Raw genomic sequence first — 113,505 nt, forward strand, 5'->3', positions numbered from 1 at the left:
CCCGGGGGGGAGAAGGAGCCTCCCATGAAGACGGTGACCGTGCCGGCCGGCAATGCCCGGTCGGCACGTACATCCGGTTCGCGCGGCAGTCCCGCGCCGCTGCTTACTGCCCGATACTGGTGAAGGTCGGCAGCAGCACGCGATACACGTGAATCATCGCCGGCCCGAGCAACACGCACATCAGCGCCGGGAAGATGCAGAAGATCAGCGGGAACAGCAGCTTCAGCGCAATCTTCGCGGCGCGCTCCTCGGCGCGCATCCGCCGCCGCGTGCGCAGCATGTCGGACAACACGCGCAGCGATTCGGCGATGCTGGTGCCGAAGCGATCGGCCTGGATCAGCATCGCGCAGAACGACTCGATATCCTCGACGCCGGTCCGCAGTGCCAGATTGCGCAGCGCGGTTTCCTTCGTGAACCCGGAACGCATCTCGAGCAGCAGCAAGTCGAGTTCGCCCGCGACCACTTCGCTGCGAAAGCGCAGTTCCTCGCTCACCCGCATCAGCGCCGCGTCGAGCCCGAGCCCTGCTTCGACGCATACGGTCAGCAAATCGAGCGCATCCGGAAAGTCCTCGAAAATCACCCGCTGACGCGTCGCGATCCGCCGCCTGAGGATCACGTTCGGAACGTAGTAGCCGATCCCGGCGAGCGCGACGAGGATGAACGACAGCAGCATGCGTTGACCCGCGAGCCGGGTCGTGGCGAGCGCCAGCAGCGCGGCGGCCGGCAGCGCCAGCGCGAGTACCGTCTTCGCCGCGAAGTAAAGCGCGCCCGCGTTCGGATCGCGCCAGCCGGCGTTCATGAGCCGGATCCGCAGCGGTGAATTCTCCCAGCCCTCCTGCGGCACCGACAGCCGGGAAATCGGTTGCGACAGCTCGACGAGCTTCGCGACCCAGCGCGATGGCTGCCCGCCGCCATCGCCGGCGCCGGCGCCGGCGCCGATGCCTACACTTGCTCCGCTCGCCTGCTGGATCCGGCGCTCCATGTTGCGCGGCGCAAACAGCAGCATCGCGACCAGCACGCCGCCGGCGACGAAGATGAACAAGCCGGCCAGCATCACGGTATGTACTACGCTCAGGTTTTGCATGACAGCCTCGAATCGGTTCGTGAAGCCTGAGACACGCGTCAGACGCGAATCCGGATGATGCGTCGAATCCACAGCATGCCGAATGCCATCGACCCCAGCATCACTCCGACCATCTTGATGCCGGCCGGATCCTGCCAGAGCACCGACAGAAACTCCCGGTTCAACACCGCCATCATGCCCGCCGTGCCGAATGGCAGCAGCCCGAGGATCCAGGCCGACAGCCGCCCTTCCGCCGACAGCACGCGGACCTTGTCGAACAGCTTGAAGCGCTCGCGAACGAGCGATGCGATGCTGTCGAGCAGCTCGGCCAGGTTGCCACCGGTCTCGCGCTGGATCAGCACCGCGATCACGAAGTAGCGCAGGTCATGGGCCGGCACGCGTGTCGCGAGGTTCACCAGCGCATCGTGCAGCGATACGCCGTAATTGATCTCGTCGAACGTGATCCGGAACTCACCGCCCATCGGATCGGGAAACTCCTCGCCGACCATCCCGAGCGCGCTCGTAAAGGAGTGGCCGGAGCGCAGCGCGCGCGCGATCATGTCGCAGACATCCGGCAGTTGGCGCTCGAGCTTGAGCATCCGCCGGTTGCGATGCCGCATCACGTACATTGCCGGCATGCACGCGGTCAGCAGCGCAATCGGCAACATGGCGATCAGGGGCAACGGAGTGAACAGCAGGACGAGCATCGCCGTCACCGGCAATGCCGCGCTGTACACGACGAGCTTCGCCACCGTCCAGTCGAGCCCCGATTGCTGCAGCAGCAAATCCACCGACTGCACGCGCGGCATACGCAGCAACAGCCGGTCGAACGGTTTCGATTCGTCGAGCATCCGCTTCTTGAGAATCGACAGCCGCTCCTGCTGCACGCTGCCGCCGGCCGACATCGCGCGCAGGCGCGACTCGATCCGCCGTGCCGCGGCACCGTGGCGTGAGTTCCACCATTGATAGACACCTTCGATCGCGAGCACCACCGCGACGAAGGTGAGAATCACAAAACCATAGAATATCGAGTCCATGAGACCTCCCCGGAATCAGACGACGGCGCGTCGTCACTTCGTCTCGTAACGCTGCGCCGGGTCGTAGAGTGAATCCGGCAGGTTGATGCCGAACGACTGCAGCCGCTCGGCGAACTTCGGCCGCACGCCGGTCGCGCAGAAGTGTCCGCGCACCGTCCCGTCGCGATCCATGCCGGTGCGCTTGAACGTGAAGATCTCCTGCATGTTGATGATGTCGCCTTCCATCCCGGTCAGCTCCTGGATGCTGACGATCTTGCGCTTGCCGTCGGTGAGCCGCGTCGCCTGGATCACCACCGAGATCGCCGACGCGATCTGCTGGCGCATCGTCTTCGGCGGCAGCGTCAGGCCGCCGACGCTGATCATGTTCTCGAGCCGCGTGAGCGCGTCGCGCGGCGTGTTTGCGTGGATCGTCGCGAGCGAGCCTTCGTGGCCGGTGTTCATCGCGTTGAGCATGTCGAGCGCTTCCGCGCCGCGCACTTCGCCGAGAATGATCCGGTCCGGCCGCATCCGCAGCGCGTTGCGCACGAGCGTGCGCTGCGTGATCTCGCCCTTGCCCTCGATGTTCGGCGGCCGCGTTTCGAGCCGCAGCACGTGCGGCTGCTGCAGTTGCAGCTCCGCCGCATCCTCGATCGTCACGATCCGCTCCGATCGCGGGATGAAGCCCGACAGGATGTTGAGCAGCGTCGTCTTGCCGCTGCCGGTCCCCCCCGACACGAGCACGTTCACTTTCGCCTTGGCCAGCGCATCGAGCAGCTCCGCCATCGGCGGCGTGAGGCTCTGGTAACTCACGAGGTCGTCCATCTTCAGCGGATTGACCGCGAAACGCCGGATCGACATCAGCGGCCCGTCGATCGCCGACGGCGGAATGATCGCGTTCACGCGCGAGCCGTCCGGCAAACGCGCATCGACCATCGGGGTCGATTCGTCGATGCGCCGCCCGACCCGCGACACGATCTTCTCGATCACCTTCATCAGGTGCGCGTCGTCGTAGAACGTCACGTCGGTCAGCTCGAGCTGGCCGGCGCGCTCGACATAGACCTGCCGGTACGTGTTCACGAGGATGTCGGAGATGCCAGGGTCGCGCAGCAGCGCCTCCAGCGGGCCGAAACCGAACATCTCGTCGTACACGTCGATCGCGAGCTGGCGCCGCTCGATGTCGTTCGCGGGCATGCGCTCCTCGTCGAGGATGCGCGAGATCAGCGCCGAGATTTCCTGCCGCACCTGTTCCTGCGGCAGGCGTGACAGACGCTCCAGCTCGACCCGTTCAAGAACCGCCACGTGAATTTCACGGCGCAGCCTCTGGTACGCGTCGCGTACCGACGAATGCGTCGCACCTGCCGGATCGGTGCCCGTCGCCTGGGGCTGCGTCCGGTACAAGGACATCTGTTCGCGCAATGACATGATGGTTTCCCCGAGAGATTCACATGGACTTGAGCTTCGGCGTGGCCTTGCGGCCGAACAGCCGGGACATCAACGGTTCGCTGCTGGACGCGTCGTGCCTGGTCCGCACGTCCCCTTCGACGATCTGCTTCGCACAGGCCTGCAACGCACGCGTAACCGCTGCGCTGCGTGCGACGCGCGAGACCGGATGCCCCAGGTCGAGCGCTTCGCGCACGGTATCGGCGTCGTCGGGTATGGTGCTGCTCGCGTGCAGGCCGAGCACTTCCTCGAGCGCGGTGCGGGACCGTTCGCTCGCGCGTGTCATCCGGTTCACCACCAGCCGCATCTGGTCGGTCGGGTAGCCGAGCGACACGAGAATCTCGAGCAGCCGGCGGCCCGCGCGCACGTGCGGCATCGCGGGCTGCAACACGAGCTGGATCTGGTCGCTGCGATCCAGCGCGATCATCGACAGCGGATTGATGCTCACGCCGATGTCGAAGATCACGAAGTCGTAGCGCGGCGCCGCGACGCCGAGGATCCATTCGAGCGCATCCTCGCGCATCTCCGCGGCCTTGACCGGGTCGCCCGCGCCCGCCAGCACGTGGAAGGTCGGCGTCACGTGCGCGACGCTCGCGTCGAGAAACGCGCCGTCGAGTCGCTCGATCTGCGCGCACAGCTGCGGCAGCGTCGACGGCGGCGTCTCGTCGCTGACGAGGAACGCGGCATCCGCGAACTGCTGGTTCAGATCGACCAGGAGCACGCGGCGCTTATATCCTTCAGCGATCTCGTACGCGACGTTGCTCGCGGCGAAGCTCGTGCCCGCGCCGCCCTTGCACGACATGAACGACACGAAGCGCGTATCGTCGCCGTCGCGTCGCGTGCTTTGCGCGGCGGCACGCTCGAGCGCCCGGGCCAGCGCCGCGGGGTCGATCGGCCACTGCAGCACGTCGCGCGCGCCGGCGCGCATCGCGTCCAGCAGCACGTTCGGCGCCGCGTCGGCCGTCACCAGGATGCAGGTCAGGCCCGGGTGCAGCCGGCAGATGCGCTCGAGCGCCGACAGCTCGGTCGCATCGGTTGTCGCGCCGTCGATCAGCAGGATGTCGAATGAATCGAGTCCGTCCGTTCGATTCTCGATCTGCGACGATCGTCCATGCGCGCGTGTCACGCGATAGTGTCCGCTGTCGGTGACCAGGCGCGCGATCTGCGTGAGCCGGGCGGTATCGTCGGCAGCTACGAGGATATTGATCATGGCTGTGCCTCGTCGGTTCGATTATTGACAGGCGGTGCCGCCCGTGGATGAATTCAGGCTTTCACGCGACAACGTCGTGGTGAACGGCGGCATCGTGATCGAGACGCTCGCGAGCGGAATCATCGTCTTGACCGTGAAGTTGGTCATGCTGACGGTCACGAACGAGCAGGAACTCACGTCGCAGCCCGACGGCGTGTAGCTCACCGACACGTTCGCACTCGACACCATCGGCATCAGCGACTTCACGCGCTTCACGACGCCGGCGGCGTTCACGTCGCAGACGATCGCCGTGCGTGCGCCGAGCCGGATGGCCTCGGCCGCCGTGTTCCAGTAAAACAGCACGCGCCCGAATTCGAAGACGCCGATCAGCAGCATCATCAGGATCGATGCGATCAGCGCGAATTCGACGATCGTCGCGCCGCGTTGGGCGCGACGGCGCGACGGCAGACAGGAGCGCGGGTTCATGACACTTGCCTCATCACGGTGACGATGTTGCCGAAGGTGATCGACGACAGCCCCGGGTAGGCCGGAATCGGCTGGTACTTATAGCCCTTCACCTTCACCTCGACGACGTTGATGCTGCCGGTCGCCGTGCCGCTTGCCGCGTTGTTGGTCGCGTCGTAGGTCGGCAGGTTCGCGAACTGCGGTGGATCGGACGCGTCGGCGCAATCGCTCGAATGCGCGGCGTCGCACACGATCACCATCGATGTCGTGAGCCCCGGCACCAGCTCGGTGCCGGCAGACCCGCAGGTCGTGTTGCCGTAGACGACCAGGCACTGCGCCTCCGCGAGCGGATACGCGCTGTCGGCCGGCAGATAGACCGACAGGTAGCGCGCCGCGTCGCGCGTCGCCTTGGTGAGGGTCTCGTACTGATAGATCGCGCGGCCGAACTCGGCCACACCGGTCGCGAGCACGATCATCGGCATCAGCACGAGCGCGAACTCGACCGCGGCGACACCGCGCATGCGCGACCGGCGAATCGGGAGCCTTTTCATGATCGCGTCTCCTCTATTGAACGAGCATCGGCACTTTGAGGCCGACCGAGCTGCCGCTGCCCGGCAAACCGTGCGTCGCGCAAGGCGTGCTGCCGGATGACGCCGAGCCGAGGTATTCGAGATGCGCGACGACCCCGCCGGCGCCCGGGCTGAACGGCAGCGGATCGAGCATCAGCACGCAGTCCCACTGCGTGACGGTCAGCTGGTTGCTTGCCCCGTTCAACGTCGAGCAGTCGCCCTCGGGGGCAAGCGCGACCCGGCGGTCGCCGCCGAACGTCTGATAGTTGCTTGCGGTGGCGGTCCCTTTGGTCGCGATGCCGCTGCCGGCGGGCGGTGCACCGTCGCCCTGGTAGGACTTGAAGCTTGCGCGATCGAGCACGAACTGCGTGTACGCGTCGCCGACGATGCCTGCGGTTCCCGGCGGCCCGTAGTTGGGGCCGACGTACGCGTAGCCGGTGAAGTCCGGCTGGCCGCTCGAGCCGTTGGCGCCGTTCGTGTAGATGCCGAAGCGGGTATTCCACGCGCGCAGCGACGCGGCCTTCAGGCCCGTCGAGCCGAGGGTGGGCGGCGACGTGATGTTGCAGGTATTGCCGGACAGTTCGCTGGCGATGGTCGGCTCGTTCGTCGAGCCGTCGAGCGCCGCCCAGCCGAAGTTGCCTGGCCCGTACGTCGACGACGAACCGGACAGCGACGAGATCCAGTCACCGACCTTGTACGGCGCGGCGGTCGCCGCGCGGCACACGAACACCGGGATCGCACAGGTGGTCTGCCCGGCGCCCACCGTCGCGATCGCGCTGGCCGAGACCTGCGCCGCGTTCGCGACCTGCACACCGGGAATCGTGTTGAGCACCTCGATGAACCAGTGCGCGATGTTGGTCAGTTGCGCCGTGCACTTCACGTACTTGATGTTCGCCGGCGTGGCGACCGCCGTCTTCGTCAGGAACGGATTGGTCAGCGAATCGCTGAACGTGACGTTCGAATCCGTCTGCATCTGCACCGCGTTCTGCTGAAAGAAGGCGAAATTCGAGTGGCCGGCGGCGATGCCGTCCGCTTCCGCGACCTGCAGGCTGATGGCCGACGTGAGGTCGCGCGCAGCGGACAGCGCGCATGAGTCGGCGCTGTTCTGAAGTTCGCTGCGCGTGACGTACAGCTTGCCGAGGTCCAGCGCGAGACCGACGAATCCGATCATCACCGCCAGTGCGAGACCGACGATGATCGCGACGGCGCCTTGCTGGCGATGCAACCCTCGACGCGTGAGTTTCGGATGACGAGCTGCGCTGGACATGGCGTTCTCCCTGAGCGTGCCTGTGTTATTGGCCCGACGACTTGCCGATCCCGATCACGAATGCATTGGCTTTCGGCTCGGGCTGCCTGAACGACTTGTCGTAGTTGTCGAGCGCGGCCGCGGCGGCGCTGCCGTCGACCCCCGGGCGCGAGGCCGCGTGTTCGGCGGCATGCGGATCGATGATCTGGGCTTGCGTGACAGCGCGGACCGAGTCGCCGAAGCGACTGTCCCACACCGGCGTCGACGACATGCAGCCGGCAAGCGCGAACGCGAGCGGGACGGCGAGCGCCGCACGGCGCACGAATACGAGGTAGGCGGATTTCATGAGCTTCCCCTTGGATGGCTTCAACGATCGGTGGACGCGGGTTCCGCATTCGCCCGCGCGATCTGCGCGTGGGCGGCGGCCGGCAGACTGTTCTTCGAATGCGGCGCGGGTTTGGCCGGCGTGTCGGAGCCAGCCGCCGCGAGACGCGCGGCAGCGGCTTCGATGCGCGCGATCCGTGCCGCGCTGGCCGCATCGGCCTGCGGTTGCGGTTTCGGCAGCGACTGCGCGGCATGCGCCGGCTCGGCGTTCACCGCTCCCGCCGCGGCGGCCGCTGCAGCCGCCGGCTTCTCAGGCTGCGCCGGCACCGGTGCCGGTGTGTCGGCGGGCTGCGGCGCACGCGGAGCGGGCAGCGCAGCGGCCGGTGCGGCCGATTGCGGCGCGGGAGCAGGCGCCGGCGTCTGCGGTGCATCCATCGCGCCGTTCGCCGGTTGCGCGCCCGCCTTGCGGACACCCTTGCGCCCTTCCATGTTGCCGGTCGCATACACGTCGGCTTCGTTGGGCTTCGAGAAGCTGTCGGTCGGCAGCGGCAGGTCGGCGGTCTGCAGCGGCCTCACCAGGTGCGGCGTGATCACGAAGATCAGCTCGGTGCGGTCCTGCTGGAACGACGTGCTGCGGAACAGCGCGCCGAGCACCGGCACCTCGCCGACGCCGGGAATCGCCTTCAGCGCGCCGCTCGCGTTGTCCTTGATCAGCCCACCGATCGCGAACGATTCGCCGTCGGCCATCTGGACCGTCGTCGACGCGCGCCGGGTGGTGATCAGCGGCAGGATCGAGGTGCCGCCGATGTTGGTCGCGCTCAGCGTCACGCCCGTCTGCGACAGCTCCGACACTTCCGGCGCGACCCTCAGGTTGATCCGGCCGTTCGCGAGCACCGTCGGCGTGAACTTCAGCGCGACGCCGAACTCCTCTTCCTGCAGGGTAATCGACGACGTGCCGGTGCCGCTGCTCTGCGGTACCGGGATGAAGATCTTGCCGCCGGCGAGGAACGTCGCCTCCTGGCCGCTGATCGTCACGAGGTTCGGCTCCGCGAGGATCTTGACGAGGTTGTCGGTGTTCTGCGCATCGGCCGCGATGCTGAACGGCTTGTTGTTCGCCTTATTGAAGATCGCACCGCTCGCAACGCCCGCGAGCAGGTTGCTGACGAGCGCGCCGCTCCACGAGCCGAACCCGCCCTGGATGTTGAACGCGCTGCCCAACTGGTTGATCAGCGTCTTCGACACTTCGGCAACCTTCACTTCGAGCATCACCTGCTGCGGCGACGTCACGTTCAGCATGTTCAGCACGCCACCACCCTTGCCAGTGCCGCCCCCCTCGCCGGTGCTCTCGCTGTAGGCCCGTGCGATCTGCACGGCCTGTTGCGCGGCCTGCGAGCTCGACACGGTGCCCGCCAGCACGATCGTGCCGGCTGCGTTCGATACGTGGATGGCGTGCTCGTCCGGCATCAGCTGCGCCAGCGATGCCTGCAGGCCGCCGGCGTCCGCGCCGACCGCAACGTCGATCACGCGGCACGCGCCGCTCCTGCCCTGCACGATCATGTTGGTGGTGCCGACCGACATCCCGAGGATGTAGAGCGTCTGCGGCGACACCATCGTTGCTTGCGCGACGGCCGGGTTGCCGATGGTCCGGTTGCGGACCGGCTCCGGCATCGGCACCAGCAGCGACTTGCCGAGCGGCACGCTGACGCTGGTCGACTCGCGCACGGCGCCCACGCAGTTCGGTCCGCGCAGCGGGCCCGCCGATGCGGCAGCCGCGGCGGCAGGCGCCGGCGCCATGCTGATCGTCATCTGCATCGGCCCCTTGGCGACGGCAGCCGGCGCGCTCGCGCCGCCCTTCATCAGCGCAGCCGATTCCGCGCCTTCCTGGGCCAGCGCGCTGTACACCGTCAGCCACCCCGTACACAGGATCGCGGCCATCATCGTGCCCCGTGCGATACGCGTGCGCACCGGGCCGGTACCTGAATATTGCGGATTGATCTTCATTTCGTCTGATCCCCCGAGTGACCGGCGAGCGGCCGGTTGTCGACTTCCAAGGCCGCCGTGCCCTGACGGCGGCCGATCTGGTTAATCTGTTTATCTGGATGTGTGTTCTACGGTTTCAAAAGCATTCGACGCTGCCCCTTATCCCGGTCAGCACGCCTACACAATCGCGCCGTGCGTCCGGTGCCGCGTGCGACGCAACGTGCACGCGCACGGTCCGTACGCGTTCGTGTACCGGTGCGGGCGTCGCGTCGGGTACCGGAGCCTTGCCGAGCAGCGTCAGCTTGGTCGCGCCATCGGTCGTCAGCGTCTTCTGGTCGACCTGGTTGCGCAGCACGAGCGACAGCGTGCCGACGCTGCGCGCGAGGTCGAGGCGTTCGGCCTGATCGGGCGTGACTTCGAGCGTCACCGCGTTGACGACCTTCGGTGCGGTATCGTCGCGGCTGACCTGCTGCGCGACGGCCAGCACCAGGATGTGCTCGAGCACGATCTTGGAGATGCTCTGCCCGTCGGTCTTGCCCTGCTGTTCCTGCGTGTTGACGATCACGTCGACGTAGTTGCCCGGCAGCGCGAAGCCCGCGACGCCCACCACGTCGTTCACCCGCACCGTGATCGCACGGCTGCCGTCGGCGATCACGGCGGACAGCCCGCCCTTCGTGCCGACCGGCGCGAGTTTCGACTCGATCACCGGTTCGCCGCGTGCGAGGCTCGTACGCACGACGCGCCCTTCGAGTTCCTTCGTGTCGGTGAACGCGCCGGTCGGCACGCTGCCCGACGGCCAGCTCACCATGCGGATCTGGTTCGGCCCGAGCGGCTCGCCCAGGTTCAGGTCGGTGGTCGCCACCGCGACCGACGTGACCGAGCTGCTGGATGTATTCATCAACCAGCGGGACGCGAACACGACCGCGGCAAGGCCCGCGACCATCGCGACGATCAGCATCATGAGCGCTCGACTGTTTTTCATGGCAATGCTCCTCAACGAATCGTGAAAGAAACGGCTCAACCGGTTATGTACGTGTGACCGCCGTGCTCGGCTGGCGGCAGATATCCGCCGTCGCGCTCGGGCGCGGTGCCGAAATAACTGGCCCATGCGTCATGCAGCGCGTCGTGCGTCACCTCGAGCGGATCGCCGCGATACCGCGCGCCGGCGGCGACGAGGCGCAGCAGATCCATCGGGAAGCATGCGAGATATGCCTTGCCGGTCGGCAGGTGCAGCCGGTGCAGCAGATAGTCGAAGGCGTCCTGCGTCGACACCAGTCCGAGCGACTCGCATGCGGCGTCGAACACCGCGCGGTAGTGGTCGATCGACAGCGCGCCGACGTGAAGCTTTGAACCGAGCCGGCGCAGGAATGCGTCGTCGGCGAACTGTTCCGGCGCCAGGTTGCTCGAGAACACCGGCCAGACGTCGAACGGCAGCACGAATCGATTGCCGGATTCGAGCGTCAGGAAATCCACGCCTCGATCGAGCGGACGCAGCCAGCGGTTGAGCAGGTCGCGCGGCTCGACACGCTGGCGGCCGAGATCGTCGATGATGTACATGCCCATGTTCGCCTTCATGTGCGGCGGCGCCTGGTAGAAGCCCGCCGCGTCATCGCGGCGCAGGTCGAGTTCGTCAAGCGTCAGCTCGCCGCCGGACATCACGACCGGCCTCTCGCACAGGCGCCAGCGGCGATCGACCGACTGGCCCTCCGTTTGCAACGGCGCGTCGACATGCACGAGCGGATCGTAGATCTGGATGACTTCCCCGGCCGCATAGATCGCATACGGCACCGGTACGTGGCCGCCCATCAACGCGCCGAGCCGCTCGGCGAGGAAGGTCTTGCCGCTGCCGGCGGGGCCGTAGATCAGCAGCGGACGGCCGGAGTTCAGCGCGGCGGCCGCCGAGTCGAGTACCGACGTGTCCATCACGATGCCTTCGAATACGGCCCACACGTCTTTCTGAGCCACGTGCAGCTTGCGCACCGAATGGGTGGACACGCAGTCGAGATACGCGTCGAGCGTCACCGGCGCGGGCCCGCTGTAAGTGCTGCGCGCACACTCTTCGAGTGCGGCCACGCGGCCCGCGTCGGTCAGGCGGAACGTCACGTCGAGATCCGTCTTGCCGCGATGGGTGAGTTCGACCAGATGCTCGCGCACCAGGAACGCGAAGACGTCGTCGAGCACCGCGAGCGGCAGGCAGTGGCGCTCGATGAGGTCGCCGTAGGACGGACGGCCGAGCACCAGCGTCGACTTCAGCACGAGCCCTGCGACGAACGCCTGGCTCAGTCCGGTTTCCTCGAGCGAGCGCGGCGCGGCAGGCAACTGCGTGCCCGGCTTCGCATGCGCCTCCCGCAACGGCGACGGATGCGGCAGGTGTGCAACCTGCGCGTCGCGCTTCGGTTCGGTGGGGATCGTGTTCATGTGCGTTTCATCCTCGTTGCGGGTTCGTCGCGCTAGACGCACGAAGCGAACAGCATGCCCAGCGTGCCGGCGGCAATTGCCACGCCATACGGCAACGCGCCGACCGACGCAACTTCTATGGGGCCGTCGGTCGCCCCTGCATACGCGCGGATCGAGCGATGCGCGATCAGCGCCCTGACGTTCGCGCACATCTGGCGCATGCGCCCGCGCAGCAGCACAAGGCCGATCGCGCCGATCCCGCCGGCCAGAAACGTGGCCAGCACGATGTAGAACGCCATCTGTGCGCCGACCCATGCGCCGATCGCCAGCATCAGCTTCACGTCGCCTGCAGCCATTCCGCGCATCAGATAGAACGGCAGCAGCATGCCGAAGCCGGTCGCCGCGCCGGCCAGCCACGCGAGTGCGCCCGCCTGGACCCCGTGCAGCGCGCACTGGGCGATCAGCGCGCCGGCCAGCCCGATCGCGACGAGCCGGTTCGGGATGCGTCGGCTCGTGATGTCCGTGCTGGCCGCGACGACGACGAGCAGCGTCACGCACAACGGGACCGGGTAAGGCAGTGCGGCAGGCAACATGGCGAACCTCGATTGGCTGTAATAGTCGGGATCACTGACCCAGTGCGGTATTGACCGCCGCGGTCACGATCGCCGCGATCATGTTGTACGCGTCTTGAACCGAACCTTTCAGGGTAACCACGCTTCCCAGCACGATGGTGGCGAATACTGCCGCGATCAGCGCGTACTCGATCGACGTCACCCCCTGCTCGTCGCCGATCCATCGCGATACCGCTACCGCACGTCCGCTGGTCCGCATGACAGCCTCCGATTCGGTTGATCGAGAGAGCGGGGAGACTCGCGCAGTGCACCGGCCGAGTCATCCGCCGTTCGCTCCGTTCGACATCTGTTGGTTGAGTGTCCGGCCCTGCACGAGTGACGGGATGGCGACGAACGGGCCGGACCCGCCGTTCGCCGCCCCGCCATTCAGATCGCTGCGTTGAGATCGTCTGCAATCGTATTGAAGACGGTCTTGAGGTCGTTTCCGACCAACGTCAGCGCTGCTACGAGGCCGACTGCAATAAGTGCGGCAATCAGGCCGTATTCGATGGCCGTCACGCCTTGTTCGTCTTGAACGAAACCGCGGATCTTCGTGATGAACGTGGACATGGCTACTCTCCTTTCGCACTACTATAAAAACCCGTTGTCGGGGATCGACGCGGGGAGCGGGTACTGCCGGAACAACTCAAGGATTCGGATGCTGCGCTCAGCGACGCACACGGCAGGGTACGAGCCTGGCCGGGCGAACGATTGTCGGTGAGCTGATGCGTGCGATATGCATGCGCGCTGCGATCTGGCGAACGGTGCGATCGAGCAGAACGGCGAAATAACCGTCCAGGGCATGAATACGGATTGAATGGATGACGCTAACGCGTCGATGCGACTGCGGGTTTTCTTCGCGGCATGCAAGCCGCGACATGTTCTGGTCTTTCATTTTTATTCCCCAAATGCTGTCATGTGATTCTTTTTGCGCGGACGATGCCGTCGCCTATTCGCCCGGTCGACGTTTCCGGCGGTTTCCAAGGCCTGGGCGGCGTATTCCCCGACGCGCCCTCGATCCGTTGCTTTCCGCAGGTGATTGAGTCCGGTCTTGTCAGCCTGTTGTTTCAACCGGTCGTTCATCACGTCGTCGACTGTCGTGCGGACCTTGACGCAAAGAGCAGGCCAGCCGGAGGGAAAACGAGGCGCAGCAAGGGTTCCGTCGATTCATCCGTCGATCGGGTTTCGGCGCGCCGCACAAAATGTTTCAGATTTGATATACGCGTGCCGGCCGGCGCCGCGTGCCGGCAGGGCGCCGTCGTGCTGTGCAAGGGCCCCAAAAAATTTTCTCGGGATTTTCCCGAATCCGGGTCGCGCGTCGCCCGACGCGCATTCCACACACCGCGGGACCGGTGAAAAACACGGAATGTTTCAAGCGAGAAACATCATTTGCGCCGGTACGGATTTCTCAGACGTGAAAAGCCGCTTTTCAGACATGTCGCCGTCGAATCGCCATTTCGCGATTCAGCCCGCGGTTTGCGTCACACGATTTTTTCTCCAACAATGCACTCACCGGACAGCGCCATCGAGCGCGATTCGATCCGGACACACGACAACACAAAATGGCTGCGCAAGACCAGGCAGCCTTCACTGCAAACGGGGCATCATGTACACAGCCAATCGTGGAGTGCGCTATCGCGCCAAACGCTGTGCTCAATGGCTGACAGCTGACCGGATCGTTCCGTACAGCTGCGTCATGCTGCTGCTTTGCGTGGCCTTTCTGATCACCTGGGGCGTCGTTACGGACACCTTCACGTCACAGACGACTGCCCGACCGGGTGTCGACTTCTCCGTCTTCTGGACCGCGTCGCAGCTCGTGCTGCAAGGCCATGCCGCAGCGACCTATGATCCGGTCTTCTTCTCCCATGCCGAGGTAGCGCGGTTCGGTTCCTATATCGGTCACCAATCGCTGCCCTGGCTCTATCCGCCGACGATGCTGCTGTTCATCGCGCCGGTTGCCCTCGTGCCTTTCCTGCCCGCGTATTTCCTCTTTTTTGCGGGCAGCCTTTTATGCTATGCGTATGCCGTCCTGCGACTGTCGGGCCTGCGTGCGCACCTGCCCGTTCCGCGCGCCGCCGCGCTCGCCGTGCTTGCCTATTCGGGCGTGTTCGCGTGCGTCCTGTACGGGCAGAACAGCATCCTGACCGCCGGCATCGCCGCACTCGCGCTGCATTTCCTCGGCCGACGCCCGGTCGTCGCCGGCATGCTGATCGGGTTGCTCGCCATCAAGCCGCAGATGGCGCTGGTGTTTCCGTTCGTGCTGATCGCGACGCGCTCGTGGCGAACCTTCGTGTCGGCAGCGATCACGACCACGCTGTTCACGGGGGCCGGCATTGCACTGACCGGCACGGGCTCCCTGAACGGCCTGGCCCATGCGATGTCGATCGTGCGCGGCATGCATTTCACCCTGCCGGCCTACTGGTTCGTTTCCCCAACGCCGTTTGCGGCGCTACGCCTCGCGGGTGCATCGATTCCGGTCTCGCTTGCCGCACAAGCCGCCGTGGGGCTGCTCGCAATCGCCGCCGCCGTTCAAGTCTGGCGTCGCACGAACGACATGCGGCTGCGCGGCGCGGCGCTGGCGGTCGCCACACTGTTGTCGACACCCTATCTGTGGCATTACGAGCTGGCCTGGCTCGGCATCGCGGTGTTCTGCCTGATCGCCCACGGTCTCGACGAAGGCTGGCTGCCGGGAGATCAGATCGTGATCGTGCTCGCGTGGCTGCTGCCGATATTCGAGGTGTTCAACCGGATCACGAGGCTGCCGCAGATCGGTCCGGTCGTGCTGCTCGCCGTCCTGTTCGTCGTCGTGCGTCGCTCGACCCTCGCGTCGCGGAATGCGCAATGAAATCGCCGCTCTCCCTTCTGCATGTCGATTCGGCCATCGACGCCCATCCGGAACTGCCGATCGCCGGCCCGCGCCGGTTCCCGCATTGGCTCAATCGTGATCGGGTGCGCCTCTATGCGGCAGCGGTACTGTTCACCGAGTTGCTGTTCATCTGTATCTATCTCGCACGCGTGCATGGGTCGCATACGTCCGTGCCCGAACCGCTCGCGCAGGATCTCGCGCCGATCTGGAGCGCCGCACGGCTCGCCGCGCTCGGGCATGCGGTGGACGCATGGCAGTTCTCCTCGCTCTTCGCGATCGAGAAACTCGCGATCCCGATGATGAACGCCGCGGACGGCTCGCTGCCGTGGCTTTATCCGCCGACCATGCTGCTGTTGGTGCTGCCGCTCGGCTGGATGCCTTACCTGCTCGCGGCGGTGCTGTGGCTCGGCGTGACCTACATGCTGTTCGCGGTGACGATCCGCGCCACCGTGCAGCGCGATGCCGCGCTGCTCTGCGCGCTCGCGTTCCCCGGCGCGTTCCTCACGGTGATCGTCGGGCAGACGAGCCTGCTGACCGCGACGCTCGCCGGCGTCGGACTGTTGACGCTGAATCGCCGCCCCGTTATCGCCGGCATCTGCTTCGGTTTGCTGACGATGAAACCGCAGATGGCGGTCCTGTTCCCGCTCGCGCTGCTTTGCGCCGGACAATGGCGCGCACTGGCCGCATGGGCCGCGACGATCGCCGTCGGCGTCGTACTGACGACGCTTGCGTTCGGGATCGAGTCGTGGATCGCGTTCGTGCACGGCATCAACGACGCGTATCAGATGGTCGACGCGGGCCACGTCAAGCTCGCGCGCATGCCGACCGTGTTCGCGCTCGCCACCCTCGCCGGCTGGCCCGCCTATGTCGCGCGCGGCCTGCAGCTGCTGTCGGCCGCGGCCGCCGCGATCGCCGTCGTGTACGCGTGGCGTGGCGCGTGTTCGTACGCGCTGCGCGCCGCCACGCTCGCCTGCGCATGCCTGATCGTCAGCCCGTACCTGTACGACTACGACCTGACCTGGTACGGGCTCGTGATCGCGTGGTATGCGCGCTATGCGTGGACGCACGGCTGGCGACGCTTCGATCGCGAATGGCTGATGCTGATGTGGGCGACGCCGCTCGCCGGTCTCGCGATCGTCACGCATCTGTCGTTCCAGTTCATGCCGCTCGTCACGCTGGCGTCGCTGGCGCTGCTCGTCAGCCGGATTGCGCAAGAAAGACACGACGTGCCGTCGATGCCCGACGCACACGACAACTCGACCGAGACCGGGTTCCCGCATCCGGTCCGCTCACACCACCGCCCGGCGCACGGACTGCGCCGCGCCGGCCGCCCCACCTTCGGTGCCGGCCGCTGATACGCACGTCTTACAGGGGAACTCATCATGCGCGAACCACTCTACACACCGCTCGTCTCGCTGGTCGTACCGTTCTACAACGAAGGCGAGGCCGTCGAACGCTTCTTCGACGTCGTGATTCCGCTGATGGCCGGTCTCGATGCGATCCGCTTCGAGATCGTCTGCGTAAACGACGGTAGCCGCGACGACACGCTCGAGCGCCTGATCCGGGTCAGCATGACCGACCGCCGCGTGCGCGTCATCGATCTCACCCGCAACTTCGGCAAGGAAGCGGCGCTGACGGCCGGCCTCGACGAGGCGGGCGGCGACGCGGTGATTCCGCTCGACGCCGACCTGCAGGATCCGCCGAGCCTGATTCCGGTGATGCTCGAGCACTGGCGCAACGGTGTGGAAGTCGTCGCCGCGAAGCGCAGCAATCGCGCATGCGATTCGTTCTCGAAGCGCACCGCCGCCGCGATCTACTACCGCGTGCACAACCTGCTGTCGGACGTGAAGCTGCCGGAGAACGTCGGCGACTTCCGGCTGATGGACCGCAAGGTCGTGAATGCGCTGCGCAGCCTGCCCGAGCGTCATCGCTTCATGAAGGGGCTGTTCGCGTGGGTCGGCTACCAGACCGTGATCATCGAGTATCAGCGCGAAGCGCGCAGCGCCGGGCACTCGAAGTTCTCCGGCTGGAAGCTGTGGAACTTCGCGCTCGAAGGAATCACAAGCTTCAGCACCGTGCCGCTGCGCAGCTGGACCTACATCGGCCTCGGTATCGCCGCGCTCGCATTCCTGTACGGCGCGTTCATCGTGGGCCGCACGCTGCTGTTCGGCAACCCGGTGCTCGGCTATCCGTCGCTGCTGTCGGTGACGCTGTTCATCGGCGGGATCGAGCTCGTCGGCATCGGCGTGGTCGGCGAGTACATCGGACGCATCTATGACGAGTCGAAGCAACGCCCCGTCTATCTGATTCGCCGTCGCTACCAGACGCACGCCAAGGTGATCGAACTTCCGGTCGCGCGCGATGCGCGGCGCCCTAACGCACGCCGCCGCGCGCAGCCGGCCCGCGTGCGGGTGGGTGAGCGCTGAAGCGCGGAGGTAGCGATGTTCGAGCTGCTTTACGCCGAGCGCGTGCGGCTGGCGCGCTTCGGCCTGTCCGGGCTCGGCTCGACCGCGCTGCACGTGCTGATCGCATCCGCGATGTACGCGCTGTTCGATGCGACTCAGGTGATCGCCAACGCCGTCGCGTTCGTCTGCGCGACGGCGTTCTCGTATCTCGCGAACACGCTGTGGAGCTTCTCGTCGACCGTGCATTCGCGCAACCTGCTGCGCTATCTGACCGCCGCGCTGGCCGGCTTCGCCGAAACGATGCTGCTCGCGCGCACCGCCGAACTGCTCGACGTGCCTCGCGGCTGGGCCATCGTCGCGATCGCGCTGCTGATCCCGCCGACGATGTTCGTGATGCACCGGTTGTGGACGTATCGGTGAAGCGTCGACATCCGCTCGCACGCAACCGACATCCGTCGGCAGTGGGGTCAAAGCATTCACCGATTGGTCACGGAACCATCGCACCCGAGGCGAGCGACGCCTGTTAGCATGGTGCGTGGCCGACCAGAATCGGGACGCTGCCGGATTGATGTCGCGCAGCGTGGTGTTCTGTCGGTCAGTCGCTCCCCGTATCGGCCGTGCCGGGGCACGCCGACGCGGACGCATCCCGCGGCACGCATCGTGCGCTGCCGCCCGCATTCGCCGTCCATCCAGCGGCCGGGCTCGCCGCATGCTGTCGCGCGAGCTGCCGGCACGAGATCCGTCCATGCCCAGGAAAAAATCCAGCCTCTGGCTGCGGCCGTTCGATCTGCTTTCCGCCGCGGCGACTACGCGCCCCAAAAGGAAGACGGCCAAACCGGCGCCGTCCACCCAGCGCGCGGCCACCGCCCGAACCACGCGTCGCGTGCGCGCGCCGGCGCCGCCCGCACGGACATCGCCACACCAGGCACCCGGCACGTGGCTGCGCTCGTTTCATTCCGCGCGCCCGGCCGCCGGCCGCCTCGTCAACCATCTCGCCTACGCGCTGTACCTGCCCACCGCTTCGGCGGCGAGTGACGGCATGCCCGTCGTCGTGATGCTGCACGGCTGCAAGCAGTCGGCCGAGTCGTTTGCCGCGGGCACGCGCATCTGCCGCATCGCCGAGCGCGCCGGGTTTGCCGTGCTGTTTCCCGAACAGGCGAAGACAGCCCATTCGCATCGCTGCTGGAACTGGCATGGCGATGAGTCGCAGTCGGAGGCCCCGGCGATCGCGTCACTGATCGACGCGATCGTGCGGGCGCGCGGGTTCGACCGCGACCGGATCTACCTGGCCGGCATGTCGGCCGGCGCGGGACTGGCGGCACGGCTGGCGATCGAGTCTCCCGATCTGTTCGCGGCCGTCGGCCTGCACTCCGGTCCGGCCATCGCGCCGCCGTTGTCGACGATGGCCGCGATGAGCCTGATGCGCCGCGGCCTGCGCGACGATCCGATAAGCGTCGTCGACGCCTGCGTCGACGTGGGAGCTTATCCCGGCATGCCCGCGCTCGTCGTGCATGGCGGACTCGATACGGTCGTCGCCGAGCAAAACGCGCGGCAGCTCGGCGTCGCGTTCGCGCGGATCAATCGGCTCGTCGACGAACAGGGCGAACTGCGTGTCGGCGAGCAACATACCTACGCGCATGACGATGCCGATTACACCGACTATCTGCGCGGCGGCCGGCTGATCGTCCGGGTCTGCATCGTCCGCCGCCTGGCGCACGCGTGGAGCGGCGGCGATCCGCGCGAAGCGTTCCACTCCGCGACGGGGCCGGACGCGACTGCGATGTTCTGGAATTTCTTTCGCAGGCGGCGGCGCAAGCGGGTGCGGTGACGACGCGTCGCCTGTCGCTTATGCCCGTTGCTCGACTGCCGCCGCCGCGTCCGCGCTGCCGTCGGCGCGCCGGATCGGCAGTCGAACGCAGAACGTCGTGCCGTGTCCGGGCTCGCTCGTCACGTCGATCGCCCCGCGATGGCGCTCGACGATGCCGTGCGACACCGACAGCCCCAGCCCCGTGCCCTGCCCGACCGGCTTCGTCGTGAAGAACGGATCGAAGATCCGTCGAACGACGTCGGGCGTCATGCCGGTGCCGGTATCTGTGATCGCGATCGACACCTGTTCGCCGTCGCTCGACGTGCGGATCGTGATCACGCCGCGCGCCGGAATCGCATGTGCCGCGTTGACGAGCAGGTTCATGAATACCTGGTTCAACTGCGACGGAAGACATTCGACCTGCGGCACGTCACCGTACTCCCGGACGATGTCGGCCTTGTACTTGAGTTCGTTGTGTACGACGTTGAGCGTGCTCTCGAGGCCCGCGTGGATATCCACCACGCTCCACTCGCCGCTGCCCGGCCGCGAGAAATCGCGCAGGTCCTGCACGATGCGCCGCACTCGCACCGCGCCGTCGATCGATTCGTCGATCAGCGTCACGATCTCGTCGCGCACGTAGTCCAGATCGGCCTCGCCGCGCATCGCCGTCAGCGCATCGCGCGTCGCCGGTTGCACCTGCGTGAGCGCGGCGTCATGCGCGGCGATCACGTCGAGCAGGCTTCGCACCCACGTCCTGAGCGTATTGAGGTTCGCGCTGATGAAGCCGATCGGATTGTTGATCTCGTGCGCGACGCCGGCCGCGAGCTGGCCGATCGACGCGAGTTTTTCCGATTGCAGCAACTGCACGTGGGTTTCCTCGAGCGCCCGCAGCAGGCGCCGCTGTTCGTCCTTCTCCTGTTCGAGCCGACTCTGCGCCGCCCGGCGCTCGTCGATTTCGGTCGCCATGTTCTCGCGCGTGCGTTGCAGCATCGCCGTCGTCTGCTCGTAGCGCCGCAACGCCGTTTCGAGTTCCGCGGTCCGCAATCGCACCAGCCGTTCGAGCGTGTCCGTCATGCCGCGCAGAAAGGTCGTGCGCGCATCGAAGCGGCAGACGAGCAGCGTGACGATCAGCGTCGCCATCGTGAACAGCGCGATGGTCGTCGCGAGCCACGGCGCATCGATGCCGTTCGCGGCGCCGCAGCGCGCATCCGGCGCGAAATGCGCGGCCGCCATCGCGGTGTAGTGCATGCCCGTGATGGCGATGCCCATGATCAGCGCGGCGCCGATGCGTTGCGCGGTCGCATGGCGCGCCTGTTGCGCGCGCAACGTCTGCGCCATCCAGAGCGCGACGGTCGATGCGATCACCGCGACGCCGATCGACGCCGCGAACAGCGCGGGATCGTAGCGGATGCCGGGCGCCATGCGCATCGCGGCCATGCCCGTGTAATGCATGCCGACGATTCCGGCGCCCATCAGCATGCCGCCCGCCAGCAGGCGCCGGCGGCTCAACCGCGCGCGCGTGACGACGTTCAGCGCGAAATACGACACGAGCACCGCGATCGCCAGCGACGCGCCGGTATCCGGCAGCGCATAGCCGAGCGGGATCGGCAGCGACAGCGCCAGCATGCCGACGAAATGCATCGACCAGATTCCGGTGCCCATCGCGGCCGCGCCGCCGGCCAGCCACGCGCGCTTGAGCGTCGGATTGTCGAGCAGCGAAATGAACGCGGCCAGGTCGAGCGCCGTATAGGACGCCAGCGTCGCGATGACGAGCGACAGCAGGACAAGCAGCAGGTTGTAGGTGCCATGCATGATCGAGCGCCCCAGTCGAAATGAACGCGTTGCGGCGACGCGCGACCGATCGCGCGCCATGGCCCGTCCGGCGCAGCGTCAGGCAGGCGACGTGCCGGCCGGCGCCTGCGTCGATGCGGCGGCGCCGGTCATCACGAGAATGTCGAACGTCGTGCCTTCGCGTGCCTCGAAACGGCGCACGAGCTCGATCTGGTGCGCCGACATCACGCTGCCCTTCGTCATCAACAGCACCCCGCGATGCGTGCGCAGATCGTCCGCGAGCTGCATCCCCTCGCGCAGTTGTTCGGACCGGATCTCAGCGACGGACGCCGCGATGCGCAGGCTTGCCGGATCCCGCATCAGTTCGATGAAGCGCGCGACGAGCAGCGGGTCGTAACGCACGCCGGCCTGAGAGTGCAGGACGTCGATCGACTGCTCGACCGAATGCGGCGAACCGATCTCGCCGTTGCGCAACCCTTCGAAATCGCGCGCGATCGCGACGATCCGCGAGCCGAGCGGAATCGCGTCGCCCGCGAGCCCGTCCGGCGTGCCGCGTCCATTGAATCGCTCGTACTGGTGCAGCACGATCGACGCGACCTTGTGCAATTGCGCAACCGGCGTGAGCACCATCTGCGCACGCAGCGGGTGCTGCTGGAACAGGCTGTGTTCGTCCGTCGTCATCTTCACGAGCGGCTTGTGCAACAGCTCGTCGGGCAGCGACAGCTTGCCGATGCCGTGCAGCAGTCCCGCAAAATACACGTCCTGCGCGTGCAGGCTGCTCATCCCCGCCGACAGCGCGAGACGGCGCGCGATCTCGCCGACGCGCATCGCATGCCCGCTCGCCGACCCGCAGCGCATCTCGATCATGCTCGCGCAGACCTGCACCATCGCGGTGAAGCTGCTTTTCAGGTCGTGCTGCGCCGCCTCGAGAAACATTACGGTTTGCCCAAGCTCCTCGGTGCGCGCGCGAACCTGTGTTTCGAGTTCCGTATTGAAGCGGCGCAGCGTTTCGTTCTGCGCTTCGGTCAGCGCGGCCAGCCGCGCGGCCTCGCCCCGAAGGCGCCGCTGTTCGAGCGCCTGCTCGATGGTCATCAGCAGGTCATGATCGTCCCACGGCTTGTTCAGGTAGCGATACACGCCGCCTTCGTTGACGGCCTCCACGATCGACGCGATGTCGGAATAGCCGGTCAGCAGGATGCGCATCGTGTCCGGGTAAAGCGCGCGAGCGCGGGCGAGAAACGCCGCGCCACTCAGGTTCGGCATGCGCATGTCCGACACGATCAGGTCGACTTCGGTCGACGCCAGGATGTCGAGCGCGGCCTCTCCGCTTTCGGCGGTCAGGATGGTGTAGCGCGCGGGCCGCAACACGCGCTTGAGCGCGGACAGCACGCTCGGCTCGTCGTCGACCAGCAGGATCGACGGGGCGGCCGCGGGGATGTCGGATGCGGCCTCGGCGATCGTTTCGGGTGGTGCATCATTCGTTCCGTTTATCGCGGATGTCGTCATGGCTGTCCTCGGATTGTTTATCTTCACTACCTCTGTGACATCGGCTCGTGCCGCGTATTCCACATTAGGGAAAACGCTGACGCGCATGGGCCGATCAGCGGCACCCATCGCACGGTCGGCCGGGCGCGAGCCGGCCATCCGGAACACGTGATGCGGACTTCCGGTATCGTTGCGGGACGCGTCGATCATGGCGCGCCCTGTCGCATCATTCACACCGCATGGAGCATTCATGATTCTGGAAATGGCATCGCTCGAAATCGATCCGTCGCTGGCCGAGCAATTCGAAGCTGCGGTTCGCCAGGCACTCCCGCTGTTCGCCCGCGCGCACGGCTGCGGCGGCGCCGAGCTGCACCGCGTGATCGAGCGCAGCGGCGGCTACCTGCTCGTCGTCAAATGGGACACCGTCGACGATCACATGGTGCGTTTCCGGCAATCGGACGACTTCCAGGCGTGGCGTCAGCTGGCTGGGCCGTTCTTCAAGAGCCCGCCGCAAGTCGTGCATACGGAAGTCGCGGTGAAGTAGTCGAGACGAAGCAACCGCCGCAACGAGCCAACCGATCCGTCACGGATGATGCTGCCTCGGCGCGCTGACCGTTCGCCGTTCCCGCACATCCGATTCCTTACGAGTCCTTTCATGACCGTCGACCCTTCCGTCCTCTCCGCATTCACTCCGACCGGCAAGCTGCGCGCGTCGATCAATCTCGGCAATCCGATCCTCGCGAACCGCGACCCAGCCACGGGCGAGCCGTTCGGCGTATCGATCGACCTCGCGCGTGCGTTTGCCGAGCGGCTGTCGGCCGAGCTCGAACTCGTCGTGTTCGACGCCGCCGGCAAGTCGGTGCAGGCGCTGACCGAAGAGCGCGCCGATTTCGGCTTCTTCGCGGTCGATCCGCTGCGCGGCGAAACGGTCGCGTTCACCGCACCGTACGTGCTGATCGAAGGCTTCTATCTGGTGCGCGACGATTCGCCGATCCGCGGCAACGCGGACGTCGACCAGCCGCACAACCGCGTGGCCGTCGGCAAGGGCAGCGCGTACGACCTGTTCCTCACGCGCGAACTGAAAGCCGCGCAGATCGTGCGCGCGCCGACATCGCAGGCCGTGGTGTCGACGTTCGTCGAGCAGCAGCTCGAAGTCGCGGCGGGCGTGAAGCAGCAGCTCGAGGCCGACGCGGCGAAGACGACGGGCCTGCGCCTGCTCGACGAGCGCTTCATGGTGATCCGCCAGGCGATGGGCGTGCCGAAGAGCCGCGGCGAAGCGGCCGCCGCGTTGCTCGGCACGTTCGTCGAGGAGATGAAGGCGTCGGGCTTCGTCGCGGATTCGCTGCGGCGGCATGGAATCGTCGGTGCGTCGGTCGCACCGCGTGCCTGATCGACGCACACGTCAAGTCATCCTGACGATGCCGGCGCGTGAGATCGGTGCTGCCAGTCGCCCCCCGCGCCACCTCGTACTCGACACGTCGCTCGCGGGGCTGAACTTCGTCATCGACGGGATCCGGCGCGTCGCACGCGACGATCTTTCCGTACGGTCCGTTCACGGCCGGTGACGGAAAGACCGTGATGCCGGGGCTGCGCGAAATCGGCTATGCCGATGAAAAAGATTCACACGTCACATGCCACCGGTGCGGTCTGACCGGTCCTTTCCGCGCTGAGCGAAGTGTTCGAGAAAAAGGGTTCCGTGCAGATTTCCGCTGATGTGCTGTTCGCCTCGTTTGCGGCGCACTCGCACGATAACCAACTGCACTGAAGCGTGATCGCGTGTAACCACGTACGTGCGCACAGGTACCACGCTGCCGATGGTGACATAAAATAGAACGTACTCCAGACTGAAAAAGGGGGCCGACATGAGGCGCCTCTATTTCCTCGTACCCGACACGCGGATGGCAAAGGCGGTCGTGGATGACTTGCTCCGCGCGCGCATCATCTGGCGCCATATCCACGTCCTCGCCGATCACAGTGTCACGCTTGAAGAGTTACCCGAAGCGTCTTTGCTGCAAAGCAGCGATGTCGTGCATGCGCTCGAGCGTGGTGTCGCACTCGGCGGCGCGACGGGCGCGCTCATCGGTCTCGTCGCACTCGTATACCCCCCTGCAGAGCTCGTGATCGCGGGCGGCGCCGTCGTCGCATTGACGATGGTGGGAGCGGGCTTCGGCGCGTGGACGGCCGGGATGATCGGCATCGCCGAGCCGAACGCGCGACTCGAGCGGTTTCGTGAAGCGATCAAGGAAGGCCAGATCCTGATCATGGCCGACGTGCCGGCATTGCGAGAGCAGGAAATCGAGCAGATGATCGCCCGACATTTTCCGAATGCGGATCTGGAAGGCGGCGAACCCACGTCACCGGTTTTCCCCTGACACCCGAAAACCGGCCTGCCCGAGTGCTGAGGTTGATCCTTCAGCAAGGAGGTTCTATGGAACTGCACATTCAATCACACCATTGGCAACGGCGCATGCCGGACTGGCTCGCCGCTGCCGTAGCCGGTCTTGCGGGTGGCGCCCTGGTGATCGTGCTCGAATTCTTCTGGTCGACGATGGTGCTCGATGAAAGCCCGTGGCAACCGACCCACAAGATCGCGGCGATGGTGATGGGCCGCGGTGCGCTCGAACAGATGTCGGTGTTCAGCTTCAGCATCGTGGGAATGGCGCTGCTGCTGCACTATGTGCTCGGCGCCATCATGGGGATGATCCTCGCCGCGATCATGGCCCCGTTCCGCTTCGATTCGAGCGTCGGCATGGAGGCCGTCATCGGCCTGGCTTTCGGGATCGTCGCGTACGTATGGAACTTCTACGTGATGACCGCCGTGTTCCCGTGGTTCATCTCGGAGCGGGGATCCGGACCCTTGTTGGCCAACCTGCTGTTCGGTGTGGTGACCGCCGTTGTCTACGGCATGCTCGAACGGCGCAAGCAGAACGCGATGCACTGACACGCCGGTTCGTCGCGCCGCGCGAGACGGCCGCCTCGACAATCCATGCAGAAGGCGGCCGTTTTGCTCGTCGTCGCGGCGGGCGGCATCGTCTGTCGTGCGATGCATGCGGGTATGGGAGCGTGCCTCCCCCCTTGCGCTGCCTTGCACGATGCAAAGGCGCGGACTACCTTTTCTTTAGAGCCGCCGACGACGCTTGGCGAATCGGTGTTGGTGGACTGCCGGCAAAATGTAATACGAAACCCGGCAAGGCGGCACGACGATGCCAGGAGCGCGGGTTGGCGGCTCCGGCGAGTGAGGCGCGGCGAGGCGGCCCATGGCGCTTGCGATTGCCCTGATCGTGATCATCGCATTGGCGGTGGGGTTTCACTTTGCCAGTCCCTGGTGGATCACGCCGATCGCGTCGAACTGGGTGCGCATGGACGACATGCTGACGATCACGCTCGTCATCACCGGCGCATTCTTCATCGCGATCAACCTGTTCATCGCGATCGCACTGATCCGCTACCGCCACCGCGGCGGGCATCGCGCGGCCTACGAGCCGCACAACCGGCGGCTGGAATGGTGGCTGATCGGCCTGACCGCCGTCGGCGTGGCGGCGTTGCTGGCACCCGGTCTCTTCGTCTACGCGGACTACATCCGGCCGCCACGCAACGTGCTGCAGATGGAAGTGCTCGGCCGGCAATGGCAATGGCGCTTCCGCTTCGCCGGCCCCGGCGGCAAGCTGGGCACGACGGACGTGCGCTACGTCAGCAACGACAACCCGTTCGGCCTGAACCCCGCCGACCCCAACGGTCGCGACAACTACCTGATCGAGACGCCCGAGGTCCACCTCCCGTTGAACCGGCCGATCCAGGTTCTGACACGGTCGCTCGACGTACTGCACGACTTCTATGTGCCGCCGTTCCGTGCGCGCATGAACATGGTGCCCGGCATGGTGACGACCTTCTGGTTCACACCGACCAAGGCGGGACGTTACGACATCCTGTGCGCGCAGCTGTGCGGCATCGGGCACTCGAACATGCGCGGCGTGGTGGTGGTGGAAGACGAAGCATCGTTCTCGCGATGGCTGGCGCAGCAGACCACCTTCGCGAAGCGGCAGCAGGCCGGCGTGCAGGCCGCTGCCGCCACGGCAGGCGGCAGCGCCCAGGCGCTCGCCGACCAGGGCAAGGCGCTCGCGGCAGCCAAGGGCTGTTTCGCGTGCCATACCGTGGACGGCAGTCCGCGCGTGGGCCCGACCTGGAAGGGCCTGTACGGCAAGACCGAAACGATGGCCGACGGCAGCACCGCGAAGGTGGACGAAGCCTATCTGCGCGCGTTCATCCGCAACCCGACGGCCCGCGTCGTGAAGGGGTACGCACCGATCATGCCGCATTTCGACCTGAGCGAGCAGGAGCTGACCGCGCTCGTGACCTACATCGAATCGCTAGGCGGCCCGGCCGCCAGCACCGCGGCCAACCGCCAGCCCTAGCGGAGCAGACGCAATGCCCTACGCGCACATGGATCACGTCCCGAAAAGCTTCTGGACCCGCTATGTCTGGAGCCAGGACCACAAGGTCATCGCCGTGCAGTATTCGCTGACGGCCATCGCCATCGGTCTGGTCGGCCTCGTCCTGTCGGACCTGATGCGGTTGCAGCTCGGCTTTCCCGGCAAGTTCAGCTTCATCGACGCCAACCACTACTACCAGTTCGTCACCATGCACGGGATGATCATGGTGATCTACCTGCTGACCGCGCTGTTCCTGGGCGGCTTCGGCAACTACCTGATCCCGCTGATGCTGGGCGCGCGCGACATGGTGTTCCCGTTTCTCAACATGCTGAGCTACTGGGTCTACCTGCTGGCCGTGCTGGTGCTGGTCGCGAGCTTCTTCGTGCCGGGCGGGCCGACCGGCGCGGGCTGGACGCTCTATCCGCCCCAGGCCATCCTGCCCGGCACGCCGGGCGTCGAATGGGGCATCGTGCTGATGCTCGTATCGCTCGCGATCTTCATCGTCGCGGCAACCATGGGCGGCCTGAATTACGTGACCACCACGCTGCAGGCCCGCACCCGCGGCATGACGCTCATGCGCATGCCGCTCACGGTGTGGGGTATCTTCATCGCAACCATCATGGCGCTGCTCGCGTTTCCGGCGCTGTTCGTGTCGGCGGTGATGATGCTGCTCGATCGAACGCTCGGCACCAGTTTCTTTATACCGGCCGTGGTGTCGATGGGGCAATCGCTCAAGCATGCCGGCGGCAGCCCACTGCTGTTCCAGCACCTGTTCTGGTTCTTCGGGCATCCGGAGGTCTACATCGTCGCGCTGCCGGCCTTCGGCATCGCGTCGGACCTCATCAGCACCCATGCGCGCAAGAGCATCTTCGGCTACCGGATGATGGTGTGGGCCATCGTCATCATCGGCGCACTGAGCTTCGTGGTCTGGGCCCACCACATGTTCATCGCCGGCATGGATCCGTACTTCGGCTTCTTCTTCGCCACCACCACGCTCATCATCGCCATCCCGACCGCCCTCAAGGTCTACAACTGGGTGCTGACGCTGTGGCGTGGCGATATCCACCTGACCGTGCCGATGCTGTTTGCCATCGGCTTCATCAGCACCTTCGTGCTGGGCGGGCTGACCGGGCTCTATCTCGGCAACGTGAGCGTGGACATTCCGCTGTCGAACACGTACTTCGTGGTGGCGCACTTCCATATGGTGATGGCCGTGTCGCCGATCCTGGTGGTGTTCGGCGGCATCTACCACTGGTATCCGAAGGTGACCGGCCGCATGCTCGACGACACGCTCGGGCGCGCGCACTTCTGGGCCACCTTCGTCGGCACCTACGCGATCTACTTCCCGATGCACTATCTCGGCATCCTCGGCATGCCTCGGCGGTATTACTCGTACGAGGGTTACAGCTTCATTCCGCACTCGGCTCAGACGCTCAACACCTTCATCACCGTCGTCGCGCTGATCGTGGCGGTGGCGCAGTTGCTGTTCCTGTACAACCTGGCGTGGAGCCTCGTGCGCGGCAAGCGTGCCGACGGCAACCCCTGGCGGGCCACCACGCTGGAATGGCAAACGCCGCAAACGCCGCCGACGCACGGCAACTGGGGCGCCGCGCAACCCGTCGTCTACCGTTGGGCGTACGAATACAGCCCGCCGGGACAAACGGAAGACTTCGTCCCGCAAAACCAGCCGCCCGCGACGGCACCGGAACCGGAACCGCCCCCCCCGACGCTTCAACCCGGCGAGGCACGCAAATGACCACGCTGCCGCGCACCTTCGTTCCCGACACGTCGCCGCCCGTCGTGCCGAATGCGAGCCGCATCGGCCTGATCGTGTTCATGGCCGTGGCAACGGCATTGTTTTCACTGCTGCTGCTCGCTTACGGCATGCGCATGCGCGAGCCCGACTGGCAGCCGATCCCGCATCCCGCGCTGCTGTGGTGGAACACCGGCGCGCTCGCGCTGGCAAGCGTGGCCATGCAGCGTGCCAGGCAGTTGACCGTGCACCGCACGGCGTGGCTGGTATGCGGCGGCGTGCTGGCCGCCGTGTTCGTGATCGGGCAACTGACCGCGTGGCGCATGATGTCGGCGGCCGGGCAGACCCTCATCGCCAATCCTTCCAACAGCTTCCTCTACCTGCTTACCGGCCTGCACGGATTGCACGTGCTCGGCGGGCTGGCGGCCTGGGCCGTGACGATCGCGCAACGCCGGCATATGGACCCGTTCCGGGCTCAACGCGCCATTTCCCTGTGCGCCCTCTACTGGCATTTCCTGCTGGCGGTCTGGCTCGTGCTGCTGGCGGCGATGTGGTGGCTCACCCCCGCGATTGTTGCCACCATCTGCGGGCCGCTATATGGAGCCGCGCCATGACCTCGCCTACGCTCCCGCCCGAATCCGCTGCCCCACCACCCGCCGACGCCGGCCCTGACGGCTGGCGCGGCATCGTCACGGATTGGTCGGCCGACCGCGAAGCCTTCAAGGTGCCGTGGGGCAAGGCGATGATGTGGATCTTCCTGCTGTCGGACACCTTCGTCTTCAGCAGCTTCCTGATCGGCTACATGACGGTGCGCATGTCGACCACGGCGCCGTGGCCCGACACGTCCAAGGTGTTCGGGCTCACCGTGGCGGGCGTCGACGTGCCGTTGCTGCTGATCGCCATCATGACGTTCACGCTGATCACCAGCAGCGGCACCATGGCGATGGCAGTCAATTTCGGCTACCGGCGCAATGCGACGCGCGCCGCCGCACTGTTGCTCGCGACCGCGCTGCTCGGCGTGACCTTCGTGTCGATGCAGGCCTTCGAATGGACCAAGCTGATCGTCCATGAAGGTATTCGCCCGTGGGGCAACCCGCTGGGCGCCACGCAGTTCGGCGCCTGCTTCTTCATGATCACCGGATTCCACGGCTTTCACGTGACCTGCGGGGTGGTCTACCTGCTGCTGATCGCGCGCAAGATCCTGCAGCCGGGGTTCACCGAGCACGGCAACTTCCAGATCGTCGAGATCGCCGGCCTGTACTGGCACTTCGTCGACCTGGTGTGGGTGTTCATCTTCGCGCTGTTCTATTTGTGGTGAGGCAGATCATGGACCACACCAATCCCGCCGATCGACCCGACGCCGCGCACGGCCAGCAGCACCCGATCGGCATCTACCTGAAGATCTGGGGCCTGCTGTTCGTCCTGAGCACGTTGTCGTATCTCGTGGATTACTTCCACGTGCAGGGCCTGTTGCGATGGGTGCTGATCGTCGTGCTGATGATCGCCAAGGCCGGGCTGATCGTATCGATCTTCATGCACATGATGTGGGAGCGGCTGGCGCTGGTGTACGCGATCCTAATACCGCCGCTGTGCCTGCTGGTGCTCATGGTGCTGATGGCGGCCGAAGCGCACCACACCTTTGGCATGCGGGAACTGTTCTTTCGTTGACGACGCCCGACTGCTGTCACGCGATCGGGCAACCGTCCGTGAAAATCACGCCAGGAAGCACATCGATAACAGCTCACCGGGCGCTCGCGAACATGCGCAGGAGAGGGCTCGCCTTGCATGCCCGTCGCACGTTCACAAGTCGACGACTGAAGCCCCGCTCACTTTCCCGTCGATGATGTCCTTTCCCTGCTGCCGGGCGGCGCGCCTCGCCACGCCAAAATCGGAGAAAGTATCGGGCTGGTTCAGCCTGAAAACGCGGCTGGCAGGTGAGCTTTCAATCGAGGCCGGACGACATATTCGTACCGCAATGTCATACCCTTCGGCGTAACGGGAATGCCTGTCAAAGCGATCGAACGTGCGGGGGAAGACAAGAGGATGAAGTTCGTACCCCTTGTAGAGAAGAAACGGATATGTCGGCATGTTGGTCACTCCACACGGGGAAGCCCACTATACACGGGAACGGGCAACGCAGGACGCCCCGATTTTTTTCGAACTGGAGCGACCGAAGGTGCCCTCGCGCGTATCGCGATCACCGGGTTTGCCAGCGGATCGCTGCCCGCACATGACACCGGCTATCCGCCATCGAACCCGGCACACGCATGATCCGGATCCGCGATTGCGTTTCCCTCTGCGTGCCTCCTCTCGAAGAGCGTTATCACGTCATATGGCGCAAAATTCGATTCCTCGCGAGCTTCCGGCATGGTCGCTCGACGGCCTTCGCCCTACTCCGCCACGCCCTCGAGGTTCGCGCGCCGGCGTGCAACGGCGACATCGGATAAGCGCGCTTCGTCGCAGCCGAAATAAAGCGGTTGTCCGACCGGCGATGCGCGTATGATGGTCTCATCCGAGCCCCGTTTGCAGATCGACTGCTCGCCCGCTCCAGATGGTGTCGTGCCCTTGCTTGCGCACCACATTTTCCCCTCTCCCCACACCGTCGAGCCGTGCGACAGCCGCACTGCCCGGAATCGGCTCCTGCACCGCCTTTTGAGTGAACTCGAGAGTTCCTGCGGGACAGAAAAACAAGATGCAATTCATAATCAACGGCGGCAAACATGAGCTGGTACTGTGAAGCGGAACGCGAATTGGTCCATATCAGGCGAGCGATCGGACTGCTCGAGCACGCACAACATGCGTTCGTCAACAAATCGTCTGTAAGTGATCCTGCGTATTGGAGAGTCAGGCTCGGCAAACTCCGCACGCAATCCGGCCAAAACAGGGTCCTCACGCTCCAGGTTGACGAGCTTTTTTCCCGCCTCGAGCGAATTCAGGATGCGCGCTGCGGCAAATAGCAAACTGTTCCGTCACCGTCATCGCTGAACCTTCGGAGCAATATCATGATCGACGCCAACCCGAGCAACACGTTTCGACACCTTCCACTCTCGCCGGATCAGGACGCGGAAATCCGGCACTATATAAAGAAGAAGGAACAAAGAGGCGAGGAATGGGACACCCCTGAACTTGCGATGATGCTTGAAGACATGCTTTCCCCTCCGCCCAGCGAAGACGAGGAGCCAGAGCCTGCGGTCGAAGAAACGAAACTGGCCTGCGAGTATGCATTGGCATCGATCGACGAAGCCATGGACTCTGTTTCCGCAAGCGAAGAACGAATCGCCGCGGTGGAATCCGAGGAAATGAAGCATCCTCGATGATGGTGCCTTAGCGGCGCCAACGTGCCACACCCGCGACTTGACGATCACGAGCGAATGCCGCCTGAATAAGCGCTTGTCGACGAACGCGACAAACGGCAACACCGCCTGATCCGTTCGCGAAATTTTGCGATCCTCAGGATGACATCGAGATGACCGGCAGCTCGACCGTTACCGCTGCGTAGCGGTCTATCGGTCGCTGAAAGGCAAGCGGCTCGATCGCGAATCAAACCGCCCACACGATCCTGACCAGCACCGGTTCCTCATGCGGGAATCAACCGCGTGTATCGACCCAGTTGCGTGCCCAGCGTGCCGAATGCAGAAGCGCCTGCTCTTCACTCGCGAAGTAATCGAGCGAGTAGAACTGGTAGCGGCCTTCTGTACGCGCGCAACCGGTGCGGTCGAGCAGCAGATTGGATGAAAATGTTCCATCGGGCAAGCGATGCGCCGAAGGTTGAACCGCATAGCCGTTGTATAGCTGAACTTGTTTGTCGTGCATTTTAGTTTTAGTGATGTTCGAGTAGGTGCGTTCCGTGCGAGACGCGCACGGGCGCACTGATTCAAAGTCATTTCGCGCCGAATCCAAAGCAAGCGGGAAGTGACAAAAAGGCGTTGCAGCCAGGGAGAAGTGTGCAACGAGGTGTATGGCGTTCGGCACGCTGCGCAACGAGCAGAGATGCAGCAGGAGCGCTCGTTCCAACTGGGGAGGGGCAAAGCTTCGCGTGCATGTCGCTGCGACACGGCGTCCCTCACGGGAAGCCGGAGCTTCAGACCTCACGGAGGCTTGAGTTCGGCGCTAGCAGACCCTGTCGGTCTTGCTTCGTTCCGAAACGCGCCTTCCTATTTCCAGCCAGAGTCTTGAAGCCCGCTGCTCCAGCCTGGGGAGGCTGAACGTGCAGGTCGTCGCCGACCTCGTCGGGGGGATGAAGCCAAAGCCGTTGCTATCGGTTGAACCACTCGACCGTATCGGTATCCATGAATAATCCTTGAGAGAGAAATACGAATATCTGCCCTGCTAAAGAGGGCGCGAAGCGTCAAGGAGGGGGAGGACAACGATACCGTTGAGGGACGAGCAATTGATGAACAGCAATCGAACTTCTTGAACTTCGGACGACACACTAACCGCCGGGTAGCACCCAGGTCAACAGGTATCTTGTAACTGTTTCGCCAGCCAGTCAGTTCGACGGTCGAGACGATGTCGCCCCGCTTGGCGTGGCGCACCGCAGGTTGCAGCAAAAAGACGGCCGCAGTGGATGGTGCGAATCACGATTCCGCTATCCAGGCCGCGCGCGTCGTCCATTCGAGGCAAATCCGTCTTCGCAAAAATGTGTGCCGCGCTTGTGCCTCGACTCGACCGGCAACGCTCAATCCGGCTCGAAATCAACCAGAAACGGACAAGGGCCATGTTCATCCCCTCGACCGAAAGCGCTTGACACCCTTCCTGACGGCGCGTACTGTCGGCGATGAAGTATTCAAGAAGCGCGATTGCTGCCCATCATTGACCGCGACCCGCGGTACTCGTTGTCCTTTCCCTCCTTGATTATTTTCGGCGCCCATCGTCGGCGCATACGCTCGTTCATTCTCAGGAGATCTAACATGGATACCGGTACCGTCAAGTGGTTCAACGATAGCAAGGGTTTTGGCTTCATCACGCCCGACAGTGGTGGTGACGATCTGTTCGCTCACTTCTCCGAGATTCGTGGCGATGGTTTCAAGAGTCTTGCCGAAGGACAGAAAGTCAGCTACGAGGCCAAGACCGGCCCCAAAGGCCTGCAAGCAGCGAACATCACCCCGCTGTAACCTTCTTAAGCCCTCACAGCATCGCTCACGGAGCGGCGCGTCACTGTCGTCGCTCCTTTGCATCACGCACCTCCGTCGCGGACACGACACGTTTCGATGCAGGCCCGACCGGGCCGTCCGTTTCGCATCGGGACACTGGATCTGCGTGCAACCCAATGCCCGTCACAATGCGCGTGTTCAGACGCGATCGGAAAACCATGCACATCAGGTCGCGCAAGGCGCCTCCACGCGCCAAACAACCAGCGATGTTGCCGAGGCTCGGCACGGCGTTGAACTGGGTGCCGCCCAAACAGTCTTCAGTCGCGAAATCGCATCAAAAGAAGCGCACGACGTCTCCGCGATAGCAATCGAGATCGCCGCTGCACAAGCAGCCGCTGCGGTCGTGAAATGCGGATTCGGCGTGAAGCGAAGCTGGCTTCGCAGCCCGACATCACACGCCTGTGGCATCACCATCGTGCGCTGTTGGATGCAATACGGAATCAGTTGAACGCCCGACAAACGATGCGCGTATGATGTGCTCATCCGAGCGATCACCCGCCCTCCGAGCGCTCCCCCTCCACCGCTTCCCGCTTGCGGCACCGCCCCGCCTCCGCGCTGCAACGTTATCCTCTTCAACCCGTCGGCCCGCCCTACGATGGACGGCGATCGGCCGGACGAGTTCGGCCGCGCCATTCGCTGTGGCCGAACGTCAGGAGCATGTCATGAGCACACATTTCTACCGTGGATTCGAAATTCATCCACTGATTTACCAGCATGTTCCGGCGACGAGTGGCGCCCCGCACAACCATGATGCCGGCTTCGATGCGGCAGTCAGGATTTGTCTTCGCGATGCCACCGACACGATGACGCAAAGCCAGACTTTCAGGCTTCGCGACAACGCGCCGTTCGATACCGCCGGTGATGCACGTCGCGCATCGCTGCGCTATGCCGAGACCATCATCGACGACAATCGCGAAACACACGCGTTCCTTTCAAACGCAGGCTGAGGCAGCTCGCCATGTCGATGCGATCTGCATCGACCAGGATAACGAAATGATCGCCGACGCACACTGCTCGAATTGAACAGACGGCACGAGATCGCGTGGACCGACACGATCTCGCTGGCCAGAATCTCGCGTGCGGCGCTGTGTCGTCGGCAAGCGTGCAGATGTACATAGCGGTACGTGCTCTTTCGATTGGCGCCGGACATTCGGAATGTCGAGTCCGAGCGTCGTCATGGCACGACCCGTCAATTTTTCATTCGAACACTCACAAACAGGACATCCGTGACGACCGTAACATTGAAAGTCAACGAACCGATCGACGTCGCGCTGCGGCGATTCCGTCGCAGCATCGAGAAAATAGGGTTGATTCGCGAGTTGCGCAGTCGAACCAGCTACGAAAAGCCCACGACAGAACGCAAGCGAAAGAAGGCCAGCGCCGTCGCACGGCAGCGCCTACGGGCGAAGCGCATGTTACCGCCTCGGAAAATGTACTAGGGGAACATCGTGTTCGGCCTGCCGGCCAACGTCCCTCCGTTTTTCACGCTGACGAAATGCGACGCAGATTTCGATCGGAAGAAGGACGGGGTGACGCTACTGCCGAAGTTCCATGCGTTCGGATGTGAGTGCGCCAGCCGCATCTTCCTGACCGGTCATGACGATACATTGCCCTGCAACTCGTCACCCAAAGGAAAGCTCGTGAGTGGCTGTCGCCTTTCTAGTGTCCCGTTCCGTTGTTAACTGGTCTATGTTCGCGTAGCATGTTGACGTCAACGGAACGGGAGACGTCAGCATGGTGATGGGACGACCGAAGGCGGAACTGGTGCTGAGCGAAGACGAGCGTTCGCAACTGATGTCGATAGTGCGCTCTCGCTCGATTTCGGCTGCGCTGGTCTCGCGGGCGCGCATCGTGCTGGCGGCGGCTGACGGCGAGCCCAATAGCGCGATCGCGCAACGCCTGCAACTCACGCGTGCCACGGTGGGCAAGTGGCGTCTGCGGTTTCTGGAGCAGCGAATCAACGGACTCTACGACGAAGTACGTCCCGGCAAGCCACGCACCATCGACGACGAACGGCTGGCCCAACTGATTCACAAGACCCTGCACACGAAGCCGGCAGATGGATCCACTCACTGGAGCGTGCGCACGATTGCCGCCGAAACCGCCATCTCGCCGACGAGCGTGCACCGTTACTTCAAACTGCTGGGTCTGCAGCCGCACCGAAGTGAAAGCTTCAAGCTCTCGACCGATCAGTTCTTCATCGAGAAACTGCGCGATGTGGTCGGCTTGTACCTCAGTCCGCCGGAGAACGCTCTGGTGCTGTGCGTGGACGAGAAGAGCCAATGTCAGGCGCTCGAGCGGAGCCTATCCGAACCTTTGTGTGTGAGGCATAAACTGACGGCCAAGGAGCCACTTTTATGCCACGCAAACGCAAGGAAGAAGTAACGATTGAGCCGGGCAAGGGCTTGAACCTGGACCCGGAACTGATCAAGCAACTGGTGCCCGGGACGCTGGACCGGGCGACGATCAACGAGCAGCTTGCTGCGCTCAAGAAGGCGATCTTCGAGCGCGCACTGGGCGGCGAGTTGGCCCACCACCTCGGCTACGAGAAGGGCGAAGCCAAGCCGGCCGGCAGCACGAACCATCGCAACGGCACCAGCCGCAAGCGCATCGCGACCGACGACGACCTGCTCGACGTCGAGATTCCGCGCGACCGCGCAGGCACCTTCGATCCGGTGCTGATCGCCAAGGGCGAGCGACGCTTCACCGGCTTCGACGACAAGATCATCGCGATGTACGCACGCGGCATGAGCGTGCGGGAGATTCAGGGCTTCCTGCAGGAGATGTACAGCATCGAAGTGTCGCCGGACTTCATCAGCACGGTCACTGACGCGGTGATCGACGAAGTGCGTGAGTGGCAGCAGCGGCCGCTCGAGCCGATGTACCCGGTCGTGTTCTTCGACGCCTTGCGCGTCAAGATCCGCGACGAAGGCGTGGTGCGCAACAAGGCGATCTATCTGGCGCTGGGCGTGCGCCGCGACGGCACGCGGGACGTTCTGGGCCTCTGGATCGAGCAGACCGAGGGGGCCAAGTTCTGGCTGCGGGTGGTGAACGACCTGAAGCTGCGTGGCGTGCAGGACATCCTGATTGCCGTGGTCGACGGCCTGAAGGGCTTCCCGGAAGCGATCAATACGGTGTTCCCGGAAACGACGGTCCAGACCTGCATCGTGCATCTGATCCGGAACTCGCTGGACTTCGCCAGCTGGAAAGACCGGAAATCCGTCGCAGCGGCGCTCAAGGAGGTCTATCGGGCACCGTCGGCCGAAGCGGCCGCCGTGGCGCTGGATGCATTCGACGCGAGCCCGTGGGGTACGAAATACCCACCGATTGCCGCCCTCTGGCGCCGGGCTTGGGATCAGGTGATTCCGTTCTATGCCTTCGCGCCGGACATCCGGAAAATTGTATATACGACCAACGCCATTGAGTCGCTGCACATGCAGCTTCGGAAGATCATCAAAGCGCGCGGCCACTTCCCATCGGACGAGGCCGCGCTCAAGCTGATCTGGCTGGCGCTGCGCAACGTCGTTGCCAAGTGGACCGGCTCCCGGCACGATTGGAAGAGCGCGATGACCCAGTTTGCGCTGCTTTACCCGGAGCGATTCAACATCGGAATCTGAGTCTTAACCCGCCTCACACACAAGATTCCGGATACCTCCCTCGAGCGCACGCAACCCATGCTGCCGATGGGTTTCGGCTACGTTGAAGGCGTCACTCACGATTACGTCCGTCATGGCACCACGACGCTGTTTGCCGCCCTGAATGTGCTCAATGGCGCCGTGCTCGCTACCTGCAAGCCACGTCATCGACATCAGGAATTCCTGTCGTTTCTGCGCGAAATCGACAAGGCCGTGCCAGCCGAACTCGACGTGCACTGCATCGTCGACAACTACGGCAGTCACAAGCATCCGAAGGTCAAGGCGTGGCTGGCGGCACGCCCCCGCTGGCATATGCATTTCATTCCCACCTACAGTTCGTGGCTCAACCAGGTCGAACGCTTCTTTGCGCTGATCACCGACAAAGCGATCCGTAGAGGCTCGTTCGGCTCGGTCAAACAACTGGTCAAGCGAATCGATCAATTCGTTTCCCACTACAACGAAAACTGCAAACCGTTCGTCTGGACCGCCTCAGCCGATTCCATCCTCGAAAAGCTGCATCGACTTTGCTCGCGAATCAGCGGAACAGGACACTAGCTCGTCGAATCACTGCAGGCAAGGCTTGCCGTCCATCGCGCGAAATGCGCGTGGCGCGATCGTGTCTGGACAGGTCACGCCACTCTCCAGATAGTGAAGTCCGTCCGCTCCATGGACGACTCCGCGCGCTCGGAACGGCTTCCTGACGTGGAAGACGACTCGACAGCCTGCCCGCGAGGCGCGCTCGCGAATCGGTTGAGCCTGCGACTAACGTGCATCCGATACCTTCGGAAGCATATCTGGCAGTAATCGCAAAAGCATGAGGATGAGCATCGGGGCAACAGCAGCAAGCCAGCGAAACGAAGCGTTCATGGCAAGCTCGATTGTCGAGGGTCGGATGATGTTTCATTACGGCTGGCTCTCTTTCGCGCTGTGCCCTCGACAGCACAACTCGCGACAACCATGAATGTGGGGGGACTTATGCTCTTCAACTCGACTCGGTTCCGAATCGATCCGACACCACGCAGGGCCGATCGGCAGTACGTCGCACACGTGCGGATTATCACGATACTTGTGGACGGAGCGGAGCGAGAGGTGCACGCTAGCGGGGATATGGCTGCTTTCGAGCGTCGCGATGATGCAGTTGCGTACGCAACCAAATGGGCGGAAGGATGGCTGACTTCGCAATTCGGTTGAAGACGGGCATGTCAACGCGCGAACGCGAAGCACATGGCCGACGGGCTCCGATCAGCTGACGCCATCTCGAGAAAAAGGCAACGCCGGCGATGACAATCAACCAAAGCGCTATACCTCACTACGTCGTTCTTCTGGGCGGCTGGCGCCCCTACGTGTTGAATATGGAACGCATCGTTATCCGACGCGAAGCAAGTCGGTTGTTGCTTGCTTTTGCACGGACTCATGGAAAACTCGAGCGTATCGACGGTGACGAATGGAACATGTTTTCCGACGCACAGAATCTCTCAGTGCTCGAACGTCGGGAGGCACGGTTCTACACACTGATAACAGGAACCGAGACCGAGCATCAGCTGCGGCTCCTTGCCATTCTCTGAGACCGCCGTTCCGGATGGCGCATGACGTCCCGTACTACTGCAAGATGCCGAAGCGCGAAGACGACACCGGCGCAGTCTCCAAGGGAAATGCATTCGGACGGGGCGCCCGGCTCCCGAATTTGTTTGACGTGCATCAAAAAACTACGCTGCTTGACGTAGACCAACCGCGCCATTGCCCGTTAACTAAAAGCGGGCCACTGGGCTTTCATCAGACGGGCCGCCCGAGATCGAACCATTCCGTCCACTTCAGGCAAGGTGCAGCATGAATTTTGTTTTGGTGGGCGCATTGTTGTTCTGTGTAATCGTCGTCTTGTTCTGGGGCAACCCACGAGACGGCGACAGGTAGAAATGCGGCCAGCGTGGCTCGCCCCACCGTCAGCATCAGCGCGTACCGCGACCACCCACGGGCTTGCCAGCCGGCTTCCGCGAGCCCGCCGCCGTCTTGCCGGCGGGTTTGCCGCGCGGCTTTTGCACGCTGAACGGGCTACCGCTCGACAGGCTCGCCCCCTTGCCCGCAGCCGCGGCGCGCTGCCCCGAGGGCTTGCGCTTGCCTTCGCCACCTTTCGGTCGCGGCTTCTTGCCAGCCGCCGGCATTGCGCCCGCCCCCGCTTGCGGCACCTTGGGCTTCTTCGGCTTTTTGGGTTTCTTGATGATCTGCCCCGTCGTGCTGGTTTCCGGCACGCGGTGTTCGGCTTCGAAACCCGGCTCCTCCTCACGGCGCAGTGTCTGCCGGATCAGCGCTTCGATCGCGGCCAGTTGCGGTGCTTCATCGGCACACACGAGCGACACCGCCACGCCGCTCGCACCCGCGCGACCGGTACGGCCGATACGGTGCACGTAGTCTTGCGCGACGATCGGCAGATCGACATTGATCACGAGCGGCAGGTCGTCGATATCCAGCCCGCGCGCGGCCACATCGGTCGCGACGAGCATCTGCACTTCGCCGGTTTTGAAGCGCTCGAGCGCACGCAGGCGCGCAGGTTGCGGCTTGTCGCCGTGAATGGTGTCGACTGCATAACCCGCATCGTTCAGCATGGCCGCCAGGTAATCCACGCCGTTGCGGGTCTTGACGAACACGAGCGCGTGGTCCCAGTTGTTCTCGGCCACCAGGTGCATGAAGAGGTCAGGCTTGTTCCGCTTGTCCACCGGCACCACCCACTGCTTGATCCTGCTGGCGGTTACATTGGGCGGGCTGACGCTGATATCGACCGGACTGCGCAGAATGCTCGCCGCCATCGCGCGAATGTCGTCGGTAAACGTCGCGGAGAACAGCAGCGTCTGGCGCTGCACGGGCAACGCGGCAAACACGGCGTTGAGTTCGCGTGCGAAGCCCAGATCCAGCATGCGGTCGGCTTCATCGAGCACCAGCGTCTGGACTTGATCGAATTGCACGGCGTTCTGGCGATTGAGGTCCAGCAGACGGCCCGGCGTGGCGACGAGCACATCCACGCCCTTGCGCAACTTCATCATCTGCGGATTGATGCTCACGCCGCCATAGGCGGCCAGAAACCGCAAGTCGAGGCCCTTGCCGTACTCGACGAAACTCTGGTGCACCTGTTCAGCCAGTTCGCGCGTGGGCACCAGCACCAGAACGCGCGCGCGGTTGCTGGACACCGCCGGCCCGTGCTGAACCAGCCGTTGCAGCAGCGGCAGCGCGAAACCCGCCGTCTTTCCGGTGCCGGTCTGTGCCGCAGCCATGACGTCCTTGCCACCGAGCACAGCGGGAATCGCCTTGGCCTGCACCGGCGTGGGTGTCTGGTAATTGAGGCCCTGCAGATTACGCAGCAAGGGATCGATCAGGCCTAGCGAGGCAAAAGACATGGACGTGTTCCGGGCTAAAACCGCAATTCTAGCGGTTGCCGCGATGATCGCGGTGCACGGATGCCCGGTGCGGGGCCGCGTTCAGCGTCGGGCGATCCCTTCGAGCATGGCAAGGATCGCCGTCGGCCGCCCTATTTCGACACGGCACGCGCGAAAGGCCGCGGCAGCCTGCCCGCCGCCTGACGATCGATCATCCAGCCGGGATAGTCGGGAGGCAACGCGCTCACGGCATCGAGATGCGCAAGCTCGGTCTCCGTCAGGACGACATCGACCGCGCCAAGATTGTCTTCGAGCTGTTCGACGCGTTTGGCGCCGATGATGACGCTCGTGACATGCGGCTTGCCGAGCAGCCACGCGAGCGCGATCCGGGCGACCGACACGCCTCGCGCGTCCGCGATCGCGCGCATCGCTGCAACGCATGGCCAGGCGCGCTCGAGATCGACCGGCGGAAAATCGAAATGGCTGCGTCGCGAACCGTCTGCGGTCGGCGCCCCAGGGCCGAACTTCCCCGAAAGCAGTCCGCCGGCGAGCGGCGACCAGACGAGGAGCGACATCTGTTCATCGATCGCGAGCGGCACCAGCTCGCGCTCCACGTCGCGTCCGGCGATCGAATAGTACGCCTGCAGCGTCTCGAAGCGCGTCGCATGGAGCGCCTCGCTGAGCCCGAGCGCCTTGCCGATCTTTCCGGCGCGCCAGTTCGAGACGCCGACATGGCGAACCAGCCCCTGACGCGTCAGATCGTCGAGCGCCCGCAGCGTCTCGTCGATCGGTGTCACGGGATCGTTCGCGTGGATCTGATAGAGGTCGATATGGTCCACCTGCAGCCGTTCCAGGCTTCGCTGCACCGAATCCATGATGTGGCCGCGCGACGCGCCCTGATCGTTGGGCTTCGTGCCCATCACGCCCGCGGTCTTCGTCGCCAGCACGATGTCGCTGCGTGCGACGCCCAGGTCCCGAAGCGCCTGTCCGACGAGTCGTTCGGATTCACCGAAGGAGTAAATGTCGGCGGTATCGATGAAGTTGATTCCCTCGTCCAGTGCGCGGGAGATCAGTCGGGTCGCATCGTTCTGGCCGACCGCGCCGATCGCAGCCCACATGCCGGCATCGGCATTGCCGCCCAGCGTCATCGTGCCGAGACACAGCTCGGAGACGTACAGGCCGGTGCGGCCCAGTTGCTTGTATTTCATGGCCGTTTCCTTCGAGATCGGCGGGAAAGAGTGCGGCGGCGTCCGTTCCGGGGCGCCCCGCACGCCGGATTTCAGCTGATGCGAGCGTGTCCTGCCCGGAATTGTGCGGCGATCGTTGCGACCCGCGCGCCATAGCGGCGAGCCGTCTCGAGGTCCCCTGCCGACATTTCATCGGGCGACGCATCGGCTGGCGTCTGCGCCATCGGCGCGATATAGGAACCCATGCGGTTCAGGTCGTCACGCATCGACGCCTTCAGGTTCGCCGGCTTGATGTCCATGCTCACCCAGATTCCGCCGTGCTGCCCGGCAAGCAGAACGAAGTATTCGAGCGTATTGAGCTTGTCGCCGTTGATGCTTGCGCTGTTGGTAAAGCCGCCGAAGATCTTGTTGCGCCATGCGCCTTCGAACCAGGCCTTCGACGATGCATCGGCGAACTTCTTGAACTGCCAGCTGGGACCGCCCATGTAGGTCGGCGAGCCGAACAGGATGGCGTCCGCGCCGGCAAGCGCGTCCCACGCGTCCTGTGCGATGTTGCCATCGGCGTCGATTGCGACGAGAACGCCGCCGGCGCCCTCGGCGACAGCCGTCGCCATGCGTTCGGTATGCCCGTAGCCGGAGTGATAGACGACGATCGTTTTAACCGGAGAGATGTGCTGTGCCATGGTTGCGCCCTTTCGTTCAGGTGGTCGTCGGGGGACGACATCGGACAGCACTTTACTGAGTCGAAATTGAGTTATAAATGACGACCGATTGAACGTTCTGTTACTCCCAGGGTGAACAATGCAAAACCTCGATGCGCTTTTGATCTTCGCTCGTGTCGCCGAAATGACCAGCTTCACGCGCGCAGCCGAAAGCCTGGGCATCCAGAAAGGACGTGTGTCGATGGTGATCCGCGCGCTAGAGCGCGACATGGGCGTCGCGCTCCTGCATCGGACGACGCGGAGCGTGCAGCTGACCGAGGACGGACGCGCCTTTTACGCGCGCGCACGGGACCTGCTGGCCGAAGTACAGGAGCTGCAGTCGATGTTTTCCGGCAATGGCACGCGCCTGCGCGGACGATTGCGCGTCGACATGCCCACCGAGCTCGCGCGCAGTGTCGTGGTTCCCGCGCTGCCGCAACTGATGGCGGTGCATCCGGAGCTGGAACTGGAACTTTCGAGCACCGATCGACGTGTCGATCTCGTCCAGGAAGGATTCGATTGCGTGATCCGGCTGGGGCCGATCGTGGACGAGACGCTGATTGCCCGACCGCTGGGCCGCCTGCGCATGATCAATGCGGCGAGTCCCGGCTATCTGGCGCGGTATGGCGTGCCGCAAACGCTCGACGATCTCCTCGATCAGGGACACCGCATGGTCCACTACGCGCTGACACTCGGCGCTCGGCATCCCGGGTGGGAATATCCGAGCGGCGACGGCTATGCGACGCTTGCATTGCCGAGCGCGATGCAGGTCAACAACGTGCAGACCTATCACGCAGCCGGGCTTGCGGGCATCGGGTTGATCCAGGCCGGGTATTCCGGGGTCGCGAATCATATCGAAAGCGGCGCGCTGGTCGAGGTGCTGCCCGATCTGCGTCCCGAACCCCTCGCGGCGTCGCTCGTCGTGGCGCATCGGCGCAATCTGTCGCCGCGCGTCCGGGCGTTCATGGACTGGATCGAGGGGGTGCTGCAGCCTTATTTCGATTGAGGGCGCTGTGGCGGTTAACGAACCGGCTTGCGAGGCGGAGTGGCCGCTGAGGTAGCGCCGACGCACGGATTGTCGGCGACGGGACGCCATGGTGCGGACCATTGATCTTCCGCGATCCGCTCCGGCCACTCGCCTCTGTCCGAAACGGCCATTCACGCACTTGAAACCCCGGCTTCTTTCGCACACCAATCCGGCCTTTCGCCACTGCGCGCGTGCCGCGAATTTCCGCATTCACTGACGACTGTGTTCATCGTCGTCTTCGGAATTTGATTTGCATCAAGCGCCGAATGACCCGGTGGTACAGGATCGGATTTCACGAACGGGAAGGTGATCCATGGACGAGCAGATCAAGCAAAAGATCCTGTCACTGCTGGATCAGCATCGAATCATGACGATCGCCACGCTGCGGCCGGACGGCTGGCCCCAGGCGACCACCGTCGGGTACGTGAGCCAGGGACTGACGCTTTACTTCCTTTGCGGACTGGAAAGCCAGAAGGCGGCCAATCTGGCCCGAGACGACCGGGTATCGCTCACGATCGATCACGACACGTCAGATCTGATGGCGATTACAGGTTTATCGATGGCGGCGCACGCACGACCCGTGACGGATCGTGCCGAAGCAGAGAAGGTCTTGCGCATGCTTCCACTGAAGTATCCGGATATGCAAGCGCCGCCAATGCCAATGCCGTCTCCTGACGAAGTCCGGATATTTCGCGTGATTCCGACAGTCATTTCGGTGCTCGATTACTCGCAGGGCTTCGGGCACACCGATCTGTACGCTTGCTAGCGTCACTCCCCGTCAAACACGTGAAACGCCGTGACGCGCTGCTCGCATCGTAGCCCCAGGTGGGCAACCTGCGCCGAAGCGGGCTGCGTTTATGCATTGACCGTTTTTGTGATCGGCTTCGCCTTCGGAGCGATTCGCGTCCTGCTGCTTGTGCAGCTCCTGGGAGAGACGGCGGCCGTATCGCTCGAAGCGCCATTCATGCTTGCCGCAAGTTGGTACCTGTCGCACTGGAGCGCGAAAAAGCACGACATGCTGACAGATACCAACGAGGCGTTGCTGATGGGCGCAATCGCCCTCGCCATATTGATGCTTGCGGAGTTGTGCATTAACGGGCTCCTGTTCAGAAGGACTGTGCTCGAGTACTTTGCCGGCTTCTGGTCTGTGCCCGGCGCGATCGGCCTCGCAAGCCAACTTTGCTTTGCAGGCTTTCCATTTCTGCAGGCGATCAGTCACCGAACCGAATCGATCACGTGACCGCGATTGCAGCGTCATGTCGAAACGCCGTGCTCGCACATGCGAGGGCCGACCTCGCTTCCGACCAGATCCACCGAATTTCCCCAACATGATCGTTTGCACGGCCTGGCAATCCGGCTGAACGCCAGCACGGTCCCGACCATCGCCTCATAGTCGCCCGACTGAAGCGTCAGCTGTCGATCTGAAGTTTCGCAACGACCTTGATCTCGAAGTCGAAGCCGTAAAGCCATGTCACGCCAACCGCGGTGAGCGTCGGATGCGGCGCGTCGCCCCAGAATTCAGGCACGACCTGCCAGATGCGCTCGAACGTCGATTGCGGATCGACCATGAACACCGTGACGTCGACCACATCGTCGAACGAGCAACCCGCTTCGTGCAGGATCGCATTCAGATTGCGAAACGCGAGCCGCACCTGTTCCTGCAGATCCGGCTCGGGCGTTCCGTCCTCGCGACTGCCGACCTGCCCGGATACGAACAGCAAGCCGCCCGCCCGTACGGCCGGAGCGTATCTGTTGCGCTCATACAGCGCCTGACGTCCCGGCGGAAACACCACATCGCGCTTGCCCATCTTCACCTCCATTGACGATCATTGGTTTCGATCGCCCCACTTTACGCACCGACGCACACGCGATAAACCGCCAACCCTGTCCATGACTATTTGTAAAATGCAAACAATTCAATCGCGAGGCAGACACGCATGGATCGCTTCGACGCGATGCGCGCTTTCGTCCGGGTAGTCGAGTCAGGCAGCTTCACGAAGGCGGCCGAAACGCTGCGCATGAGCAAGACCACGGTCACGCAGCTGGTCCAGCAGCTCGAGGCGCGCTTGCGTGTTCGGCTCCTGAACCGGACGACGCGCAGAATCAACGTCACGCCTGACGGCGTCGCGTATTACGAGCGCGTGATCCGGCTGCTCGCCGATATGGACGACGCCGAGACGAGCCTGTCGAGCGCATCGGCGGCGCCGCGCGGCCGCCTGCGCGTGGACGTGCCGAGCCCGTTCGCGCGCCTGATCCTGATCCCGGCGCTGCCGGCATTCCTCGCCCGCTATCCCGACATCCAGCTCGACATGGGCGTGAGCGACCGCACCGTCGATATCATCGGAGAGAACGTGGATTGCGTCGTGCGCGGTGGCGAGCCGACCGATCAATCGATGGTCGCCCGACGGGTGGCCGATCTTTCACTCGGTGTCTTCGCGTCGCCCGGATATCTCGCGTTGGCGGGCACGCCTTCGCATCCCGCGGAACTCGACAACTCGCATCACCGCATCGTCGGGTTCTCATGGGGGCGCGCTGGCCGACTCTATCCGCTCGACATGCATCGCGGCGACGAGACGGTCAAGGTGCAAGGCCGTTACGCACTTGCCGTAGACGACGGCAATGCCTATCTCGCGGCCGGTGTGGCGGGCCTCGGCATCATGTGGCTGCCACGCTATATGTCGAAAACCCCCGTGGCACGGGGTGAACTCGTCACGCTGTTCGAGGACTGGCAACTCGATCCAATGCCGCTATACATCGCGTATCCGCCGAACCGTCACGTCAGCGGAAAACTGCGTGTGTTTATCGACTGGGTTGTCGAACTGATGAATGAACCGGCTCCGGTGGACCGGCAATGAACGTGTGCGGCGTCACCATGAGCGACCCACATCCGTCCCGATGCCGGCAAGATCGCTCTTGGTCATGCGCGGCCCGCCTCATGCGGCTTCGCAGGCCATTACACGCGGAAACTCGCCAGGCCAGGTGACAAGTGTCGATCGGCTCTGCCGGTCATAGCCCGAACCTATTGCGCCGCACGCCTTTCAGCGCCGGGAAAAATTCCTCGACGGGCACTGCTGCGCTGCGTTGCACCTGTCTGCTTCCGAATGTTGTGCGCTGCATGAGTGGCGGCGCTCACCCGCACAGCGATTCGAAGTGCGCGGCGCGGCCCATCTCCCGCAGCCGGAAGCCGGCGCGGCGCGCGTGCCCCACGGCGAGACCGCCGTCGGGATTCAACGACCATCGAACCGGCGGTGTGCTGCTCCGCACAAATCCGATACCGGGTTGCGCCGGCCCCGGGCATCGCAGCGCCACCGGTGCAATCTTCGGGGAGGCAATCGGTCGCGACGCGGCGCTCGCGCAAACCCGCCCCCGGTTGCACTGTTCATCGTCTTTCGCGTCCTGTATCGTCCTTCCATCCCCGGTTGCGGAACCGGTGCAAGGGAGGCTCACGATGCAGAAAAAAAATGCTGCAGCCGTCTGGATCCTGATCGCGATGGTGGCAGGCATCCTGATCGGCTACATGATCTTCATGAGCTTTCCTGACAAAAAGGCCACCGCCGAGATCGCCGGATACATCTCGCTCATCTCCGATGTGTTCCTGCGCCTGATCAAGATGGTGATCGGGCCGCTGGTGTTCTCCACGCTGGTCGTCGGCATCGCGCACATGGGCGACGCGGCATCGGTCGGGCGCGTATTCGCGAAATCCATCGGCTGGTTCGTCACCGCGTCGCTGATCTCGCTGCTGCTCGGGCTGTTCATGGCGAACCTGCTTCGCCCGGGCGACAACCTCGGCCTGCCGCTGCCGGACATCGGCGCATCGGCGAATCTCGCGACCTCCAAGTTCACGCTCAAGGATTTCGTCGGCCACATGGTGCCGAGATCGTTCGCCGAGGCGATGAGCAACAACGAGATCCTGCAGATCGTCGTGTTCTCGATGTTCTTCGGCGTGGCGCTCGCGGCGCTCGGCGAACGCGGCAAGATCCTCGTGGCCGCGATCGACCAGCTGTCGCACGTGATGCTCAAGATCACCGGCTACGTGATGAAGCTCGCGCCGCTCGCGGTGCTGGCCGCGATGGCCGCGACCGTCGCCGTCAACGGGCTGTCGGTGTTGCTGAAGTTCGCGGTGTTCATGGGCGACTTCTACGTCAGCCTGTTCCTGCTCTGGACATTGCTCGTGTGTGCGGGGCTGCTGTTCCTCGGCCGCCGCGTATTCAAGCTGCTGGTGCTGATCAGGGAAGCGTTCATGCTGTCGTTCGCGACCGCCAGCTCCGAAGCCGCGTATCCGAAGATCCTCGATGCCCTCGACCGGTTCGGCGTGCGGCGCAAGATCTCCAGCTTCGTGATGCCGATGGGCTATTCGTTCAATCTCGACGGCTCGATGATGTACTGCACCTTCGCGGCGCTGTTCATCGCGCAGGCGTACAACATCCACCTGTCACTCGGCACGCAGATCACGATGCTGCTGGTCCTGATGCTGACGTCGAAGGGGATGGCCGGCGTGCCGCGCGCATCGCTCGTCGTGATCGCCGCCACGCTGCACCAGTTCGGGCTTCCGGAAGCCGGGCTGCTGCTGATCCTCGGTGTCGACACGTTCCTCGACATGGGCCGCTCGGCCACCAACGCGGTCGGCAACTCGATCGCCAGCGCAGTGGTCGCGAAGTGGGAAGGCCAGCTCATGTCCGAGGCGGAAGCCGAGGCCAACCTGGCGCGCATCGACGCGGAGCAGGAAGGGACGATCGCGCACCCGGCGGATGTCTGACGGAGGCCCGACGATGAAGATGCAGCAATTCTGGCGTGCGCTCGCGCTCGCAGGCCTGCTTGCCGCGGGCGCAACCGCGCACGCGGAAGATGCGCCGTCCACGACGCCGCGCGTCGAGCCGTTCGCGCCGGCCCAACTGACCGGCACGCTCGCGAAGGTGCGCAGCAGCGGCACGATCGCGCTCGGCTATCGCGACGCGTCGATCCCGTTCTCGTACCTGAATGCGCGCAAACAGCCGATCGGTTATTCGATCGAGCTCTGCAAGGCGCTCGTGTCGTCGATCGAGGATGCGGTCAACAGGAGCCTGACGATCCGCTGGGTGCCGGTCACTTCCGACAACCGCATCGACGCGGTGGTCAACGGCACGGTCGATCTGGAATGCGGCTCCACGACGAGCAACCTGGAGCGCCAGAAGCGCGTGGCGTTCTCGCCGATCATCTTCGTGGCCGGCACGAAGGTGATGGTGAAGCGAGGCTCGCCGATTCGCTCGTTCCGCGATCTCGCGGGCAAGAAGGTCGCGGTGACGGCCGGCACGACCAACGAGAAGGCGCTGCGCGACCTGAACGCGCGGTTCAGGCTCGGGATCCAGCTGCAGGTGGTGCCGGACCATGCACAGGGCTTCGCGCTCGTCGCGAATGGTCAGGCCGATGCGTTCGCGACGGACGACGTGCTGCTGTACGGCCTGATTGCCGAGAATGCGGGCAAGGGTGGCCAGTACGACGTGGTTGGCGATTTCCTGTCATACGACCCGTACGGAATCATGTTCCGCAAGGACGATCCGCAGCTCGCGCAGGTCGTGAAGAGCACGTTCGAGGAACTGGCCGTCGACGGCGAGATCACGCGTCAGTACAAGCGCTGGTTCCTGCGTCCGCTTCCGTCGGGCATGAGCCTCAACCTGCCGATGAGCCCGCAACTCGAGACCATCATCGAGACGATCGGCGTCAAGGGCGAATGAGATTGCGCGGCTGACCGCACGGACGAACGTAAAAGCGGCCCCGGTGCCTGATCAGACACCGGGGCCGCTCACATGATGCACCGCGTTCAACCGACCCGCGCTTCTCCCTGCCGCGCCGTCTCATCGTCTTCCGTCGCCGTTCGCGCCAGCACGGGCTTGAGCGCCTGCCCGGTATGGCTCGCCTTCACCTGCGCGAGCCCTTCCGGCGGCGCCGCCGCGACGATCGTGCCGCCGCCCACGCCGCCTTCCGGGCCGAGATCGATGATCCAGTCGGCTTCCGCGATCACGTCGAGGTCGTGCTCGATCACGACGACGCTATGCCCGCCGTCGACCAGCCGGTGCAGCACACGGATCAGTTTCGCGACGTCGGCCATATGCAGACCAACCGTCGGCTCGTCGAGCACATACAGCGTATGCGGCGCCTTCTGGCCGCGCCGCGTGATGTCGTCGCGCACCTTCGTGAGCTCCGTGACGAGCTTGATCCGCTGCGCCTCGCCGCCGGACAGCGTCGGCGACGGCTGGCCGAGCGTCAGATAGCCGAGGCCGACGTCCTTCATCAGCTGCAGCGGATGCGCGATGTTTGAAATCGGCGCGAAGAACTCCACCGCTTCGTCGATTTCCATCGTCAGCACGTCGCCGATGTTCCGGCCGCGCCACGTGACCGCGAGCGTCTCCGGATTGAAGCGCTGCCCGTGGCACACGTCGCACGGCACCTTCACGTCGGGCAGGAAGCTCATCCCGATCGTGCGCACGCCTTGCCCTTCGCAGGCCGGGCACCGCCCGTCGCCGGTGTTGAACGAGAAACGCGACGCCGTGTAGCCGCGCGCGCGCGCTTCCAGCGTATCGGCGAACAGCTTGCGAATCGTGTCCCACACGCCGATGTAGGTAGCCGGGCACGAGCGCGGCGTCTTGCCGATCGGCGTCTGGTCGACTTCGAGCACGCGGTCGATCTGTTCCCAGCCGCTCAGCGACTCGCAGCCTTGCCACGCATGCGTGACGTTCAGCGACGGGCGCGGCGCGCTACGCGCGAGCACGCTCGAGCGGCGGTTGGTGGCCGGCGCATCCTGCTGCGCGGTCTTGCGCGCGCGCCGCGTGGCCGGTGACGACAGCACCGAACGGCCGACCGCATCAAGCAGGTTCGTCATCAGCACATCGCGCGCGAGCGTCGACTTGCCCGAACCGCTGACGCCCGTCACCGCGACGAGCCGCGCGAGCGGAATCCCGACCGTGACGTCGTGCAGGTTGTGCAGCGTCGCGCCGTGCACGGTCAGCCAGCCCTCCGGCACCGCCGGTGCGCCCTTCTTGCCCGCGAGGCTCACCGCACGGCGCGGTTGCAGCGGGTGCGTCATCGGGTGCGCGAGCAGGCGGCCCGTGACCGAATCGGGCTGTGCGGCCAGATCGGCGACCGCGCCCTCGGCGACCAGCGTGCCGCCGCGCTTGCCGGCGCCCGGGCCCACGTCGATGATGTGATCGGCGCGGCGAATCGTGTCCTCGTCGTGCTCGACGACGACGAGCGTGTTGCCCTTGTCGCCGAGCTTGCGCAGCGCGTCCAGCAGGATCTGGTTGTCGCGCGGATGCAGGCCGATCGTCGGCTCGTCGAGCACATAGCACACGCCCTGCAGGTTGCTGCCGAGCTGCGCCGCGAGCCGGATGCGCTGCGCTTCGCCGCCCGACAGGCTCGGCGCCGCACGATCGAGGCTCAGGTAGCCGAGCCCGACTTCCTCGAGAAACGCGAGGCGACTGCCGATCTCGCTGACGATGTCGCGCGCGATCTGCGCGTCGCGGCCGGTCAGTTCCAGCGCGTCGATCCAGCGGCGCGTATCGGACACCGTCCACTGCGCGACCTCGACGATCGGATGCGCGTCGAACGTGACCGCGCGCGCGGACGGATTCAGGCGCGTGCCGCCGCAATCCGGACACGGCTCGTTGCCGACGCCTTCCGGTTCCTGCTCGTCCGACGGCAAAGTCTGCTCGCGGCCGCGATCGTCCCCGGCGAGCACGGTATCGTCGTATGCCGCGCGCTGTTCGCGCGTGAGCGTGACCCCGGTGCCGACGCAGGTCGTGCACCAGCCGTGCTTGCTGTTGTACGAGAACATCCGCGGATCGAGTTCCGGGTAGCTCGTGCCGCACACCGGGCACGCGCGCTTGACCGACAGCACCTTGATCTCGCCGACGCGCGCGGTCGAATGATCGTTCTGCATCGCCTGGTGCAGCCCGTCGAGCGGCGCGAGCAGGTGCATCACGCCCTTGCCGAGCTCGAGCGTCTCGTCGAGCATGCGCCGCAACTCGGCCTCGTTGTCCGGCGACACGACGATGTCGGCCACCGGCAATTCGATCGTGTGCTCGCGGAAGCGGTCGAGCTTCGGCCACGGATCGACCGTCACGAACTCGCCGTCCACGCGCAGATGCGTGCTGCCGCGCGCCTTCGCCCACTTCGCGAGATCGGTATAGACGCCCTTGCGGTTGACGACGAGCGGCGCGAGCAGCCCGACGTGCTCGCCGCGATGGTCGCGCAGCAGCTGCGCGGCGATCGATTCGACGGTTTGCGACGTGACGGGCGTGCCGTCGTGGATGCAATGCTGCAGGCCGAGCTTCACGTACAGCAGCCGCAGGAAGTGCCAGACTTCGGACGTGGTCGCGACCGTGCTCTTGCGGCCGCCACGCGACAGCCGCTGCTCGATCGCCACCGTCGGCGGAATGCCGTACACCGCATCGACTTCAGGCCGCCCGGCCGGCTGCACGATCGAGCGTGCATACGCGTTCAGCGATTCGAGGTAGCGGCGCTGGCCTTCGTGGAACAGGATGTCGAACGCGAGCGTCGACTTGCCGGACCCCGACACGCCGGTGATCACGTTGAACTTGCCGTGCGGGATGTCGACGTCGAGTGCCTTCAGGTTGTGCTCGCGCGCGTTGACGATCCGCACGACGTCCTCGCCCTCGATCGCGCGCCGCTCGCGGGCGGCGTTCAGCACGGCCTGCAGCGGCACGCCTTCGTCGGCGAGCGCGGTTTCGCCGTCCATCGCGCGGTCGTACTGCAGCAGCGCGACGCCGGTGTGCGATTGCGCGCACGCCTTCACGTCGTCGGGCGTGCCCGCGCACAGCACGAGGCCGCCGCCGTCGCCGCCTTCCGGGCCGAGATCGATCAGCCAGTCGGCCGCGCGGATCACGTCGAGGTTGTGCTCGATCACGATCAGCGAATGTCCGGCCGCGAGCAGCTTGCCGAACGCCTGCATCAGCTTCGCGATGTCGTCGAAGTGCAGCCCGGTAGTCGGCTCGTCAAACATGAACAGCTTCGCGCGCGCGACGCGCGCCTCCTCGCTCGCGACCCGGCGCCCGCCCGCGGCGGCCGCCGATTCGGCGAGGAAGCCGGCCAGCTTCAGCCGCTGCGCTTCGCCGCCCGACAGCGTCGGCACCGGCTGGCCGAGCTTCACGTATTCGAGGCCAACGTCGACGATCGGCTGCAGCACACGTAGCACCTCGGCATCCGCCGCGAAGAACGCGGCCGCTTCGCTGACGGTCAGGTCGAGCACGTCGGCGATGTTCAGCGCGCGGCCGTCGCGTTCGATTCGCACTTCGAGAATCTCGGCGCGGTAGCGGCTGCCGTCGCAATCCGGGCAGCGCAGATAGACGTCGCTCAGGAACTGCATCTCGATGTGCTCGAAGCCCGATCCGCCGCAGGTCGGGCAACGACCGTCGCCCGAGTTGAAGCTGAACGTGCCGGTGCCGTAGCCGCGTTGCAGCGCGAGCGGCGCCTTCGCGAACAGCTTGCGGATCTCGTCGAACGCGCCGACGTAGCTGGCCGGGTTCGAGCGCGTGGTCTTGCCGATCGGCGATTGATCGACGAACACGACGTCGCCGACCTGATCGGCGCCCATGAGATTGCGGAACGCGCCGGGCGACTCGGTCGCCTTGCCGTGATGGCGCGCCATCGCCGGATAAAGCACGTCCTGCAGCAGCGTCGACTTGCCGGAACCCGACACGCCCGTCACGCACACGAGCCGCTGCAGCGGAATCTCGACCGTCACGTCGCGCAGGTTGTGCTCGGTCGCGCCTTCGAGCACGATGCGCAGCGTGTTCGCGTCCACCGGGCGGCGCGCCCAGTTCGACGCATGCGCGACGTGCTTGCGGCCGCCGAGATACTCGCCCGTCAGCGTGTGCGCGGAACGAATGTCGCCCGGCGTGCCGTCGTAGACGATCGTGCCGCCGCGCTCGCCGGGGCCCGGACCCATGTCGATCAGCCGGTCTGCCGCGAGCATCACCGACGGATCGTGCTCGACGACGACCAGCGTATTGCCTGCGTCGCGCAGCCGCTGCATCGCCTCGACGATCCGCGTGAGGTCGCGCGGATGCAGGCCGATGCTCGGCTCGTCGAGCACGAACAGCGTTTTGGTCAGCGACGTGCCGAGCGCCGTGGTCAGGTTGATCCGCTGCACCTCGCCGCCGGACAGCGTACGGCTCTGCCGGTCGAGCGTCAGGTAGCCGAGCCCCACGTCGCACAGGTATTTGAGGCGCGTGCGCACCTCGGCGAGCAGCAGCTTCAATGCATCGTCGAGCAGCGCGCTCGGCAGCGTGATCTCGTCGAAGAAGCGGCGAATGCGCTCGATCGGCAGCAGCATCAGGTCATGCACCGTCAGGCCCGGCAGCGCCTCGAGCTGCGCGCGCGTCCAGTCGACGCCGCGCGGCATGAAGCGATTCGCGGGCGCCAGCACCGTATCGGCGTTCGCCTTCGAGCCGAGCCGCCACTGCAGCGATTCCGTCTTCAGGCGCGCGCCGCCGCAGACCTCGCACGGCGTGTAGCTGCGGTACTTCGACAGCAGCACGCGGATATGCATCTTGTACGCTTTCGATTCGAGATAGCCGAAGAAGCGTTTCACGCCGTACCACTGGCTCTGCCACTTGCCGTTCCAGTCCGGCGAGCCGTTGATCACCCAGTCGCGCTCGGCGTCGGTCAGGTCGGACCACGGCGTGTCGCGGCGGATGTCCGCCTTCGCCGCGTAGCGCATCAGGTCGTCCTGGCACTCCTTCCAGGCGGGCGTCTGCATCGGCTTGATCGCGCCGCCGCGCAGCGTCTTGCGCGCGTCGGGGATCACGAGGCCGAGATCGACGCCGATCACGCGCCCGAAGCCGCGGCAGGTCTCGCATGCGCCGTAGGCCGAGTTGAACGAGAACAGCGCCGCCTGCGGCTCCGCGTAGCGCAGGTCGCTGTCAGGGTCGTGCAGCCCGGTGGAAAAACGCCACACCTGCGGCTCGGCGAGCGCGTTTTCCGCTTCCGGCGCGAGCACGTAGACGTTCACGCGGCCGCCGCCGCGCTTCAGCGACGCCTCGATCGCCTCGACCACGCGCACCTTGTCGGCCTGCTGCACGCGGAAGCGGTCGGCCACCACGTCGAGCAGCTTGCGCGGGCCCGTGGGCGACGCGACTTCACGCTGCGCCTGCACGCGCGTGTAGCCGCTCGCGGACAGCCACTGCGTGACTTCTTCTTCGGACGCGCTTTCCGGCAGCTCGACCGGGAACGTGACGACGACACGCGGGTCGTCGGCGCGCGTGCGCTCGACGAGTTCCGCGTAGATCGTCTCGGGCGTGTCATGCCGCACCTGCCGCGCGGTCTGGCGGTCGAACAGCTCGGCCGCGCGCGCGTACAGCAGCTTCAGGTGATCGTTGAGCTCGGTCATCGTGCCGACGGTCGAGCGCGAACTGCGGACCGGGTTGGTCTGGTCGATCGCGATCGCGGGCGGCACGCCGTCGACGCGCTCGACCTGCGGGCGGTCCATCCGGTCGAGGAACTGCCGCGCGTAGGCGCTGAAGGTTTCGACGTAGCGCCGCTGGCCTTCCGCGTACAGCGTGTCGAACACGAGGCTCGACTTGCCGGAGCCCGACGGGCCGGTGACGACCGTCATTTCGCCGGTGCGCAGGTCGAGATCGAGGTTCTTGAGGTTGTGCTGACGTGCTCCGCGAATGCGGATCAGATTGCTGGATGACAATTTGCCTGCCCGTCTGGATGAGTTAGCCGGAATTCACGGTGCCGGAACGCTGCGGCGGATGCCCGCAGGCGCGGCGCACGTGCCGCACGGGTCATGCCCGCGCCGCTCGAGTTCGACGGATACTATACTGTATATTCATACAGTTTTCCACGAGCAGGCCGAGCGGCGTGCGCCGTCGACTTCTGCGGGGCAAACCGCGGCTCACCCGCCGCCCGCCATCGCATACGCAATACACGTGCGGGCCAGCACATCGGTTGGATCGACGAGCGTCGCGCGCCTCCCGTTCCGCGCAACATATTCACCGCCAGGAAGCAGGAGCGGCAGTTCCGTACAGCCGAGCACGATTACGCTCACGCCCTCGGCAATCATCGCCTCGATGGCCGCCCCGATATCTTCCTCGCACTGTCCGGACGTGAAGCCGGCCTTGACGCCCCGCTTCCCGTAGATCGCTGCCATCACGCGCGCCTGCAATGCCGGCCCCGGCGCGACTTGCCGAAGCCCTTGCGACTCCAGCGCCTTCCGGTAGACCCCGCTTTCGATCGTGCCGGACGTCGCGAGCACCCCGACCTCCCGCAGCGCCGGATAGGTGTCGCGCAGGTAGGCGACCGTGACGGTCAGCATGTTGACGATCGGAATGCCGAGGTACGGCTGGATCCGCTCGACGAACGCATGCGCGGTGTTGCACGGAATCGCGATGACGTCGGCATCGCCGTCCTCGAGCTTCTTGCAGGTCGCGTACAACGAGATCGTCGGGTCCGCGCCGGTGCCGATCAGGTTCTCGGTCCGGTCGGGAATCTGCGGGTTCTGTTCGACCAGCAGCTTGATGTGTTCCTGATCACGCGACGCCGGCGTGTTGCGCACGATCTTGTCCAGGAAATCGACCGTCGCGGCCGGCCCGACGCCGCCGACCACGCCGACCTTGAACGGCGCCGCGCGTGAGCCGGCGTGCCCGGTCACCGCGTACTGCGCATATGCGAGGTTCGAATCCACGACCGGCACGCGCAGCGGGCCGATTTCGCCCGCGACCAGCGCGATCTCGGTCAGGCCGGGGACGATCACCTGCACGCCCTGATCGATCAGGTCCTCGCATGCGCGGCGCAGCAGTTCGACCGGCCGGCCGCACAGATTGCCGCGCTTGATGCCGTCGGCACCGTAGATGGCTTCCGTCACGAGATCGATCCCGTCATGCGTCCGCGGATGAACGACGTCGAACTGCGGTGACGGGAAATACGTCTCGATGAGTCGCTTGTCCCGCACGTAGTCGGAAGCCAGCACGCCAATGCGCGTCGCGTCCGGGTACTTGCGCCGCACGTGGTAGCGAACGGCTTCGACGATGTCCACGATCGGCAGGTGCGTATTCGCCTTCAATTCGTCGATGAACGTGTGACTCAGGAAACATGGCAGCACGACCGTCGTCACGCCGCGCTTCTCGAACTGCCGGATCATGTCGAACACGTACAGCTTGCGCTCGATGGTCGCCGCGCTGCCCGACCCCGAGCCCTTGAACGGGTATTGCTCGAAGATCATCTCGGCGTGTTCCTCGTCGGACGACGCCGGCGTCGCCTTCACCATCTTGAAGAACACGTCGGCACTGCCCAGCGGCCCCAGGCCGCCGACCACGCCGAATTTCCGCCGGGCATTCACGCTATCCGTGCACATCATGCGTTCAGCTCCGGCTGGTCGAATACGGCACCCTGCGACTGCGCGGCGCGCCGGCTCTCCCACTTCGCGATCACCGCCGTCGCCACGCTGTTGCCGATCACGTTCGTCATCGTGCGGCCCATGTCGAGGATCTGGTCGATCGCGAGCACCATCGCGACGCCGGCCACCGGCAGATGGAACATCGGCGCGACCGCCGCGACCACGACCACCGAGCCGCGCGGCACGCTCGCCATGCCCTTGCTGCTCAACATCAGCACCAGCAGCATGAACACCTGCTCCGACAGCGGCATGTGCACGCCGAACGCCTGCGCGATGAAGATGGCCGCGAACGCCTGATACATCATCGATCCGTCGAGGTTGAACGCGTAACCCAGCGGCAGCGTGAAGCCCACCACCTTCTTGTCGACGCCGAACTGCTCGAGCTGCTCGGTCAGGCGCGGATAGGCGGCCTCGCTGCTGGCGGTCGAGAAGGCGATCAGCGCGGGCTCGCGCACGACCTTCAGCAGGCGCCAGACGCCCCGCCCGAGAAACACGTAGCCGACGCCGATCAGGATCGCCCAGAGCACCAGCAAGCCGAGATAGAACGCGCCGATCAGCTTCCCGTACGTGTAGATCACGTCGAGCCCGCGCAGCGTGACCGACGACGCGATCGCACCGAACACGCCGAGCGGTGCCGCGCGCATCACGTAGTTCGTCAGGCGCAGCATCACCGGCACCATTCCGTCGATCGCCTGGATCACGGCGCCGACGCGCTGGTCACGCTTCAACGCGCTCAGCGCAACGCCGAGAAAGACCGAGAACACCAGGATCTGCAGGATGTCGTTGCGCGCCATCGCATCGAGCAGGCTGGTCGGGAACGCATGCGTGATCACGTCCCGGGCGTTCAGCGCGGCGGTGTTCAGTCCGGTGTTGACCTCGCCGGCGGTCTCCGTGAGGTTGAGACCGGCGCCCGGCTGCAGCGCATTGGCCATCACGAGGCCGAGAATCAACGAAATCAGCGACGCGCAGATGAACCAGCCGATCGAGCGCAGGCCGATGCGGCCGACGTCCTCGCCGCTGTCCATGCCGGCCAGGCCGGACACGAGCGTCACGAACACCAGCGGCGCGATGATCATCTTGATCAGGCGCAGGAAGATGTCGGTGACGATCGAGAAGTAGCCGGCGATCGTCTTGAGCGTGGCCGGGTCGGCGATGTTGGCGTGGCACGCATAACCGGCGATGACACCGAGGATCATGCCGACTGCGATGCTTAAGGTGAGGCGATTTTTCATGTCCATTCGTCCTTGGGTGGCACTCGGCCGCCGGAAGGCGGCGAGCGCGCTGCGAAGAAGGCCGCGCGACGCAGGTCGCGCGTCGCATGTGCCGTTGGAACGAATGGTAGGAACGGCCGAAAAAACCGTGATGCCAGTGCAACATGGCGGTATGCGAGCGTCGCATAACGCGGGAAAACCCTGATTCAGCCGAGCCGGGCAGGCGCCGCGCGCAGATGCTGCCAGAGGGAGTCCAGGAATTCGCTGCGATTGGACACGTCGCGATACACGCGCAGCTCGACTTCCAGGTTCCACGCCGCCGGGCCGGCCGGCACGAGGTCGCCGGCCGCCAGTTCGGCGGCGATCGCGCTCCGGGGCAGCCACGCGACGCCCTCGCCTTCCATCACGAGCTTCTTGAGCACTTCGGCCATGTCGGATTCGTAGTGCAGCTGCAAGGCCGGCGCATCCGGTGCGCGGCCGAGCAGCAGCGCGAGACAGCGGCCGAAGTAGCTGGTTTCCGTGTAGGTAATCAGCGGCAGCGGATTCTGCTTCGTTCCGGGCAGGCGAAATGCGGGCGCCGATCGACGGTTCGGCCGGCACGCCGGCATCAGCGTGTCGAGGCCCACTGTCAGGTGCTCGTACTTCGCAGGGTCGAGATGGAGCGGCAGCTCGGGATGGTGATACGCAAACATCAGCTCGCAGTTGCCGTTGACGAGCATCAGGATCGAGTCGTGGACGTTCGTCGGAATGACACGCGCCCGCACTTCGCCGAAATGCGGGGCGAGCGCCTTGAGCCAGGCCGGCAGGAAACTCAGCGCGATCGTGTGGCCCGCGGCGATCTGCAGGCTCTTGCCGGCGATCCGCTGCTCGGTGCGGATGATCGCGCGGGTATCGTACAGGCGGCTGATGACGTCCTCGGCCGTTTCGCGGAACAGGCGCCCTGCCGGCGTCAGCACCGGCGGAAAGCTGCTGCGGTCGATCAGCTCGGAGCCGATCCACTGTTCGAGCGACTGGATGCGGCGGCTGAAGCCCGACTGCGTGACGTTGCGAAATTCAGCCGCGCGGGAAAAGCTCTGGTATTGCGCGAGCGCGAGGAAATCCTCGATCCATTTGATTTCCATAGTGGCCTTGGAGGTCGCGGGTAAGCCGGCCCGCTCGTCGCCAGGGTCCTGGCGAAGCACGGGTCGGCGGACGCCTCCATTTTATGGGCATCGCGCGATGTCGCGTTCAACCCTCCTGGCGTTCGATCAGGAAGCGCTCGCGGCACTTCCCCTTGATCCATGCCGGCTCGCGTCCCCGGCCGGACCACGTCGCCCCGGTGTTCGGATCGCGGTACTTCGGCGCGACGGCAGCCGTTTTTCGCGCCGCCCTTGCGGCACTGCCCTGACGGCCGAATATCTGTCTCGAGGTCAACCCATATTCGGCGACACGGGTACGGACCTCCTGCAGCACGGTCTCGAGTTCAGCCTGTCGCGCTTCCTCGGCACGTTTCATCAGTTCATCGGCTTGCGCCTTCAATTCGCGATAGCCCGACATCCCTTTCCTCCAAATTGCTCCGGCGCCATGAAAAGCCGAACGGGACGCAAGCCCCGAACGGTTCGTTGTGTTGTCAACGGGTGGTGTCACGCTCGACCGATCGACGCGGCACGAGGCCTGTCTCCCTACGTATCGGATGCGTCGGCGAAGCGCGTGCGCACGTCGTTCAGAACGGCAGCTCGACGAAGAGTGACCCTGCCCTGAATCCACGTACAGCAAGAAGTTTGATAACTTTTTGCCTGTATGGAGAAGCGCATGGCAGAGAACGTAATACCAAGACGGCAGTACACGAAGGAGTTCAAGGTAGAGGCAGTGCGGCTGGCTGAGAGCCTCGGTCAGCATGAGGCCGCACGTAGACTGGGCGTGCCGGTGGCGACACTGGGGAACTGGTGCCGTGATCAGCGCAATGCCAGTGGCGCGGCCGGGAGCCAAGTCGGCGGGCACTGGCCAATGCCATGTTAGACGCTGAGGTCGCCGCCATTCATCGCGCCAGCCGCGGCAGCTATGGCCGTGCTCGTATCGTGCGACAGTTGCGTGCTCAGGGTCGGCCGGCGAGCGCCGAACGCGTGCGTCGCAGCCTCCAACGCCAGGGGCTACGCCCGGTCTACAAGCGCCCGTCGGGTGACGACGGATTCGACGCATCGCCTACCGGTGGCGCCGAATCTGTTAGATCGGCGTTTCGACGGCTGGCGGCCCAATCAAGCCTGGTAAGCGGCATCACCTTTGTCAGGACTAGCGAGGGCTGGTTATATCTGGCGACGATCCTGGATCCGGCGAGCCGGCGCATCGTCGGCTGGTCGATGTCCGAGCGGATCAACGCGGATCTGGTCTGCCAGGCGTTGCGCAGCGCGTGCTGGCAACGCAAACCGCCACCGGGATTGCTGCTGCATTCCGATCGTGGAGCCCAATATGCCAGTCGCGCGTACCGGAAATTGACCGCCACGTTCAAGATAAACGTCTCGATGAGCCGCCGTGCCAACGCCTGGGATAACGCCCCGATGGAGAGCTTCTTCAAGACGCTGAAGGTCGAAAGAATCTACCAGCCTCACTACGAAACGCGTGCCCACGCCCGTCTGGATATCGTCGATTGGATCGAGGGCTATTACAATCGGCAACGCCTGCATACCTCGATCGACTTCCTCCCCCCGTCGACTACGAGGCCAGCTTGATCGCCGCATGAGTCGCTGTACGTGAAAACGAGGCAGGGTCACGATGGACCTGCACGCGAGCGAGCGGCCGGCCGAGTCGCCAAAAACTGTCGGCATCGCCGATGCGTCGTTCAACGCCGAACCGGATAGGGATATGGCCGGACCGGCGTATTCGTCACCGGCGCGCCGCCGACGGTGTGAACCGCCACAACCGCCGCATCGTCGACACCAGCGCCGCATCGTCACCCGGCGCCGCTGACCCGGCCTGCGCGACTTCCCGCTTCCGCCGTTTCGGATCGAGCCCCGTCCCGCCGCTACGCCGCCGCGCCGCGTGCCGCTCGATGACCCGCTGCAGCAGACAGAACACGCACAGCAGCGCGCCGATCACGATCCGCGTCCACCACGAACTCAGCGTGCCGTCGAACGTGATGAGCACCTGGATCGTGCCGAGGATGCCGACGCCGAACACCGACCCGATCACGTACCCCACCCCGCCCGTGAGCAGCGTGCCGCCGATCACGGTCGCGGCGATCGCGTCGAGCTCCATCCCCTGCGCCTGCAGCCCGTAGCCGGACAGCACGTACAGCGTGAACACCACGCCACCGAGCGCCGAACAGAAGCCGCTCAGCGCATACACGCCGACCTTCGTGCGCGCGACCGGCAGCCCCATCAGCAGCGCCGATCGCTCGTTGCCACCGACCGCATACACGTTACGGCCGAAGCGCGTGAAATGTGCAACGTAGATCGCGGCGGCCAGCGTCGCGAGCGCAATCAGCGCACCGGCGCTCAGCGTCCCGCCACCGACCGGCACGCTCATGCCCGCGAGCGCATGGAAGGTCGGCTCGTTGATCGTGATCGACTGCGTCGTGATGAGGAAACATGCGCCGCGCGCGAGAAACATCCCGGCGAGCGTGACGATGAACGGCTGCAACCTGAAGTAATGAATCAGCGCACCCATCGCCGCACCGTACAGCGCGCCGAACACGAGCACGAGCGGCACGATCGCCCAGACGGGCCAGTGCAATCGTTCGGCGCCGATCGCGCAGAAGATCGTTGTCAGCGCAACGACAGAGCCGACCGACAGGTCGATACCGCCCGACACGATCACGAACGTCATCCCGATCGCGACGATCAGCAGGAACGCGTTGTCGACGAGCAGCCCGGTCAGCACCTGCATCGAGAAGAAGCCCGTGTACATCACGGATCCGAAGCCGAACAGTGCGGCAAACAGCATGATCGTCACGACGATAGGCAACGTGCGCGGGTCGGTAAGCGATGCGAAGAATCGTTTCATCGCGGCGTGGCTCCGGTGGTGGCGCGCGAGCGGGTGGAAGAAAGCAGCCGCGACGCACGCTGGATCACCAGCCCGCGCGCCGCGTCCGACTGGATCAGCGTCACGACGATCACGACGAGCGCCTTCACGACGAGCGTCGCCTCCGGTGGCACGCCGATCGAATAAGTCGTGTAGGTGAGCGTCTGGATGATCAGCGCGCCGAGCACGGAACCCGCGAGGCTGAAGCGGCCGCCGAGCAGCGACGTGCCACCGAGCGTCACCGCGAGGATCGCGTCGAGTTCGAGCAGCAGCCCCGCGTTGTTGCCGTCGGCGCTGCGAACGTTCGAGCTGGCGAGGATGCCGGCGAGCGCCGACATGACGCCGGAGAACAGATATACGCCGAACACGACCGCCCCCGCGCGCAAGCCCACGAGCCGCGTCGCGACCGGGTTCACGCCGATCGCGCGGATGAACAGGCCGAGCGCCGTGCGGTTCACCAGCAGCGCGGTCGCCGCGATCGTCGCGATCGCGATCCAGACCGAACACGGCACGGCCGCGAGATAGCCGCCACCGAGTTCGAGGTAGCCCGGCGCGCCGATCGGGATGATCTGTCCGCCCGTCAGCAACTGCGCGATACCGCGTCCGGCGACCATCAGGATCAGCGTCGCGATGATCGGCTGCATCCCGACGAACGCGACGAGCACGCCGTTCCATGCCCCTGCGAGCAACCCCACGCATAGCGCAGCAGCCAGCGCCGTGCCGACCCGCGCCGGATCGCCGTCGAGCACGATCGCCGCGGCCGCGCCGGCGATCGCGACGATCGCGCCGACCGAGATGTCGATCCCGCGCGTCGCGATCACGAGCGTCATGCCGAGGGACACGATCACGAGCGGTGCCGCGCGATTCAGGATGTCGATCGGTGCGCCGAACAAGTGGCCGTCGAGCACCGCGATCGACAGGAAGCCCGGCCGATGCGCGACGTCGAGCGCGAACAGCAGCGCGAGCGTCAGCACCGGCCATACGAGCGGATGGCGAAGCAACGTGCGTAACCGGATCATGACCGGCCTCCCGCGATCAGTTGATACACGTGTTCCTCCGATGCCTCGGCACCGGTCAGTTCGGCGACCTTGCGGCGATCGCGCAGCACCGCGATGCGGTGGCTCACGCGCACCACTTCGCTGATCTCCGATGAGATGAACAGGATCGCGAGCCCCTGCGCGCACAGCGCGAGCACGCGCTCCATGATGTCGAATTTCGCGGCGACGTCGATGCCGCGCGTCGGCTCGTCGAGGATCAGCAGCTTCGGCTCCGTCGCGAGCCAACGCGCGAGCAGCACCTTCTGCTGGTTGCCGCCGGACAGCAGCCCGATCGGCTGCTCCGCGTCGCGCGCCTTGATGCCGAGCTTCGCGATGTACGCCTCGGCGAGTTCGCGCTGGCGCGCGCGGCCGATCAGCCGCCACCAGCCGCGCCGAGCCTGCAGCGCGAGGACGATGTTCTCGCGGATCGACAACGCCGCGACGATCCCCTCCTTCTTGCGATCCTCGGGGCAATACGCGATCCCGTTGCGCACGGCATCGTGCGGCGACGCGAGCCGCTTGCGCGCGCCGTCGATCTCGATCGTGCCGGTGTCGGTGCGCTCGGCCGCGAACGCGAGCCGCGCGGTTTCCGTGCGCCCCGAGCCGAGCAGCCCGGCCAGCCCGACGATCTCGCCGGGCCGCACGTCGAGATCGAGCGGGCTCATCATCCCGCGCCGGCCTGCCTGCTGCATCGACAGGAATGGCGCGGCCGCATCGGCATCCCGCTGCTCGGCCGCCGCGCCTGCCTGCAGCTTGCCGGACATCGGTTCGCGGCCGGTCATTTTCGCGACGAGCATATCGACCGGCAGGTCGCGCGCGAGGTACTCGCCTTCGCGCTCGCCGTTGCGCATCACCGTGATCCGGTCGGACACCGCATAGGTCTGTTCGAGAAAGTGCGTGACGAACAGGATCGCCATCCCCGACGCCTTCAGTCGGCGCAGCACGTCGAAGAGCCGAGCAACCTCGCCGTCGTCGAGACTCGACGTCGGTTCGTCGAGAATCAGCACGCGCGCATCGACCGACACGGCCCGCGCGATCGCGACCATCTGCTGCACCGCGATCGGATACGCGTCGAGCGAGCGCGTGACGTCGAGCGACAGGTCGAGCTCGGCGAGCGCATCGCGCGAGCGTGCATGGATCGTCTTCCAGTCGATCGCCCCGCGCCGCATCGGCTGCCGCCCCGCGAAGATGTTCTCGGCGACCGACAGGTTCGCGCACAGGTTCACTTCCTGGTACAGCGTCTGGATTCCGGCCGCCTCGGCCTCGCGCGGCGCGGCGAACCGCACCGGCGCGTCGCCGACGCGAATCTCGCCCGTGTCGTGCGCGTGCACGCCGGTCAGCACGTTGATCAGCGTCGACTTGCCCGCGCCGTTCTGGCCCATCAGTGCATGAATTTCGCCCGGAAACAACCGGAAGTTCACGCGCTGCAGCGCGTTCACGCCCGGGAACGCCTTGTCGATGCCGATCATCTCGACCACCGGCGGATTCGTCATGGATCGCCCTCGATTCGAGGCGGAAGGCTGACGGCGGCAGCCGCGCCGCCGCCCGCGTCCGCCGGGACTCAGTACTTGCGGGTCGGCAGCACCTGCGCCGCGACGCTCATCGGGAACACCGTCTCGTTCGTGACGATGCGCTTCGGCAGCTGCTTGCCGGCGACCACGTCCTTCACCGCGGTCATCAGCTGCGGCCCGAGCAGCGGGCTGCATTCGACGTCGACGTTGATCTTGCCGGCGACCATCGCCTGGAAGCCACCCTTGGTCGCATCGAACGACACGACGCTCACGTCCTTGCCGGGCTTGATGCCGGCCTCTTCCATCGCCTGGATCGCGCCGAGCGCCATGTCGTCGTTGTGCGCGTAGACGACGTTGATCTGCTTGCCATAGGTCTTCGCGAACGCTTCCATCACCTGCTTGCCGCCGGCGAGCGTGAAGTCGCCGCTTTGCGATGCGATCACCTTGAACTTCGGATTGTTCTTGATCACTTCGAGCAGGCCCGCGCGGCGATCGTTGGCCGGTGCGGAACCGACCGTGCCCTGCAGCTCGACGATATTGATCGGGCCCGCATCGTTCTTGAAGCGCTCTTCCATCCAGTGGCCGGCGCGCCGCCCTTCCTCGAGGAAGTCGGAGCCGATCATCGTCACGTACAACGAAGGATCCTTCACGTCGACGCCACGATCGGTCAGGATCACCGGAATATGGGCCGCCTTCGCTTCGGTCAGCACCGGCTCCCAGCCCGACTCGACGACCGGCGAGAACGCAATCACGTCGACCTTCTGCGCGATGAACGAGCGGATCGCACGGATCTGGTTCTCCTGCTTCTGCTGCGCGTCCGAGAATTTCAGGTTGATGCCGGCGTCCTTCGCCGCGCTCTTCACCGACACGGTGTTGGCGGTGCGCCACGCGCTTTCCGCGCCGACCTGCGAGAACCCGAGCGTGATCGGCTTTTGCTGCGCGTGCGCACCCGAAGCGAATACCGTCGCCGCGGCGACGAGCGCACCGGCCGTCAGCTTCCTGATGAATGTCATGGTCCGTCTCCGATGATGTCGTTGTATGCCGCGGCGCCTGCCTGGCGCGATGCCGTGCTGTTGTGGTTCTGCGTGGCGCGGGTGCGGTTCGGGGCGGTGCCGGCCGGCGCATGCGGCCGGCCCGGTATGTACGCCCCGGATCAGTCTAGAAACAAGTCCGATAACCTTCCAATGAAATATTGGATTGAAGCGATATCGGTATCGGCATACGTATAAACACCTAGCACCGGATCGTCGCCTGCCCCAACCGTTTCGACGTAGGCGGGGCGGCGGATCCCGCGGCGGCGCACGGATCTTGCTGTCGCACTGGCAAGCGCTGTTCGCGCCCCGCGACAGCCGCTTCGACAACAAGGAGAACAACGATGTCCGCCGCGCGTGAACGCCGATCGCCGCATATGGATACGCCGCTTCGCTGGCGGCTTGCGACATGAAGAAACGTACGTCCCGAAGCGGCCCCGGCACTGAAACCGGCGCTCGCCTTGCCGCGCCGCTGCGCCATGTCGACGACCGGCATCCCGGCTACACGCGCCAGCGGTTGCGCAACGGCTTCGCGTACTACACGCCGGACGGCGTCCGGATCCGCGACGCCGACGAAATCGCCCGCATCGATGCGCTAGCGATTCCGCCGGCGTATACGGACGTCTGGATCTGCATGGACCCGCGCGGCCATTTGCAGGCAACGGGGCGTGATGCGCGCGGGCGCAAGCAGTATCGCTATCATCCGCAGTGGCGCGAGACGCGCGACGCGAACAAGTACGCGCGGATGGCGGCCTTCGCCCGCGCGCTGCCGCGCATCCGCACGCGCGTCGCGCGTGATCTGGCACTGCCCGGGATGCCGCGCGACAAGATCGTCGCGACGATCGTGCGGCTGCTCGACACGACGCTCGCGCGGATCGGCAACGCCGAATATGCACGCGAGAACGCGTCGTACGGGCTGACGACGCTGCGCAAGCGCCACGTGACGATCCGCCCGGGACAGGTTCGCCTGCGCTTCACGGGCAAGAGCGGCATCGAGCATGACGTGACCGTGGAGGACCCGCGCGTCGGCCGGATCGTGCGGCGCTGCGCGGAGTTGCCCGGGCACGAACTGTTCCAGTATGTGGACGACGATGGCACACGCCATTCGATCGGCTCGTCCGACGTGAACGAGTACCTGCGCGAAGCAGCAGGCGCGGAGTTCACCGCGAAGGATTACCGGACATGGGCGGGCAGTGTTCAGGCGCTGGCATTGCTGCGGCGCATCCCGCATGAGGACGTCACGCAGACGCGCAAGCAGATCGTCGAAACGGTGCGGGCCGTCGCCGACATATTGCGCAACACGCCGGCCGTGTGCCGACGCTGCTACATCCACCCGGCGGTGCTCGATGCGTTCGAAGCCGGGATGCTCGCGGCGCTCGAGGTGCGCCGCTCGCCGCGTGGGCTGCGCGTGGACGAAGCCGCGTTCGCTGCGTTGCTCGGGCAGGCGGCGCGTCATTCGTCCAGGAAGTCGAGAAAGTGACGTGCCCGATACAGCGGCACGCGCCGCTCAACGCCCGACAGAATTCGCGGCACTGCGAAAGATCAGCGGACGCTCGTCATGTGGCCCTGCCCGTCGCGCGAACTGCACGGCCTGTTCGACACGGCCATGATGCGGGGACTTCGCGCAGACCGGATCGGCCTGCGCGGGGTCGCCGGCCAGCATGTACGCCTGGCAGCGGCACCCGCCATGATCCGCATGGCGCTCGTCACAGGTGCGGCACGGGTCGCGCATCCAGCCGTCACCGCGAAACGCGTTGAACGCGTCGCTTTCATACCAGATGTCCTTCAGCGACCGGTCGCGCACGTTCGGCAGCTCGAGACCGGGCAACCCGCGCGCGGCATGGCACGGCAGCGCGGTCCCGTCCGGTGCGACGCCGAGGAATACCGAGCCCCAGCCGTTCATGCAGGCCTTCGGCCGCTGCTCGAAGTAGTCGGGCACGACGAACAGGATCTTGCACCGTTCGCCGACGAGCTTGCGGTAGCGGTTGACCGTTTCCTCGGCTTCGCGCAGCTGTTCGGCGGTCGGCATCAACTGGTCGCGATTCAGCATCGCCCAGCCGTAGTACTGCGTATTCGCGAGTTCGAGAAAATCCGCGCCAAGGTCGAGCGCCATCTCGATGATCTCGCCGACGTGCGGCAGGTTGTAACGGTGCAGCACGCAGTTCAACACCATCGGATAGCCGTGCGACTTGATCAGCCGCCCGACGCCGCGCTTGAGGTCGAAGGTGCGCGTGCTGGTCAGGAAGTCGTTCAGCTCGCGCGTCGAATCCTGCAGCGACAGCTGGATATGATCGAGCCCGGCCGCCTTGAGCCGGTCGATGCGCGCGGCATTCAGGCCCACGCCCGACGTGATCAGGTTGGTATAAAAACCCAGCGACCGCGCATGCTCGACCAGCACCTCCAGGTCGTCGCGCTGCAGCGGTTCGCCGCCGGAAAAGCCGATCTGCGCGGCGCCGAGCGCGCGCGCGTCGCTGATCACCGTGCGCCATGCGTCGGTATCGAGCTCCGCGCCGTGTGTCGCGAAATCGACCGGGTTGTAGCAGAACGCACAGTGCAGCGGGCAGCGGTACGTGAGCTCGGCGAGCAGCCATAACGGCGCGGACGGCCGGTTCGGAGCAGGGGTCATGTCCATGTCAGTCGAGCCAGCCGCGCAGTCGCGCATGATCGAGGAAGCGATAGACGTCCGACGCAAGGTCCGACGTGCTGAACAGCCGCTCGAGTTCGTCGATGATGTCGTCGAGCTCGCGCGTGCCGTCGCAGCGCGCGAGGATCTCGCCCGCGCTCGGGTTGAGCCGGACCATGCCTTCCGGATACAGGAGCACGTACGCATCCTGGGCCGCCTCCCACTGCAGGCGGTACATGCCCCTCAGCGAGGGGCGCAGCGGCACGCCGCTGACGGCGTCGTTGGAGTTCATGCGGGATACGCCTTTTCAATCGCATCGAGAATCGACCACAGCACATCCAGCTTGAACGACAGGATGTCGAGCGCGCGTCGTTGCGCGTCCGGTGTCGTGAAATGGCTCAGCGTCACCGCGAGCCCGTGTTCGACGTCGCGTTGCGCGAGCGGCACGCGGCTGCGGAAATACTGCAGCCCGTCCGCCTCGATCCACGGATAGTGGGACGGCCAGCCCGCGAGCCGGTCGAGGTGGATCTGCGGCGCGAACATCTCGGTCAGCGACGAGCACACGGCCTCCTGCCACGGCGCGTGCCGCGCGAAATTGACGTAGGCATCCACCGCGAACCGCACGCCGGGCAATACGTGCGCGAGCGACCACAACGCCTCGCGCTCGATGCCGACCGCCTCGCCGAGCCGCGCCCATGCCTCGATCCCGCCTTCCTGACCGCCGTGACCGTCGTGATCGAGAATCCGCTCGACCCACAGCCGGCGCGTGTCGCGGTCCGGGCAATTGGACAGGATCGCCGCGTCCTTCAGCGGAATGCTGACCTGGTAGTAGAAGCGGTTCGCGACCCAGCCGCGAATCTGCGACGCTGAGCACGCGCCGGTATTCAGGCGGCGGTTGAATGGGTGGTGGATGTGATAGCGCGATTCGAGCGCGCGCAGGCGCGCCTCGAACTCCTGCGCACTCCAGGGTGTCGCGTGCAGCGCCGCGGCCGGAATCGGTGCGTTCATGGTCAGACCTCGAATTGCATGCCGTCGTGGGCGACCTCGATGCCGTGCTCGCGCAATTGCGCGCGCGCGCCGGAGCCGGGGTCGAGAATCGGATTCGTGTTGTTGATGTGGGTGAGGACCTTGCGCGTGTGCGCCGGCAGCAGCCGAAGGCGGTCGATCATGCCCGGTCTCGCCGCATCGCCGCACTGCGCGAGATGCCCCATGTCGGCCGCGTGCTTCGACGACAGGCCGAGGTCGATCATCTCCGTGCCGGTCCAGAATGTGCCATCCACCAGCACGAGGTCGGCGTCGCGCATCGCGGCGCGCACGCCGTCGTCGACGTCGGCGAGCCCCGGCGCGTAGAATGCCTGCCGGCCGCTCGTCGTGTCTTCGATCAGGAGTGCGATGTTGTCGCCCGGCACGCTCGCCTCCCGGCGCGGCGAATAAGGCGGCGGCTTGCTGTCGACCGGCACGGCGGTGAAGCGGATGCCACCGGCGCCCGGTATCGCGAACGGTTCGCCTGGCTCGATCGTGTGGACGTCGACGCCGCAGTAGTGGCCGAGCAGCGGCACGAGCGGCAGCCCGGTCGACAGGTCGTCGAGCACCGGCGCGCTCGCATACAGCGGCAGCGGCGACGTGCGTTCGCGCAGCATCAGCAGGCCCGTCACATGGTCGATCTGCGCGTCGCACAGCACGACGGCGACGATCGCGCTGTCGCGAATCGCGCGAGCCGGCTGCAGGTCGGGGGTGGCGCGCAGCTGCGCGAGGATGTCCGGCGACGCGTTCACCAGCACCCAGTCGACACCGTCGCCGCTGACTGCGATCGACGATTGCGTGCGTGGCACGATGCCGTCGGTGCCGGCCCGCGCACGACGGCAGTTGCCGCAGTTGCAGTTCCATTGCGGCAGTCCGCCGCCGGCGCCCGAGCCGAGTATCTTGATCTTCATCTGCATGTGCTCCCGGCGCCGCCCGCATCGTGTCCGTCGATGCGGGCGGCACTGCGCGCGTCGATCAGCGGTTGGCGATGTACATCGTGATTTCGAAACCGAAACGCAGGTCGGTATAAGCCGGGGTGGTCCATTGCATGATGTGTCTCCTTGTTGAGTTGGTGAGTCGAAAAAACCGCATCGATCGAGCGGCCGATACCCATTCAGCAAGGAGCGTGCCGGGGCGGCACTTGCGTTGCGCAACGGCGTGCGAAGGCATGCGGCAGCCGCCGGGTGGTCACGGCACCGCAATTCTTACGATTTGCCGACGATAATATTTCAGAAACCGTCGAGCGACGGTCCATGCCACGCGCGGCCGGCTGAGCAAGTGTTGAATCCTTGAACACCGGGTGTTGCAACCTGACACACCGGTGTGACAGTCGCGGCTTGCGTCAGGGTTCGTCCGGCTCCAGCGCATCCGGTCCGGCGGCCGGCATCTTGCGGTAGATCGTGTTGCGCGACACGCCGAGCGCGCGTGCGGCGGCGGATACGTTGCCGCCGTGACGCGCGAGCGCGGCCGCGATCGCTGAGGCGGCCACGTCCTGCAGCCGCGCATCGCCGGCCGCGGTCGCGAACGCGGGTGCTTCCGATGCGAGCGGCGGAGAAGTACAGGCCTCCTGTGCCGCCGGGCCGTTGTCGTGCCGCACGTCGTCGAAGAAATCGTCCGGCAAATGTTCGCAGCGGATCTCGCAGTCGTCGTCGACCATCGCGGCCGCCGTGCGCAGCAGGTTCGCGAGCTGCCGGAAGTTACCCGGCCACGCGCAGCGCTCGAACAGCGCCATCACGCCGGGCGCAACGCTCAAGGGGCGGCGCCCGGGCCCCGACAGCGTTTCCCGCTGCAGCATCTTCTGCACGACCACCGCGAGGTCCGTGCGGTCGCGCAGCGGCGGCAGGCGCACGACGAGCCCGTTGAGCCGGTAGTACAGGTCCTCGCGAAAGCGGTTCTGCGCGATCATGTCGCGCAGGTCGCGGTGCGTCGCGCAGATGATCGCGATGTCTACGCCGATCGCCTTCGTCGACCCGAGCGGATTGACGATGCGCTCCTGCAGCACGCGCAGCAGCCGCACCTGGAGCGGATACGGCATGTCGCCGATTTCGTCGAGAAACAGCGTGCCGCCGTTGGCCTGCAGCAGCTTGCCGGTCGCGCCCTTGCGGCGCGCGCCGGTAAACGCGCCCTCCTCGTAGCCGAACAGCTCGGATTCGATCAGCGTCTCCGGTATCGACGCGCAGTTGACCGCGACGAAGGGCCCGTCGCGGCGTGGTGAGTCGTTGTGGATCGCCTGCGCGAGCAGCTCCTTGCCGGTCCCCGTCTCTCCGGTGATCAGCACCGGAATGTCCTTGCCGATCACCTTGCGGACCTTCGCGATCACCGCCGCCACCTGCGGATCGCCGGTGTCGAGATAGCTGAGCCGCGACAGGCTCGCCGCGCACTGCGCGGCAGGCGGCCGCGCGGCCGGCGCGGCGACGTCGTGCACTTCGGCGGGCCGGCTGCCCTCGGCCCGCAACGCGCGCCGGAACTGCACGCGCGCGCAGACCACGGCGCCGTTGCCGAGGTTCAGCGACACGTGCGGCTCGGTGCTCGCGCGCATCCGGTCGATCAGCTGCGCGCTCGTCACGTCGAACAGCGACGCGAGCGTATGCGCGCGCAATGCGGCGAGCGGCATCCCGAGCTGGAACTGCGCGCTGCGATTGGCCGACAGGAAGCGGCCGTCCGCGGTGAACGCGACGATCCCCTCCATCAGCGTTCCAAGGAATTCGGGGCGGCCGTGAAACGACACCTGCAGCGTCTCCTGGAACGTCGTCGTGAACAGGTGGTTCTCGATCATCTGCACCGACATCTTCGCGAGCGCCATCGTGTGCTGGTGATAGCTGCGATGATCGCCCGTCACGTCGAGCACGCCGATCGCGTCGCCGTACGGGTCGAGGATCGGCACGCTCGAGCAGGTCAGGAAATGATTCGCGGCCAGGAAGTGCTGGTCGCCGTGCACGACCATCGGGCACAGCTCCGCGAGCGCGGTGCCGATCGCGTTGGTGCCCTGCCGGCTCTCCGCCCAGTTCGCGCCGGGGCGCAGCGCGACCCGTTCCGCACGCCGCAAGAAGTCGTCGTCGCCGATCGAATGCAGGATCAGCCCTTCCGCATCGGTCAGCACGATCATGCTCTGCGTATTGACGATCTGTTCGTGCAGCGTCTCCATCACGGGCATCGCATGCACGCACAGCACGCGGTTCTGCTCGCGCTTGAGCGCCAGCGCGGTGCCGGACAGCAGGTCGTAGTCGGGACGTGCAGACGCCTGCAGGCCGAACGTCTCGGACCGCTCATGGGACTTCTGGATCGTCGGCGTCGGCCAGCCGGGCGCATGCGTTGCCCGTGCGTTGGCCGTCGGATGAACGTCATCGCGCATTGTCTCCTCCGGGGATCCTTCCGGTCGGTGCCGGACTTTGTGCTGGATCAAGCAAACTTCGGGCCACGCTGCCGGCAGCGCTTGCGTCGGACGCCGCGCATCGTCGTCCGGCGCAAACCGAAATGAAAATGAAAGCAACCTCAATCGCATGCGGTGCAGCCGGTGCGACGCGCCGGGGACGTAATATCGCGATTCCACCCGCCGCCGCTACCCGGCCGATCGTGGTCGCTGGCGCGATTCTGGCTTTGACGTGGGTCAAGCCCCGGCCTGTTCTCGGGTTCCGCCGGATCCGCCCGTTACGGCGTTGACCCGTTACCCTCTTTCCGACACGACATGACGCAGCGACCGCTCCGCTCCGCTTCCACGCCCCGACCTGCCCTGTCCCGCGACGCATGCCGGATCGCATGGACCGAAGCCGGCAACCCGCACGGCGATCCAGTCGTCGTGCTGCACGGCGGGCCCGGCAGCGGGAGCCGACCGGCGGTAATCGGCCTGTTCGACCTGACGCGCATGCGCGTCGTGCTCGTCGACCAGCGCGGCGCCGGCGCATCGACGCCGCGCGGCGGCCTGCGTCACAACAACACGATGCGTCTGATCGGCGATCTCGACGCGCTGCGTGCACGCCTCGGCATCGCACGCTGGTGCGTCGTCGGCGGGTCGTGGGGCGCGGCGCTTGCGCTCGCCTACGCGGGGCGACATCCATCCCGCGTGACGAGCGTCGTGCTGCGCGGGTTGTTTCTGACGTCGTCGCGCGAAGTGCGCGGCCTGTTCGTCGGCTCGCGCGCACGGGCGCCGCGGGCCTGGCAGCGCCTGATGGCCGCCGCCGGCACCGCGCGCGCCGATCGCCTGATCGCATGCTGCGCGCGGCGTCTCCAGCCGGGCGCCGGCGCGGCGCGGCAACGCGCGGTCGCGCTCGCATGGAACGCTTATGAGGATGCGATCCTGACCGGGCGACCGGCGCGCGCCACGCGGCCGACGCGACCCGCCGTCGCCGGACTGATCGACAAATACCGGATCCAGGCGCACTACCTGCAACGCAACTGCTGGCTCGGCGAGCGCCGGTTGCTGGCGCTGGCGCGGCAGGCCGCTCAAGCCGGCGTGCGGTTGCATGCCGTGCACGGCACGCGCGACCGCGTGTGCCCGGTCGACAACGTCGACCGGCTCTCCCGCGCGGTGCCGGCGGCCGTCGTCGAACGCGTGCCGGCCGGACATCTCGCGAGCGACGACGCGCTCGCGCGTGGCGTCGCTCGCGCGGTACGCAACGTGCTCGACGTCACGGCAGCAGACGCACCGCAACACGCTGAGCCGCCCGTTCAGTCCCACGCATAGCGGGCGCCGACCCACGCGCCGCGCGGCGCGCCCGGCCCGACGAACTGCTCGTTGACGGGGTTGATCCCGTCGCACGAATGATTCGGACCAGCGAAGACGTTCCGGCCGATTATCCCGAAGCTCGCGTAGCGCTTGTCGAGCAGGTTGGTGATCGACGCGAACAGCTGCAGGTGCTTCGTCACCTGCCTGGTCGTATCGAGGTCGATCAGGCTTCAGCGCCGGGGCTGCGAGAAAGTCGTTCGGCAGAGAGCACGGCGCGGCCGGATCGGCGCATGCGAGCTCGATCGCGGTTGGTGAGCGCATTCCTTCGTTGTACGTCTCATATGCGGTGAAGCCGGGCACTGGATTCCACGTGACGCCGAACGGCTCGTTCACGCACACGCCGTCGACGGATACCGAATGCCCCTGCGGCGTGCCGACGATCGGCGATGCCGTGAAGCCGCGGTAGTTCACGTCCGTCTGGTACGGGTTGCCCGGCGCCTCGTTGATGTCGACGCTCGACACGTTCTTCTCGAAGTAGTCGGTCAGTACGCTGCTGTGCTGACGCATGATGTCCTCGCCGCGAATGGTCTGGACGCTGGCCGGCACGCGCGACAGCCGCGTGCCCATCCCGAGCAGCGGCGTCGTGCCGCCGACGACGATCGGCATCGGACGAAATCGGGACATGCATGGCGGTCTCTCGCGGCGCGGAATCATTGCCGTGTCGAACGGCAAGAAGCATGCCGATGCGTGCAACGTCCTGCCGGCAGCCGATCGAAGCCGACACGCATCGATATGCAACCGCGCACCTGTTGCAGTTCGAGCCACCCCTGTTGCGCCTGTGTCAATTTGGATCAACGAGGCGACGCCTTTGGCCGCGCACCGCACTGTCATGTTTCGCAACACTCCACCCGCGGCTGTCCCCGAACGCAACACACGCGGATCATCCGCGCCACGCCGCGCATGTCGCCGCGGCGCGCACAACCGGCCGCTCCGCCTTGCGCGACAGGGCGCGCGCCTCAATGGCATGCGATTTGCGTGACTGGCTGCGCACTGGACCCGGATCCCCACCCTGCCGGCCCGGCCATGTGTTGGCCGCGGTGCGACCACAATGACTCTGGAGACAACCATGAAAAAACTCTCGGCTTCGACGAGCCGACTGGCAACCATCGGAATCGCGGCGGCGGCCGCGATCGCCTTGAATCCCGGCCTGGTGGACGCTGCCGCTGATTATCCGGCCGTCACGTATCAGCGGCTCACGGATGCGCAACGCGATCCGGGCTGGCTCACCTACTACCGCACGTACAACGGCCAGGCGCATTCACCGCTCAAGCAGATCGACGCGTCGAACGTGAAGCAGCTCACGCAGGCGTGGAGCTACAAGTTTCCGGCCGATCTGAAGCAGGGTTTCGAAGCCACGCCGATCGTCAACGGCCGCTACCTGTTCGTGACCACGCCGAAGGACAACGTGTACGCGTTCGACGCGGCCACCGGCGCGCAATTGTGGAAATACGAACCGAAACTCGGCGCGGAATCGTTCAAGACGGCCTGCTGCGACGTCGTGAACCGCGGTGTCGCGCTCTACGGCAAGAACGTCTACGTCGCGATGCTGAGCGGCGAGGTGGCCGCGCTCGACGCGCAGACCGGCGCGCTCGTGTGGAAGAAGCAGATGTTCGAGCCGGGGCTCGGCTACGCGTTCTCGCTCGCACCGCTCGCGCTCGACGGCGCGATCGTCGTCGGCAGCTCGGGCGGCGAATACGGTGCACGCGGCTTCATCGCGGCGCTCAGCCCGAACGACGGCACGCTGCTGTGGAAGCGCTTCACGATTCCCGGCCAGGGCGAGAAGCACGGTGACACCTGGCCCGACGGCATGCAGGCGCACGGCGGCGCGCCGGCCTGGTTGACTGGCACTTACGATGCGGCGACGCGCACGCTGTACTGGGGCGTCGGCAACCCGGGGCCGTGGCTCGCGGACTTGCGCCCGGGCGACAACCTGTACTCCGATTCGCTGCTCGCGCTGGATCCGAAGAACGGCGACCTCAAATGGCACTACCAGTACACGAAGCACGACACCTGGGACTATGACGGCGTCAACACACCCGTGCTCGCGACGATCAAGTACAAGGGCAAGGAGCGCGACGCGATCATCCACGCGGACCGCAACGGCTACTTCCATGCGATCGATCGCGACACCGGCAAGCTGATCTATGCGGAGCCGTTCGTGAAGGCGACGTCGGTCACCGGCTACACGGAAGACGGCTCGCCGATCCAGGATCCGGCGAAGTATCCGAAGGTCGGCACGACGATCGACACGTGCCCGAGCTTCCTTGGCGGCAAGAACTGGTGGTCGGTGTCGTACGACCCCGTGCGCCATCTCGCGATCGTGCCGGCGCTGCATGCGTGCATGAGCCTGTCGGGCAAGTCGGTCAACTACATGGAAGGGCTGCCGTATCTCGGCGAAGGCTTCGAGATCAAGCCCGAGCCGGGCAGCGAAGGGTACGGCGAACTCCAGGCGATCGACGTGAACACCGGCAAGAAGGTGTGGAGCCACTGGAGCAAGCTGCCGTGGAACGGCGGCGTCGCGACGACCGCAAGCGGCCTCGCGTTCAGCGGCTCGCTCGACGGTCACCTGTACGCGTTCGACGTCGCCACCGGCAAGGTGCTGTGGGAGAGCCCGAAGCTCGCGAGCGGGATCATCGCGCAGCCGTCCGTCTTTGAAGTCGACGGCAAGGAGTACGTAGCGGTACTCGCCGGCTACGGCGGCGCGAATCCGATCTGGGGCGGCCCGATGGCCAAGGCGGCGGACGACGTGCCGCGCGGCGGCACGCTGTACGTGTTCGCCCTCGACCGCGGCTGATCGGCATCCGGCCAACCGTATTGCGCCCGCGCCACCGGCGCGGGCGCCCCTCCCTTTCCCGTTTTCAACCGAGCGTACGATCATGAACATCCGACTTTCCCGCCTCGCCGTGGCCTGTGCGCTCGCGGCAGGCACGGCGCTGACACCGGCGCTCTCCACGGCCGCGACGGCGGTGCGCGTCTGCTCGCTGCCGGGCACGCCGACGGCCGCGCTCGACAAGGCCGTCGCCCGCGAGGCGTTCCGCACGGCCGGCATCGCCGCGAACTTCTCCGGGCACGACGCGGGCGGCAACGACGACGACGGCGTGTCCGCGCATGAGCTCGCCGGCATCCTGGAACACGACTGCGACGTGCTCGCAGGCTTTCCACGCTCGGCCATCGCCGACGCATCCGATACGAAGCTGCTGTTCTCGCAAGGCTACCTGCGCTCGGGCTACGTGAGCGTCACGCGCCGCGATGCCGGCGCGCCGGCCACCGGCCGCGAAATTGTCGCGGCGACCTACGCGAGCCCCGCGCAATTGATCGCGGTTCAGCAGAAGAATGCGCGCTTCGATCTCGAGAACACGTCCGAGCAAACGGTCGACGCGGTCGCGCGCGGCCGCGCGCATCGCGCGATCGTCTGGTATCCGGCAGTCGTCGCGTATCAGGCCGCGCATCCGAAACAGGCGTTCCACATCGGCGCGACGTCGTCGCCGTATGCGGAATGGCAGCTCACGTTTGCGTACGCGCCGCGCTCGGCCGAGTTGCAGCAACGTATCGACGCGGCACTCACGCAAATGAAGAACAACGGCCGGCTGGCCGCGCTGACCCGCAAGTGGGCGCTACCCGGCAGCGCGCTCGAAGCGCACGAGTCGCGCATGCCGTCGCGTTTCCTCGACGGCGCGACGGTGAGCGCAGGCCGCGCGCCCGGTAACCTGCTGCGCGCGCGCAACGTGAGCGCCGGCGGCGGCTTCATTCGTGTCGGCGCGAGCACCGGTGACGCCGCGCCGTCCTTTGACGCGGCCCAGGTCGCCCACGGCAAGGAAATCTACGGCAATGCGTGCGCCAAGTGCCACGGCGCCGATCTCGAAGGCAACACCGCGCCCGCGTTGAGCGGCCCGTCGTTCGCGCCCTTGTCGCATTCGCACCTGACGATCGGCGGCGTATTCGGCTACATGGCGACCAACATGCCGGCGGACCAGCCGGGCAAGCTGAAGGACGACGAATACGCGGACCTGATGGCCTTCCTGCTCGCGTCGAACGGCTATGCCGCCAGCAAGGACAAGCTGACGGCCGATACCGCACATGCGTCGACCGCGCCGCTCGTCGCCGGTCCCGCCGCGCACAAGGACGCGAGCCAGTAATACCGGGCAAGCGGCTTCGCCACGCAATGCAAGTCGCTCCCTTCCCCACGATTTCATCTTCAACAGGAAACGACCGTGACGTACCCGACCTCCCGCAGAACCTTCATCATCAACGCCATCGGCCTGTGCGCGACGCTCGCCGCCGCACGCACGGCATGCGCGGCGCCGCCGCTCGTCGACGAGAACGACCCCGCCGCGAAGACGCTCGGCTATCGCGCGCATGCGTCCAGCGTCGACGCCGCGCAGTTCCCGAAATACCAGGCCGGCCAGCGTTGTGCAAATTGCCGCTTCTACAAGGGCGAAGCGGCAGATACCGCCGGCACGTGCCCGATGTTCGCCGGCAAGCTGGTCGCGGCGGACGGCTGGTGCAACGTGTATGCGAAGCGGGCGTGATGCTTCGCGCGACGGGCTGCCGGCGCGGCATGCACCGGCGCCCGCGGCTGGCATCGACGACGGCGCGCCGGCGCACGCCGTCGCGCATCTGCACGCACTGATCACGGCCGGCCTGTCGCGCGGCTTCGTCACGCGCGGCGACATCATCGACGCGCTGCCCGACGACGATGCAAGCGAAAGCGGTATCGATGCGGCCGCCGCCGTGCTCGCCGAACTCGGCATCGCGGTGTCCGAGCGCGCCGATACCGCGAGCGGCTGGACGCTCGACCGCTACTTCCGGCCGGCCCCGCCCGCGCGCGCATGGCCCGACGGCGACGGCACGCTCGCCGCGGCCGACCTGCTCGCGCCGCGCACGACCGATCCGGTCCGGCTGTACCTGCGCGAGATGGGCACGACGCCACTCCTCACGCGCGATGAGGAATTCTCATACGCGCAGCGCATCGAGCGCGGCCGCGCGGCGTCGGTCGCGGTGCTGTGCGGCGACCCCGATGCGCTCGACGCGCTCGTGTCGATTCGTACCGAGATCGCCGAACGCCGAGCCGCCGCATCGACCTATGTGATCTTTCTCGCCGACGACCCGCGCGACGCTCGACCGTCCAATAACGCCGATGTGGGCACTTCGCCCGCCTCCATCGGTGAGCCCGGTCGCGACGACGAGGCGCCATCGGAGGATTCGGCCTGGCGCGACGCGGTACTGACACGGCTCGCCCGCATCGACGCATTCGCGGACGGCATTCGGGCCGCGCTGGCCTCGGGCGGCACCGCGTCTGGAGCGTATCGCATGCACGTACGCGACGCCGCGGCGCTGCTCGGCACGCTGTGCCTGTCCGCCCGTGCACTCGAACGGATGAGCGAACCGTTGCGCAGCCGTGCACGCCGGCACCGCGCGCTGCGGGGCCGGCTGGCGCGGTTGTTGGCCGACGTGGGCGTTCCACCGTCGTTCGCGCAGACGGACCACGACGATCACGCCGGCTGGCTCGCGTCGTGCATTGCCGCGCATCCGGCCTGCGGGCCGACGCTGACGCGACGTGCGGCCGAATTCATCGACGCACGCGTCGCGATCGTGCGCGATGCCCCGGCGTCGGAACTGCCGCCCGGCGCGACCGCGTCGCTCGATGCCCGGCTCGGTGCGATCGAACGCGCGATGCAACCGGCGAAAACGGGCTTGTTCGACGCGAACCTGCGGCTCGTCGTGTCGATCGCGAAGCGCTATCCCGATCGCGGCCTGCCGTTCGCGGACCTGATCCAGGAAGGCAACATCGGTCTGTTGAAGGCCATCGAGCGCTACGACTACCGGCGCGGCTTCCGCTTCTCGACGTACGCGACCTGGTGGATCCGGCAGGCGATCACGCATGCGCTCGCCGACCTCGGCCGCACGATCCGCGTGCCGACGCATACGGTCGACGCGCTGAACAAGCTCACGCGGCTCGCGCGCGAGCATCGGCAACGCGCGGGCACGGCCGCGACGCCGGCCGAACTTGCCGTCCACATGGGCGAGCCGGTCGACAAGGTGCGCGATCTGCTTGCGATCGTGAAGGAACCCGTGTCCGCGGACCTGCCGGTTTCGCCGGAAGGCGACATGACGTTCGCCGACGTCGCGCCGGACCTGTCGTCGCCGTCGCCCGAGGACGCCGCCGGCGCCACCCAATTGCGCAACACGATCGCTGCCGCGATCGACCGGTTGCCGCCGCGCGAGGCGATGGTGCTCCGGCTGCGCTACGGGCTGCACGCGGACGAAGGCTGCTCGCTGCGCGACATCGGCCGCCAGATGAATCTGTCCGCCGAACGCGTGCGGCAGATCGAGGCGTCGGCACTCACACGCCTTCGTGCGTCCGACGCGCTCGGCGTGCTGCGGTCGTTCATCGCATAGCGTGACGTCAATCCCACGGTGCACACGCCGTGCGTCGTGCGTCGTGTTGACGTCTGCAACACCCGCTGCTGCATTTCGACGCAACATGCAGGCCGACGAGATCGCCGATCGTTCTGTCGTTCATTGATTTGCAGTGCAGATCGATCGACGAAAGCCGCTCGACGACGCGCATGTACGCCGTTCCGGCTGAATACCCGCACGATTGGCATGCAAGTTGCGTTTCGAGAGTCAGACCACACCCAACGATTTGCATGGAGACCATCTTGACCGCCCTCGTATCGATCCTTCAGGAGCGCCGAATCTTCGAACCGCCGGCCGACACGCGCGAGCGCGCGACCATTTCCGGCATGCCGGCCTACCAGGCGCTTGCCGCCGAGGCCGAGCAGGATTACGAGGGCTTCTGGGCGCGTCTCGCGCGCGAGGGCCTCAGCTGGCACAAGCCGTTCACCAAGGTGCTCGACGAGAGCAATGCGCCGTTCTACAAGTGGTTCGACGACGGTGAGCTGAACGCCTCGTACAACTGCCTCGACCGTCACGTCGAAGCCGGCAACGGCGAGCGCGTCGCGGTGATCTTCGAGGCCGACGACGGCACCGTCACGCGCGTCACCTACGCCGATCTGCTGGCACGTGTATCGCGCTTCGCGAATGCGCTGAAGAAACGCGGAATCGGCAAGGGCGATCGCGTCGTCATCTATATTCCGATGTCGATCGAGGGCATCGTCGCGATGCAGGCCTGCGCGCGCATCGGGGCCACGCACTCGGTCGTGTTCGGCGGCTTCTCCGCGAAATCGCTGAACGAGCGGCTCGTCGACGTCGGCGCGGTCGCCCTCATCACCGCCGACGAGCAGGCGCGCGGCGGCAAGACGCTGCCGCTCAAGAGCATCGCCGACGAGGCGCTCGCGATGGGCGGCTGCGAAGCAGTCAAGAGCGTGATCGTCTATCGCCGCACCGGCGGCAAGATCGACTGGCACGCCGGGCGCGACCTGTGGATGCACGAGATCGCCGACGGCGAGCCCGACACGTGCGCACCGGAATGGGTCGGCGCCGAGCATCCGCTGTTCATCCTCTATACGTCGGGCTCGACCGGCAAGCCGAAGGGCGTGCAGCACAGCACCGGCGGCTACCTGCTGTGGGCCGCGCAGACGATGAAGTGGACCTTCGACTGGAAACCGACCGACGTGTTCTGGTGCACGGCCGACATCGGCTGGGTCACGGGCCACACGTACATCACCTACGGCCCGCTCGCGTGCGGCGGCACGCAGGTCGTGTTCGAAGGCGTGCCGACCTGGCCGGACGCCGGCCGCTTCTGGAAGATGATCAACGATCACAAGGTCACGGTGTTCTACACCGCGCCGACCGCGATCCGCTCGCTGATCAAGGCCGCCGAGGCCGACGACAAGGTTCATCCGAAGAGTTACGACCTGTCGAGCCTGCGCATCATCGGCACGGTCGGCGAACCGATCAATCCGGAAGCGTGGATGTGGTACCACAAGCACGTCGGCCAGGAGCGCTGCCCGATCGTCGACACGTGGTGGCAGACCGAAACCGGCGGCCACATGATCACGCCGCTGCCGGGCGCAACGCCGACGGTGCCGGGGTCTTGCACGCTGCCGCTGCCGGGCATCATGGCCGCGGTGGTCGACGAGACCGGCCAGGACGTGCCGAACGGGCAAGGCGGCATTCTCGTCGTCAAGCGTCCGTGGCCCTCGATGATCCGCACGATCTGGGGCGACCCGGAGCGCTTCAAGAAGAGCTATTACCCCGAGGAGCTCGGCGGCACGCTCTATCTGGCCGGCGACGGCACGGTGCGCGACAAGGACACCGGCTACTTCACGATCATGGGCCGCATCGACGACGTGCTGAACGTGTCGGGCCACCGGCTCGGCACGATGGAGATCGAGTCGGCGCTGGTTTCGCACGAGCTGGTTGCGGAAGCTGCGGTGGTCGGCCGCCCGGACGACACGACGGGCGAGGCGGTGGTCGCGTTCGTGGTGCTGAAGCGTTCGCGTCCGGAAGGCGAGGAAGCGGCGGCGCTCGCGAAGACGCTGCGCGACTGGGTCGGCAAGCAGATCGGGCCGATCGCGAAGCCGAAGGACATCCGCTTCGGCGACAACCTGCCGAAGACGCGCTCGGGCAAGATCATGCGGCGCCTGCTGCGCTCGCTCGCGAAGGGCGAGGCGATCACGCAGGACACGTCCACCCTCGAGAACCCCGCGATCCTCGAGCAGCTCGGCCAGTCGCTCTGAATGACGGGGCCGGCATCGGCCGGCCTTACCCAATCTCTTCGACGCACGCGCGTTCGGGCGGCCATCCCCGCCATGAACGCGTCGCATGCGGCCGACACCCGGCCACGCACGTGCGTTCCGCCGCGCCCCATCGTGCGTATGCGGCCCGCGCGCCGGACACCGCTTCGCGGCGGTCCGTCGCATTCCCCGTTCGATGCATCGACGTACAACAACACTGGAGACACCCAATGAAAAACAGAATCGTGATCGGTTGCGCCGCGCTGGCAGGCGCGATGGTCAGCAGCAGCGCCTTCGCACAGAGCAGCGTAACGCTGTATGGCAACCTCGACGCCGCGGTGCTGTACACGAGCAAGACGCTCGACGCCGCCACCGGCGCGAACGCCGGCCATCAGTTCGCGATGACCGACACCGGCATGACGCCGACGACGTTCGGGATGACCGGCACCGAGGATCTCGGCGGCGGACTCAAGGCGAAATTCCAGCTCGAAAGCGGCTTTGCCGTCACCAACGGCGCGTTCGCCCATTCGAACGGCAACTTCTTCGGCCGCCAGGCGTGGGTCGGGCTCGACGGCGGCTTCGGCACGGTCAAGGCCGGCGTGCAGTACTCGCCATTCCTGCTCGCGATCTTCGATTCGGATCCGCGCAGCTTCTCGCACTTCGGCAGCGGGCTGATCAACTACGTCGACAACGTGCTGGTGACGGGCCTGTTCAACCCGAACGCCGTGTCGTACACCAGCCCGACGATCGCCGGCCTCACCGGCAGCGCGATGTTCGCGTTCGGCGGCAAGGCCGGCGACTTCCAGGCCGGCCGCCAGTATTCGGCGAGCCTCAAGTACGAACATGAGGGCTTCATGATCGACGCCGCGTTCTACGACGGCAACGACGGCACCAACCCGACGCCGACGCCGAGCACCGTCGCGTTCGTCGGGCGCACGATCGGCGCCGCATACCGCTTCGGCCCCGTCACCGCGAAGGCGTCGTTCACGAGCTACAAGGTCGGCGGATCGTTCAGCAACAACGTGTATGGCGGCGGCCTCGATTACCAGGCGACGCCGGCCGTCGACCTGAACGGCGGTGTCTGGTTCACCAGCGATCGCAACGACACGGCCAATCACTCGCTGCTCGCGGCCGTCGGCACGACCTACAGCCTGTCGAAGGCAACCGCGCTGTACGCGCAGGTCGCGATGGTCAACAACCATGGTGCGATGAACACCGGGCTCGGGATCAACAACGCGCTTTATGCGGTCACCGGCACGACCGTCGGCGCGAACGTCGGAATCCGCCACATGTTCTGATGCGCAGGAGGCGGTTTCGGTGCCGAATCGCCACCGCCATGCATTCGCAGTCCGAATCATCTCGCGCCGATTTCGGTACGCCAGGACGCGTTCGGATTCGGCGCGATCTCCATCGCGCACGAATCCGTGCCCGACGTATCGCCCATCTCACGCCCGCGCGATCCGCCACGTGCGGCATCCACGCACACCGCAAGATCAGCGTCCGGTATAGACCGCCATCGGCGCGGCCCGGACCGCCGCGCGCCGGACGATACGCGGAGTTGCCCGGCTGCGCCATCCGTGTCGTTTTCGACCGGTTTCCGGGCGCATGACCGATAGTCCGCGTTTCCCGTTTCTCTACACTGCTTCACACCAGCACACACCTGCCGGATGTCGCATGACGCGCGCCGCATCACCGACATCACGGCGATCCCGAGACAACCGCCTTCGTCCCCGACGGTTCCGCATCCGCTCGGCCAGCCGAAGGCTCCTCCAGGAGCGTTCTTTGAGTTCATCGCAAGCGCACCCCGCGAAAGCCCGGTCTTCGCGCAAGTCCCTCAAGCTGGACGACATCACGATCGTCGACCCCGCCGTCCTCAAGCGAGCGGTCGGAGCCATGGCGTTCGGCAATGCGATGGAATGGTTCGACTTCGGCGTCTACAGCTATATCGCCGTCACGCTCGGCAAGGTGTTCTTCCCGTCCAGCAACCCGTCCGCGCAGCTGCTCGCGACCTTCGGCACGTTCGCGGCCGCGTTCCTCGTGCGCCCGCTCGGCGGCATGGTGTTCGGCCCGCTCGGCGACCGCATCGGCCGCCAGCGCGTGCTCGCCGCCACCATGATCATGATGGCCGTCGGCACCTTCGCGATCGGCCTGATCCCCAGCTACGCGTCGATCGGGATCATGGCGCCGATACTGCTGCTCGTCGCCCGCCTCGTGCAGGGCTTCTCGACCGGCGGCGAATACGGCGGTGCCGCCACCTTCATCGCCGAATTCTCGACCGACAAGCGCCGCGGCTTCATGGGCAGCTTCCTCGAGTTCGGCACGCTGATCGGCTACACGCTCGGCGCGGCCACCGTCGCGATACTGACGGCGACGCTCTCGCAGGAAGCGCTACTGTCGTGGGGCTGGCGTGTACCGTTCTTCATCGCCGGTCCGTTGGGCCTCGTCGGCCTGTACATCCGGATCAAGCTCGAGGAGACGCCCGCGTTCAAGAAGGAAGCCGAAGCGCGCGAAGCGGACGAACGGTCGCGCCCGAAACAGTCGTTCGGCACGCTGCTCGTCGAACAGTGGAAGCCGCTGCTCCAGTGCGTCGGCCTCGTGCTGATCTTCAACGTGACCGACTACATGGCGCTGTCGTATCTGCCGAACTACCTGTCGGCGACGCTGCACTTCAACGAAACGCACGGCCTCTTCATGGTGCTGCTCGTGATGGTGCTGATGATGCCGATGACGCTTTACGCCGGGCATCTATCGGATCGGCTCGGCCGCAAGCCGGTGATGATGTTCGGCTGCGTCGGCCTGCTCGTGCTGTCGGTGCCCGCGCTGCTGCTGATCCGCTCCGGCGGGATGCTGTCGGTGTTCGGCGGAATGATGATCTACGGCACGCTGCTGTCGACCTTCACAGGGGTGATGCCGTCCGCGCTGCCCGCGCTGTTCCCGACGCGGATCCGCTACGGCGCGCTCGCGATCGGCTTCAACGTGTCGGTGTCGCTGTTCGGCGGCACGACGCCGCTCGTCACCGCATGGCTCGTCGATCGCACCGGCGACCTGATGATGCCGGCCTACTACCTGATGGGCGCATCGTTCATCGGCATCGTGTCGGTGCTCGCGCTGCGCGAAACCGCACGGCGGCCGCTGCCCGGCTCCGCGCCGTGTGTCGCGAGCCGCGCGGAAGCGCAAGACCTGATTCGCCGCGGCGTTGACGAGGGACGCGTGCGCGACCGCAAGTTCGCGCCGGTCGGCGAACGCGCGTAATCCAGTCCTGCAGTGATGCAAGCCGTTGCGTCGTCATAGGACGCCGCGCGGCACCCCCTCGCGGGCGCCGCGCATCTGACTGTCAGCCCGCCGCGAGCTGCTGTTCGTCGAACCAGTCGAGCAACGTCCGCGTGACGAACGCGGGATTCTCCAGGTTCGAGATGTGGCCGGCGTCCGGCACCAGCGCATGGCGGCAACCGATCACGCCCGCCATCTTCACCGTCTCCGACGGCGGCCGCGCCATGTCGCCCGCGCCGCACATCAGCAGCGTGCGCTCGGCATCCAGTTCAGCGAGCGCGACGAGCGTATCCGGCCGCCCGAAGATCAGTCGACCGAGCGGGACGATCGACTGCCGCAGCCGGTCGGCCGGAAGGTTCGCGAGCGCGGCGCGAAACGCGGCCGGCACCGGGTCGGCAAGGTTCACGTCCGGCCGGAAGAACAGCGGCACGATCGCATCCAGCAACGGCGGCGCGATACAACCGGCGGCGGCGATCGCGTCGAGCATCCCGAAGTAGCGCAGCCGCGTCGCGTCGGGTTCGGACTCCAGCGACGCATCCATCAGCACGAGCGAGCGCACGCGCTGCGGTTCGCGCAACGCGAGCCGCGCGCCCCACATCCCGCCGACGCTCAGCCCCACGACCGCGCACTGCTCGATCTCCAGCGCATCGAGCAATGCGCTCGCGTGCGCGGCGAGGTCGTCGAGCGTCTCGGTGCCGTCGGGCAGCGGGCACGACGCACCATGCCCCCACAGGTCCGGCACGATCACGCGGTAGCGGCTCGCCAGCGCGTCGATCTGCGGCGCCCACATCGCCGAATCCCACAGGTAGCTGTGTCCGAGCAGCACCGGAAATCCGGTGCCGTGATCCTGGTAATGCAGGGTGCTGCCATGAACGATGTGTGCGGGCATGTCGTCTCCGGATGTCAATGCGATCGGCGGCGGCCCGGAAACGGGCGCCGCGGTCCGCGGCGTTCTGCGACGAACGCGAAGCGGCGAATCATCGCACAGCTTGCCCGCGCTGCGTGTGACTGCCGTCGCGCGTCCCGCGACGCATGGCGTCGTGCACTTCCGCCGTGCGACCGGGACGACGCCGGACACCGGAATGTCGAGGCTGTCGCCGTTCGAGACATACCCTTACGTCGCTGCGTGCGTGAGCGATGCGGCCAGCGCGAACGCGGCGGCCGCGACGGCCCGCCATGCTGTCTTCATGTTGATGTGAATGCGCCGTGCGTGAAGCGACCGTTAACGTGTTCGCGGCACCGGACAACCTCGGTCGTCCGGTGCCGCGACGGGCGAAACGCATGATCAGAACACCGCGTGCCCGCTGATGAGGCTCGGCAGCCAGGTGGAGAAGAACGGCATGTACGTGACGATGTTGATCGCACTGAAGATCGCGAGGTAATACGGCCACGCCATCTTCGTCGTCTCGCCGATCGACACGTTGCCGATCGCGCAGCCGACGAACTGCACCGAGCCGATCGGCGGGTGAACGAGACCGAGCGAGCAATTCAGCAGCAGCATGATCCCGAACTGCACCGGCCCGACGCCGCACGCCATCGCGATCGGCAGGAACAGCGGCGTCGTGATCAGGATGTGCGCGGCCATGTCGACGAACGTGCCGAGGAACACCTGAATGATGTTGATGTACAGCAGCATCAGCCAGGGCGCTGCGGTCGACTGCTTCAGCAGCCCTTCGATCGCATCCGGAATCTCCAGGTACGACATCTGGAAGCGCAGCATGTTGGACACGGCGATCAGCAGCAGCACGACGCCCGTCGTGCGCGCCGCATGCGACAGCGCGCGGCGCAGTTTCTCGACGGTCAGCGTGCGGTACACGATCGCGGTCAGCACGAGCGAATACACGACGGCGATCGCGGCCGCTTCCGTTGCGGTGGCGATCCCCTTCGCGACGCACACGAGGATGATCGCGATCACCATCAGGCCCGGCACCGCGCCGACGAAGCTGCGCAACACCGCATACCAGCCCGGGAACGCCGGCAGCGCCGACGAACCGTCTTCACGGCGCGGATAGCCGTGACGCACGGCTTGCCAGTACGCGGCGGCGAGCACGAAGCCCATCACCCACAGCACCGGCAGGAGGCCGGAAAACAGCAGGTCGCCGATCGACACGCCGCTCACCTGCTGGCCGTGCAGCATTCCCGTGATCCCCTGTGCGGCGAACGCATAGATGATCATGTTGGTCGACGTCGGCATCAGCGCGCCGGCGAGCGACGCGTGGGTCGTCACGTTGACCGCGTAGGCCGCGCTGTAGCCTTCGCGCTTCATCAGCGGAATCACCACGCCGCCCATCGCGGACGTATCGGCGGTCGGCGAGCCCGACACGCCGCCGAACAGCGTGCACGCGACGACGTTGGCCATCCCGAGACCGCCTCGGAAGTGGCCGACGGTTGCCTGCGCGAAACGCAGGATCCGGTCCGCGATGCCGCCGTGCAGCATCAGCTCGCCGGAGAAGATGAAAAATGGCACCGCGAGGAACGAGAACGCGTTCATTCCCGAGATCATCGACTGCATCGCGGTCGCGATCGGGAGCCCTTCGACCATATAGGTCAGCACGCAGGCAATCCCGAGCGCGAACGAAACGGGCACCCCGAGCACGAGGAAAATCAGAAAACTGACGGACAGGATCGCGAGTTCCATGGCGTTATTGGCCCGGCGAAGAACGACGAAGCGCGAGCAGGTGCTCGAGCGAGAAGAGGATGATGGCGATCGCCGCGGGAATCGTGATCAGGTAGCGCACGCCCTCGGGCAGCCCGATGATCGGAATGCGATCGCCCATCGTTTCGGCGGCCATGCTGCCGCAGCCGACCATGATCGCGATCGCGAACGCGATCAGGCTCAGGTGCTGGATCGCGATCACCACGGTGCGCGCGCCCGGCGACAGGCGCCTCACGAGCGAGTCGAGGCCGATGTGGCCGCCGTCGCGCACCTTCATCGCCGCACCGAACATCGCGATCACGATCACCAGCAGCAACGCGATCGGCTCGACGAAATCGGGCGCGTTCTCGAACACGTAACGCATCACGACCGCGTAGAACACCAGCACCGTGAGCGCCGCGAGACACAGCGACGCGACCACGGCCAGCGCGCGGAACAGCAGGTCGTTCACGCAACGCAGGAGCGGCGCCGCCGCGCGCGGCCGGCACGGTGCCGCACCGTCCGCGACGGCCGCATCCGGCGAGCCCGCAGCCGCCGCGCCATTCAAGGAAGTGCGACGGGTCACTTGGTTGCCTCGATCTCGTCGACGATCTGCTTCATCTGCGGCGTCTTCTCGTACTTGGCCCACAGCGGCTGCATCGCCTTCACGAATGCCGCGCGATCGATCTGCGCGGCGGGCAGGATCTTCGCGCCGCCCTTCGTCACCGTCTGCTGCGCCAATGCCTCGCGCGCGGTCCACAGCTTCTGGTAGTACGGCACCGAATCGGCCGCGGCCTTCCTGATCGCGGCCTGTTCCTGCGGCGACAGCGTGTCCCAGATCTTCTTCGAGAACACCAGCACTTCCGGCGTCATCGCGTGCTGCGTCTCCGAGTAGTCGGGCGCCACCTCGAAGTGCTTGGTTTCCTCGTACGACGGCAGGTTGTTTTCCGCCGCGTCGACGAGGCCCGTCTTCAGGCCCGTGTAGACCTCGGCGAACGGCATCGGCGTCGGCGTGCCGCCCATCGCCCTGATCTCGTCGACCATCAGGTCGGACGGTTGCACGCGCACCTTCAGCCCCTTCATGTCGGCGGGCGTGCGCACCGGGCGCTTCGCGTAGATCGAGCGCGCGCCGCTCTCGTAGAACGTCAGCGCGATCATCCCCTTCGCCGCGAACGCGTCGAGGATCTTCTGGCCGGCCGGGCCGTACATCGCCTTGCGGAAATGGTCGACGTCGCGGAACAGGAACGGGAACGACGGGATCAGCGACTCCGGCACGATCTCGTTGAACGACGCGCCGTTCACGCGCGCCATGTCGATCGCGCCGATCCGCACCTGGTCGACCGTGTCCTTCTCGGAGCCGAGCGCACTGTTGCCGAACACCTTGATCGAGTCCTTGCCGCCCGTCAGCTTCGACAGCTCGTCGCCCATGTACTTGACCGCCATGTTGGTCGGGAAGCTGTCGCCGTGCACGTCCGCCGAGCGGAACACGCGGGCCTGCGCGGACACCGCGAAGCCGGCCATCAGCGCGACGGCCAGTGCGGTACGGGAGCGGGTGAATCGGTGCTTCATCGTCAGTCTCCTTGCTGGTTGCTCGTTGTTTGGCGGCGATCCGCTCGGCATCCGCATGCATCGATGCACGGCCTTCGCGGATTCGCAGTCATACGTTGTATGACGTGTCGGAGCGAATGTACGTCGGTTAATCGTTTAACTCGATTGGTGCATACCCTATAACGGGCTCTGTAGCGGGCTTGCGGCGGGAGATGGGAAAAAGTCACCTCAACTCGGTGGACGACCTGCAAAACGTTTTCCGGAAACAGGTCTGCATTTGAATCGGCACGATGTTGAATCGCTTTCGCGAGACCGGACGCCGGCTTTCGCTTCTATTTCATTTGTCATAGGATGACTGACTACTACGCGCCCGCAGCCGCACGACGCCAAGCCAGGACGATCAATCGGCCGTGAACCTCACGCTGCACAACGTGAACCTGTCGGTTTGAGCGTCGACCGCGAACCGCGTCGTCGTGAACGTCGAGGCAACGCGCAATATGCGTCCGGCCAACGTGGTCGAGTTCGTCGACTTCCTCCGGCATCGGACCAGTCAAACCCATTCGGCTCGACGTGGGCGCCGCCGTCGTAATGATGATGCGATGACGCTATTCCCCGCCGTCACGCGGGAATAGCGTCATCGGGCCCGGTGCGCCCGTCGTTGCGCGCTTCCGGCATGCGGGCCGGCGCCTGCGCGCGTGTACACGCCGCGGGCACGCGTGATGCGTGCTTGCGGCGACATCGGAAATGCGAATGGAGGTGTGCGATGCAGACGACCAGAACGTCGGCCGGTCCGAATCAGGACACGCCGCTGAATCCGGGCGACGAAGGGCCACCCGATGCGCCGGGCGTGGGCGAGGACCTGTGCGGCGTGTGCCGCGGTACGGGCATGGTCGAAGGACAGCCATGCACGGTGTGCGGCGGAACGGGCAAGGTGCTGCAGGGTATTGGCGGCGGATAGGCGAACGACACGCATGCAGGCCGATTGCCGCGATGCCCGGACGGGCCGCGCCTCGCATGCGACGCCTCGGCACCGGAATCTGCTGCAACGCGGTGTTCGCAGCGTCCTGGCCGGACGCGCTCTCAACGACCGAGGCGTCGATCCCGCAGGAACGCGTTCAGCTCGCCGCCCGCATGCTCGATATGCCGCTTGAGCAGCGATGCCGCCGTGCGCGCATCGCCCTTGCGGCACAACGCGACCAACTCGGCGTGTTCGGATTCGGCCACGTCACGCGCGGCCTCGGACAGCGACAACTGCACGCGCGTGTAGCGGTCGGTCTGCTGCAGCAGCGACGCGACGATCGCCGCCGTCTTCGGCTGGTCGGCGCGCGACAGCAACACCTGATGCAGCTCGGTGTTCAGTTCGCCCCAGCGCCCGGACTGGCTCGCATGCAGCACTTCGCTGTATTCCTCGAGGATCGCATCGAGCCGTGCGAAATCCTCGGCGGTCAGCTTCGGAATCGACTTCTTCAGCAGCACGGGTTCCAGCAGCGCGCGCAGTTCGAACAGTTCGGTGATGTCTTCCGGGGACAGCTCCGAGACGATCGCCCCCTTGTGGGGCAGGATCTTGACGAGCCCCTCGCTCTCGAGCTGCACGAGCGCTTCCCTCAGCGGAATCCGGCTGATGCCGAGCTCGGTCGCCAGCGCATCCTGGCGAAGCTGATAGCCGTCGACATACTCCCCTGTCAGTATACGGCGGCGCAATTCGTTCGCCGCGGCTTCGGCGCGCGTGGCGTAGACAAGAGGAGGGCGTTTCTCGTTCATGTTCGGACTGGGGAAGGCGGTCAGGCAGATGTCGGCGCGGCGGCGGATATTGCATATTTTCTACAATATTAGCAGAGGGCCCGCGCCGTCGAGCCGCCGCCGCATGGAGCTTCATGCTGTCGCGCCCTGCGTTCGGCCGCCTGCGTATGTCGCTTGCCATCCCGAAGCGGTCACCCACGCGATGTGCCCTTGAGCGACCGGTTCCGGATCGGAAGCAGCCGCTCAACAATGCTGCGCATCTCCAGCACGACTTACCTGGAAATCCGGTTCGACTGTGCTGCCGGTGAATGCAAGACTTTCAACGCTATAACGACTCCGCAAACGATGGCGCCGATGCCGAATGCCTCGTCGAACGTAGGCCACCGATGACTTGCCACGAGCCCGAACGACGTCGCGAATACCGTCTCGGTCACGATAAGCTGACCTGCAAGCCCGATTGGCAGCTTCTTCGATGCTATCGTCCACGCCCACGAACCACCAATCGACCCTACTGCGGCCAGAACAAGTGAACTCGCCAGAACAAGTCCGAATGACGACCACTGGATGCCAAGTCTGGTGATATTCAGCAGCGACAGCGGTGCAGCGATTGGAATAAAGAGCGCAATCTCCAGCGCGCCACCGATCATCATCATCGCCGTCCACTTCCTCGGGTCCATCCCCGGGCGCTTTCTTAGCGCGTTTCGATTGGATAGGGCGAAGGCGGTCCACAGCGATACTGCGCCAAACGAGATTGCGATGCCAGCGATGACTCGAGTCGACAGGCCATCAAGCGCCTCCATCAGCCCGGACGAGTTGACCATCATCAAGCCCAACGTGATGAAGCCCAGAGGGATACTCAGAACTCTCCACGATGTGGCCTGAGCGCCCTGATTCCCAACGATGGCAAGCACCACGGGTACAGTCGCGACAATCGCTGGCGGGACAATCGGCCCGGCGAAGCGTACGGCTGACATGATCGTCACGAAATAGCCTACATACCCGACGAGGCCTAGCCATGCCGCGACCAGCCAGTCGACTAAGGTCGCGTGCGACCCGCGATCCTTCACGGCGATGAACAGAACAGCGCCCAATATTCCCGAAAGCAGAAATCGCGTAACAGCCAGGTCGTAAATGGAGTATGGACCGATCACGTAAGGCGCAACAAAATTGAGCGACCAGGAGAATGCCGCGAAAACGGCAGCAAACACACCCATCAGAGACCGCGCCTGCATTCTCAGCTCCCGGAGTCAACGTAATCAGGTTAGCGGGTGCAGCGCCGTCGACCTTCCGAAAACAGCCTTGTTCTTACCCCGGAACGACAAGTTTTATGACGCCAACCCGGTAATAAGCGGCCCTCGGTGCGGCCGCTCACAGGAAAACGTCAGCGACTCTTGATGGCCGGTAAACTTCACCGTCATATAGAATGATGCGCTTTGCCCGCACGCCTATGTGGTTCAAGAATCTTCAGCTTCATCGTCTTCCGGCACCGTGGGCCGTTACCCCCGATCAGATGGAAGAATGGCTGGCGCCCCACGCGTTTCAGCCGGGCACCAGCGTCGAGATGCAGCGCTTCGGATGGGCGTCGCCGCGTGACGACGGCGCGCTTGTGTATTCGATCAACCGGCAGATGCTGCTGATGTTTCGTGCCGAAAAGAAACTGCTCCCGGCCTCGGTCGTCAATCAGGTGACCAAGGCCCGGGCGCTTGAAGTCGAGGAGCAGCAGGGCTTCAAGGTCGGGCGAAAACAGCTGCGCGAACTCAAGGAGCAGGTGACGGACGAACTGCTGCCGCGCGCGTTCACCATTCGCCGCGATACCCGCGTGTGGATCGATACGGTGAACGGCTGGCTCGTTATCGATGCGGCTGCACAGGCTCTTGCCGACGACGTCCGCGGCCTGCTCGTCAAATCGATCGATCAATTGCCGCTCGCCGGCGTTCAAGTGGCGCTTTCGCCGGTCGCCGCGATGACGGATTGGCTGCTGTCCGGTGACGCGCCGGGCGGGTTCACCGTGGACCAGGACGCCGAGTTGCGCTCGAGCGGCGAAGGCGGGGCCACGGTGCGATACGTCGGCCACGCGCTGGAAGCGAACGACATGCGCCGGCACATCGAGGCCGGCAAACAATGCATGCGCCTCGCCATGACCTGGGATGACCGAATCTCCTTCGTGCTGACACCGTCGCTGACGATCAAGCGCGTCACGCCGCTCGACGTGATCAAGGAAGCGACGGATCCCACCGCGCAGAACGACGACGAACGCTTCGACTCGGACGTCACGCTGATGACGGGTGAATTGGCGCGGATGTTGACCGATCTGGTCGATATCCTGGGTGGTGAGCGGCACGACGCGATTCATCAGGCGGCAGCAGCCTGAGTCTCGCCGGCTGTCAAGGATCATCGCCCTGCGGCGGCGTGGCTTCGCGCCGACGCGACATGTCGAGCAGGAGCGTCGCCGCTCTGGCGCGGGTCGCGGCTGCGCGCTCGCGATCCGTAGGAGACCGGTGCAATCCCTGAACGCGGCCGCGATCGTCAAGGTCGCCAGGCAATTCGTATAAGACCACCGACCGTCTTCCCCGCTCTCCCCGGGAAATCCGCGCTGAACCGAAAAAAGCCACCCTCGCGGGTGGCTTCGGTGCGTTCGACCGGGCTTCGGTCGCATACATCACGCGTGGGTGCGCCGGCTCGCCTCGGCATCGACGTCGCGCAGCGACTTGCCGCGCGTTTCCTTCGCGAGGCCCACGCAAACGATCGAGATCGCCGCCGCCGCGACCAGATACAGTGCGATCGGCGTCGACGAGTGATAGCGCTCGAGCAACGACAGCCCGATCAACGGCGCGAGCGAGCCGGCCATCAGCGGCGCGACCTGGTAACACAGCGACAGCGCGGTATAGCGCACGTTGGTCGGGAACATCTCGGTCATCAGCGCCGAGTACGGCGAGTAGGTCATCGATTCGATGAACAGGCCGAGCACGATCGCGGCCATGATGATCCAGTCGTTGCCGGTGTCCATCATCGGGAACGCGACGAAGCCCCAGCCCGCGGTCAGCACCGCGCCGGTCAGGTATACGAGCTTGCGGCCGACGATGTCCGACATGAGCCCCATCAGCGGGATGAAGAAGAAGTGGATCGCGTTGGCGGCGAACATCAGCTTCAGGATCCGCGTGGTATCGAAGCCGACGACCAGCTTCAGATAGGTCAGCGAGAACGTGACGACCATGTAGTACAGGATGTTCTCGGCAAAACGCGCGCCGATGCCGATCAGCACCTGCCGCCAGTGGTACTTCAGCACGTGGCCCACGCCGAGCTGCCTTTCCTGCTTCTGCGCGCGGCGCGCCTGCGCTTCCTTGAAGATCGGCGCATCGTCGACCTTGCGGCGAATCCAGAAACCGATCAGCACGACCACCGCCGAGAACCAGAACGCCGCGCGCCAGCCCCACGCAAGGAAGTCGGCCTCGGACAGCGAGCTCGACAGCACCAGCAGGATAATGGTCGCGACCAGGTTGCCGGCCGGCACGCCGGCTTGCGGCCAGCTGGCCCAGTAGCCGCGGCGGTTGTCCGGGCTGTGCTCGCTGACCAGCAGGATCGCGCCGCCCCACTCGCCGCCGAACGCGAAGCCCTGGACCAGGCGCAGCGACACCAGCAGCACCGGCGCCCAGTAGCCGATCGCATCGAAGGTCGGCAGGCAGCCCATCAGGAACGTCGTGATGCCGACCACGATCAGGCTGACCTGCAGCAGATACTTGCGGCCGAACTTGTCGCCGTAGTAGCCGAACACCAGCCCGCCGATCGGGCGCGCGGCGAACCCCACCGCATACAGCGCGAACGCCGCGAGCAAGCCGTCGATCGGGTTGCCCGTCTTCTTGAAGAAGTGCGTGCCGAACACCAGCGCCGAGGCCGTTCCATACAGGAAGAACTCGTACCACTCCGCCACCGACCCGACCATCGACGCCGCGACGACCCGCTTCAATTCCCGTTTCGACGCCGTGTCCTGCACGGCCGTCGCACCACCAGGCGAGACTGCCTCGCCGACCTGACTTGTCATCTCCGTATCTCCTCTCGTTGTCTTCCATTTCCCTTGACGGGCCGGTTCGCGAGTAAGCGCGCCGAAAGCTTTTATACAATATCCAATACACAATCCAAGTAATCTCAAAAAATGCTTTCGGCGGAAATGCGACACGTCGGCGAGCCGCCGCCGGCCGTTCCGGGAGCCTGCGGAGGAACGGATTTCGGTCAGATGAAAGCGCGACGGGAACGGGCTTGCGCAACGCTGGTCGGCATTCGCAGGCATCAGGTGGTGGAGCCGGGACGCGCATTGCGCCGCCTTCGCCGGGATCGCCCGCCATCCTCGCCGGAGGCCGCCGTGGCGCGGTTCGCCGCCCTCGCCGATGCCCCGAAACCAGGGGCTATGTCATGCCCTTTTTATTTTATATTGTATAAAATATGCGAACTGGCTAGAATGCATTCGTCGATGGCTGACTTTCGGGCGAAACCGGAGGCAACGTTTCGGCACCGAGGCACGCAAGAGGTGACCAGCCGCCGTCCGGATCACGTGAAGCACCGACGAGACGGCGAGCGCGCGTACTGCCCAGGTTGTGCCATCAATGGCAGTTGACCCTATCTGAATGTGAGGAAACGAGATGAGCGACAACATTTTTACCGGCACCATTCCGGCCCTGATGACGCCGTGCACCGCTGACCGTCAGCCGGATTTCGACGCGCTGGTAAAGAAGGGCAAGGAACTGGTGGCACTCGGCATGCGCGCGGTGGTGTACTGCGGCTCGATGGGCGACTGGCCGCTGCTGACCGAAGCGCAGCGCCAGGAAGGCGTCGCACGCCTGGTCGAAGCCGGCGTCCCGACGATCGTCGGCACCGGCGCGGTGAACTCGAAGGAAGCCGTGTCGCACGCCGCGCATGCCGCGAAGGTTGGCGCGCACGGCCTGATGGTGATCCCGCGCGTGCTGTCGCGCGGCGCATCGCCGGCCGCACAGAAGGCTCACTTCGCCGCAATCCTGAACGCCGCGCCGAACCTGCCGGCGGTGATCTACAACAGCCCGTACTACGGCTTCGCAACCCGTGCCGACCTGTTCTTCGAACTGCGCCGCCAGCACCCGAACCTGATCGGCTTCAAGGAATTCGGCGGTGCGGCCGACATGCGTTACGCAGCCGAGAACATCACGTCGCAGGACGACAGCGTGACGCTGATGGCCGGCGTCGACACGCAAGTGTTCCACGGCTTCGTGAACTGCGGTGCCGCGGGCGCGATCACCGGCATCGGCAACGCGCTGCCGCGCGAAGTGCTGCAACTCGTCGACCTGTGCAAGAAGGCCGCGCAAGGCGATGCGGTGGCACGCGTACGTGCGAAGGAACTGGAAGCGGCGCTGGCCGTGCTGTCCTCGTTCGACGAAGGCTGCGACCTGGTCCTGTTCTACAAGCACCTGATGGTGTTGAACGGCGACAAGGAATACACGCTGCACTTCAACGAAACCGATGCACTGAGCGACGCGCAACGGAACTACGCGGAAGCGCAGTACACGCTGTTCCGCAACTGGTACGCGAACTGGTCGAAGAGCATCGCGTAAGCGCGCTCGCACGATGCAGTGCAATACGCGGCCATGACACGGCTGCGCGATGGAAAGGGAAAGCCACGGATCACCCCGTGGCTTTTTTCTTGTCTACGCCCCGCCCTGAAGCAGCACGCCCGCACACGCTCGGCAGGCATCCGCCGCATCAGTGTTGCTGCACGGCCGCGCCGCTCGCGCGCTCCTGTTCCGTGAGTTCCGTGCGGCAGCGGCCGATCGCGTGCAACGCACCGGCCGCGACGAGCGCCGGTACCGCAAGCAGGCTGAACACATCGCCGAAGCGCCAGCCGAACCCCATCAGCATCGCGCCGGCGAACGCGCCGGCCACGCCGCCGATCCGTCCGATGCCGAGCATCCAGGCCACGCCCGTCGCGCGGCAACGCGTCGGATACAGGCTCGCCGCATAGGCCGACATCGACGTCACGGCGCTCGTCACCACGGTGCCGCACAGGAAGATCAGCGTGCCGAGCCACGCGGCATGCCCGATCGTGCGGCTCGCCACGAGCACCAGCAGCGCTGCGACGACATACGCAATCACGATCGTCCGGTTCGGATTGAAGCGATCCATCAGCCACCCGACACCGAGGTTGCCGAGCACGCCGCCCAGCGGGAACAGCGACGTCATCAGCGCGCCGCCTTCGGCGCTGAAGCCCGCATCGCGAAGCAGCGTCGGCATCCAGTTGGTCAGCAGGTAATAGATCAGCAGCCCCATGAAGTAGGCCGCCCACAGCATCAGCGTGCGCGAACGAAACTGCGCGGACAGCACCTGCGCGAGCGCGGACGCCCCGCCGGCCTGCGGGCGCGCGCCGGCGGCCACGAACGCACGGTCGTCGAAGCGCTCGTTCGGTGCGATCCGTGCGAGGATGCGCGCGATGCGCGCATGCGTGCCGGGTCGTGCCGCGAGATACTGCGCCGACTCGGGCAACAACATCACGAGCGCGACCGCCAGCGCGATCGGCCCGATGCCGCCCGCGGTCAGCACGCTTTGCCAGCCGAAGTGCGGAATCAGCCATGCCGACGTGATGCCGCCCACCGCGAGCCCGCACGAGAAGCCGCAGAACATCGCGTTGACGGCCACGCCGCGGATCCGGGCCGGCGCATATTCCGCCATCAGCGTGACGGCGTTCGGCATCGCCGCGCCGAGGCCGAGCCCGGTCAGGAAGCGAAAGGCGGTCAGCGCCTCGATCGACTGAGCGTGCGCGGACACGATGCTCCACGCGCCGAAGCACGCAACCGACAGCACGAGCACGGTCTTGCGGCCGAGCCGGTCCGCGCAGGGGCCGGCGGCGAGTGCGCCGATGCCGAGCCCGGCGAGCGCCGCGCTCATCACCGGGCCGAGCGCGCTGCGCGCGATGCCCCAGTCGTGGGTCAGCGCCGGCGCGATAAAGCCGATCGCGGCCGTGTCGTAGCCGTCGGCGGCCACGACCAGAAAGCACAGGATCAGGATCAGCCACTGGCAGGGGGAAAAGCGCTCGGCGTCGATGAACGACTGCACGTCGAGCGTACGCGGTTGGGTTTTCATCGTGTGTCTCCTTCGATCCGGTGCACGACGGCGCTGATGCGCCGCACGCACGCGGACATCTCCATGTTCATGTTTCGTTGTAGGCCCGGCGTCCGGGTGACGTGCGCAGGTCTGCCAGGCGCCGAATCCCCGGCGCCAGTGCCGTCCGCGCAGCTCGTCACGATTGCCACCCTCTCCACGCGAATGGCGTCCGTGTCGTATCGGGTGTCGTCGTCATGGGCTCAGCGCGTGAGGTACGCGAGGCTCGGGAACTCGACCCGGCGGATGATGCGGCTCTCCTGCGCGACGATCAGATGGCCGGACGCCTGCAGGTACGCGGGCCAGTCCGGATCGGCATCGCGCGCGGTGCGCCGCGCGTCGTAATCGGCGATGCTGTCGTAGCCCCACAGGTGGACAACCTGGTTCAAAGCGCCGATGTCGCTCATGTAGAAGCCGACGGGTGGACCGAGATACTTCACCTGGATCGGCATCGCGAGTCGGTCGAAGATCTCGATGAATTCCGCCATGCCGCGCGGGCGGATCGTATAGATGCGATGGTCGATGAATGCTTTCGCGGTAGTCATGGTGTGCTCCGGGTTCACGCGGTCGCGCGCGCGTCGGCGGGATGCGCCACGGCAGCGCCCGGTGTCGGTTCGGTGAGGCCGGTCAGGTCGACGAGCCCCGCGATATGGCGCGCGCTCAGGTAGCCGAACGTCATGATCGGACCGAGCGTGATCCCTGCACCCGGGTAGTTTCCGCCCATGATGCTGGCGCGATCGTTGCCGACCGCGTACAGGCCGGCGATCGGCCGGTCGTCGGCGGCCAGCACCTGCCCGACCGCGTTGGTGCGGATTCCGTCGAAGGTGCCGAGATCGCCCATCACGACCTTCAGTGCGTAATACGGCCCGTCGCCGAGGGGCGCCACGCACGGATTCGGACGATGGTTCGCGTCGCCGAGATAGCGGTTGAACGACGTCGTGCCGCGGCCGAATTCGGGATCCTCGCCACGCGCGGCGTCGCGGTTGTAGCGCCGCACGGTTTCCTCCAGATTCGCCGCATCGATACCGGCCCGCTGCGCGAGTTCCGCCAACGTACGGCCCTGCACGAGATAGCCGTTGCGCAGCAACGGCCCGAGCGGGACCGGTGCGGGCTTCGCAAAGCCGAGCCCATATTTGCGGATCGTCGCGCGATCGCACACGAGCCACATCGCCGTCTCTGTCTCGTCGCGACATGCAGCGATCATCGCCGCACCGACGTCGTGGTAGGAATTCGATTCGTTCGCGAAACGCGTGCCGCGACGGGTCACGCCGATGACACCCGGCTTGTAGCGATCGAGCAGATGCGGAAACACCCCGAAACGGCCATCGCCGAGCGGCACGCGCGAAACGGGCATCCATGCGGCCGGTTGCGGATAGCGAATCTCCACGCGGCCGCCGGCCTGCTCGGCCAGCTTCGCGCCGTCGCCGGTGTTGCCGGCCGGTACGGGCGATACATGCTCGCCGCCGCGCGCAACGTGTGGATACGCACGCGCGATTCGCGCGACGTCGTGCGAGAAGCCGCCGCTCGCCAGCACGACCGCACGGCGCGCGGTAATGCGATACGTCTCGCCATCCGCCCCGACCGTCGCGCCGGCGATGCGGCCTCCGTCGGTCACCAGTTCACGTGCGGGCGTGTTCGTCAGGATCGGGATCCCGAGGTCCAGCGCCGACTTCGCGAGTCGTGCAGCGAGCGCGTTGCCGCTCGTGATCTGCACGCCGCGCCGGTACAGCGCGAGATCCTTCAGATGCGCGGCGAGCCGCTTCGTCACGTACCACGCGGACTTGAGCGAGCGCGTTGCGTTGAAGAAATGCTTCAGGTCCGCATTCGACGAATTGAACATCATCCCGATAAACGTGATCGTCTTCAACGGCGGACGCAGGCGCTCGAGATCCTGCCCGAGCCGCCGCGCGTCGTACGGCGCGGCGACGACCGAGCGGCCGATGTCGACTCCGCCTGGCTGGTCCGGGTGATAGTCGGGATACAGCGTCGGGACGAATTTCACGTCCGTTTCGCGCTCGAAGAATTCGAGCATGCGCGGGCCGTGCTCGAGAAAGGCCTCGATTGCCGCGTCGTCACGGAACGCGCCCGTTTCGCCGCGCAAATACGTGCGTGCCGCCTCGCGCGTATCGCGCACGTCGTTTGCACTCGCGTGGCGATTGCCGGGGATCCACAGCACGCCGCCGGAAAACGCGGTCGTGCCGCCGAAGCACGCGTCCTTCTCGACGACGATCACGTCGAGGCCGGCCTTGCGCGCGGTAATCGCGGTGGACAGGCCACCCGCTCCCGATCCGATCACGAGCAGATCGCACGTGACGTGCTTCGAACGATGCCGATCGTTCATCATGTCTTCCTCCATGGATGGAACAGCCGCGCCGCCACGCCGCTGAACGCGGCGTGTCTGCATCACGCGCGGCAATGTCGTTGAACTACCTTGCGCCGGCACCGGCCTCATAGCCAGGCCGCGGAACGAGATCCATCAGCATCGCGTCGAGTCCACCGTCGACCACCAGTTCCGCCCCGTTCACATACGCGGCGCGCGGGCTCGCGAGAAAGGCGACGACGTTCGCGATGTCGTCGGGGCGGCCGATGCGCCGGCTCGCGGTCATCGCGCTGCGTCGCGCCTCGATGTCGCCGCTCTGATAGAACGATTCGGACAACGGCGTGCGGATCATCCCCGGGCACACCGTATTGCTGCGGATGCCGCGCGGCCCCCACTCCGCCGCCAGCTGCCGTGCGAGCATCGCGACCGCTGCCTTGCTCGCGCTGTATGCACCGCTATGCGTCTGCGGGTAGCGCGCCGCGATGGACGCGACATGCACCATCGAGCCCGAGCCGCGTGCCAGCATCGCGCGGCCGAACGCCTGCGAGCAGAGCATGTAGCCGGTGAGATTGACCTGCAGCATCGCGTTCCATGCGTCCAGGCTGATCGTCTCGATGCCGCCGGCACGCAACAGGCCGGCGTTGTTCACGAGTACGTCGACGGGACCGAAATCGCGCTCGACGCGTTCCGCGGCCTGGCTCACGCTCGCCGCGTCGCCAATGTCACATCCGATCGCGACGACATCGCCGCCTGCCGTCCGCAACCGCTCCGCGACGGCGATCGTCCTGTCCGCGTCACGGTCGAGCAACGCGACCCGCGAACCGGCTGCCACGAGCGCTTCGACAATCGATGTACCGATGCCGCCCGCCGCCCCCGTCACGACACACACCTGCCCGTCGAGACGAAGCCAGTCCGCCTGTCGGGTGTCTGCTTGCGATATCATTAGGTTTCCTCTTTAAATAGGCTTGAAATGTCCGGATCGATCCGGCATACGCTGCCGGAACGTCGCGCGATGCGTCAGTTGCAAGCGCTACGTCGATGAGAAAAGTATAGAAGCGCGCATCGCGCGAAAACTGGACAAACGCCGCAAGCAACAGGACAATTTGTACACAGGAGGCCGCGCGGCATGAGGAGAATCCCTAACTACGATCTGTATGGCGAATCGGCTCGTCCGCCTTGGTACGACGCGTTCAACTTCGAATGGATACCGGAGCGCAGCCGGCCGAACGACTGGCATATCGCCGCGCACCGCCACGATGCGCTATTGCAGATTTTGTACATCCGCGGCGGGCACGGGCATGTCGTGATCGAGAGCGGGAAGCACACGTTCGCGCCGCCGTGCCTCGTGCTGCTGCCCGCGCAGACGGTCCATGCTTTCGAGTTCTCGCCGCAAATCGACGGCCTCGTGGTCACGGTCGTGCAGCACGCGCTGGAAAAGCTGGTCAAGACGGTCGCGCCGGGCGCGCTGTCGACCCTGCAACGTGCGGCGATGATTCCGGTCAAGGGGCCGGACGCGAGCGTGTCGATGCTGATGCCGCTGTTCGCGTTGCTCGAACAGGAATTCCGCAGCACGTCACGCGGCCGCGGCGCGGCCGGGATGGCGCTGCTCGTCGCGCTGGTCGTGCATGTCGCGCGCTTGAGCGATCTCGCGGCAGCGCCGTCGCATGCCGGCATCGACCGGCGCGGGACGCTGCTGCGACGTTTTCGCGAGCTGATCGACGCGCATTTTCGCGAGCATCGACCGGTGGAATTCTATGCGGAGCGGCTCGGCGTGACGGCCGCGCAGCTTGCACGCGTCTGCCGCGAGGAGCTGGGGATTTCGACGACGGCGGTCGTCAACGCGCATCTGATTCGGGAAGCTCAACGCGAGCTGGTTTATTCGAATCTGAGCGTAAAGCAGATTGCGCACGAGATGGGCTTTGCGGACAGCGCGTACTTCAGCCGCTATTTCCGCAAGCAGACCAGCCAGACACCGGGCGAATTCAGGGAATCGGCCCATCGCGAGCTGATGCCCGGCCAGTCTTGAACCGGCCCGATTCAGCCGGTGGAGCCGGTCGCGACGCCGGGGTGTCGCGACCGGAACAGCCGACCCGCTAGCGGCACGTCAGACCGCGACGGCGCCGACGTAGTTTTCCGCCATCGCCATCGCCGCCGGGCGCGACGTCGTCACGTGCTCGAGCTCCGCGACCTGCAAACGCTGCTCGAACGGCGTCGCGTCGTCGAGACGATGCATCATGCGCGTCATCCAGTACGAGAAGTGTTCGGCGCGCCAGATCCGGCGCAGCGCGGTTTCGCTGTATGCGTCGAGCAGGTCGGTGCGGTCTTCGTCATAGAACGCCTGCAACGCGGACGTCAGGATGCGCACGTCGGACACCGCGAGATTAAGGCCCTTCGCGCCGGTCGGCGGCACGATATGCGCGGCATCGCCGGCGAGGAACAGCCGGCCGTGCTGCATCGTCGTCGACACGAAGCTGCGCATGCCGACGATGTTCTTCTGGAAGATCCGGCCTTCCACGACTCGCTGGCCGTCGGCGGAATCGACACGCGCATGCATCTCCGCCCAGATACGATCGTCGGACCAGTTGTCGACCGAATCCTTCGGGTCACACTGGAAATACATGCGCTGCACGTTCGGCGAACGCGTGCTCACGAGCGCGAAGCCGCGCTCGTGGCGCGCATAGATCAGTTCGTCCGACGACGGCGGCGCTTCGACGAGAATGCCGAACCAGCCAAACGGAAAGACCCGTTCGTAGTCCTGCCGCAATTCGGCTGGGATCATCGTGCGCGACACGCCCTGCGAGCCGTCGCAGCCGATCACGAAATCGCAGTCGAGCGTCTGTTCGACACCGTCGTGCACGAAGCGGATCGACGGTGCATCGGTCTCGATGCCGGAAATCGTCGTCCCGGATACGTTGAAGTACAGCGCACCGCCGGCCGCGACACGCGCGGCCACGAGATCCTTGAGCACCTCGTGCTGCGCGTAGACGGTAATCGCCTTGCCGGTCAGTTCGGTGAGATCGATGCGGCGGCGCTTGCCTTCGAACGCGAGTTCGAAGCCGTGATGCAGCGCGCCTTCCGCTTTCATCCGGTCGCCGACACCGGCTTCGGTCAGCACGTCCATCGTGCCCTGTTCGAGCACGCCGGCGCGAATGGTGGACTCGATCTGTTCGCGGCTGCGCGACTCCAGGACGACCGACTCGATGCCGCGCAGATGAAGAAGATGGGAAAGCAGCAGGCCCGCGGGCCCCGCGCCGATGATGCCGACTTGCGTACGCATGAATGTCTCCGGGTGGAATTGATTTTGCGCAAGTTTGGCGGCGGCACCCGCTATCCCGCAACGCGATATCCGGAATATGGACTATCTCGATAATAGATAAAGGCCGGATGCGCTTCGCGCCATCCGTGGCGTGCGCCCACTCAGTCAGGGTTTCACCGTCGCCAGGCGCGACTCCATCCCGTCGATCTTCGCGAGCAGGCCATTGGCGAGTTCTGTCACATGGCGCGGCATGTCGGGGATCGCCAGCAGCGCTTCGATCCGCCCGCGCCAGTAACTCGGACGACTCACACGCATCGCACACGGCATCGCCGCATCGCCGCTATCGGCATCGCTTTCCAGCAGCGCGACCATTCTCTCGATATGAGAGAGCTCGCGCTCCACATAGTCTCTCGTGAGCATCTGATCGATACCCCCCGCAACACTGCCCTGGCCTGTCGTCATCGCCGCGTCACCGCATGGTCTTTTCGGGGAACACGTCGTACTCGCTTCTCGTCACGGTACGCGCGCTCTGTGTCAGAACACCGCCGATCCGCGCAACGATTTAGTTCATATCATCGGATCATTGCCGCGCAGCCTTCGAAACGTCGCCGTTGTGCCGCGTCGGTTGCATCTGCACTGCGATCCTTCGTTGACGATAGTAGATGCTCCGCCTCGCGACGGCATCCACAATATTGAGGATGACTGCTGGAATCGATCGCACCGCATCCGCGCGATGCGGCGCCTGTGGCAACCTGGGAATGGGGATATCCAAGGCACGCTCACGCGCGCGGAAATGGCCATCACGACCGACATCGGCAGCGGCACGCACGGCGAGCGGATTGGCACCGTGCGCAGCACGATCAAGGCGATCGTCGCAAGAACGGGCGTGAGAGGAAGCGCGGGTCCCGTCTCGCTGTGCGGCGACCGAACCCACTCAGCGGCGCCGGCCGCGCATGCCCTTGCCGACCGGCGGTTCGCGCACTCGTCCGGTCCAGTTGCCGGACCACGCAGGCCGACGCGACTCAGGTTACGGCTTGCCGTGCAGCGACTCGACGATCCGGTACGCGGTCTTCACGCGATCCTCGATCGGGAAGCTGCGGTTCGCGAGCATCACGATCGCGATCCGCTTCGCGGGAACGAACGCGACATAGGCGCTGAAGCCGTTGGTCGACCCCGTCTTGTTGATCCACGTGTCCGCGCGCGGCGCGAGCGGCGGCTCGAGTTCGCTCGCGGGTGTCGCGTTGTGGAGCATCGGCGGGGCATTCCCCGCGAGCAGCGTCGGCAACGCGACCGGATACGGATACTGTTCCCAGATCAGGTCCTGCGTGAACGGGCCCGTACGGAAATAGCCGGTATGCGTGCGTTCGAGCGCGCGCTGCAGCCGCGGCGACGTTTCGACGAGCCCCATGTTCGCCTGCACGAAGCGCAGCAGGTCGGCCGCCGTCGTCCTGACGCCGTACGCAGGCTGCCACAGCATGCCGCCGGTCATCCGGATCGGCTTGCCGTCCTGCGTATAACCCTGCGCATAATCGGCCTGGCGTGCGGCGGGCACGTCGATGTAGGTATGCGTCATCCCGAGCGCGGGGAACAGCCGCTGTTCCATCAGCACTGTGAAGTCTTCATGCATCGCCTTCGCGGTGAGAAAACCGAGCATCCCGATCGCGACGTTCGAGTACGTGCGACGCGTGCCCGGCGCGTATGCAGGCCGCCACGCGTCGAGATAACGCATCAGGTCCGCGTCGTCGCGGATGCTGTCCGGCACCTGCAGCGGCATTCCGCCGGGCGTATGCGTGCCGAGATTGAGCAGCGTGACGACGCCGAACGGCTTGCCCTGCAGCGCGGGGAGGTACTTGCCGGCCGGGTCCGAGAGCGACAGCTCGCCGCCTTCCTGTGCGTTCGCCGCAAGCGTCGCGGTCAGCGTCTTGCTGACGGAGCCGATCTCGAACAGCGTCTCGCCGGTCACCGGCTTGCCGGTTTGCGTCGACATCACGCCGTAGTCGAACACATAAGGCTTGCCGTCGACGACGACGCCGATCGCCATGCCGGGAATGGCAAACTGCTTCATCAGCGGCGCGACGTGGCGGGTCACGGTATCGTGAATTTCGTCCTGCGTGGCAGCGGCCGCGCGGCCAGCCATGGCAGCGGCGCACGCGGCGACGAACAGGGTCGCGGCGATGCGGATCGCGTTGAATCGCATGATTGCGGTTCCTTCGATTTTATGATGGTTGCGTGAACAACAAGTCCGGCCTCGCCGCGCGAGGACCGTGGGCAGCCGGCCTGTCGAGCAGGACTATCGCCCGCCGGCTGCTCGCCAACAATCGATGAAATTTTGCGCGAGCCTAAAGAAAATCTTATGCGGCGCGTGAACCGGCCATGCGGACGTCAATCCGGCAACCGGTCGAGAAATGCCAGCATCGCGGCGTTGAAGCGCGCCGGCCGCTGCAGCGGTGCGAAGTGGCTCACGTCCGGCAGGATCGTCAGCGTCGCACCCGGAATCGTGTGTGCGAGATACGCTGCATGGTCGGGGCGGATGAATTCGTCGTGCTCGCCCTGCACGATCGCGACCGGCACGGCGATCGCCGCGAGGTCGGCCGCGCTGTAATCCGGTTGCGTGCGCATCATTTCGCTGACGGCCGCGACGAACGCATCGAACTCGCCCGGCGTCGCGGACAGCCGCACGTAGTCCTTGCGGTGCCGCGCGAAGCAGCGGTCGATCAGCGGGCCCGGCACCATCTCCTTCGCGCCGCCCGGATCCATGTTGCACGCAAAGAAGAACACGCCCGCCGCACGCTCCGGCGCGCGGGCAGCCAACACGAGCGACACGCACGCGCCGTCGCTCCAGCCGACGAAGCGTGCGCGCCCGATGCGCAGCGCATCGAGCACCGCGAGCACGTCGGAGGCCATGCGTTCGTAGGAATAAGGGCGATCGTCGCGCGTGCTGCGGCCGTGGCCGCGGCTGTCGATCACGATCGCGCGGTAGCCGGCCGCGAGCAATGCCGGCACCTGGTTACCCCAGTTGCCGCCGTGACCGAGGCCGCCGTGCAGCAGCACGACCGGCGCGCCATGGCCGAACGACGCGTGCCAGATGTGCACGCCGTCGTGGTCCAGCCATCCTTCGGTGTCGGCCGCCGGCAGCGGCGTGCCGCCTTGCGCGTCGAAGCGGACGAGATCGTCGTCGGTGAATTCCGCATTCATCGTTCTGCCGTCCTTTCGAGGGAGACGAGCTTCGGATTGTAATGCGCGGGGTAGCGTGCCGCGACGCGTGCGCGCGCGGCGGGACGATGCGGCGCCGTGCCGTCAGGCCTGCGTCGACACCAGCCCGCCGGAAGTCGAGCCGCCCGACTTCTGGATCGCCTGCGCGAGCTGCGCGATCGCCGTCGACAGCGCGGCGGAGATCGTGCTGGCTTCCGCGCTCAGCGTCTGCTGCTCGATCGCCGCGGCCGGATCGTTCTTCGCGCGCTGAGCGGCGGCCGCCATTTGCTGCTGCACTTGCGCGAGCTGTTTCTGCAAACGCTCGATGAGTTGCTTGAGCTGCTTGACTGCCGGATCCTCGGCCGAGGATCCCGACGCGCCCTGCGTCTGCCCCGCGCCGCCTGCCGGCGCGGCACCGGTGCCGGACGGGTTGGCAGTCGCCTGACCGGTGGCAAGCGAAGTCTGAGCGGCGGAAGAAAGATCGATCTGCATCGTGTCGGTCCGTAATGAGTGTGCAACTCGGGTTGGTTGAACAGGGAATACCTTGCAACTGGTTTACGGTATTCGTCAGATAAAACTTTAGCTCCGACCTCCGAAGTACCTTGAAGCGGCGGTTGCCAAGCGCGTACGGTCGATTGTCGCGAAGGGGCCAGATTAGCCGACCGTCGACGCTGGTAAAATCGCCCGCTGGCCTGCTGCCGCAGCACACCGGCTGCTTCCGGCAAGGTCTCGCGGGCTACCCCCGCGTTAGCGCCCGCCCGGTCGGGCCCGATACGCGATGCCCTCCGGCGCCGTCGATGCGCGAGCCCCGCGCCCGCATCGACATGACGACGCGCCGACTCCGGCACGCACGCCCTTCATCACGCATTTCGAGGAACTCACGATGGCCCGCATCGGCGCCTTCTGCCTGACCACGTGGCTCGCTGCCGCGATTCTCTATTTCGGCCAGCATTCGGTCGCGATGATTGCGCTTAGCGGCGTGGTCGTATTCGGCGGATTCGACCTGTTTCGTCCGTAACGGCGACGGCGCGTGCAGCGACGCGATTTGCCGCTGCGCTGAAAAATGCCGACCGGCGGGCCGTGACGCAGCGTAAGATGCTGGTCGGAATCGTCATCCTCGCGCAGTGCGAACACGGCAATCACCCACGACCGCCATCCGACCATGAAACAAGGCATTTTCGTCGCCACGCCCGCTTACGGTGGCATGTGCTATCTGCCCTACGTGAACGGGTTGCTGGAGCTTCAGCGTGCGTGCCTGAGTGCCGGCCTCGCGTTCGAATACTTCTACGTGAGCGGCACCGCATTGTTGCATCAGCAACGAAATGTCGCGGTCGAGCGTTTCCTGCATAGCGGCCTGTCGCACATGATGTTCATCGATGCGGACATCGGCTTTCGCGGCAGCGACGTGATCCGGATGTTCGAACAGCAGCACGACGTGATGCTCGGGCTGTATCCGTCCAAGAGCATCAACTGGCCGGCGATCGCCGAGGCCGCGCGCTCGGATCCGTCGGCACCGCCCGAACGGCTCGCCTTGTTCAGCTCCGATTACAGCCAGACCGTGTATGCGGTGGACGGCGCAGCGCCCCGGATCCAGCTCGATTCGGTTTCCGAAATCCACTCGGGCGGCGCCGGTCTGATGATGATCGCGCGCGGCGTGTTCGAGAAGATGGCGCAAGCTTTTCCCGAGACGAAGGTCCAGTTCCCGCCGAGCTATCAAAACCTGTCGCCGAATTCGACCACCATGTACGAGCATTTCGAATTCCTGAGGGAACCCGACGGCCGCTCGCTGTCGGAGGATCTGTCTTTCTGCAGGAAATGGCGGATGTGCGGAGGCAAGCTGTATGCGTGTTCGTGGTTCAAGACCGTCCACGTGGGCGTTCATCTTCATGAAGGCAACCTGCCGGCGTTGCTCGGTCAATGACCCGCGTGCGCGAACGGCTGGCGCTGCGCGACGCGTAGCGGCGCGAGCCGTCCGGCTTGCGGAAGGCGGCTGACCGTCGCCAGCGCCGCAGCGTCGGGCTGCGTGCGCAGCCCCGCATCCCGGCCCGGCTCGATGCGCGCATCGACCAGCCCGTCAACGCTTCAACACATCACCGCGGCAACGTCCTCAACGACGACGGCCCGCCCGACAGCGCAATGCGCTTGCCCGTATCGCGCAGCTTGCCGCCTTCGACCGCATACACCGCGAGCTGGCGCTCGACGTTGAACTGCACGATCACGTGCCGGCTATCGGCGGTAAACACGATGCCCTGCGCGGCTTCGCCGCCCGGCACTTCACTCATCTGCACCGCACGACCGTCGCGGATCTCGAACAGCACCACCTTGCCGAGTTTGCGGCGGCCCGGGTTGTCGGCCGTCAGGTTCGAGCCGTCCATCGCCTGCACGGCGATCCACTTCCCGTTCGGCGCGATCGCGACGCCCTCCGGCAGCGACGGCACCGTCAGGTACTGGACCGTGCGGAACGGCGTGCGCGACACGTCGATCAACGCGACCGAATCCGCATCGCCCGCGAGCGTGCCCGTGTAGCCCGGCAGCCCCGCGAGGCCGACGTTGCTCACGACGGCCCAGCGATTGTCGCTCGACACGTCGATCGTATAGGGCGCGACGCCCGTGCTCAGTCGTGTGCCGCTGTCGGTCACCTTGCCGTCGTCGACGTTCAGCACCGCGACGCCCTGCTCGTCGCGCAGCGACACGAGCGCATGCTTGCCATCGTGCGTGAAGCTGATCCCCGCGAGCCGCTTCTTGCCGATCTTCAGGTTGCCGTCGAGCGTCACCTGCGTCCCGTCGATCCGCAGGATCGACACGCTGCCGTCGACGTTCGCCACCAGCGCGAGCCGGCCCGACCGGTCGATCACGATCCCCTGCGGGTGCGTGCCGAGTTCGATACGCGTGATCGCCGGCGGCGACGCATCGAGGTCCACGACCTGCAGGAACGTGTCGTACACGAGCTGCTTCGCGTTCATGTCGTAGCGCGTCGGCGCGCCGACCAGCGCGAGCTTTGCGCCCGGCGCAATCGCGACGGCCTGCGGCGGCCCCTGGATGCCGTTCTCGACATCGACCTGCAGCGCGACCTTCGGCGGAAATACGCTCGCGTCGAGCAGCGTCAGCGTGTCGGCGGGCGGCGACGCGAGATAGGTGTCGCGCCCTTCGACGCGCTGGTACTTGCCGTCGTTGCCGGACACGATCCAGTCGGCCGCGGGCGCGGCGACGGCAGTGGTGACGAGCGTCAGCGCGGCGAGCAGGCGGGTGCGACGAAGGCGAAAGAGATTCGAATGCATGGCGGTCGGTTCTCCGGATCGGTTGCGGACGCAATGATTCGCACGGCCCTGCTGCTCGACGGGCCGATGCAACCGCATGATGCACGAAAGCGCGCGAATCCGGCGTCTCGCGCCCGCCGCTCAAGAATACGCCGGGCGGGTTGATGCGCCCAACGCTATGTCACAGACCAATTAATTTGTGACAAAGTATGCGAGAATTCCGAACCGACGCATCCGGTCGGCACACCGGCACACGCCGCGCAACGCACGGCATCGAGGAAAAGGATGGATCGGCAACTGCGCTGGGGCGACGCCAGCAGGATGGACAGTGTCAACGACGGGCGAAATGCAATCCTGCGTGCGACGCTCGACGCGATGATCGAGCACGGGATCGACCGTCTGTCGATCGACGACGTCGCACGTCGCGCGAACATTTCTCGACGCACGCTGTACCGCTATTTCGGCACGAAGAAGGAACTGATCCAGGGCGTGATCGGCGTCGAGAATGCCGCTTTCTTCGACGAGATGCAGCGCGCGCTCACCGGCTTCGAGCACGACTTCGAGGCCTATTGCGAGGAAAGCGTGTGCTTCGCGGTGCGCTACCGCGATCGTCATCACGGCGGCTTTCACCACAACTATCTCGCCACGAGCGTCTCGACGGAAGTGTTCGGCTACATCGTCGAGAACGTCGCGCCGATGTGGCAACGCGTGCTGGAACAGCCGTACCGCGAATACGCTGCCCTGCATGGCGCGCAGGTGCCCGCACTTGACAACGTCATCGCGCTGATCAGCCGCATCGCGCTGGCGTACTCCCTGATTCCGGCTGACGAGCAGGCAATGCGCGCGCAGATGCGCATCCTGTGGACGTTCCGGCGCGAGCCGGCCGGCAAGCCGGCCGCGGCCAGGATGAAGGCGGCGCGCTGAACGGCAGCGCGCGCGATGTCGCGCAACCCGGCCGATGCCATCCGATACCGGCCACGTACCTTTCAACTCACACTGGATTTCCCCATGACGACTTGCGGAGCTTCCGTCTCCGGCCGAACACTCGATCGCGCCGACTTGCTGCTTCTCGTCGAAGGCTCGCCCGCGCCGATTCGTCTCGAAGACTGCGACCTCGAAGGCGCGGACCTGTCGCGGCTCGATTTGCGCGGCGTGCGGTTCGAGCGCTGCGCGCTCGCGGAAGCGTCGTTCGTCGGCGCGACGCTCGCGCAGACCGCGTGGATTCGCTGCCGCGCGCGCCAGGCGAGCTTCGCGTCGGCCGATCTCGAGGACGCGCAGTTTCAGTCCTGCGATCTCAACAACACGAGCTGGCGCCGCAGCAAGCTCGGCTCCGCACGCTTCGACGAATGCAGGCTCACCGGCGCCGACTTCGAGGAATGCAAGTCGCTCGGCATCGAATTCTCGAACACGCTGCTGGTCGGCGCGAGCCTGCGCCGTTTCTCGTTCCGGAAGACGCGGCTCGTGGCGCTCGACTTCTCGGATGCCGATCTCGCCGGCACGGACTTTCGCGACGCCGTGTTCGAAGGCGGCAGCCTGCGCAACGCGCATCTGAACGATGTACGGTTCGATGGAGCCGACCTGCGCGACGTGGAGCTCGGCGGCACGCCGAAGCTGCTCGCGTCGGGCGTGCTGCGCGGCGCGACCATCTCGTATGACCAGGCCGCGATGCTGATCGAGAATCTGGGGATCCGGGTCGCTTGACGACTGCACACGTATTTCTTCGCGTCGCGGCCGATATTCGCGACTTCGCGCGCGAGCCGCGCATGCGGCAAATGCCGCCCGGCAATCTGTCGAATATTCTCATCACTTCAGCGGCATTCCGACCGGCTCGCGTCACGCACGACCCGTGCACTCATATTCGCCGACCGAACCCATCGGCACTCGAATGACTAGGGAAAATCCTGAGACATCCTTCGTGAAGCCCGCGATCGCGCGCGATCCGTCGGTCTATCCGGCCGACGAGGTACTGAGCAAGATGACGGTGCTCAAGCCGATGCCGCCCGAGATTCGCCGGCTCCAGAACCAGTTGTGGGCGCAACTGAAGACCGGGCGCTGACGGGGCAGCTCGCGTCGGGC

At 65.6% G+C, this 113,505-nt stretch carries 104 protein-coding genes and 5 pseudogenes; 51 read left to right on the plus strand and 58 right to left on the minus strand.

Annotation, left to right across the window (positions count from 1 at the left end; all coding sequences use genetic code 11):
* Nucleotides 1-103: 103 nt before the first annotated feature.
* From WS66_RS32195 to WS66_RS33925, 15 genes are all read right to left on the minus strand, one after another.
* Nucleotides 104-1,084 (minus strand): type II secretion system F family protein, encoded by a 981-nt coding sequence (locus WS66_RS32195; protein ID WP_059599663.1) that lies wholly within the window; start codon nucleotides 1,082-1,084, stop codon nucleotides 104-106.
* A gap of 38 nt (nucleotides 1,085-1,122) precedes the next feature.
* Entirely contained in the window at nucleotides 1,123-2,100 is a 978-nt protein-coding gene (locus tag WS66_RS32200) for a type II secretion system F family protein (RefSeq protein ID WP_059599664.1), read from the minus strand.
* A 33-nt stretch (nucleotides 2,101-2,133) separates the two neighbouring features.
* The gene (locus WS66_RS32205) at nucleotides 2,134-3,501 is read right to left on the minus strand and encodes a CpaF family protein (protein WP_059599665.1); all 1,368 of its coding nucleotides are present in this window, start codon (nucleotides 3,499-3,501) and stop codon (nucleotides 2,134-2,136) included.
* Nucleotides 3,502-3,520: 19 nt separating this feature from the next.
* Nucleotides 3,521-4,729 carry an AAA family ATPase gene (locus WS66_RS32210; protein ID WP_059599666.1) on the minus strand — a complete coding sequence of 403 codons (1,209 nt, stop codon included), beginning with the start codon at nucleotides 4,727-4,729 and terminating at the stop codon, nucleotides 3,521-3,523.
* 21 nt (nucleotides 4,730-4,750) lie between these two features.
* Nucleotides 4,751-5,194 (minus strand): TadE/TadG family type IV pilus assembly protein, encoded by a 444-nt coding sequence (locus WS66_RS32215; RefSeq protein WP_059599667.1) that lies wholly within the window; start codon nucleotides 5,192-5,194, stop codon nucleotides 4,751-4,753.
* Nucleotides 5,191-5,724, minus strand: a complete 534-nt coding sequence (locus tag WS66_RS32220; protein WP_059599668.1) for a TadE/TadG family type IV pilus assembly protein — start codon at nucleotides 5,722-5,724, stop codon at nucleotides 5,191-5,193. Before WS66_RS32220 ends, WS66_RS32215 begins: the two co-directional genes overlap by 4 nt.
* A gap of 13 nt (nucleotides 5,725-5,737) precedes the next feature.
* On the minus strand, nucleotides 5,738-7,009 hold the full coding sequence (locus WS66_RS32225) for a pilus assembly protein TadG-related protein (protein WP_059599669.1): 1,272 nt from the start codon (nucleotides 7,007-7,009) through the stop codon (nucleotides 5,738-5,740).
* A 25-nt stretch (nucleotides 7,010-7,034) separates the two neighbouring features.
* Nucleotides 7,035-7,334, minus strand: a complete 300-nt coding sequence (locus tag WS66_RS32230) for a hypothetical protein (protein WP_059599670.1) — start codon at nucleotides 7,332-7,334, stop codon at nucleotides 7,035-7,037.
* A gap of 20 nt (nucleotides 7,335-7,354) precedes the next feature.
* Nucleotides 7,355-9,313 carry a type II and III secretion system protein family protein gene (locus WS66_RS32235; RefSeq protein WP_059599671.1) on the minus strand — a complete coding sequence of 653 codons (1,959 nt, stop codon included), beginning with the start codon at nucleotides 9,311-9,313 and terminating at the stop codon, nucleotides 7,355-7,357.
* A 115-nt stretch (nucleotides 9,314-9,428) separates the two neighbouring features.
* Nucleotides 9,429-10,274 carry a Flp pilus assembly protein CpaB gene (cpaB, locus tag WS66_RS32240; protein WP_059599672.1) on the minus strand — a complete coding sequence of 282 codons (846 nt, stop codon included), beginning with the start codon at nucleotides 10,272-10,274 and terminating at the stop codon, nucleotides 9,429-9,431.
* Nucleotides 10,275-10,309: 35 nt separating this feature from the next.
* Nucleotides 10,310-11,710: an ATP-binding protein gene (locus WS66_RS32245; protein WP_059599673.1), complete on the minus strand. Its 1,401-nt coding sequence runs from the start codon at nucleotides 11,708-11,710 to the stop codon at nucleotides 10,310-10,312.
* Nucleotides 11,711-11,742: 32 nt separating this feature from the next.
* Nucleotides 11,743-12,282: an A24 family peptidase gene (locus WS66_RS32250; RefSeq protein WP_059599674.1), complete on the minus strand. Its 540-nt coding sequence runs from the start codon at nucleotides 12,280-12,282 to the stop codon at nucleotides 11,743-11,745.
* A gap of 31 nt (nucleotides 12,283-12,313) precedes the next feature.
* Nucleotides 12,314-12,520, minus strand: coding sequence for a Flp family type IVb pilin (locus WS66_RS32255; RefSeq protein WP_059599675.1), 207 nt, complete (start codon nucleotides 12,518-12,520; stop codon nucleotides 12,314-12,316).
* Nucleotides 12,521-12,687: 167 nt separating this feature from the next.
* Nucleotides 12,688-12,870: a Flp family type IVb pilin gene (locus WS66_RS32260; RefSeq protein WP_059599676.1), complete on the minus strand. Its 183-nt coding sequence runs from the start codon at nucleotides 12,868-12,870 to the stop codon at nucleotides 12,688-12,690.
* A gap of 97 nt (nucleotides 12,871-12,967) precedes the next feature.
* Nucleotides 12,968-13,195, minus strand: a complete 228-nt coding sequence (locus WS66_RS33925; protein ID WP_159086614.1) for a hypothetical protein — start codon at nucleotides 13,193-13,195, stop codon at nucleotides 12,968-12,970.
* A gap of 711 nt (nucleotides 13,196-13,906) precedes the next feature.
* On the opposite strand from WS66_RS33925, the gene WS66_RS32265 reads away from it, so the two are divergent.
* The 5 genes from WS66_RS32265 (at nucleotide 13,907) to WS66_RS32285 (ending at nucleotide 19,399) form a co-directional block, all read left to right on the plus strand.
* Nucleotides 13,907-15,145, plus strand: a complete 1,239-nt coding sequence (locus tag WS66_RS32265) for a glycosyltransferase family 87 protein (RefSeq protein WP_059599677.1) — start codon at nucleotides 13,907-13,909, stop codon at nucleotides 15,143-15,145.
* On the plus strand, nucleotides 15,142-16,521 hold the full coding sequence (locus WS66_RS32270) for a glycosyltransferase family 87 protein (RefSeq protein ID WP_059599678.1): 1,380 nt from the start codon (nucleotides 15,142-15,144) through the stop codon (nucleotides 16,519-16,521). Before WS66_RS32265 ends, WS66_RS32270 begins: the two co-directional genes overlap by 4 nt.
* A 27-nt stretch (nucleotides 16,522-16,548) precedes the next feature.
* Nucleotides 16,549-17,592, plus strand: a complete 1,044-nt coding sequence (locus WS66_RS32275) for a glycosyltransferase family 2 protein (protein ID WP_059599679.1) — start codon at nucleotides 16,549-16,551, stop codon at nucleotides 17,590-17,592.
* Between the two features lie 15 nt (nucleotides 17,593-17,607).
* Entirely contained in the window at nucleotides 17,608-17,991 is a 384-nt protein-coding gene (locus tag WS66_RS32280) for a GtrA family protein (RefSeq protein WP_059599680.1), read from the plus strand.
* Nucleotides 17,992-18,316: 325 nt separating this feature from the next.
* A complete protein-coding gene (locus WS66_RS32285; RefSeq protein ID WP_059599711.1) occupies nucleotides 18,317-19,399 on the plus strand; it encodes an extracellular catalytic domain type 1 short-chain-length polyhydroxyalkanoate depolymerase in 1,083 nt (360 codons plus the stop codon).
* An 18-nt stretch (nucleotides 19,400-19,417) separates the two neighbouring features.
* Here the strand turns inward: WS66_RS32285 and WS66_RS32290 are convergent, their stop codons facing one another.
* Both WS66_RS32290 and WS66_RS32295 read right to left on the minus strand, forming a co-directional pair.
* Complete coding sequence (locus WS66_RS32290) at nucleotides 19,418-21,190, minus strand: histidine kinase (RefSeq protein WP_059599681.1); 1,773 nt, start codon at nucleotides 21,188-21,190, stop codon at nucleotides 19,418-19,420.
* A 78-nt stretch (nucleotides 21,191-21,268) separates the two neighbouring features.
* Nucleotides 21,269-22,675, minus strand: a complete 1,407-nt coding sequence (locus WS66_RS32295; protein ID WP_059599682.1) for an HD domain-containing phosphohydrolase — start codon at nucleotides 22,673-22,675, stop codon at nucleotides 21,269-21,271.
* A gap of 229 nt (nucleotides 22,676-22,904) precedes the next feature.
* On the opposite strand from WS66_RS32295, the gene WS66_RS32300 reads away from it, so the two are divergent.
* From WS66_RS32300 to WS66_RS34605, 3 genes and pseudogenes are all read left to right on the plus strand, one after another.
* Nucleotides 22,905-23,198 carry an antibiotic biosynthesis monooxygenase family protein gene (locus WS66_RS32300; protein ID WP_059599683.1) on the plus strand — a complete coding sequence of 98 codons (294 nt, stop codon included), beginning with the start codon at nucleotides 22,905-22,907 and terminating at the stop codon, nucleotides 23,196-23,198.
* A 111-nt stretch (nucleotides 23,199-23,309) separates the two neighbouring features.
* Nucleotides 23,310-24,044: an ABC transporter substrate-binding protein gene (locus WS66_RS32305; protein ID WP_059599684.1), complete on the plus strand. Its 735-nt coding sequence runs from the start codon at nucleotides 23,310-23,312 to the stop codon at nucleotides 24,042-24,044.
* A gap of 122 nt (nucleotides 24,045-24,166) precedes the next feature.
* Nucleotides 24,167-24,247: pseudogene (locus tag WS66_RS34605) on the plus strand (CoA transferase); the annotation flags it as partial.
* A gap of 34 nt (nucleotides 24,248-24,281) precedes the next feature.
* Here the strand turns inward: WS66_RS34605 and WS66_RS33935 are convergent.
* Nucleotides 24,282-24,518: a hypothetical protein gene (locus WS66_RS33935; RefSeq protein ID WP_159086615.1), complete on the minus strand. Its 237-nt coding sequence runs from the start codon at nucleotides 24,516-24,518 to the stop codon at nucleotides 24,282-24,284.
* Here WS66_RS33935 and WS66_RS32310 point away from each other — a divergent pair.
* From WS66_RS32310 to WS66_RS32340, 7 genes are all read left to right on the plus strand, one after another.
* Nucleotides 24,517-25,026 carry a hypothetical protein gene (locus tag WS66_RS32310; protein ID WP_059599685.1) on the plus strand — a complete coding sequence of 170 codons (510 nt, stop codon included), beginning with the start codon at nucleotides 24,517-24,519 and terminating at the stop codon, nucleotides 25,024-25,026. The genes WS66_RS33935 and WS66_RS32310 overlap by 2 nt on opposite strands.
* A gap of 56 nt (nucleotides 25,027-25,082) precedes the next feature.
* Nucleotides 25,083-25,595 (plus strand): hypothetical protein, encoded by a 513-nt coding sequence (locus WS66_RS32315; protein ID WP_044846926.1) that lies wholly within the window; start codon nucleotides 25,083-25,085, stop codon nucleotides 25,593-25,595.
* A gap of 316 nt (nucleotides 25,596-25,911) precedes the next feature.
* Entirely contained in the window at nucleotides 25,912-27,066 is a 1,155-nt protein-coding gene (locus WS66_RS32320; protein ID WP_059599686.1) for a c-type cytochrome, read from the plus strand.
* Nucleotides 27,067-27,079: 13 nt separating this feature from the next.
* Nucleotides 27,080-28,840 carry a cytochrome c oxidase subunit I gene (ctaD, locus tag WS66_RS32325; RefSeq protein WP_059599687.1) on the plus strand — a complete coding sequence of 587 codons (1,761 nt, stop codon included), beginning with the start codon at nucleotides 27,080-27,082 and terminating at the stop codon, nucleotides 28,838-28,840.
* Nucleotides 28,837-29,451: a cytochrome c oxidase subunit 3 gene (locus WS66_RS32330; protein WP_059599688.1), complete on the plus strand. Its 615-nt coding sequence runs from the start codon at nucleotides 28,837-28,839 to the stop codon at nucleotides 29,449-29,451. Before ctaD ends, WS66_RS32330 begins: the two co-directional genes overlap by 4 nt.
* Nucleotides 29,448-30,155 carry a heme-copper oxidase subunit III family protein gene (locus WS66_RS32335; protein ID WP_059599689.1) on the plus strand — a complete coding sequence of 236 codons (708 nt, stop codon included), beginning with the start codon at nucleotides 29,448-29,450 and terminating at the stop codon, nucleotides 30,153-30,155. Before WS66_RS32330 ends, WS66_RS32335 begins: the two co-directional genes overlap by 4 nt.
* A gap of 8 nt (nucleotides 30,156-30,163) precedes the next feature.
* The gene (locus WS66_RS32340) at nucleotides 30,164-30,505 is read left to right on the plus strand and encodes a cytochrome C oxidase subunit IV family protein (RefSeq protein ID WP_059599690.1); all 342 of its coding nucleotides are present in this window, start codon (nucleotides 30,164-30,166) and stop codon (nucleotides 30,503-30,505) included.
* Between the two features lie 132 nt (nucleotides 30,506-30,637).
* Here WS66_RS32340 and WS66_RS32345 read toward each other — a convergent pair whose 3' ends face one another.
* Nucleotides 30,638-30,925 (minus strand): hypothetical protein, encoded by a 288-nt coding sequence (locus WS66_RS32345; protein ID WP_059599691.1) that lies wholly within the window; start codon nucleotides 30,923-30,925, stop codon nucleotides 30,638-30,640.
* Between the two features lie 914 nt (nucleotides 30,926-31,839).
* Between WS66_RS32345 and WS66_RS32365 the strand changes: the two genes are divergently transcribed.
* Entirely contained in the window at nucleotides 31,840-32,154 is a 315-nt protein-coding gene (locus WS66_RS32365; protein WP_059599695.1) for a hypothetical protein, read from the plus strand.
* Nucleotides 32,155-32,425: 271 nt separating this feature from the next.
* Here WS66_RS32365 and WS66_RS32370 read toward each other — a convergent pair whose 3' ends face one another.
* On the minus strand, nucleotides 32,426-32,650 hold the full coding sequence (locus WS66_RS32370) for a hypothetical protein (RefSeq protein WP_059599696.1): 225 nt from the start codon (nucleotides 32,648-32,650) through the stop codon (nucleotides 32,426-32,428).
* A 1,097-nt stretch (nucleotides 32,651-33,747) separates the two neighbouring features.
* Here WS66_RS32370 and WS66_RS32375 point away from each other — a divergent pair.
* From WS66_RS32375 to WS66_RS32420, 9 genes and pseudogenes are all read left to right on the plus strand, one after another.
* Complete coding sequence (locus WS66_RS32375) at nucleotides 33,748-33,951, plus strand: cold-shock protein (protein ID WP_059599712.1); 204 nt, start codon at nucleotides 33,748-33,750, stop codon at nucleotides 33,949-33,951.
* Nucleotides 33,952-34,096: 145 nt separating this feature from the next.
* Nucleotides 34,097-34,438 (plus strand): hypothetical protein, encoded by a 342-nt coding sequence (locus WS66_RS33940; RefSeq protein WP_159086616.1) that lies wholly within the window; start codon nucleotides 34,097-34,099, stop codon nucleotides 34,436-34,438.
* A gap of 214 nt (nucleotides 34,439-34,652) precedes the next feature.
* Complete coding sequence (locus WS66_RS32385) at nucleotides 34,653-34,937, plus strand: hypothetical protein (protein ID WP_059599697.1); 285 nt, start codon at nucleotides 34,653-34,655, stop codon at nucleotides 34,935-34,937.
* A 279-nt stretch (nucleotides 34,938-35,216) separates the two neighbouring features.
* Entirely contained in the window at nucleotides 35,217-35,429 is a 213-nt protein-coding gene (rpsU, locus tag WS66_RS32390; RefSeq protein WP_082728854.1) for a 30S ribosomal protein S21, read from the plus strand.
* A 295-nt stretch (nucleotides 35,430-35,724) separates the two neighbouring features.
* A pseudogene (locus WS66_RS32400) lies at nucleotides 35,725-36,294 on the plus strand (IS630 family transposase); the annotation flags it as partial.
* Between the two features lie 53 nt (nucleotides 36,295-36,347).
* On the plus strand, nucleotides 36,348-37,607 hold the full coding sequence (locus tag WS66_RS32405) for an IS256 family transposase (protein ID WP_108064691.1): 1,260 nt from the start codon (nucleotides 36,348-36,350) through the stop codon (nucleotides 37,605-37,607).
* A 36-nt stretch (nucleotides 37,608-37,643) separates the two neighbouring features.
* A pseudogene (locus tag WS66_RS32410) lies at nucleotides 37,644-38,180 on the plus strand (IS630 family transposase); the annotation flags it as partial.
* A 420-nt stretch (nucleotides 38,181-38,600) separates the two neighbouring features.
* Complete coding sequence (locus WS66_RS34610; RefSeq protein WP_082729005.1) at nucleotides 38,601-38,816, plus strand: hypothetical protein; 216 nt, start codon at nucleotides 38,601-38,603, stop codon at nucleotides 38,814-38,816.
* An 89-nt stretch (nucleotides 38,817-38,905) separates the two neighbouring features.
* Nucleotides 38,906-39,190: a hypothetical protein gene (locus WS66_RS32420; RefSeq protein WP_059605444.1), complete on the plus strand. Its 285-nt coding sequence runs from the start codon at nucleotides 38,906-38,908 to the stop codon at nucleotides 39,188-39,190.
* Nucleotides 39,191-39,571: 381 nt separating this feature from the next.
* Here the strand turns inward: WS66_RS32420 and WS66_RS32425 are convergent, their stop codons facing one another.
* The 3 genes from WS66_RS32425 to WS66_RS32435 all read right to left on the minus strand — a co-directional run bounded on the left by WS66_RS32425 (nucleotide 39,572) and on the right by WS66_RS32435 (nucleotide 42,860).
* The gene (locus tag WS66_RS32425) at nucleotides 39,572-41,011 is read right to left on the minus strand and encodes a DEAD/DEAH box helicase (RefSeq protein WP_059605447.1); all 1,440 of its coding nucleotides are present in this window, start codon (nucleotides 41,009-41,011) and stop codon (nucleotides 39,572-39,574) included.
* Nucleotides 41,012-41,142: 131 nt separating this feature from the next.
* The gene (locus tag WS66_RS32430; RefSeq protein WP_059605449.1) at nucleotides 41,143-42,198 is read right to left on the minus strand and encodes an aldo/keto reductase; all 1,056 of its coding nucleotides are present in this window, start codon (nucleotides 42,196-42,198) and stop codon (nucleotides 41,143-41,145) included.
* A 71-nt stretch (nucleotides 42,199-42,269) separates the two neighbouring features.
* Nucleotides 42,270-42,860 (minus strand): flavodoxin family protein, encoded by a 591-nt coding sequence (locus tag WS66_RS32435; RefSeq protein ID WP_059605453.1) that lies wholly within the window; start codon nucleotides 42,858-42,860, stop codon nucleotides 42,270-42,272.
* Between the two features lie 118 nt (nucleotides 42,861-42,978).
* On the opposite strand from WS66_RS32435, the gene WS66_RS32440 reads away from it, so the two are divergent.
* The 3 genes from WS66_RS32440 (at nucleotide 42,979) to WS66_RS32450 (ending at nucleotide 45,145) form a co-directional block, all read left to right on the plus strand.
* Entirely contained in the window at nucleotides 42,979-43,884 is a 906-nt protein-coding gene (locus tag WS66_RS32440) for a LysR family transcriptional regulator (RefSeq protein WP_059605456.1), read from the plus strand.
* Nucleotides 43,885-44,218: 334 nt separating this feature from the next.
* Entirely contained in the window at nucleotides 44,219-44,671 is a 453-nt protein-coding gene (locus tag WS66_RS32445) for a pyridoxamine 5'-phosphate oxidase family protein (protein WP_059605458.1), read from the plus strand.
* 30 nt (nucleotides 44,672-44,701) lie between these two features.
* Complete coding sequence (locus WS66_RS32450; protein ID WP_151050040.1) at nucleotides 44,702-45,145, plus strand: hypothetical protein; 444 nt, start codon at nucleotides 44,702-44,704, stop codon at nucleotides 45,143-45,145.
* 169 nt (nucleotides 45,146-45,314) lie between these two features.
* Here WS66_RS32450 and WS66_RS32455 read toward each other — a convergent pair whose 3' ends face one another.
* Nucleotides 45,315-45,713 carry a RidA family protein gene (locus tag WS66_RS32455; RefSeq protein ID WP_059605516.1) on the minus strand — a complete coding sequence of 133 codons (399 nt, stop codon included), beginning with the start codon at nucleotides 45,711-45,713 and terminating at the stop codon, nucleotides 45,315-45,317.
* A gap of 129 nt (nucleotides 45,714-45,842) precedes the next feature.
* Here WS66_RS32455 and WS66_RS32460 point away from each other — a divergent pair, with 129 nt between their 5' ends.
* The 3 genes from WS66_RS32460 (at nucleotide 45,843) to WS66_RS32470 (ending at nucleotide 49,616) form a co-directional block, all read left to right on the plus strand.
* Nucleotides 45,843-46,760 (plus strand): LysR family transcriptional regulator, encoded by a 918-nt coding sequence (locus WS66_RS32460; RefSeq protein ID WP_059605465.1) that lies wholly within the window; start codon nucleotides 45,843-45,845, stop codon nucleotides 46,758-46,760.
* Nucleotides 46,761-47,353: 593 nt separating this feature from the next.
* On the plus strand, nucleotides 47,354-48,661 hold the full coding sequence (locus WS66_RS32465; RefSeq protein WP_059605468.1) for a dicarboxylate/amino acid:cation symporter: 1,308 nt from the start codon (nucleotides 47,354-47,356) through the stop codon (nucleotides 48,659-48,661).
* Between the two features lie 13 nt (nucleotides 48,662-48,674).
* Nucleotides 48,675-49,616 (plus strand): amino acid ABC transporter substrate-binding protein, encoded by a 942-nt coding sequence (locus WS66_RS32470; RefSeq protein ID WP_059605471.1) that lies wholly within the window; start codon nucleotides 48,675-48,677, stop codon nucleotides 49,614-49,616.
* Between the two features lie 86 nt (nucleotides 49,617-49,702).
* Here the strand turns inward: WS66_RS32470 and uvrA are convergent, their stop codons facing one another.
* From uvrA to WS66_RS32495, 5 genes are all read right to left on the minus strand, one after another.
* Nucleotides 49,703-55,597, minus strand: a complete 5,895-nt coding sequence (gene uvrA / locus WS66_RS32475) for an excinuclease ABC subunit UvrA (RefSeq protein ID WP_059605474.1) — start codon at nucleotides 55,595-55,597, stop codon at nucleotides 49,703-49,705.
* Nucleotides 55,598-55,798: 201 nt separating this feature from the next.
* Nucleotides 55,799-57,259, minus strand: a complete 1,461-nt coding sequence (locus WS66_RS32480) for an amino acid racemase (RefSeq protein WP_420868030.1) — start codon at nucleotides 57,257-57,259, stop codon at nucleotides 55,799-55,801.
* Nucleotides 57,256-58,530, minus strand: a complete 1,275-nt coding sequence (locus WS66_RS32485) for a dicarboxylate/amino acid:cation symporter (RefSeq protein WP_059605520.1) — start codon at nucleotides 58,528-58,530, stop codon at nucleotides 57,256-57,258. Before WS66_RS32485 ends, WS66_RS32480 begins: the two co-directional genes overlap by 4 nt.
* A gap of 185 nt (nucleotides 58,531-58,715) precedes the next feature.
* Nucleotides 58,716-59,630, minus strand: a complete 915-nt coding sequence (locus WS66_RS32490) for a LysR substrate-binding domain-containing protein (RefSeq protein ID WP_059605477.1) — start codon at nucleotides 59,628-59,630, stop codon at nucleotides 58,716-58,718.
* A gap of 106 nt (nucleotides 59,631-59,736) precedes the next feature.
* On the minus strand, nucleotides 59,737-60,045 hold the full coding sequence (locus WS66_RS32495) for an H-NS histone family protein (protein WP_059605480.1): 309 nt from the start codon (nucleotides 60,043-60,045) through the stop codon (nucleotides 59,737-59,739).
* Nucleotides 60,046-60,300: 255 nt separating this feature from the next.
* On the opposite strand from WS66_RS32495, the gene WS66_RS34615 reads away from it, so the two are divergent.
* Both WS66_RS34615 and WS66_RS32500 read left to right on the plus strand, forming a co-directional pair.
* Nucleotides 60,301-60,507 (plus strand): transposase, encoded by a 207-nt coding sequence (locus WS66_RS34615; RefSeq protein WP_236872996.1) that lies wholly within the window; start codon nucleotides 60,301-60,303, stop codon nucleotides 60,505-60,507.
* Nucleotides 60,501-61,214: an IS3 family transposase gene (locus WS66_RS32500; protein WP_236872997.1), complete on the plus strand. Its 714-nt coding sequence runs from the start codon at nucleotides 60,501-60,503 to the stop codon at nucleotides 61,212-61,214. Before WS66_RS34615 ends, WS66_RS32500 begins: the two co-directional genes overlap by 7 nt.
* Before the next feature lie 154 nt (nucleotides 61,215-61,368).
* Here WS66_RS32500 and yjfF read toward each other — a convergent pair whose 3' ends face one another.
* The 4 genes from yjfF to WS66_RS32520 all read right to left on the minus strand — a co-directional run bounded on the left by yjfF (nucleotide 61,369) and on the right by WS66_RS32520 (nucleotide 66,066).
* Nucleotides 61,369-62,487, minus strand: coding sequence for a galactofuranose ABC transporter, permease protein YjfF (yjfF, locus tag WS66_RS32505; RefSeq protein WP_059605482.1), 1,119 nt, complete (start codon nucleotides 62,485-62,487; stop codon nucleotides 61,369-61,371).
* The gene (locus WS66_RS32510; protein WP_059605486.1) at nucleotides 62,484-63,524 is read right to left on the minus strand and encodes an ABC transporter permease; all 1,041 of its coding nucleotides are present in this window, start codon (nucleotides 63,522-63,524) and stop codon (nucleotides 62,484-62,486) included. The genes yjfF and WS66_RS32510 overlap by 4 nt, the downstream gene beginning before the upstream one ends.
* Nucleotides 63,521-65,035, minus strand: a complete 1,515-nt coding sequence (locus tag WS66_RS32515) for a sugar ABC transporter ATP-binding protein (RefSeq protein WP_059605489.1) — start codon at nucleotides 65,033-65,035, stop codon at nucleotides 63,521-63,523. Before WS66_RS32515 ends, WS66_RS32510 begins: the two co-directional genes overlap by 4 nt.
* A gap of 68 nt (nucleotides 65,036-65,103) precedes the next feature.
* A complete protein-coding gene (locus WS66_RS32520; RefSeq protein ID WP_059529188.1) occupies nucleotides 65,104-66,066 on the minus strand; it encodes an ABC transporter substrate-binding protein in 963 nt (320 codons plus the stop codon).
* Nucleotides 66,067-66,493: 427 nt separating this feature from the next.
* On the opposite strand from WS66_RS32520, the gene WS66_RS32525 reads away from it, so the two are divergent.
* A complete protein-coding gene (locus tag WS66_RS32525; RefSeq protein WP_059605492.1) occupies nucleotides 66,494-67,564 on the plus strand; it encodes a DNA topoisomerase IB in 1,071 nt (356 codons plus the stop codon).
* Between the two features lie 27 nt (nucleotides 67,565-67,591).
* On the opposite strand, the gene pqqE is transcribed toward WS66_RS32525, so the two are convergent.
* From pqqE to WS66_RS32555, 6 genes are all read right to left on the minus strand, one after another.
* Nucleotides 67,592-68,716 carry a pyrroloquinoline quinone biosynthesis protein PqqE gene (gene pqqE, locus WS66_RS32530; RefSeq protein WP_442859306.1) on the minus strand — a complete coding sequence of 375 codons (1,125 nt, stop codon included), beginning with the start codon at nucleotides 68,714-68,716 and terminating at the stop codon, nucleotides 67,592-67,594.
* 1 nt (nucleotide 68,717) lies between these two features.
* Complete coding sequence (gene pqqD / locus WS66_RS32535) at nucleotides 68,718-68,999, minus strand: pyrroloquinoline quinone biosynthesis peptide chaperone PqqD (RefSeq protein ID WP_006751646.1); 282 nt, start codon at nucleotides 68,997-68,999, stop codon at nucleotides 68,718-68,720.
* Complete coding sequence (pqqC, locus tag WS66_RS32540) at nucleotides 68,996-69,715, minus strand: pyrroloquinoline-quinone synthase PqqC (RefSeq protein ID WP_059605494.1); 720 nt, start codon at nucleotides 69,713-69,715, stop codon at nucleotides 68,996-68,998. The genes pqqD and pqqC overlap by 4 nt, the downstream gene beginning before the upstream one ends.
* A 2-nt stretch (nucleotides 69,716-69,717) precedes the next feature.
* Entirely contained in the window at nucleotides 69,718-70,641 is a 924-nt protein-coding gene (pqqB, locus tag WS66_RS32545) for a pyrroloquinoline quinone biosynthesis protein PqqB (RefSeq protein WP_059605524.1), read from the minus strand.
* Nucleotides 70,642-70,705: 64 nt separating this feature from the next.
* Entirely contained in the window at nucleotides 70,706-70,780 is a 75-nt protein-coding gene (gene pqqA / locus WS66_RS32550; protein WP_006410019.1) for a pyrroloquinoline quinone precursor peptide PqqA, read from the minus strand.
* Between the two features lie 292 nt (nucleotides 70,781-71,072).
* Nucleotides 71,073-73,082 (minus strand): sigma-54-dependent Fis family transcriptional regulator, encoded by a 2,010-nt coding sequence (locus tag WS66_RS32555; RefSeq protein ID WP_059605497.1) that lies wholly within the window; start codon nucleotides 73,080-73,082, stop codon nucleotides 71,073-71,075.
* 333 nt (nucleotides 73,083-73,415) lie between these two features.
* Between WS66_RS32555 and WS66_RS32560 the strand changes: the two genes are divergently transcribed.
* Nucleotides 73,416-74,411 (plus strand): alpha/beta fold hydrolase, encoded by a 996-nt coding sequence (locus tag WS66_RS32560; protein ID WP_059605500.1) that lies wholly within the window; start codon nucleotides 73,416-73,418, stop codon nucleotides 74,409-74,411.
* Here WS66_RS32560 and WS66_RS34940 read toward each other — a convergent pair.
* Nucleotides 74,396-74,593 (minus strand): hypothetical protein, encoded by a 198-nt coding sequence (locus WS66_RS34940; RefSeq protein ID WP_059605503.1) that lies wholly within the window; start codon nucleotides 74,591-74,593, stop codon nucleotides 74,396-74,398. The genes WS66_RS32560 and WS66_RS34940 overlap by 16 nt on opposite strands.
* Nucleotides 74,594-74,747: 154 nt before the next feature.
* Nucleotides 74,748-75,056, minus strand: a pseudogene (locus tag WS66_RS34945) (TonB-dependent receptor plug domain-containing protein); the annotation flags it as partial.
* Between the two features lie 463 nt (nucleotides 75,057-75,519).
* On the opposite strand from WS66_RS34945, the gene WS66_RS32570 reads away from it, so the two are divergent.
* The 7 genes from WS66_RS32570 to proP all read left to right on the plus strand — a co-directional run bounded on the left by WS66_RS32570 (nucleotide 75,520) and on the right by proP (nucleotide 86,347).
* Nucleotides 75,520-77,247, plus strand: a complete 1,728-nt coding sequence (locus tag WS66_RS32570) for a methanol/ethanol family PQQ-dependent dehydrogenase (protein WP_059605507.1) — start codon at nucleotides 75,520-75,522, stop codon at nucleotides 77,245-77,247.
* Nucleotides 77,248-77,329: 82 nt separating this feature from the next.
* Nucleotides 77,330-78,589, plus strand: coding sequence for a c-type cytochrome (locus WS66_RS32575; RefSeq protein ID WP_059605510.1), 1,260 nt, complete (start codon nucleotides 77,330-77,332; stop codon nucleotides 78,587-78,589).
* A 75-nt stretch (nucleotides 78,590-78,664) separates the two neighbouring features.
* Nucleotides 78,665-78,982 carry a high-potential iron-sulfur protein gene (locus WS66_RS32580; RefSeq protein WP_059510566.1) on the plus strand — a complete coding sequence of 106 codons (318 nt, stop codon included), beginning with the start codon at nucleotides 78,665-78,667 and terminating at the stop codon, nucleotides 78,980-78,982.
* Nucleotides 78,966-80,852, plus strand: a complete 1,887-nt coding sequence (locus WS66_RS32585; RefSeq protein WP_059605513.1) for a sigma-70 family RNA polymerase sigma factor — start codon at nucleotides 78,966-78,968, stop codon at nucleotides 80,850-80,852. The genes WS66_RS32580 and WS66_RS32585 overlap by 17 nt, the downstream gene beginning before the upstream one ends.
* Before the next feature lie 251 nt (nucleotides 80,853-81,103).
* On the plus strand, nucleotides 81,104-83,098 hold the full coding sequence (gene acs, locus WS66_RS32590; protein ID WP_442859307.1) for an acetate--CoA ligase: 1,995 nt from the start codon (nucleotides 81,104-81,106) through the stop codon (nucleotides 83,096-83,098).
* A 227-nt stretch (nucleotides 83,099-83,325) separates the two neighbouring features.
* Complete coding sequence (locus tag WS66_RS32595; RefSeq protein WP_059600636.1) at nucleotides 83,326-84,393, plus strand: porin; 1,068 nt, start codon at nucleotides 83,326-83,328, stop codon at nucleotides 84,391-84,393.
* A 484-nt stretch (nucleotides 84,394-84,877) separates the two neighbouring features.
* Nucleotides 84,878-86,347, plus strand: a complete 1,470-nt coding sequence (gene proP, locus WS66_RS32600) for a glycine betaine/L-proline transporter ProP (RefSeq protein ID WP_059600638.1) — start codon at nucleotides 84,878-84,880, stop codon at nucleotides 86,345-86,347.
* A gap of 82 nt (nucleotides 86,348-86,429) precedes the next feature.
* Here the strand turns inward: proP and WS66_RS32605 are convergent, their stop codons facing one another.
* The 4 genes from WS66_RS32605 to WS66_RS32625 form a co-directional block, all read right to left on the minus strand.
* Nucleotides 86,430-87,254 (minus strand): alpha/beta fold hydrolase, encoded by an 825-nt coding sequence (locus WS66_RS32605; RefSeq protein ID WP_059600640.1) that lies wholly within the window; start codon nucleotides 87,252-87,254, stop codon nucleotides 86,430-86,432.
* Between the two features lie 396 nt (nucleotides 87,255-87,650).
* Nucleotides 87,651-89,003 carry a TRAP transporter large permease gene (locus WS66_RS32615; RefSeq protein WP_059449222.1) on the minus strand — a complete coding sequence of 451 codons (1,353 nt, stop codon included), beginning with the start codon at nucleotides 89,001-89,003 and terminating at the stop codon, nucleotides 87,651-87,653.
* Between the two features lie 4 nt (nucleotides 89,004-89,007).
* Nucleotides 89,008-89,586 carry a TRAP transporter small permease gene (locus WS66_RS32620; protein ID WP_059600645.1) on the minus strand — a complete coding sequence of 193 codons (579 nt, stop codon included), beginning with the start codon at nucleotides 89,584-89,586 and terminating at the stop codon, nucleotides 89,008-89,010.
* Nucleotides 89,583-90,569 carry a TRAP transporter substrate-binding protein gene (locus WS66_RS32625; protein ID WP_059600647.1) on the minus strand — a complete coding sequence of 329 codons (987 nt, stop codon included), beginning with the start codon at nucleotides 90,567-90,569 and terminating at the stop codon, nucleotides 89,583-89,585. Before WS66_RS32625 ends, WS66_RS32620 begins: the two co-directional genes overlap by 4 nt.
* Before the next feature lie 742 nt (nucleotides 90,570-91,311).
* On the opposite strand from WS66_RS32625, the gene WS66_RS32630 reads away from it, so the two are divergent.
* On the plus strand, nucleotides 91,312-91,506 hold the full coding sequence (locus WS66_RS32630) for a hypothetical protein (protein ID WP_059600650.1): 195 nt from the start codon (nucleotides 91,312-91,314) through the stop codon (nucleotides 91,504-91,506).
* A 122-nt stretch (nucleotides 91,507-91,628) separates the two neighbouring features.
* Here the strand turns inward: WS66_RS32630 and WS66_RS32635 are convergent, their stop codons facing one another.
* Both WS66_RS32635 and WS66_RS32640 read right to left on the minus strand, forming a co-directional pair.
* Nucleotides 91,629-92,309 (minus strand): GntR family transcriptional regulator, encoded by a 681-nt coding sequence (locus WS66_RS32635; RefSeq protein WP_059600652.1) that lies wholly within the window; start codon nucleotides 92,307-92,309, stop codon nucleotides 91,629-91,631.
* A gap of 251 nt (nucleotides 92,310-92,560) precedes the next feature.
* Nucleotides 92,561-93,502 carry a DMT family transporter gene (locus WS66_RS32640; RefSeq protein WP_159086617.1) on the minus strand — a complete coding sequence of 314 codons (942 nt, stop codon included), beginning with the start codon at nucleotides 93,500-93,502 and terminating at the stop codon, nucleotides 92,561-92,563.
* A 233-nt stretch (nucleotides 93,503-93,735) separates the two neighbouring features.
* Between WS66_RS32640 and WS66_RS32645 the strand changes: the two genes are divergently transcribed.
* Nucleotides 93,736-94,659 (plus strand): recombination-associated protein RdgC, encoded by a 924-nt coding sequence (locus WS66_RS32645; RefSeq protein ID WP_059600656.1) that lies wholly within the window; start codon nucleotides 93,736-93,738, stop codon nucleotides 94,657-94,659.
* Between the two features lie 288 nt (nucleotides 94,660-94,947).
* Here WS66_RS32645 and abaF read toward each other — a convergent pair whose 3' ends face one another.
* Nucleotides 94,948-96,327, minus strand: a complete 1,380-nt coding sequence (gene abaF, locus WS66_RS32650; RefSeq protein ID WP_059600658.1) for a fosfomycin efflux MFS transporter AbaF — start codon at nucleotides 96,325-96,327, stop codon at nucleotides 94,948-94,950.
* A 595-nt stretch (nucleotides 96,328-96,922) separates the two neighbouring features.
* Here abaF and WS66_RS32655 point away from each other — a divergent pair.
* The gene (locus tag WS66_RS32655; RefSeq protein WP_059525958.1) at nucleotides 96,923-97,864 is read left to right on the plus strand and encodes a dihydrodipicolinate synthase family protein; all 942 of its coding nucleotides are present in this window, start codon (nucleotides 96,923-96,925) and stop codon (nucleotides 97,862-97,864) included.
* Nucleotides 97,865-98,012: 148 nt separating this feature from the next.
* On the opposite strand, the gene WS66_RS32660 is transcribed toward WS66_RS32655, so the two are convergent.
* The 4 genes from WS66_RS32660 to WS66_RS32675 all read right to left on the minus strand — a co-directional run bounded on the left by WS66_RS32660 (nucleotide 98,013) and on the right by WS66_RS32675 (nucleotide 102,667).
* Nucleotides 98,013-99,386 (minus strand): MFS transporter, encoded by a 1,374-nt coding sequence (locus WS66_RS32660; protein ID WP_059600660.1) that lies wholly within the window; start codon nucleotides 99,384-99,386, stop codon nucleotides 98,013-98,015.
* Between the two features lie 221 nt (nucleotides 99,387-99,607).
* Entirely contained in the window at nucleotides 99,608-99,949 is a 342-nt protein-coding gene (locus WS66_RS32665) for an NIPSNAP family protein (RefSeq protein ID WP_059600837.1), read from the minus strand.
* 14 nt (nucleotides 99,950-99,963) lie between these two features.
* Nucleotides 99,964-101,745, minus strand: coding sequence for an FAD-dependent oxidoreductase (locus WS66_RS32670; RefSeq protein WP_236873027.1), 1,782 nt, complete (start codon nucleotides 101,743-101,745; stop codon nucleotides 99,964-99,966).
* A gap of 85 nt (nucleotides 101,746-101,830) precedes the next feature.
* Entirely contained in the window at nucleotides 101,831-102,667 is an 837-nt protein-coding gene (locus WS66_RS32675; RefSeq protein ID WP_059600662.1) for an SDR family NAD(P)-dependent oxidoreductase, read from the minus strand.
* Nucleotides 102,668-102,850: 183 nt separating this feature from the next.
* Between WS66_RS32675 and WS66_RS32680 the strand changes: the two genes are divergently transcribed.
* On the plus strand, nucleotides 102,851-103,750 hold the full coding sequence (locus tag WS66_RS32680; RefSeq protein ID WP_059600665.1) for a helix-turn-helix domain-containing protein: 900 nt from the start codon (nucleotides 102,851-102,853) through the stop codon (nucleotides 103,748-103,750).
* A gap of 78 nt (nucleotides 103,751-103,828) precedes the next feature.
* On the opposite strand, the gene WS66_RS32685 is transcribed toward WS66_RS32680, so the two are convergent.
* The 5 genes from WS66_RS32685 to WS66_RS32705 all read right to left on the minus strand — a co-directional run bounded on the left by WS66_RS32685 (nucleotide 103,829) and on the right by WS66_RS32705 (nucleotide 108,664).
* Nucleotides 103,829-105,001 carry a 4-hydroxybenzoate 3-monooxygenase gene (locus WS66_RS32685; protein WP_059600667.1) on the minus strand — a complete coding sequence of 391 codons (1,173 nt, stop codon included), beginning with the start codon at nucleotides 104,999-105,001 and terminating at the stop codon, nucleotides 103,829-103,831.
* A gap of 144 nt (nucleotides 105,002-105,145) precedes the next feature.
* Nucleotides 105,146-105,400: a hypothetical protein gene (locus tag WS66_RS32690; RefSeq protein WP_059600841.1), complete on the minus strand. Its 255-nt coding sequence runs from the start codon at nucleotides 105,398-105,400 to the stop codon at nucleotides 105,146-105,148.
* A gap of 607 nt (nucleotides 105,401-106,007) precedes the next feature.
* Complete coding sequence (ampC, locus tag WS66_RS32695; RefSeq protein WP_059600669.1) at nucleotides 106,008-107,177, minus strand: class C beta-lactamase; 1,170 nt, start codon at nucleotides 107,175-107,177, stop codon at nucleotides 106,008-106,010.
* A gap of 185 nt (nucleotides 107,178-107,362) precedes the next feature.
* Entirely contained in the window at nucleotides 107,363-108,175 is an 813-nt protein-coding gene (locus WS66_RS32700) for an alpha/beta fold hydrolase (protein WP_059600671.1), read from the minus strand.
* A 102-nt stretch (nucleotides 108,176-108,277) separates the two neighbouring features.
* Nucleotides 108,278-108,664 (minus strand): hypothetical protein, encoded by a 387-nt coding sequence (locus WS66_RS32705; RefSeq protein WP_059600673.1) that lies wholly within the window; start codon nucleotides 108,662-108,664, stop codon nucleotides 108,278-108,280.
* A 391-nt stretch (nucleotides 108,665-109,055) separates the two neighbouring features.
* Here WS66_RS32705 and WS66_RS34710 point away from each other — a divergent pair, with 391 nt between their 5' ends.
* Nucleotides 109,056-109,190 carry a hypothetical protein gene (locus WS66_RS34710; RefSeq protein WP_108064798.1) on the plus strand — a complete coding sequence of 45 codons (135 nt, stop codon included), beginning with the start codon at nucleotides 109,056-109,058 and terminating at the stop codon, nucleotides 109,188-109,190.
* A 144-nt stretch (nucleotides 109,191-109,334) separates the two neighbouring features.
* Nucleotides 109,335-110,093, plus strand: a complete 759-nt coding sequence (locus WS66_RS32715; RefSeq protein ID WP_059600675.1) for a hypothetical protein — start codon at nucleotides 109,335-109,337, stop codon at nucleotides 110,091-110,093.
* A 169-nt stretch (nucleotides 110,094-110,262) separates the two neighbouring features.
* Here WS66_RS32715 and WS66_RS32720 read toward each other — a convergent pair whose 3' ends face one another.
* Entirely contained in the window at nucleotides 110,263-111,450 is a 1,188-nt protein-coding gene (locus tag WS66_RS32720) for a beta-propeller fold lactonase family protein (protein WP_059600677.1), read from the minus strand.
* Nucleotides 111,451-111,714: 264 nt separating this feature from the next.
* Between WS66_RS32720 and WS66_RS32725 the strand changes: the two genes are divergently transcribed.
* From WS66_RS32725 to WS66_RS32735, 3 genes and pseudogenes are all read left to right on the plus strand, one after another.
* Nucleotides 111,715-112,353, plus strand: a complete 639-nt coding sequence (locus WS66_RS32725) for a TetR/AcrR family transcriptional regulator (RefSeq protein WP_059600679.1) — start codon at nucleotides 111,715-111,717, stop codon at nucleotides 112,351-112,353.
* A gap of 84 nt (nucleotides 112,354-112,437) precedes the next feature.
* Entirely contained in the window at nucleotides 112,438-113,130 is a 693-nt protein-coding gene (locus tag WS66_RS32730; RefSeq protein WP_059600681.1) for a pentapeptide repeat-containing protein, read from the plus strand.
* A 211-nt stretch (nucleotides 113,131-113,341) separates the two neighbouring features.
* A pseudogene (locus tag WS66_RS32735) lies at nucleotides 113,342-113,485 on the plus strand (polyamine ABC transporter substrate-binding protein); the annotation flags it as partial.
* Nucleotides 113,486-113,505 lie beyond the last annotated feature (20 nt).

The sequence above is a fragment of the Burkholderia sp. LA-2-3-30-S1-D2 genome, from assembly GCF_001523915.2.
GTDB lineage: Bacteria > Pseudomonadota > Gammaproteobacteria > Burkholderiales > Burkholderiaceae > Burkholderia > Burkholderia diffusa.

Bases quoted from the DNA above. Each gene is read 5' to 3' on its own strand.
- WS66_RS32195 (WP_059599663.1), bottom strand. From the start codon at position 1,084: ATGCAAAACCTGAGCGTAGTACATACCGTGATGCTGGCCGGCTTGTTC.
- WS66_RS32200 (WP_059599664.1), bottom strand. From the start codon at position 2,100: ATGGACTCGATATTCTATGGTTTTGTGATTCTCACCTTCGTCGCGGTG.
- WS66_RS32205 (WP_059599665.1), bottom strand. From the start codon at position 3,501: ATGTCATTGCGCGAACAGATGTCCTTGTACCGGACGCAGCCCCAGGCG.
- WS66_RS32210 (WP_059599666.1), bottom strand. From the start codon at position 4,729: ATGATCAATATCCTCGTAGCTGCCGACGATACCGCCCGGCTCACGCAG.
- WS66_RS32215 (WP_059599667.1), bottom strand. From the start codon at position 5,194: ATGAACCCGCGCTCCTGTCTGCCGTCGCGCCGTCGCGCCCAACGCGGC.
- WS66_RS32220 (WP_059599668.1), bottom strand. From the start codon at position 5,724: ATGAAAAGGCTCCCGATTCGCCGGTCGCGCATGCGCGGTGTCGCCGCG.
- WS66_RS32225 (WP_059599669.1), bottom strand. From the start codon at position 7,009: ATGTCCAGCGCAGCTCGTCATCCGAAACTCACGCGTCGAGGGTTGCAT.
- WS66_RS32230 (WP_059599670.1), bottom strand. From the start codon at position 7,334: ATGAAATCCGCCTACCTCGTATTCGTGCGCCGTGCGGCGCTCGCCGTC.
- WS66_RS32235 (WP_059599671.1), bottom strand. From the start codon at position 9,313: ATGAAGATCAATCCGCAATATTCAGGTACCGGCCCGGTGCGCACGCGT.
- cpaB (WP_059599672.1), bottom strand. From the start codon at position 10,274: ATGAAAAACAGTCGAGCGCTCATGATGCTGATCGTCGCGATGGTCGCG.
- WS66_RS32245 (WP_059599673.1), bottom strand. From the start codon at position 11,710: ATGAACACGATCCCCACCGAACCGAAGCGCGACGCGCAGGTTGCACAC.
- WS66_RS32250 (WP_059599674.1), bottom strand. From the start codon at position 12,282: ATGTTGCCTGCCGCACTGCCTTACCCGGTCCCGTTGTGCGTGACGCTG.
- WS66_RS32255 (WP_059599675.1), bottom strand. From the start codon at position 12,520: ATGCGGACCAGCGGACGTGCGGTAGCGGTATCGCGATGGATCGGCGAC.
- WS66_RS32260 (WP_059599676.1), bottom strand. From the start codon at position 12,870: ATGTCCACGTTCATCACGAAGATCCGCGGTTTCGTTCAAGACGAACAA.
- WS66_RS33925 (WP_159086614.1), bottom strand. From the start codon at position 13,195: ATGAAAGACCAGAACATGTCGCGGCTTGCATGCCGCGAAGAAAACCCG.
- WS66_RS32265 (WP_059599677.1), top strand. From the start codon at position 13,907: ATGTACACAGCCAATCGTGGAGTGCGCTATCGCGCCAAACGCTGTGCT.
- WS66_RS32270 (WP_059599678.1), top strand. From the start codon at position 15,142: ATGAAATCGCCGCTCTCCCTTCTGCATGTCGATTCGGCCATCGACGCC.
- WS66_RS32275 (WP_059599679.1), top strand. From the start codon at position 16,549: ATGCGCGAACCACTCTACACACCGCTCGTCTCGCTGGTCGTACCGTTC.
- WS66_RS32280 (WP_059599680.1), top strand. From the start codon at position 17,608: ATGTTCGAGCTGCTTTACGCCGAGCGCGTGCGGCTGGCGCGCTTCGGC.
- WS66_RS32285 (WP_059599711.1), top strand. From the start codon at position 18,317: ATGCCCAGGAAAAAATCCAGCCTCTGGCTGCGGCCGTTCGATCTGCTT.
- WS66_RS32290 (WP_059599681.1), bottom strand. From the start codon at position 21,190: ATGCATGGCACCTACAACCTGCTGCTTGTCCTGCTGTCGCTCGTCATC.
- WS66_RS32295 (WP_059599682.1), bottom strand. From the start codon at position 22,675: ATGACGACATCCGCGATAAACGGAACGAATGATGCACCACCCGAAACG.
- WS66_RS32300 (WP_059599683.1), top strand. From the start codon at position 22,905: ATGATTCTGGAAATGGCATCGCTCGAAATCGATCCGTCGCTGGCCGAG.
- WS66_RS32305 (WP_059599684.1), top strand. From the start codon at position 23,310: ATGACCGTCGACCCTTCCGTCCTCTCCGCATTCACTCCGACCGGCAAG.
- WS66_RS32310 (WP_059599685.1), top strand. From the start codon at position 24,517: ATGAGGCGCCTCTATTTCCTCGTACCCGACACGCGGATGGCAAAGGCG.
- WS66_RS33935 (WP_159086615.1), bottom strand. From the start codon at position 24,518: ATGTCGGCCCCCTTTTTCAGTCTGGAGTACGTTCTATTTTATGTCACC.
- WS66_RS32315 (WP_044846926.1), top strand. From the start codon at position 25,083: ATGGAACTGCACATTCAATCACACCATTGGCAACGGCGCATGCCGGAC.
- WS66_RS32320 (WP_059599686.1), top strand. From the start codon at position 25,912: ATGGCGCTTGCGATTGCCCTGATCGTGATCATCGCATTGGCGGTGGGG.
- ctaD (WP_059599687.1), top strand. From the start codon at position 27,080: ATGCCCTACGCGCACATGGATCACGTCCCGAAAAGCTTCTGGACCCGC.
- WS66_RS32330 (WP_059599688.1), top strand. From the start codon at position 28,837: ATGACCACGCTGCCGCGCACCTTCGTTCCCGACACGTCGCCGCCCGTC.
- WS66_RS32335 (WP_059599689.1), top strand. From the start codon at position 29,448: ATGACCTCGCCTACGCTCCCGCCCGAATCCGCTGCCCCACCACCCGCC.
- WS66_RS32340 (WP_059599690.1), top strand. From the start codon at position 30,164: ATGGACCACACCAATCCCGCCGATCGACCCGACGCCGCGCACGGCCAG.
- WS66_RS32345 (WP_059599691.1), bottom strand. From the start codon at position 30,925: ATGCCGACATATCCGTTTCTTCTCTACAAGGGGTACGAACTTCATCCT.
- WS66_RS32365 (WP_059599695.1), top strand. From the start codon at position 31,840: ATGATCGACGCCAACCCGAGCAACACGTTTCGACACCTTCCACTCTCG.
- WS66_RS32370 (WP_059599696.1), bottom strand. From the start codon at position 32,650: ATGCACGACAAACAAGTTCAGCTATACAACGGCTATGCGGTTCAACCT.
- WS66_RS32375 (WP_059599712.1), top strand. From the start codon at position 33,748: ATGGATACCGGTACCGTCAAGTGGTTCAACGATAGCAAGGGTTTTGGC.
- WS66_RS32385 (WP_059599697.1), top strand. From the start codon at position 34,653: ATGAGCACACATTTCTACCGTGGATTCGAAATTCATCCACTGATTTAC.
- WS66_RS32405 (WP_108064691.1), top strand. From the start codon at position 36,348: ATGCCACGCAAACGCAAGGAAGAAGTAACGATTGAGCCGGGCAAGGGC.
- WS66_RS34610 (WP_082729005.1), top strand. From the start codon at position 38,601: ATGCTCTTCAACTCGACTCGGTTCCGAATCGATCCGACACCACGCAGG.
- WS66_RS32420 (WP_059605444.1), top strand. From the start codon at position 38,906: ATGACAATCAACCAAAGCGCTATACCTCACTACGTCGTTCTTCTGGGC.
- WS66_RS32425 (WP_059605447.1), bottom strand. From the start codon at position 41,011: ATGTCTTTTGCCTCGCTAGGCCTGATCGATCCCTTGCTGCGTAATCTG.
- WS66_RS32430 (WP_059605449.1), bottom strand. From the start codon at position 42,198: ATGAAATACAAGCAACTGGGCCGCACCGGCCTGTACGTCTCCGAGCTG.
- WS66_RS32435 (WP_059605453.1), bottom strand. From the start codon at position 42,860: ATGGCACAGCACATCTCTCCGGTTAAAACGATCGTCGTCTATCACTCC.
- WS66_RS32440 (WP_059605456.1), top strand. From the start codon at position 42,979: ATGCAAAACCTCGATGCGCTTTTGATCTTCGCTCGTGTCGCCGAAATG.
- WS66_RS32445 (WP_059605458.1), top strand. From the start codon at position 44,219: ATGGACGAGCAGATCAAGCAAAAGATCCTGTCACTGCTGGATCAGCAT.
- WS66_RS32455 (WP_059605516.1), bottom strand. From the start codon at position 45,713: ATGGGCAAGCGCGATGTGGTGTTTCCGCCGGGACGTCAGGCGCTGTAT.
- WS66_RS32460 (WP_059605465.1), top strand. From the start codon at position 45,843: ATGGATCGCTTCGACGCGATGCGCGCTTTCGTCCGGGTAGTCGAGTCA.
- WS66_RS32465 (WP_059605468.1), top strand. From the start codon at position 47,354: ATGCAGAAAAAAAATGCTGCAGCCGTCTGGATCCTGATCGCGATGGTG.
- WS66_RS32470 (WP_059605471.1), top strand. From the start codon at position 48,675: ATGAAGATGCAGCAATTCTGGCGTGCGCTCGCGCTCGCAGGCCTGCTT.
- WS66_RS32480 (WP_420868030.1), bottom strand. From the start codon at position 57,259: ATGATGTGCACGGATAGCGTGAATGCCCGGCGGAAATTCGGCGTGGTC.
- WS66_RS32485 (WP_059605520.1), bottom strand. From the start codon at position 58,530: ATGAAAAATCGCCTCACCTTAAGCATCGCAGTCGGCATGATCCTCGGT.
- WS66_RS32490 (WP_059605477.1), bottom strand. From the start codon at position 59,630: ATGGAAATCAAATGGATCGAGGATTTCCTCGCGCTCGCGCAATACCAG.
- WS66_RS32495 (WP_059605480.1), bottom strand. From the start codon at position 60,045: ATGTCGGGCTATCGCGAATTGAAGGCGCAAGCCGATGAACTGATGAAA.
- WS66_RS34615 (WP_236872996.1), top strand. From the start codon at position 60,301: ATGGCAGAGAACGTAATACCAAGACGGCAGTACACGAAGGAGTTCAAG.
- WS66_RS32500 (WP_236872997.1), top strand. From the start codon at position 60,501: ATGTTAGACGCTGAGGTCGCCGCCATTCATCGCGCCAGCCGCGGCAGC.
- yjfF (WP_059605482.1), bottom strand. From the start codon at position 62,487: ATGAAACGATTCTTCGCATCGCTTACCGACCCGCGCACGTTGCCTATC.
- WS66_RS32510 (WP_059605486.1), bottom strand. From the start codon at position 63,524: ATGATCCGGTTACGCACGTTGCTTCGCCATCCGCTCGTATGGCCGGTG.
- WS66_RS32515 (WP_059605489.1), bottom strand. From the start codon at position 65,035: ATGACGAATCCGCCGGTGGTCGAGATGATCGGCATCGACAAGGCGTTC.
- WS66_RS32520 (WP_059529188.1), bottom strand. From the start codon at position 66,066: ATGACATTCATCAGGAAGCTGACGGCCGGTGCGCTCGTCGCCGCGGCG.
- WS66_RS32525 (WP_059605492.1), top strand. From the start codon at position 66,494: ATGAAGAAACGTACGTCCCGAAGCGGCCCCGGCACTGAAACCGGCGCT.
- pqqE (WP_442859306.1), bottom strand. From the start codon at position 68,716: ATGGACATGACCCCTGCTCCGAACCGGCCGTCCGCGCCGTTATGGCTG.
- pqqD (WP_006751646.1), bottom strand. From the start codon at position 68,999: ATGAACTCCAACGACGCCGTCAGCGGCGTGCCGCTGCGCCCCTCGCTG.
- pqqC (WP_059605494.1), bottom strand. From the start codon at position 69,715: ATGAACGCACCGATTCCGGCCGCGGCGCTGCACGCGACACCCTGGAGT.
- pqqB (WP_059605524.1), bottom strand. From the start codon at position 70,641: ATGAAGATCAAGATACTCGGCTCGGGCGCCGGCGGCGGACTGCCGCAA.
- WS66_RS32555 (WP_059605497.1), bottom strand. From the start codon at position 73,082: ATGCGCGATGACGTTCATCCGACGGCCAACGCACGGGCAACGCATGCG.
- WS66_RS32560 (WP_059605500.1), top strand. From the start codon at position 73,416: ATGACGCAGCGACCGCTCCGCTCCGCTTCCACGCCCCGACCTGCCCTG.
- WS66_RS32570 (WP_059605507.1), top strand. From the start codon at position 75,520: ATGAAAAAACTCTCGGCTTCGACGAGCCGACTGGCAACCATCGGAATC.
- WS66_RS32575 (WP_059605510.1), top strand. From the start codon at position 77,330: ATGAACATCCGACTTTCCCGCCTCGCCGTGGCCTGTGCGCTCGCGGCA.
- WS66_RS32585 (WP_059605513.1), top strand. From the start codon at position 78,966: ATGCGAAGCGGGCGTGATGCTTCGCGCGACGGGCTGCCGGCGCGGCAT.
- acs (WP_442859307.1), top strand. From the start codon at position 81,104: ATGGAGACCATCTTGACCGCCCTCGTATCGATCCTTCAGGAGCGCCGA.
- WS66_RS32595 (WP_059600636.1), top strand. From the start codon at position 83,326: ATGAAAAACAGAATCGTGATCGGTTGCGCCGCGCTGGCAGGCGCGATG.
- WS66_RS32605 (WP_059600640.1), bottom strand. From the start codon at position 87,254: ATGCCCGCACACATCGTTCATGGCAGCACCCTGCATTACCAGGATCAC.
- WS66_RS32615 (WP_059449222.1), bottom strand. From the start codon at position 89,003: ATGGAACTCGCGATCCTGTCCGTCAGTTTTCTGATTTTCCTCGTGCTC.
- WS66_RS32625 (WP_059600647.1), bottom strand. From the start codon at position 90,569: ATGAAGCACCGATTCACCCGCTCCCGTACCGCACTGGCCGTCGCGCTG.
- WS66_RS32630 (WP_059600650.1), top strand. From the start codon at position 91,312: ATGCAGACGACCAGAACGTCGGCCGGTCCGAATCAGGACACGCCGCTG.
- WS66_RS32635 (WP_059600652.1), bottom strand. From the start codon at position 92,309: ATGAACGAGAAACGCCCTCCTCTTGTCTACGCCACGCGCGCCGAAGCC.
- WS66_RS32640 (WP_159086617.1), bottom strand. From the start codon at position 93,502: ATGGGTGTGTTTGCTGCCGTTTTCGCGGCATTCTCCTGGTCGCTCAAT.
- WS66_RS32645 (WP_059600656.1), top strand. From the start codon at position 93,736: ATGTGGTTCAAGAATCTTCAGCTTCATCGTCTTCCGGCACCGTGGGCC.
- abaF (WP_059600658.1), bottom strand. From the start codon at position 96,327: ATGACAAGTCAGGTCGGCGAGGCAGTCTCGCCTGGTGGTGCGACGGCC.
- WS66_RS32655 (WP_059525958.1), top strand. From the start codon at position 96,923: ATGAGCGACAACATTTTTACCGGCACCATTCCGGCCCTGATGACGCCG.
- WS66_RS32660 (WP_059600660.1), bottom strand. From the start codon at position 99,386: ATGAAAACCCAACCGCGTACGCTCGACGTGCAGTCGTTCATCGACGCC.
- WS66_RS32665 (WP_059600837.1), bottom strand. From the start codon at position 99,949: ATGACTACCGCGAAAGCATTCATCGACCATCGCATCTATACGATCCGC.
- WS66_RS32670 (WP_236873027.1), bottom strand. From the start codon at position 101,745: ATGAACGATCGGCATCGTTCGAAGCACGTCACGTGCGATCTGCTCGTG.
- WS66_RS32675 (WP_059600662.1), bottom strand. From the start codon at position 102,667: ATGATATCGCAAGCAGACACCCGACAGGCGGACTGGCTTCGTCTCGAC.
- WS66_RS32680 (WP_059600665.1), top strand. From the start codon at position 102,851: ATGAGGAGAATCCCTAACTACGATCTGTATGGCGAATCGGCTCGTCCG.
- WS66_RS32685 (WP_059600667.1), bottom strand. From the start codon at position 105,001: ATGCGTACGCAAGTCGGCATCATCGGCGCGGGGCCCGCGGGCCTGCTG.
- WS66_RS32690 (WP_059600841.1), bottom strand. From the start codon at position 105,400: ATGCTCACGAGAGACTATGTGGAGCGCGAGCTCTCTCATATCGAGAGA.
- ampC (WP_059600669.1), bottom strand. From the start codon at position 107,177: ATGCGATTCAACGCGATCCGCATCGCCGCGACCCTGTTCGTCGCCGCG.
- WS66_RS32700 (WP_059600671.1), bottom strand. From the start codon at position 108,175: ATGAATGCGGAATTCACCGACGACGATCTCGTCCGCTTCGACGCGCAA.
- WS66_RS32705 (WP_059600673.1), bottom strand. From the start codon at position 108,664: ATGCAGATCGATCTTTCTTCCGCCGCTCAGACTTCGCTTGCCACCGGT.
- WS66_RS34710 (WP_108064798.1), top strand. From the start codon at position 109,056: ATGGCCCGCATCGGCGCCTTCTGCCTGACCACGTGGCTCGCTGCCGCG.
- WS66_RS32715 (WP_059600675.1), top strand. From the start codon at position 109,335: ATGAAACAAGGCATTTTCGTCGCCACGCCCGCTTACGGTGGCATGTGC.
- WS66_RS32720 (WP_059600677.1), bottom strand. From the start codon at position 111,450: ATGCATTCGAATCTCTTTCGCCTTCGTCGCACCCGCCTGCTCGCCGCG.
- WS66_RS32725 (WP_059600679.1), top strand. From the start codon at position 111,715: ATGGATCGGCAACTGCGCTGGGGCGACGCCAGCAGGATGGACAGTGTC.
- WS66_RS32730 (WP_059600681.1), top strand. From the start codon at position 112,438: ATGACGACTTGCGGAGCTTCCGTCTCCGGCCGAACACTCGATCGCGCC.